Consider the following 108,202-nt stretch of genomic DNA (forward strand, 5'->3'; position numbering starts at 1 on the left):
TACATGCTTGTCGTTGTGGTCGCAGGCTAGTAGTTCGTGCGCGGGCTGACGGCCGGCGCAGTCAAGGGGTAATCATGGCTACGCTCGAACTTCGCAATGTAAACAAGACTTATGGCCCCGGCCTGCCGGACACCCTCAAGAACATCGAACTGTCGATCAAGGACGGTGAGTTCCTGATCCTGGTCGGACCTTCGGGTTGCGGCAAGTCCACCCTCATGAACTGCATCGCCGGCCTGGAAACCATCACCGGCGGCGCGATCATGATCGGTGACCAGGACGTCAGCGGCATGAGCCCGAAAGACCGTGACATCGCCATGGTGTTCCAGTCCTACGCGCTGTACCCGACCATGAGTGTGCGCGAGAACATCGCCTTCGGCTTGAAGATCCGCAAAATGCCTGCCGCCGATATCGAAGCGGAAGTGGCGCGGGTGGCCAAGCTGCTGCAGATCGAACATTTGCTCAATCGCAAACCCGGCCAGCTCTCCGGTGGTCAGCAACAGCGTGTGGCCATGGGCCGTGCCCTGGCGCGGCGGCCGAAGATTTACCTGTTCGACGAACCGCTGTCCAACCTCGACGCCAAACTGCGCGTCGAGATGCGCACCGAAATGAAACTGATGCACCAGCGCCTGAAAACCACCACGGTCTACGTGACCCACGACCAGATCGAAGCGATGACTCTGGGCGACAAAGTGGCGGTGATGAAGGACGGGATCATCCAGCAATTCGGCACGCCGAAAGACATCTACAACAACCCGGCCAACCTGTTCGTGGCGAGCTTCATCGGTTCGCCGCCGATGAACTTCATCCCCCTGCGCTTGCAGCGCAAGGACGGTCGTCTGGTGGCGCTGCTCGACAGCGGCCAGGCCCGTTGCGAATTGCCGATGGGCATGCAGGACGCCGGTCTGGAAGATCGCGAAGTGATCCTCGGCCTGCGCCCGGAACAGATCGTACTGGCGGGCAGCGAGCCGAATGGCTTGCCGACCATTCGTGCCGAAGTCCAGGTCACCGAACCGACCGGTCCCGACACCCTGGTGTTCGTCAACCTGAATGACACCAAGGTCTGCTGCCGCCTGGCGCCGGACGTTGCGCCGGGCGTGGGCGAAACCCTGACCCTGCAATTCGATCCGTCGAAAGTGCTGCTGTTCGATGCCAAGACCGGGGAACGCCTGGGGGTTGCGGGTGTGCCGAAGACCGAAGCATCGGTCGGCAACATCGCGCAATTCAAGGGCCGGTAAAGATCAAATGTGGGAGCGGGCTTGCTCGCGAAAGAGGTCTGACATTCAACACTGATGTCGACTGATACACCGCCTTCGCGAGCAAGCCCGCTCCCACAGGGGGAAATCCGCGACAGATGGGGACATCCGTCGCACGTGATGTAAACCGCGTTAGATAAAAACAGTTAATAACAATAAAACGAGGATGTAGGGATGAAGAAGAAGAACAACGCTCAGCTTATCTGCCAACTGTCAGCTGTTGCGGTGATGACGATGGCCGGTAGCGTTCACGCGGCTGACGCGTTCAGCGCCGATTCCCAGTGGATGACCGGTGATTGGGGCGGTGAGCGGACCAAGCTGATCGAGCAGGGTATCGACATCAAGATGGACTATGTCGGTGAAGTAGGCGGCAACCTCCACGGTGGCTACAACAACGACAAGACTGCACGTTACGCCGACCAGTTCGGTCTGGGCGTGGCGTTGGACCTGCAAAAACTGCTGGGCTGGGATAACACCCAGGCCAAGGTCCAGTTCACCAACCGTAACGGCGAAAACATCTCCAATGACCGCGTCGGCGATCCGCGTGCCGGCACCTTGAGTTCTTCGCAAGAAGTCTACGGTCGTGGCCACATGGTTCGTCTGACCCAGTTGTGGATCAAACACCAGTTCCTCGACGGCAAACTGGACGTCAAGGCCGGTTACTTCGGCGAAGGCGAAGACTTCAACACCTTCCCGTGCGAGTTCCAGAACCTGGCGTTCTGCGGTTCCCAAGTGGGTAACTGGGCTACCAACATCTGGTACAACTGGCCAGTCAGCCAGGCTGCACTGCGTGTGAAATACAACATCTCGCCTGAGTTCTACGCGCAGATCGGTGCGTACAACCAGAACCCGTCGCAACTGGAACACGGCAACGGCTTCAAACTCAGCGGCAGTGGTACAGCGGGCACCGTCATTCCGGTCGAACTGGTCTGGTTGCCTAACCCTAACAACCTGCCGGGCGAATACCGTGTCGGTTACTACAAAAGCACGGCCAAGGCTGATGACGTTCGTGAAGACATCAACGGTGATGACGCGGCCACCAGCGGCAACGCCTATCGCAGCCACAGCAGCAAGCACGGCTACTGGTTCGTTGCACAACAGCAACTCACCAGCCACAACGGTGATTCTTCCCGTGGTCTGAACGTTGCCGCCAACGCCACGTTCCACGACAAGGACACCAACGTCGTCGACAACTACCAGTCGCTGATGTTCGTGTACAAAGGCCCGTTCGATGCGCGTCCAAAAGATGACGTCGGTATCGGTGCCGCCCGTATCCATGTCAACGACGACGTGAAGAAAAACGCCGAGCTGATCAACGCTTCCAACGGTGTCAGCGACTACGCAGATCCACTGTTCGCGCCACTGCGCAGCACCGAATACAACTACGAAATCAACTACGGCTTCCACGTTACCAACTGGCTGACCGTGCGTCCTAACCTGCAATACATCACTCACCCGGGCGGTGTGGATGAAGTCGACAACGCTCTGGTCGCCGGTCTGAAAATTCAGTCGGTGTTCTAACGTTGTTGCGATAAGCTCCTCTCTATGTGCGCATATTTGCGGATGGCCAAGGCTATCCGCTTTTTTTTGGGGGCGGCGCACCCCGGGTAACACATGATTTTCAGGACCGTGGCACATGCATGAGCATCCGCTACAACGCTTCTTCAAATCCTTGCGCGAACGTCCGGTGTTTGCGTGGGAACGCTATCAGATGCGCGACGTGCTGGTGATCGATCATCCGCTGTGCCAGGCGGTGTTCAGTCGCCAGGGCGCGCAGTTGTTGCACTTTCAGCCTACGGGGCAGAAACCCTGGTTGTGGTGCGCGGCGAAGTGGCCGCACGTGGGGGCCATTCGTGGCGGCGTGCCGGTGTGCTGGCCGTGGTTTGGCCGTCACCCGAGCGAAAACGCCTGGCCGTCCCATGGCTGGGCGCGGCTGCTGGACTGGAAGTTGCTCGACAGCAGCACGGAAGACGATGGCGTGCGCTTGCACTGGCAACTTCAGCTATGTGACTGGACCGTCGACCTGCACGCCCACCTGGGCGAACGCATGGATTTGCGCCTGAGCACTGAGCACCAAGACAGCCTGCCATGCCAATTGAGCCAAGCGTTGCATGCCTATTGGCGTATTGGTGATGTGAGTGAGATAGCGCTGTCTGGGCTCGATGGAGCGCAGGGTTACGATCAGTTGAGTCGTCAGGTGTGTCAGCAGGAAGGCGAACTGCGGGTCGATGGCGGTTGTCAGCGGGTGTTCCAGCACGACGGCGAATTGCAGCTCAAGGACCACGCTTGGCAGCGGGAATTGTGTATCGATACTGGCGATGATGCGGACACGGTGGTCTGGCATCCGGGATCACGGCCGTTGCTGGGGGTGAGCTGGAATGAGGTGTTGGAATTTGTCTGCGTGGAAGCGGCGAGCGGCGGCACCGACAGCCGGAGCCTGGCACCGGGGGAGCGGGCGCATTTGAGTTTGCAGGCGCGGGTTGGGGTCTAGCTCAAGTCCTGTGGTGTTGCGGCTGGCGCTTTCGCGAGCAAGCCCGCTCCCACAGGGGAATGCATTCCAACTGTGGGAGCGGGCTTGCTCGCGAAGAGGCCGGAACAGCCAATGAAAATTTCGGGTTAATTAAACTCGTCACCCACCGGATACCGACTCGCATTCAAGCTCTCTTTGATCTTGCGCAAATGCGGCTGGAAATCCACCCCGCGACGCAAGGTCATGCCGGTTGCCAAAACGTCCAGCACCGTCAGCTGAATAATCCGCGAGGTCATCGGCATATAGATGTCGGTGTCTTCCGGCAGCGGAATGTTCAGGCTCAAGGTACTGGCCTTGGCCAATGGCGACCCTTCAGCGGTCAAACCGAGCACCGAAGCGCCGTTCTCCCGGGCGATGCGCGCCACTTCCACCAGTTCGCGAGTGCGGCCGGTGTAGGAAATGATCACGAACAACTCACCAGTGTGCGCCACCGAGGCAATCATCCGTTGCATCAGCACATCGGCATGGGCGGTAACGGCGAGGTTGAATCGGAAGAACTTGTGCTGCGCATCCAGCGCCACCGGGGCCGAGGCGCCGAGGCCGAAGAAGTGGATCTGCCGGGCCTGGATCAACAGATCGACGGCGCGGCTGATCAGGTTCGGGTCGAGGGCCTGGCACGCACTGTCCAGGGACGCGATGGCACTGCCGAAGATCTTCTGGGTGTAGGCTTCTGGATTGTCATCGGCCTCCACCGCACGGCTGACATACGCCGCGCCGCTGGCCAGGCTTTGGGCCAGTTGCAATTTCAGTTCCGGGTAACCGCTGACGCCGAATGAACGGCAGAAACGGTTGACCGTCGGCTCGCTGACCTTGGAGGCCTGGGCGAGGGCGGCGATGCTGAACCGGGTGGCCTGCTGTGGGTTGAGCAGGATCACTTCGGCGACTTTGCGTTCGGCCTTGTTCAGGTCTTCAAGGCGATTCTGGATTTGTTCCAGTAAATTTCGCACGCGGTCCATAGATGTTCCTTGAGTCAGCAGCGCAAAGATGCGCCCTGCTATGCAAAAAGGGCCTTTGATGCGGCCCGTAACGGTGGCCTATCCTACTGATGGCTCCGACCGACCACCACTCGGAATCTGTATTTTGCGAAAATGTTGTGGTTATTACTACATTTTCCCTTGAGTGATGCCTTGAAAAAAGGTATTTGTAGCTTAACTTGATAAAAGAACAAACATCATGCCTTCGATTACGGTTGAACCGTGCACCTTTGCCTTGTTCGGCGCCCTCGGCGACCTGGCCTTGCGCAAGCTGTTTCCTGCCCTCTATCAACTGGACGGCGCCGGCCTGCTGCACGAAGACTCGCGCATCATCGCCCTGGCCCGTGAACCCGGCAGCGAGCAGCAACACCTGGCGTTCATCGCCTCGGAATTGCGCCGCTATGTCGATGCCAAAGAGCTGGACGAAGCTGTGGTCGAACGCTTCCTCGCTCGGTTGAGCTACCTGCACGTCGACTTCCTCAAGTCTGAAGACTACGTCGCCCTGGCCGAACAGGCCGGCAGCGCCCAGCGCGTGATTGCCTACTTCGCCACGCCGGCCGCCGTTTACGGCGCGATCTGCGAGAACCTGTCGAAGGTTGGCCTGGCGGAAAACACCCGGGTGGTGCTGGAAAAACCCATCGGTTCAGACCTGGAATCCTCGCGCAAGGTCAACGACGCCGTGGCGCAGTTCTTCCCGGAGAACCGCACCTACCGCATCGACCACTATCTGGGCAAAGAAACCGTCCAGAACCTGATCGCCCTGCGTTTCGCCAACAGCTTGTTCGAAACCCAGTGGAACCAGAATTACATTTCCCACGTGGAAATCACCGTGGCCGAGAAGGTCGGGATCGAAGGCCGCTGGGGCTACTTCGACAAGGCCGGCCAGCTGCGGGACATGATCCAGAATCACCTGCTGCAACTGCTCTGCCTGATCGCCATGGACCCGCCGGCCGACCTGTCCGCCGACAGCATCCGTGACGAGAAAGTCAAAGTGCTCAAGGCCCTGGCGCCGATCAGCCCGGAAGGCCTGACTACCCAAGTGGTGCGCGGCCAGTACATCGCCGGCTACAGCGAAGGCAAACCGGTGCCGGGTTACCTGGAAGAACCGAATTCCAACACCCAGAGCGACACCGAAACCTTCGTTGCCCTGCGTGCCGATATCCGCAACTGGCGTTGGGCCGGCGTGCCGTTTTACCTGCGCACCGGCAAGCGCATGCCGCAGAAGTTGTCGCAGATCGTCATCCACTTCAAGGAGCCGTCGCACTACATCTTCGCGCCGGAGCAGCGCCTGCAAATCAGCAACAAGCTGATTATCCGCCTGCAACCGGACGAAGGCATCTCCCTGCGCGTGATGACCAAAGAACAAGGCCTGGACAAGGGCATGCAGCTGCGCAGCGGTCCGTTGCAGTTGAATTTTTCCGACACCTGGCGCAGCGCACGGATTCCCGATGCCTACGAGCGGTTGTTGCTGGAAGTAATGCGGGGCAATCAGAACCTGTTTGTCCGTAAAGATGAAATCGAAGCCGCGTGGAAGTGGTGTGACCAGTTGATCGCCGGGTGGAAAAAATCCGGTGATGCGCCCAAGCCGTACGCGGCCGGGTCCTGGGGACCAATGAGCTCCATTGCACTGATCACGCGGGACGGGAGGTCGTGGTATGGCGATATCTGAATTGAAACTGCCTCAGGGCGTCAGCGCCCATGAGTTCAAGAGCCCGGTGCTGTTGGCCGAAGGCCTGGCGCTGAATGTGGCCAAGCAACTTAGCGAGGCCATCGACGCACGCGGCACGGCGACGCTGGTGGTTTCCGGCGGCCGCAGTCCGGTGGCGTTCTTCCAGCACCTGGCCAAGCAGACGCTGGACTGGTCCAAGGTCGTCGTGACCCTGGCTGACGAGCGCTGGGTGCCGGTGGAACACGCCGACAGCAATGCCGGTTTGCTCAAGCGTTATTTGTTGCAAGGCCCGGCGGCCAAGGCGCAGTTCCTGAGCCTGTACAGCGCCACCGCCAACCTTGAGCTGGCGGCTGAGCAGGCTGATCGCCTGTTGGCAGAGTTGCCGCCAATCGACGTGCTGATTTTGGGCATGGGCGATGACGGTCACACCGCCTCGCTGTTCCCGAACAGCCCGAACCTGGCCGATGCCTTGAAAGCCGACGGCACACGCCGTTGCTACCCGATGCTGGCGCCGACCGTGCCGCATCAGCGCCTGACTATGAGCCGTGCGCTGTTGGCGTCGGCGAAGAACACCGTTCTATCGATTTCCGGTCAGTCCAAGCTGACTACTTTGAGTGCCGCATTGGCCGGTGACGATGTCGCCGCCATGCCGATTCGCGCGTTTCTGCAACCTACGTTAGAGATTTACTGGTGCCCATGAGCCAAGGATCAGCCGCTATGACAAACACATCCCCGACCGTTTCCATGGCGGACAAAGTTGCCCTGATCGACAGCCTCTGCGCCAAGGCGCGGATTTTGCCGGTGATCACCATCGCTCGCGAACAGGACGTGCTGCCACTGGCCGACGCCCTGGCCGCCGGTGGCCTGACAGCCCTGGAAGTGACCCTGCGTTCGCAGTTCGGCCTCAAAGCCATCCAGATCCTGCGCGAGCAGCGTCCGGAACTGGTGACCGGTGCCGGCACTGTGCTTGATCGCAGCATGCTCGCCGCCGCCGAAAGGGCCGGTTCGCAGTTCATCGTCACCCCGGGCATTACCCGTGACCTGCTTGAAGCCAGTGTCGACAGCCCGATCCCGCTGTTGCCCGGCATCAGCAATGCCTCCGGCATCATGGAAGGCTATGGCCTGGGCTATCGCCGCTTCAAGCTGTTCCCGGCGGAAGTCAGCGGCGGCGTTGCGGCGATCAAGGCGTTGGGCGGTCCGTTCGGCGAAGTGAAATTCTGTCCGACTGGCGGCGTGAGCCCGGCCAATATCAAAAGCTACATGGCGTTGAAAAACGTGATGTGCGTGGGCGGTAGCTGGATGCTTGATCCGGAGTGGATCAAGAACGGCGACTGGGCCCGCATTCAGGAATGCACTGCCGAGGCCCTGGCGCTGCTGGACTGATTGTTACCTGACACTTCGTTGTGTGTTCTACGGCTTTACGGTGCGCTTGGTCGGTGCACCGTTTTTTTTTGCCTGAAATAAACCCCTTGTGGGAGCGGCGGTGCGACGATTCCACATAAAAACACTCCCCGATACATAGTTACCGCATCCCGCCCGGCTTCTCTCTCTATCCTTGAATCATCTTATGGAAGAGAGAACCTCATGGATTACACCTCTGCTGTTCCCCGCGAAACCGTCTGCCTGCTCTCCCCGGAGCAAATCGCCGGCCCTTATTTCCGCAACCCGAAACTCATCCGCAGAAACATCAGCGAAGGCCAGGACGGCATTCCCCTGGTGTTGCGCCTGGCGATTGTCGATGCCATGACCGGCGAACCGGTCAGCGGTGCGCTGGTGGATATCTGGCATTGCAACGCCCGGGGCGCGTATTCGGGCTGGAGCCGGATCAATCCGGATCTTGAAGTCGCTACCGGTGACATTGGCGCGATTGCCCGTACCGATGACGACACCTACCTGCGCGGCGGGCAATTCAGCGACAGCAAGGGCATGGTGCGGTTTACCACGATCTATCCGGGCTTCTACGCCGGGCGTGCACTGCACATCCATGTGGCGGTGCGCATCACCGGCGGCAACAATTATCTGGAAGAGCGGCATGTCGCCTGGGTCGGGCAGCTGAATTTCCCTGAAGTCGCCTCCAGGTCAGTGCTTAGCGCCAGGGAATACACCGGGCGCACCGTGGCAACGCTGAGCAACAGTCAGGACCATTACTACGAGAGCATGGGCGGCGAAGCGTCGACCCTGACCGTTCACAGCATCGGTCGCGACACCACGGAGGACGGCTTCTTCGGACACATGACCATCGGCATCGACACCTTTGCGGTGTCGACCCAGATCAAGCCCGAGGACTTCGACAAGTACACCGTGTGAGTCAGCGCAGCTCGGTCAGTGCCCGGACCAGCAAGTCCATGTCTGCGGCGGTGGTGGTCAGCCCTGGCGTAATGCGGATGCACGGCCCGAACGACGCACCGCTGCGGGCCACGGTGAACAGGTTGTAGTCGCTGAGCAGCCGCTCGACCATCACGTGCTGATCTGCGTGGCGGGTAAAGCGCAACGAGGTGATGCCGCAATAGAGGCGGGGATCGTCCGGGGTCATGACTTCGATGCCCGGCAGGTCGCGCACGGCGTTGACCCAGCGGTTACGCAGGTAATTGAGCCGTGCGCCCTTGGCGGCGGAACCGCCCATGGACAGATGTTCCTCGAACACCAGTGGCAAGGTCATCAGCGCTGGAATGTTCGGCGTGCTGTAGGGCGTGCGGGAACGAATGTCGTTGATCGGGAAATGCATCTCGCCCATGTCCGGGTCGATATCGGCCAGGCGTTGCGGCGCGATGTAAATGAAACCCAGGGTCAGCGGAGCGCCGATCCATTTGTGCAGGTTGTAGCCGGCGAAGGCAATGCCCAACGTTTCCAGGTTGAAATCGATCTGGCCCAGGGCATGGGCGCCGTCGAGGATCACATCGACGCCGTGTTCCTTGGCGAGCGCGGCAATCGCCTGCACCGGCATCACCAGCCCGGAGCGGTGGGTGACGTGGGTCAGGGCCATCAGCTTGAGGCGTGGATAACGCACGAAGGCTTCGCGGTAGCTGGCGAGCAAACTGTCGTAAGTGGCCGGGTGCTGGTGGTCGATTTCGATCACTTCCACGCCACGATGACGGGCCAGCCAGCGCATGGCGCCCTTGACCGTGTCGTACTCCAGATCGCACAGCAGCACCTGATCGCCGGGCAGCAAGCGGTTGTAGTTGCGGATCAGCGCTTGCAGGCCATCCGAGGCGTTGCGGGTGAGGGCGACGGATTGCGCGCGCACGCCCATCATCTCGGCGAGTTGGGCACGAATATCCAGGCTTTCGACCTGTTCGAAGCGTTGGCGCACATGCACCGAGTTGCTGCGGTTGATCAGCTCGATATTGCGCTGGTATTCCTCGACCACCGTGCGCGACATGCGCCCGAAATAACCGTTCTCCAGATTGATGGGGCCAGGTTCGACAGAGTAACGATCGGCAAAGGTCTGCCAGAAAGTTTCATCACGGGCGCGGCGGGTGTTTTCGGGCATGGGCTACTCAGTCAATTCAGTGGCGGGGCGCAGGTTTGCCATGTTTGGCGCGCAGCGGTTCGAGCAGTTCCGATAAACCGTTGTGGTCGATTTCCTGCATCAGCGCGAGCAAACCGCCCAGTTCGCCGTGGGGGAAACCTTCCCGGGCGAACCAGTTCAGGTACTGGCCGGGCAAGTCGGCAATGATGCGGCCCTTGTATTTGCCGAAGGGCATTTCGCGGGTAATCAGCAGTTCGAGCTTTTCAGGATTCATCAGCCAGTCGTCTTGATTCAAACAGCCTCGAAAATACAGGCATTCTGCATGCAGGCCAAATGACAGATCATGCAAATAAAGCGGATACAGATATTGGCTATAAAACTAACTTGTTGAAAAATAAGGAGTAAATTCTCAATTCAAAGCTGGCATGCAGGCTGCAATAGTTATTGCATCTCTCATCAACCCGCGAGGAATTGAAAATGACCGACGTGAATAAAGAAGCCATCTCTGTACTCAACGACCTGATCGAAACCAGCAAAGACGGTCAGGAAGGGTTCAAGACCTGCGCTGAAGACATCAAGCATCCAGAACTGAAAACGCTGTTTGTGACCCGTTCTGCCGATTGCGCCACCGCCGCTGCCGAGCTTCAGTCTGCAGTCCGTTCCCTGGGCGGCGATCCGGAAACTTCCACCAGCGTCAGCGGTGATCTGCACCGTCGCTGGGTCGACGTGAAAGCGATGTTCACCGGCAAAGATGAAGAAGCCGTGCTGAACGAAGCTGAACGCGGTGAAGACCACGCGCTGAAAGCCTACAAGGAAGCGCTGGAAAAAATCACCAAGCACAACCTGGTAGGCATTCGTGACCTGGTTGAACGTCAGTACCACGGCGTGCAACGCAACCACGACCAGGTGAAAGCCCTGCGTAACCAGGCGCGTGCTCGCTCTTAAGCGCTCGTCGCGGTAACAAAAAACGCCAGTCTGACTGGCGTTTTTTTGTGCCCGGGATTCACTGCCAGGCAGAAGTTCGAGGTGAGGCCATTCGCGAGCAAGCCCGCTCCCACATCAGATCGTCAGCGGACACAGAGTTTGTGTTCACGAGATTCGATGTGGGAGCGGGCTTGCTCGCGAATGGCTCCGAAGGAGCATCAGCCGATGCTAATCGCTGGCAACACAGGCAACGTCACCGTCTGCTGCTTACGCGGCGCCAGAATCTCCGCCTCGCCATCCACGACCAACTCATCACGCTGGTTGAACACGCGAGTGGCAATCCGCACACGAAACTTCGGCAGCTTCTCGAGAATTTCCAGACGCACGGTCAGGGTGTCGCCGATTTTCACCGGTTTCTGGAAGCTCATCTGCTGACCGATATAAATGGTGCCCGGCCCAGGCAACTCGCACGCCACGGCGGCACTGATCAGCGCGCCGCTGAACATACCGTGGGCGATACGCTCCTTGAACATGGTGCCGGCAGCGAATTCAGCGTCCAGGTGCACCGGGTTGTGGTCGCCGGACATCGCGGCGAACAGCTGAATATCGCGCTCTTCCACAGTCTTGCTGTAACTGGCGGTCTGGCCGACTTCAAGGGCTTCGTAAGGGGTGTTGGTAACCTGGGTCATCTGTCTCAATTCCTGTGACGAATAAAAAAATCCACAAAAAAAACTATTCGGTTCTGGCCGGGCGGCGGTGGCTCAGCGCCTGGGCGATCCAGTTCAGTACGTCGGCGGTCACTTCATCGCGGTTGCTCTCATTGAACAGTTCGTGACGAGCCTGCGGGTAAATATTCAATTGCAGGTTCTGGCTGCCGGCCGTGCGTAGCGCATGGGCCAGATCTTTCAGACGCTTGCCTTCACTCACCGGATCACATTCGCCGCCCATGACCAGCAAGGGCAGGCCCGGATCGACTTGGGCGAGATTGGACGCTTTGCTGATTTGCTGCAAGCCGCCGAGCAAGTCGATCCACAGTTGATTGGTGCAGCGGAAGCCGCAAAGCGGGTCGTTGGCGTACAGATCGACCTCCGCCGGGTCGCGGCTCAGCCAGTCGAACTTTGTGCGCGCAGGCTTGAATGCCTTGTTGAACGAGCCGAATGACAGGAACTCGATCAGCGCGCTGCGTCCCTTCGGTCCCTGACGCAGCCGTTCAAGCCGGGCAATCTGCCGCGCCGCGCGATAAAGCGCCACGGGCTGGAAGTTCGAACCACTGAGAATCGCCCCGTGCAGGCTGGCGCTGTGGTGCAGCAGATAGGCCTGGGCGATGTAGCTGCCCATGCTGTGGCCCAACAATATGATCGGCATGCCGGGGTGTTGCTGGCCGATGTACTGGTTGAGGCTGGCGAGATCGCCGACAACCTTGCACCAGCCATCGTCATCGGCGAAATGCCCGAGTGTGCCGTTATCGGCAGTTTTGCCATGTCCACGCAAGTCCGGCGCATACACGCCGTAGCCTTGTTCGCAGAGTTTTTCCGCAAGCCGGGCGTAGCGACCGCTGTGCTCGGCCATGCCATGCGCCAGCAAAATCAAGGCTTTCAAAGGCGGGGCGGGCAGCCATTGGTTGACGAAGAGGCGGCTGTGATCACTCGCGGTCAGCCAGAAAGTGTCGTGGATCATGGCGATTCCTTTGCACGATGTGGTTGCATTGTATAGCGCATCCCACGCTTGCCGTCTGATCAGCCCACGCCACCCTAGGAAGATTCACACGATCTATGACGCTGTTGGCCGTATTTGCCTGATTCGCCATAACTGCTAGTGTCCGTGAAGCTCCGCTTTTCGCGTTTCGTTCTACAGAAATGACAGAAGTGGCCAAGGTGATTCAGGTAAAGAGGACAAGAACAATGCAACCTGATTTCTGGAATGACAAACGCCCGGCCGGCGTGCCCCTGGACATCGATCTTGGGGCCTACAAGTCGGTGATCGAGGTGTTCGAGCGTTCCTGCAAGAAATTCGCGGATCGCCCGGCCTTCAGCAACATGGGCGTGACCCTGACCTACGCCGAGCTTGAACGCTACAGCGCCGCGTTCGCCGGTTACCTGCAAGCCCACACCGACCTCGCGCCGGGGGATCGCATCGCGGTGCAGATGCCCAACGTCCTGCATTACCCGATTGCCGTGTTCGGCGCATTGCGCGCCGGGCTGATCGTGGTCAACACCAACCCGCTGTATACCCCGCGGGAAATGCGTCATCAGTTCAAGGATTCCGGTGCCCGGGCGCTGGTGTACCTGAACATGTTCGGGGCCAAGGTCCAGGAAGTGCTGGCCGACACCGACATCCAGTATCTGATCGAAGCGAAGATGGGCGACCTGATGCCCACCGCCAAGGGCTGGCTGGTCAATACGATGGTGAGCAAGGTCAAGAAAATGGTCCCGGACTATGCCTTGCCCCAGGCGATTTCCTTCAAGAGCGCACTGCGCCTGGGCCGGGGCCTGGGTATCAAGCCGCTGAAGGTCGGCCTCGACGACATCGCAGTGCTGCAATACACCGGCGGCACCACCGGCCTGGCCAAGGGCGCGATGCTGACTCACGGCAACCTGGTGGCGAACATGCAACAAGCGCGGGCGTGTCTGGGCCAGTTCGGCAGCGACGGCCAGCCATTGCTGCGCGAAGGCCAGGAAGTGATGGTCGCGCCGCTGCCGCTCTACCATATCTATGCGTTCACGGCGAACTGCATGTGCATGATGGTGACCGGCAACCACAACGTGCTGATCACCAATCCGCGGGACATCAAGGGCTTTATCAAGGAGCTGAAGAACTGGCGGTTCTCGGCGTTGCTGGGGCTCAACACGCTGTTCGTCGCGCTGATGGATCACCCGGACTTCAAGACCCTGGACTTCTCCAGCCTCAAGCTGACCAACTCCGGCGGCACAGCGCTGGTCAAGGCCACCGCCGAACGCTGGGAGCAGCTCACCGGTTGCCGCATCACCGAAGGCTACGGCCTGACCGAAACCTCGCCGGTGGCTTGCACCAACCCTTATGGCGACAAGTCGCGGATCGGCACGGTCGGCCTGCCGGTGCCGGGCACCACGCTGAAAGTCATCAATGACGAAGGCGTCGAGCAAGCGTTGGGCGAGCGGGGCGAGTTGTGCATCAAGGGCCCGCAGATCATGAAGGGCTACTGGAACAAACCCGAAGCCACCGCCGAAGTGCTGGATGCCGAGGGCTGGTTCAAATCGGGCGATATCGGAGTCATCGACCCGGACGGTTTCGTGCGTATCGTCGATCGTAAGAAAGACATGATCATCGTCTCGGGTTTCAACGTGTACCCCAACGAAATCGAAGACGTGGTCATGGCTCACCCGAAAGTCGCCAATTGCGCGGTGATCGGCGTGCCGGACGAGCGTTCGGGCGAGGCGGTGAAGTTGTTTGTGGTTGCCCGGGAATCCGGGGTCAGCCTTGAAGAGTTGAAGGCCTACTGCAAGGAAAACTTCACCGCGTACAAAGTGCCCAAGCACATTGTGTTGCGTGAGTCGTTGCCGATGACGCCGGTGGGCAAGATTCTGCGGCGGGAGTTGCGGGATATCGCGTAACGGTTGAATGGCCGCGCTTCGCGCGATCGCGAGCAAGCTCGCTCCCACAGGGTTGTCGGTGATTCTGTGGGAGCGAGCGTGCTCGCGATTTTTTTGGATAAGCCCCCGAATTCAGGGGCTTTCAGGGGTGTATAGAATCTTTGCTCTAAAATGACTGCTTGCTATTCTTGAGTCATCGAAGTGACTGTAGAGGCCGCTTTTGGCTCTAGTCGGCCCTTGGCAAAGCTGCTACTCTCGGCGCGCTTTTGTGACTTCTCGGCCTATATAAAAGCCAGACTCACCAATAAAAAACACACACCAATAATAATCGCATCAAATGCGGTGATGAATTCGCGTTGCTGAGGAGTGGGCTTCCATGATCGAAGACTTTTGGAAGGATAAGTACCCTGCCGGGATTGCTGCCGAGATCAATCCAGACGAGTATCCGAATATTCAGGCAGTGTTGAAGCAGTCCTGCCAACGCTTCGCCAACAAACCGGCATTCAGCAACCTGGGCAAGACAATCACCTACGGTGAACTGTACGAATTGTCCGGTGCCTTTGCCGCTTACCTGCAGCAGCATACCGACTTGCAGCCCGGTGATCGAATCGCCGTGCAGTTGCCAAACGTGTTGCAGTACCCGGTGGCCGTCTTCGGTGCGATCCGCGCCGGGCTGATCGTGGTCAACACCAACCCGCTGTACACCGCGCGGGAAATGGAACACCAATTCAACGACTCCGGTGCCAAAGCCCTGGTCTGCCTGGCCAACATGGCTCACCTGGCCCAGACCGTCGTGCCGAAAACCGGCGTCAAGCACGTGATCGTCACTGAAGTGGCCGACCTGCTGCCACCGCTCAAGCGCCTGCTGATCAACAGCGTCATCAAGTATGTGAAGAAGATGGTCCCGGCGTATCACTTGCCCAAGGCCGTCAAGTTCAACGACGTGCTGAGCAAGGGCCATGGCCAACCCGTGGCAGAAGCAAACCCGGACAGCGGCGATGTCGCGGTGCTGCAATACACCGGCGGCACCACCGGCGTGGCCAAGGGTGCGATGCTGACCCACCGCAACCTGGTCGCCAACATGCTGCAGTGCAAGGCGCTGATGGGTTCCAACCTCAATGAAGGTTGCGAGATCCTGATCACGCCGCTGCCGCTGTACCACATCTATGCCTTCACCTTTCATTGCATGGCGATGATGCTGATCGGCAACCACAACATCCTGATCAGCAACCCGCGCGACCTGACCGCGATGGTCAAGGAACTGTCGAAGTGGAAGTTCAGCGGTTTTGTGGGCCTGAACACGCTGTTCGTGGCGCTGTGCAACAACGAAGCGTTCCGCAAGCTGGATTTCTCGGCGCTGAAAGTCACCCTGTCCGGCGGCATGGCCCTGCAACTGGCCGCGGCCGAGCGCTGGAAAGCGGTCACCGGTTGCGGCATCTGCGAAGGTTACGGCATGACCGAAACCAGCCCGGTGGCCACGGTCAACCCGATCCAGCACATCCAGATCGGCACCATCGGGATTCCGGTGCCTTCAACTCTGTGCAAAGTCATCGACGATGCCGGCGTTGAACAGCCGCTGGGCGAAATCGGTGAGTTGTGCGTGAAAGGTCCGCAAGTCATGAAGGGTTACTGGCAGCGCCAGGATGCCACCGATGAAATGCTCGACAGCGAAGGCTGGTTGAAGACCGGTGACATCGCGCTGATCCAGCCGGATGGCTACATGCGCATTGTCGATCGCAAGAAAGACATGATCCTGGTCTCCGGTTTCAACGTGTACCCGAACGAACTCGAAGACGTGCTCGCGACCCTGCCGGGCGTGCTGCAATGCGCGGCCATTGGCGTACCGGACGAGAAGTCGGGCGAGGCGATCAAGATCTTCATCGTCGCCAAGCCGGGCGTGACCCTGACCAAGGAACAGGTGATGGAGCACATGCGCGCCAACGTCACCGGCTACAAAGTCCCGCGTTCCGTGGAATTCCGCGATGCGCTGCCGACCACCAACGTCGGCAAGATCCTGCGCCGCGAATTGCGCGACGAAGAGCTGAAGAAGCTGGGCGTGAAGAAATAAGCCCCGCTTGAAACACAAAAGCCCCGCAGCGATGCGGGGCTTTTTGTTGTTTTGTGATCGTTCCCACGCTCTGCGTGGGAATGCAGCCCGGGACGCTCCGCGTCCCAGAAGCGGACGCAGAGCGTCCATTGAGGCATTCCCACGCAGAGCGTGGGAACGATCGACTTAGAGGCGGAACGGCGCGAAGTTGACGTTGGTGCCCGCCGGGCGCATGTCCTGCAGGTACGAGTCCTTGTCGGCGCTCAATTCCAGGCTCAGGGCCGCTTTGCGCTTGCCTTCGTTGCGCACCACCAGGCCTTCGAGTTTTTCCCGCAGGAACACCGTTGGCACTTTCAGGTGCAGCAGTTCGTCGGTGTCCGGCGTGTGCATCAGCAGGTGAACCCACTCGTACTGACCAACGGCCAGGCGCGCCACCGGGATGTCGAACCACCAGATGTTGCGGTTGCGGTTCAATTCGGTGAAATGGCAGTTGTTGACGCCAAGCACAGCACCGCCGAGTTCCTGGTTTCTGCGGGCAATGGCCTGCTTTTTATCGAGTTTCATAACATTCCTACGGGATTGGATCTTCAGCGCCATGGCCTGAATACGTTGCGCATTCTCGGGGGTTGGACGGCAAACATAAAGCCCAACCTTTAATCGGCGATGAAATGTCGCAGTGAAAATAAATGAAACTCCCCGCAAACGCCTCCGGTCAATCTTTGTGTAACGACTTTCCCCGTTGAATTGTTCACAGGAGAAACACCATGAGCAGCACTGGCGATAAAGTTAAAGGCATGGCAAACGAAGCGGTCGGCAACGTCAAGCAAGGCGTCGGCAAGGCCACTGACAACACCAAACTGGAAGTAGAAGGCAAAGTGCAGGAAAAGAAAGGCGAAGCCCAGCAAGCCGTGGGTAAAGCCAAGGACGCGGTCAAGAAAGCGGTCGATAAGTCCTGACGTGTCCGCCCCTTCAGGCACACTGAAACGGCCATCCGCGGATGGCCGTTTTTCTGTCAGCCATACCGGTTAAATAACGAAATTGTTTCAAAGTCGCCAAGTAGGCTACTTTGATGTAGAAAACGGCCCCTGAGTCGCCCGACTTCAACCCTTTTGCGGCGAAAGGAGACGCTAATGATTTTCCCGAACATGAAAGGTCTGCCCATCCATCGCGTGATGGTGCGCACGGTCACCGAGTTCATCGATGACGAGATGTCGACCTATGCCTCGGCGTTGGCCTATCAAATGCTGTTCTCGCTGTTCCCCTTCATCCTGTTCCTGATTGCCCTGATCGGTTTCCTGCACCTGCCGGACTTCTTCTCCTGGCTGCGCCTGCAATCGGAACTGGTGTTGCCGCCCCAGGCCCTGGAACAAGTGAACCCGGTGATCGATCAGCTTCAGCAGTCCAAGGGTGGTTTGCTCTCGATCGGTATCGTCATCGCCCTGTACACCGCGTCGGCCGGCGTGCGGCTGATGATGAGCGCGATGAACGCCGCCTACGACGTAGTCGAAGGCCGGCCGGTGTGGAAGCGTTTTCCGCTGTCGATTTTCTACACCATCGGCATTGCCGGCATGCTGCTGGCCGCTGCCGCGCTGATGGTGCTCGGGCCCCAAGTGATGGGCTGGATTGCCGCGCAGGTCGGCCTCGAAGACTTCATCGTCACGGTCTGGACCATCGCGCGCTGGCCGGTGATCGTGATTCTGATGATGGTGGCGGTGGCGTTGATCTATTACGTCATGCCCGACGTGCGCCAGGAGTTTCGCTTCATCACCCCGGGCTCGGTGCTGGCGGTGGTGGTGTGGATCATTGCGTCGTTGGGTTTCGCGTTTTACGTCAAGACCTTCACCAACTACAACGCCATGTATGGCAGTATCGGCGCGATCATCGTGCTGTTGCTGTACTTCTACATTTCCGCCGCGGTGCTGTTGCTCGGCGCGGAGATGAATGCGGTGATCGAGCACATGTCGACCGAAGGCAAGGACCCTGGCGAAAAGGTCCCCGGCGAGCACGACCACGAAACCAAACACCACGTATCGGGACTGGGACGGGACCACTCGCTCAAGCCGAACACTGACGAAGCCTGAACATGATCCGTGAAATCCTGAAAATGGGCGATGAACGCCTGCTGCGCATCGCGCCGCCCGTGCCCGCCGAAATGTTCGACAGCCCCGAATTGTGGCAACTGATCGACGACATGTTCCAGACCATGGAAAGCGTCGGCGGCGTTGGCCTGGCCGCACCGCAAATCGGTGTGGACCTGCAACTGGTGATCTTCGGCTTCGAGCACAGCGAACGTTATCCCGACGCTGAGGCCGTGCCGCAGACGATTCTGATCAACCCGCTGATTACGCCATTGAGCCCGACCCTGGAAGAGGGCTTCGAAGGCTGCCTGTCGGTGCCGGGTTTGCGCGGCGCGGTGGATCGGTATCAGCACATTCGTTATGAAGGTTTTGATCCGAAGGGTCAGCCGATTACACGGATTGCCTCAGGGTTTCATGCGCGGGTGGTGCAGCATGAATGCGATCACCTGATCGGCCGGTTGTACCCGTCGCGGATTACGGACTTCACCAAGTTCGGGTTTACCGAAGTGATGTTTCCGGATCTCGATCCCAACGCCGACGACTAACCCAATTCCACCCCAAAACCCAATGTGGGAGCGGGCTTGCTCGCGAAGGCGTCGTATCAGACACATTGATGTCGAATGACACACCGCCTTCGCGAGCAAGCCCGCTCCCACAGTTGATTTTTGGTGGCTGTCAGATCTTCACTTCGCAGGTTTTACGAACCGCAACGTCATCCGGTCCGACTCACCAATCGCCACATACTTGGCCTTGTCCTTCTCCCCCAACGTCAACGCCGGCGGCAAGGTCCACACGCCTTCGGGGTAGTCCTTGGTGTCCTTCGGATTGGCGTTGATCTCGCTTTTCTCCTCAAGCTTGAACCCCGCATCTGTCGCCAGTTTCACCACGTACGCGGTGGGCAGGTAGCCGCTGTGCTTGATCTCGTCCAGCGATGCGTCGTCCTTGGCCCGGTGATCCACCACGCCGAGCACACCGCCCGGTTTCAACACCTTGAAGAACGACTCGAACATCAGCGGCGCTGTGTCCGCCAGCACCCAGTTGTGCACGTTGCGGAAGGTCAGCACGGTGTCGGCGGAACCGGGTTTGCCAAGTACCGGGGCCTTGGGGTCGAACTCGACCACTTGGGCCTTGGCGTATTGCGCCGGGGCGGTGGCGAATTTGGCCTTGAGGGTTTCTTCGTTCTTGCGCGCGTAGTCACTGACCGTCGGCGCCTGCACGGCGGCAATGTAAGTGCCGTGCTCCTTGAGCAGCGGCGCCAGCAATTCGCTGTACCAACCGCTGCCGGGGGTGATTTCGATCACGGTCTGGTTCGGTCGCAAACCGAAGAATTGCAGAGTCTGTTGCGGATGCCGGTAGACGTCGCGCACCACGTTCTGCGGCGCCCGCCAGGTGCCCTTGAGCACCTCGGCGTATTGCGCGGCGGAGACGGGTTTGGTGTCGGCGGCCTGGGCCAGAACAGGGGTGAGCAGAGCGGTGAGGGTCAACGCGATGAGAGCAGGTTTCATGGAGCGTCCTGGTGAAGTCGAAGTCGACCCCGAGGCTAGCACGCAGCGATTGGCGGTCGATCACACATTATCGTTGGACGACCTCACCAACGGTTCTAAGCCCATGGCGATCATCGGTTTGCTGCGGGCGTAACGGCTCAAGCGCTCGGCCATGGCGTAGGGCATCTGCGGGTCGAAGCTAAAGCCGCGACGTTCGTAAAAACCGCGCAGATCCGGGTGACAGTACAACCAGACCGGGCTGTCGAGGCCCTTGACGGCTTCGGCGATCAATGCGGCGGCGATGCCTTGTTCACGGCACGCCGGGTCCACAAACAACCCCGTCAACCAATACCCGCCCGCAACCGGCCGCAAACACAACGCCGCGACAATTTCCCCGCGCCGGGCCACCCACAACTGTGCATCGCGCACCGCTTTCATCGGCGATTGGTGAGCGCGGTAAAACTTGTTCATCAACGGCCACAGCGGCTCGTCGAGTAAAGCGTATTGGGTGTCTGGCATGGGCTTGAGCTGTCGATGGGTCAGGCGGGCGATTATAAAAGAACGCGAGCGGCGCGATAGGTGTATACCTGACTTCACATCCCGTATGAGTGGAGTACGTATCATGGCCAAAGGCATGGATTCAAAAAAAGCGGCAAAGAAAAAACCGGCAAAAACCGCCGATGAAAAGCGCGCGGACAAGAAGGCCAAGAAGGTGGATGTGTTCGGTCATTGATCCCGCCCTGATCGTTCCCACGCTCCGCGTGGGAATGCCTCTGGGGACGCTCCGCGTCCAGTGACGCGGAGCGTCACGGGCTGCATTCCCACGCAGAGCGTGGGAACGATCATTAAACAAAAAATAATCTGCAAGATTTCCCCGCGTCGTTGCACAGAGAGGGACAAGTCCCGTTCTGAGCAAAGCCATGTCCCATTACTTCGACGCCGCCCATCGAGCAGAAATCGAAACCCTGCGCCAACGCCTGACCGCTCGTACCGAGTGGCCGACCTGGTTGCTGCTGATCGGTGTGTACGTCGGCTGGTTCAGCCTTATCCTGGCCAGTGGGCGGTTGGGTATTTGGTGGAGCACGATGTTGCTGATTCCGTTGGTGGTGCTCTGGTTATCGGTGCAGCACGAATTGCTTCACGGGCATCCCACCCGCTGGCTGGCGCTGAACAAATTCCTCGGTTACGCACCGTTTGCAGTGTGGTTTCCCTACACCCTCTATCGCAACAGCCATTTGCTGCATCACCACGACGAAGACCTGACCGTCCCCGGCCGCGACCCGGAAAGCCGTTACCTCACCGCCAGGCACTGGCAACGCAGCTCCGTGTTCAAACAGGCCCTGCACCGGCTGAACAAAACCGTGCTCGGGCGCGTCACGGTAGGCGCGCCCATGGCGTTGCAAGCCCTGGCCCGCAAAGAGCTGCGACGCCTGCGCGCGGGTGAGCGCCAGGCCTGGCTGATGTGGCTGACCCACGGCGCGCTCACCGTGTTGATGCTGACCTTCATCGCCCGCTACAGCGCGTTGCCGGTGTGGCATTACGTGCTGTTGATCAGCGTGCCGGCGCTGTCGATTGCGATGATTCGCTCCTACTATGAACACCGCCCCAACGCCCAACCCGAACAACGTACCGTGCTCAATGAAGCATCGTGGCCGTGGAGCTGGCTGTTCCTGAACAACAACCTGCACCTGGTGCATCACGACTTGCCGAGCCTGCCCTGGTATGACTTGCCCAAGGCTTATCGGGCGCGGCGCGAGCAATGGCTGGCGCGCAGTGGCGGGTTTTTGGTGCAGGGGTATGGTGAGCTGTGGCGCCGGCATGGGGTCAGGGCAATCGACAGCCCACAACATCCATTTCATTGATTGATGGTGATTCCCCCTGTGGGAGCGGGCTTGCTCGCGAAAGCGGTGTGTCAGACGATATTGATGGTGCCTGACACACTGCTTTCGCGAGCAAGCCCGCTCCCACAGGGGAATTGCGTTGTTTGGGAATAATTTGATGACAGCAAAAATCGCCGAGCTACTGATGTACACCGCCCCCGATCCGATCCGCCAGGCCAACGAACGCTGGCTGACCCGGATTCTCAAGCGGCTGGACGCCACCCGACAAAGCGCCGAAGGCCTGTCGCTGCCAGACCTCTGGCTCTCCCCAGACCTGTTGCTGACCCAAACCTGCGGCTATCCGCTGATGACCTTGTTGCGCGATCAGGTTCGGGTCGTCGGTCGTCCGCGGTACGAATTGCCGGACAGCAACGGCGGCAACCATTGCAGCCTGTTGCTCAGCCGCGCCGACGATCCACGCCGCAGCTTGCCGGCGTTTTACAACAGTCGCGGGGTGATCAATGACGAAGGCTCCAACAGCGGCATGAACCTGCTGCGCCATCGACTGGCGCCGTTGCACCGCGACGGTCAGTTCTTCGCCAGTGTCGGCATCAGCGGCGCCCACCGCGAAAGCCTGCGCTGGCTGCGCGAAGACCTGGCCGACCTGGCCGCCATCGACAGCGTGACCTTCGCTTATCTGGCGCGTCATGCCGAACAGGAAGTGGCCGGTTTGCGCGTGGTTGCCCGCAGTGCGTTCAGCCCGACCTTGCCTTACATCACTGTCGCGAGGGCCAGCGATGAGCAGATCGAACAGCTTCGCCAGGTGATGAACGAGACGTTGCGCGAGTTGCCGGACGTGGCTGAAATCCTCGGTCTGCAAGAAGTCTTGCCCGCGACGGAAAGCGACTATCAGGTGGTGCTCGATTACCAACAGGAAGCCGAGGCGTTGGGCTACGGACGCCTACGCTGACGGACACCATCCCGTAGGAGCGAGGCTTGCCCGCAAAGGCGATCTAACGAACGCCGCATAAATTCCATAATCGAATATAAAAATACCTTTTAAGTATTATTAAAGAATAAGGATACCCGGCTAGAATCGCGCCACCGGATCACCGGACATTCAGCGACCCCTAACCCCAGGAGCCCCTATGTCCGGCGCCGACCTTTCCCATCGCAACCACGTGGGCGGACTGTTCCGCGCGCACTACCCGTGGTTATGCGCACGGTTGCGCCAGCAGCTGGGCGCCAGTGCCAGCGTCGAAGACATCGCTTCTGAAACCTTCGTGCAATTGCTCGAATCCCCAGGGCTGACACCAATCCGCGAGCCTCGCGCACTGCTGACCACCATCGCCCAGCGTCTGATCTATCAACTCTGGCGCCGTCGCGATCTGGAGCGTCAGCACCTGGAGCAACTGCAAAACGCCGATGCCGAGCAAGCACAGTCGCCCGAAGACTTGCTGCAACTGACCCAGGCCCTGCATCGCCTCGACCGCAGCCTTGAGCGGTTGCCGGGCAAAGTCCGGGCGACGTTCCTGTTGTCGCGGATCGACGGCCTGACTTACCCGCAAATCGCCGCCGAACTGGGCATTTCCCAGCGTTCGGTCAGCGACTACATGACTCGCACCCAAGCCTTGTGCACCCGGCACAGCGCCAATGAACCCCTAAACCGAACGACCCAGAGGTCCGCATGAGATCGATCAAAACCCTGCTCGGCAGTTCGCTGCTGGCCCTGAGCCTAGTGGCGACCCAAGCGCCCGCCGCCGAAAAAACCGCACCGATCCACTTCGGCGACATCGCCTGGGAAAGCGGCAGCTTCATCACCGAAGTCCTGCGCCTGATCGTCGAGAAAGGCTACGGCTACCCGACCGACACCTTGCCGGGCAGCACCGTGAGTCTCGAAGCGGCGCTGGCCAAAAATGACATTCAGGTGATCGGCGAAGAGTGGGCCGGGCGCAGTCCGGCGTGGGTCAAGGCGTCGAACGAGGGCAAAGTGTTCGGCCTCGGCGACACGGTCAAAGGCGCCACCGAAGGTTGGTGGGTGCCGGAATACGTGATCAAGGGCGATCCGGAACGCGGGATCAAACCGTTGGCCCCGGAACTGAAATCCGTCGCGGACCTGGCCCGCTACAAAGACGTGTTCCGCGACCCGGAAGACCCAAGCCGTGGCCGTTTCCTCAACAGCCCGACCGGCTGGACTTCGGAGATCGTCAACAGCCAGAAACTCAAGGCCTATGACCTGACCGCCGACTACGTCAACTTCCGCACCGGCTCCGGCGCGGCGCTGGATGCCGAAGTGGCCTCGTCGATCCGTCGTGGTAAACCGGTGTTGTTCTACTACTGGTCGCCGACGCCGTTGCTGGGTCGTTTCAAACTGGTGAAACTCGACGAGCCGGCCTTCGATGCCGAAGCCTGGAAAACCCTGGCCGACGCCAACAACCCGCATCCGAAAGGCACCCGCTCCATGCCGGCGAAACTGGCGATTGGCGTGTCCGCGCCGTTCAAGACCCAGTACCCGGACCTGGTCGCGTTCTTTGAAAAGGTCGATTTGCCGATTGATCTGCTGAACCAGACGTTGGCGCAGATGAGCGAAAAACGTCAGCCACCGCGTCAGGTCGCCGAAGCGTTTTTGCGGGATCAGCCGCAGGTGTGGAAGGGTTGGGTGCCGGGGGAAGTGGCGAGCAAGGTGAGTGGGAGTTTGTAGGTTTTCTCTGATGTTTTTGTAGTGCCTGATCCATAGCATTCGCGAGCAAGCCCGCTCCCACATGTGGACTTCCGGTGTTCACACATATTGTGTTCACCGAAAATCCCCTGTGGGAGCGGGCTTGCTCGCGAATGGTCTCCCGCCCTACGCCAACTCTGCGGCCAACGCCACCTTCACCGCCGGCCGCGCATCAACCCGCGCCTGAAACTTCGCCAACGCCGGCCACTGATTCAAATCAATCCCGAACACCGACGTCCAGCGCAGCACGGTAAACAGATACGCATCCACCACACTGAACCCGCTCGCCATCAAATAATCCTGGCGCTCCAGGGTCTGGCTCAACACCGCAAAGCGCTTGAACAGTTTCGCCTTGATCTGGGTTTTCACGTCATCCGGGAACTGCGCGTTGAACAGCCAGCCGAGCCCGCCATGAATTTCGGTCGAGACGAAGTTCAGCCATTCCTGCAACCGCACCCGTTCGAAAGTGCCGTTTTCCGGCGCCAGGTTCGACTCGGGCCGCAAGTCCGCCAGGTATTGCAGGATCGCCGGGCCTTCGGTGAGCACCTGCCCATTGTCCAGTTGCAATGCCGCGACGTAACCCTTCGGGTTGATGGCGAGGAAGTCATCACCGGCGGCGGTCTGCTTGGTGCTGTTGTCGACACGGACCAGTTCGAAGGGCAGGTCGAGTTCGCGCAACACAATGTGCGGCGCCATCGAGCAGGCTTGCGGGGCGTAAAACAACTTCATGGGCAGGGCTCTGGTTGGGGATTTGCGCCAGTGTCATAGTGCGCGCCGGGCTTCGTAAAATTAATCTTTCAGAAAACCGCCATAAGGACAGCTACTGCCATGATGAATCTGATGCATTGGCGAATGGTGGTGGCCGTGGCTGATACCGGCAACATCACCCGGGCGGCCGAGCGGGTCGGCATGACCCAGTCTGGTGCCAGCCAGGCGCTGGCGCTGATTGAAGAAACCCTGGGCGTGCAACTGTTCAGCCGGGAAAACCGCCAGACCCTGCCGACCGCCATCGGCCTGCCGGTGATCGAGCAGGCACGCACCATGCTCGGCGCTCTGGAGACCATTCGCAGCACCGTCGACGCCGCCAAAAACGTTCAGCGCGGGAGCATTCGCCTGGCCAGTTTTCCGATGGTGCTGGCGACGTTCCTGCCGCCGCTGTTGCGTCAGTTCAATCGGCTCTATCCCGGCATTCAGGTGGTGGCCCTGGAGGTCAGCGACGACGAAGTGGAAACCCTGCTCGACGCCGGGCTGGTGGATGTCGGTGTGGTGTTGAACCCGGCGCCCGGGCGCAAAGCCGCGATTTTGGGGCGCGATGCCTGGGTCGCGGTGCTGCCCGGCGGCCATCCCCTGGCGCGGGGCACAAATGAAGAGGCCATCAGCCTCGGGCAATTGGTGACACAACCCTTCGTATTGGCCACGGGCGGCTGTTCGACCAATGCCCGCAGCCTGGCGGCCGACGCCGGGTTGCAGCTGTGCGATGTCCGGGCCGAAGTCCGCGAGTGGAGCAGCGCCTTTACCCTGGTGCGGGAAAACATCGGCGTGACCCTGGTGCCAGAAATGACACTGCCGGCCAATCGCCAGGGGCTGCGGGTTATGCCGCTGACCCCACGCATCGAGCGTGAATTTGCCTTGGTGGTCACCGCCCAAAAGGCATCTTCACCCGCAGTGCAAGCTTTGCTGGGCATGCTCGCCGGTCAATGAATCCCACGATCGGCTGAACCGATTTTGTGCTGAATACTGGCCGACTAATGGCATTGCAACCGACATTTCACTGGCTATGCTCACTCGTAACTCACTATTTCATTCACAAAAATGAATGGTTCGTGACTGGACAGTGAGCGCCGTGAAACACGCTGCAGAGTGCGCAACCCAAGGCACCGACACTCAACAACAAGGAGCTGTGCCGTAGATGGAGTTACTTACCAAAACGTTAGGGTTGGCCCGTCCGGGCTATCAAGAGAAGGATGTCTTGATAAGAGCGTTGCTGCATGGACACTCCGATTAAACATCATTTATCACCTGACAAATCCTTCCCTTGGAGGGATGCGTGTGCCTGTTCCGTTGAACGTAGTGGTGGATCTTGAAAGACCAAAAACTTTCATCAATCAAAAGAACGCGCTGAAGGTGATAGAGCCATGTTTAACCTACATCACAAGTCTGACCTGTTGCAGATCGAGCGATCCAACTGCGCATTGACCGAGGCCAATGCCAAGTTGGCGGCGGTCAGTCGCTCGATGGCAATCATTGAGTTCAGCCCTGAAGGCATCGTGCTCGACGCCAATGAAAACTTCTGCGCCACCATGGGTTACAGCGCCGATGAAGTTCGCGGTAAACACCATCGGATCTTTTGCGAAGAAGCGTTCTATCGCAGCGAGGAATACGCCAAGTTGTGGCGTGACCTGGCCCGTGGCGAACCGGTCAGTGGCACTTTTTTGCGGTTGAACAAGGCCGGTCGGGAGATTTGGCTTGAAGCCAGTTACATGCCGGTATTCGGGCCTGATCGCTTGGTTAAAAGTGTGATGAAAGTGGCCGCGGACATCACGGCCCGCATCAATAAAGAACATGAAGAGGAAAGCATGCTCGCGGCCATCGGGCGTTCCATGGCGGTGATTGAATTCACCCCCGAAGGGCGCGTGATTACCGCGAATGCAAACTTCCTGAAAACCATGCATTACTCGCTCAACGAAGTGGTCGGCCAGCACCACAGCCTGTTTTGCCATCGCGCCGATGCCGAGTCTGCGCAGTACAAGGCGTTTTGGGCGTCACTGAATCGCGGCGAATATCACTCGCACCGATTCGAGCGCAGAAACAAGCACGGTCATACGGTTTTTCTGGAGGCGTCCTACAACCCGCTGTTCGACAGCAAGGGCCGCTTGTACAAAGTGGTCAAGTTCGCCAGCGACATCACCCAGCAGGTCACCACGTTGCAAACCGCCGCGGAATCGGCCCACAGCACCTCGGTACAAAACGACGCCTGTGCGCAGAAAGGTTCCCAGGTGGTTCAGCAAACGGTGCAGATCATCCAGGACATTTCCCGCGACCTCAACGAAGCAGCGGAGAGCATCGATGCGGTGAGCAAACAGTCCGACATCATCGGCACCATCGTCCAGACCATTCGTGGCATTGCCGATCAAACCAACCTGCTGGCCCTCAATGCCGCCATCGAAGCGGCCCGGGCCGGGGAGCATGGACGCGGGTTTGCGGTGGTCGCCGATGAGGTTCGCAGCCTGGCGGCCCGCACCAGTCAGGCGACGCTGGAGATCGTCGAGGTGGTGCGCAAAAACCATGATTTGTCGCTGAGCGCGGTGTCGAGCATGCAATCGAGCCTGAGCCGCACCGGATTAGGCGTGGAACTGGCGAACGAGGCGGGGGAGGTGATCCTGGAGATTCAACAAGGGTCGCGGCATGTGGTGGATGCGATCAGCCAGTTCAACTCGACGTTGCAGTTGAACTGATCCCAAGAACACCACAAACCCAATGTGGGAGTGGGCTTGCTCGCGAAGGCGTCGTGTCAGACACCATTGATGTTGACTGACACGACGCCTTCGCGAGCAAGCCCGCTCCCACAGGGTTTTGTGTGTTGGCTTAGAGCGAAGCCAGGAACTTGTCGACCACCTGAGGGCTGTCAGGCTTTTCCTCGCTGCCGTTTTCCTTGTCAGCCTGTGCCAGCTTCATCTTGTCCTGGATGCGCTCGGCAATCTCTTTGCCAATCGCCAGTTGTTGCGCCGGCGGCATGGCCTGCAACTGATCTTCGGTAATGCCCATCTCTTTCAGGATACTGTCGCGCAGCCGCTGTTCCGGCGTTTTGCTCATGTAGTCCTTGAAGTCGGCCATGGCCGAGCTGTCGGTGGACTTGGTCTTGTTATCGTCCGGGACGGACGCTTGCAGGCCCACGCGGGTTTTCGCGAAGGCTTCGTCAACGTTGTCGCTGATGGTGTTCGCCGCGCTGACTTGCTGGGTGGCGTTGTTCAGGCTGGACGACTGCACGTTGGTGCTGTCCTGCTTGATTTGCGCCACGGTGTTTTGCGCGTTCTGGATCAAACCACTGTACAGCGCGCTCGCGGCGGCCGTGGTCGGGTCCATGTCCGTGCGCTGGGTCTTTTGAACGATGGAAGCTTGATGGGCACTGACCAACATGATGAGAAACCTGTAGGTAATTGCTGTTGAGTCTGTAGGAGCAATTAGCGTGCCGCTGCCGAAATGCCCGGTTTACGGGGCGATTCAGCAGCAGCGGCGGTCAGAACTTGCCGCTGGGCGGCAGACGGCAACCGCTTCAGCGGTGGGCAATGTTCTCCAGCGCCAGGTTGCGGGTTCTTGGCCCGAAGTAACCGATGGTGATCATCACGATCAACATGCTGCTGACGATGAACGCCAACACCCCCGGCGTGCCGAAGTGTTCGAGAAAAATCCCGATCAGCAGACTGCTGAACACCGTCGACAACCGACTGAACGAATAACAGAACCCCACCGCCCGGGCGCGGATGTTGGTGGGGAACAGTTCGCTTTGGTAGGAGTGGTAGGCAAAGCTCAGCCAGGCGTTGCAAAAGGTGATCATCACCCCGCAGACGATCAGCCCGACCGCGCTGGTCTGTAGTGCGAACAGCGTGCCGAAAGTCATGGCGCCGAGGGCCGAGCCGACGATTTGCCACTTGTTCTCGAAACGATTGGCGAACTTCACGAACAGCAGCGGCCCGAGCGGGTAGGCCAGGGTGATGATGAAGGCGTACATCAAACTGTGCGTGACGCTTACGCCCTGGCCGGACAGCAGCGCCGGCAGCCAGTTGCCGAAACCAAAGAAACCGATGGCCTGGAACACGTGAAACACGATCAACATCAATGCGCGACGACGATAGGGCGGCTGCCAGATATCGGCGAAACGGCCCGAGCCCTGAATATCCACGGCTGCCAATTCCGGTTCATCCAGCGGTTTGCCCTGATCTTTCACGCAACGGGCTTCGATGGTGTCGAGAATGCGGCTGGCCTCATCAAAGCGGCCATGTTGCGCCAACCAGCGCGGCGACTCCGGCAGCCGCGAACGCAACCACCAGATAAACAGCGCAAACACCGCGCTGGCCAGCACCACCCAACGCCAACCCGATACCCCGAACGGCGCTTGGGGCACCAGCCACCAGGACATCAACGCCACCGCCGGCACTGACAAAAACTGCACGAAAAACGCAAAGGCAAACGCCGAACTGCGCATGCGTTTGGGCACCAGTTCCGAGAGGTAGGCGTCGATGGTTACCAGTTCGATACCGAGGCCGATGCCCACCAGGAAACGCATGCAGATAATGCCCAACGCTGAACTTTGCACGCCCATGGCCACGGTCGCGACGGTGTACCAGATCAACGCGAAGGTGAAGATCGCACGGCGGCCGAAGCGGTCCGCCAAGGGACTGAGCAGACTCGCGCCGAGGAACAACCCAAGAAACGTCGCCGACGCAAACGCTGCCTGGTCGGAGAAGCCGAACACACCCTGACTGCCCGTGGCAAAGATGCCATCACGGATCAGGCCTGGGCTGATGTAGGCCGTTTGAAATAGATCGTAGAGCTCGAAAAAACCGCCGATGGACAGCAACGCCACCAGTTTCCAGATCGTGGAAACCGCAGGCAGTCGGTCGATGCGAGCGGAAATCTGTGCGGCACGAACAGGGTCGATGCCGTCTGATTGAACAGCGGCGAGGGCGTGAGCAGGCATGGGCTGATCCGATTCTTGTTGAAGGGGAAGCTTAGCCTGCTATCGGAAATGAATGGTTGCGAATCTTTGCTACGTTGTGACGAGATTCGCCGGCTTATTGCAAAAACGCCTCAGGTTTTAAGGGTTTATGGCGCGATCGGGATATCAAACTCGCGAAATGCATCGTCCACCGGCAGATAGCCCAACACCCGCGTGGTTTCGCTAAGGTCGAGGCGCTTGAAGCGGTTATTGGAAATGCCATGGGCGATGAGGTGTTGCACGCCTTCGACTTCCACCGAACGTTGCAGCAATTGCACGGCGTCCCGAGGGCTGAGCCAGGCACTCAGGTCGCGGGCGTTGGTCAGCTCATGGCGGTCCGGGAATTCGAAAGCGCCGATACGGATGGCGATGGTCGAGAGCCCGCGTTTGGCGGCGTAAAAACCGCACAACGCCTCGCCATAACATTTGCTTACGCCATACAGATTGGCCGGCATCACCTGCATGCCCGGGGTGATTTGCCGGTCCACCGGATAGCCTTCGATGGTTTGTGCGCTGCTGGCGAACACCAGGCGCTTGCAGTCAGCCGCCACAGCGGCTTCGAACAGGTAAGTGGTGGCCAGGATGTTGTTGGGCAGCAGCTCATCGAAAGTTGCCGTGGCGTGGGGGATGCCGGCGAGGTGGACGACGACGTCGATGCCGTTCAGCACTTCTGCGATGGCCTTGGGATCAGCCATGTCCAGACGCACGAAACGGTGGGGCGCCTCGACCGGGAAGTCGGGTTCGACGCGATCGGTCAACAGGAAGGTGTAACGGTCCTTCGAGGCTTCGAAAAAGGTTTTGCCGATTCTGCCGCAGGCGCCGGTGAGCAGCACATTGAGTCCGTTCATGAATCTCTCTTTCTATGGGAATAGGGGCTAATGCCAGTCCGTTAAGCCGTAAAGCGACCTGTAGCAGCTGGCGAAGCCTGCGTTCGGCTGCGCAGCAGTCGTAAAAACTGAGCGCGCGGTCTTCATGAGAAAACCGCGTCGGCTGATTCACGTCTGCTTCGCAGCCGAACGCAGGCTTCGCCAGCTGCTACAAAGAGTGTGTTTCGCTGACGGATCGGCATTAAGGGCGTGTGTCGGGGGCTAAGGCAAACCGTTGCAACCATGCTTCAGGAAACCCGGACGCTGTGCCAGCCGTTGGAAATATTCATCGACGGCGGGGAAGTCCGGCCGCTCCATCGGCGTCATCAGCCAGCGATTGACTGACAGACCGATCACGATATCCGCGAGGCTGAACCGTGGCCCGGCGACATAGGCTTTGGTCGCCGCAAGCTGATGCTCAAGGATGCTCATCTTGTGGTTCCAGTCATTGATACCCACGCCAATCTGATGCGGGTCCTGAAACTCGGGGTCTTTACGCACCAGTGCGGTGAAGGCGTAGCCCCACGACCGATTGAGCTCGGTGGCCTGCCAGTCCATCCACTGCTCCACCCGTGCGCGGGCGGCCGGTTCAGTGGGCAGCAATTCGTGGTTGTGATGCTTGCCGGCCAGGTAACGGCAAATCGTGTTGGATTCCCACAACACCCCGGCGTCATCGATGATCACCGGCACCTGGGCGTTGGGGTTGAGGCGGGTGAACTCGGGGCTGTGGGTCGAGGCAAAACCGCTGCCCCAGTCCTCACGTTCGTAGGAAACGCCCAGCTCTTCGCAGGTCCACAGGACTTTTCTGACGTTGATGGACGACGCCTTACCGAGAATCTTCAGTGCATGTTCCATGGAGCTACTCCTTTAGCGAATCGACGCCTCGGGAATCTACCATTAAGCAGGATCCGGCAGGGCCGACGCCGGCAAACCAAACGTGCGATCAAACAACCAGTTGAAGGCGAAGGTGTAGCACGGGATGAACAGGATCAGCGCCAGATCCAGCAGGAAGGCCTGCACCAGGCTGATGTTCATCCACCAGGCGATCAACGGGATGAGAAACACTATCAAGGTTAGTTGAAAACCCACGGCATGGGCGATACGCCGCTTCACCGTGCGGGTGCGCGAGGGCTGGCGACTTTCCCAGCGTTCGAACAGCGAGGTGTAGATGAAATTCCAGGTCACGGCGATGGTGGTAATGATCACCGCCAACGGCCCGGTGCTGCCCGGTGAAGTACCGGACAGCAGCGCCAGGCCCAGGGCCGAGAAGGTCATGCCGATGACTTCGTATAGCGAAACGTAGACCAGTTTGCGTTTAACGCCTTGCATGGGTGTTTGCCTCTTTCTTGCGAACTTGAGCCAGCAGCACTGGCGAAGGCGGCGAAAGATAGCTTCAATAGTACTGACAGAAAAAGTTAGTAGCTTTCAGTTTTATTGATAGGACGGCGGATGAGTTTTAACAGCGACAGCATCGAATTGTTTCTTGCGGTGATCGAGCGCGGCTCGTTTTCCGCTGCGGCCCGGGCGCTGGGCAAAGTGCCGTCGGCGGTGAGCATGGGCATTGCCAACCTGGAAGCCGAACTCGGTTATCCGCTGTTCGACCGCAGCCACCGCGAACCGATGCCGACCGCCATGGCCAGTGCTTTGGTGCCCCACGCGCGGCTGATTTTTGAACAGCTTAAGCAGTTGCAGGTGCATGCGGTCGAGTTGTCGTTGGGGCTGGAGAGCAAGCTGTCGATCGGCGTGGTGGCGGACATGGACAAGCGTCGAGTGATGGCCGCGCTTAAGGTGATTGCCGAGCGCCATCCGTTGCTGGACATCGAAGTGCTCACGGCGCCGCAGGATGATGTGCTGGCGATGCTGCACAGCGGTCGCGTCAGCGTGTGCCTGGCGTTCGCCGGGTTGAGCATGAAGGTGCTGGAACGGTTTCAGTTCGTTGGCACCGAGCGGATGATCGCCACGCTGGCGGCGGACAATCCGCTGTTTCAGGGGCAGGATTTGTTTCTGGAGGATTTGGTGCATGTGCGGCAAATCATCGTCGCCAGCCGCGACTTGCCGATCAGCGAAACCCGGCCGCTGGTGGCTGAATCTTATTGGCGCACCGACACCTTGGCGGCGGCGCTGGAGATGGTCGAGGCGGGGTTGGGCTGGGGCAATTTTCCGTTGTCGGTGGTGCAGCCGTTGCTCGACGCGGGAAGGCTCAAGCGCTTGAGGTTCAGGAATATTGAAAACGGTTTGGTGCTGCCGGTGCATGCGGTATGGCTCAAGAGCCAGCCGTTGCAGAAGGGCGCGTTGGCTTTCGTAGGGCTTATGTCAGGCGCATGATCGTTCCCACGCTCTGCGTGGGAATGCCTCAACGGACGCTCCGCGTTCGGCTTTGGATGGTGGGACGCGGAGCGTCCCGGGCTGCATTCCCACGCAGAGCGTGGGAACGATCAGTGCGGTGTAGGAAAAGCCTGTAGGAAAGCAGTTTCAGCAGGTTTCAAAAGGCTACAGCTTCTTGCTCCATTGCCTACAACTACGCCAGAATCCGCCGGCTTGTGCGTTGGGTGCCCGGATTTTATTGTTCCCGTGTCGCTGCCAATTCAGCGATCGGGTTTCGCAGCCCGAGTATCTCTAGACGCATGGCGTCCACCGTTCGTGATCTGTTCACGTTATGGCGGCTGTGCGCGGAAGACCTTCGGGTCTACCGGGTTCTAGAGTCCCGGTCTGCGAGCCGCGCACGGCTGCCACCCATACTTCGTTCGCAGCGAGTTGTGGCAGCTCCATCACTCTAGGAGCATCACCATGTTCAAACCAACCCCCAACCCGCCACGCAAGATCAGTCCCATGTTCAACGTCTCGGCGGGCATCAACAACGAAACCCTGCTGGCCCACGCCTGCGAATCCCTGGCTTCAGCCACGGTCATGATCAATGACTTCGCGACCATCCTGGAAAGCCCTCATCGCAACACCGCGCTGGGCATTGCACAGATCATCCTGTCGGCGGAAATGGCGGTGAATCGAGCGCTGGATAACCTCGATCCACAAGACTAACCGGTCGCAGATCGTTCCCACGCTCTGCGTGGGAATGCCTCAACGGTCGCTCCGCGTTCGGCTTTGGATGAGACGCGGAGCGTCCCGGGATGCATTCCCACGCGGAGCGTGGGAACGATCAGGTTAGGTGCTCTCGCGAACCTTCAATTCAAACCCCATGTCCTGCACCGGTTTGGCCACCGAGTTACCCGCCATCAATGTCAGCATCTGTTCCGCCGCGCGCCGGCCGATAGCCTCACGCGGGGTGCTGATGCTGCTCAGGCGCGGCACCATGTGCGCCGAGGCCGGCAGGTCGTTGAAACCGAGGACCGCTATTTGCTCGGGGATCTTGATCCCGCAGCGCATGGCTTCCAGCAACGCACCCTGGGCCAAGTCGTCGTTACCGAAGAAGATCGCATCCACATCCGGATGACTGGCCAGCAGTTGCAGGAACAGCTCACCGCCCAACCCGACAGAAGAAGCACGCGGCGTCAGCACTTCCAGATCCGGGTCATACAAACCAGCCTTTTGCAGAGCCTTACGGAAGCCTTCGCCGCGCAACAACGTGCGTTGATCCAGTTGCGCGCCGATATAAGCCAGGCGCTTGCGACCCCGCGACAGCAAATGCTCAGCGGCGGTTTCGCCGGCGGCCAATTGCGAGAAACCGACGCAGTTAACCCCGGCGGCGCTGTCCAGCTCCATCATGTACACGCAGGGAATGTTGCTCGCCTCGATCATCCGCCGCGAACTTTCGGTGCGGTCGAAACCGGTCAGCAGCAAGCCGCGCGGCTGATAGGCCATGTAGTTGCGCAGCAGGTTTTCTTCTTCATCGCGGGAATAGTGGAAGTTGCCGATCAGCACTTCAAAGCCCTTGGGCCGCAACACCTGATGAATGGCTTCCAGGGTGTCGATAAACAGCAGGTTGGACAACGACGGCACCAACACCACCACCGAATGGCTCTGGGCCGAAGCCAAGGCGCGGGCGGCGGGATTGACCACGTAGTTGAGCTCGGCGGCGGCTTTCTGCACTTTTTCCACCAGTTCGGTGGCCACGGTGCTGACCCCGCGCAAGGCCCTGGACGCGGTGATCGGACTGACGCCGGCCAGGCGTGCAACTTCATTGAGGGTAGGGCGGCCAGTGGTGCGAGGATTTTTATCGTTTTTAGGGGTGGTCATCGGGGCGGCTTGCCAAACAAAATTCAAGGCACTAAGGTAGCGCTGTCTCGATGCAGCTGCAAATGCGTGAGCGGGGTTTGCCTGATCCTCGTTCTTTGGCGTCGCGAACGAACATGCTGCAACCCACAAAAATGACAAAAAGGCGTCGGCAACTTCTGCTTTTGATCTGGTGTCATAACTGGCAAAGGTAGCGCTGTCTGCGCGCTGAGGTGTTTCATGAATCATCCCATCACCGCCCTGGTCATCATGGGCGTTGCCGGTTGTGGCAAGACTTGCGTCAGCGAAGCCTTGTGCCAGCTCAGCGGCGCGACTGCCATTGAAGGCGACACTTTCCACCCTGCCGCCAATATCGAAAAGATGAGCGCGGGTATCCCCCTGAACGACGACGACCGTGCCGGCTGGCTCGACAGCCTGTGCGACGAATTGCGCCGCGTCGACGCCAAGGGCGAGCGCCCGGTGTTGACCTGTTCGGCCCTCAAACACAGTTACCGCGAAGTACTGCGCAGTGCCTTGCCGGGCCTGGGCTTCGTATTCCTTGAGCTGACCCCTGAAGTCGCCGCCGAGCGTGTATCGCACCGCCCGGGCCACTTCATGCCGTCGACCTTGATCGACAGTCAGTTCGCCACCCTTGAATCCCCCGTGGGCGAGCCGCTGACCCTGGCGCTCGATGCGTCGAACCACAGTGTCGAGCAACTGGCCAAGCAGGCGCATGTCTGGTGGCTGGAACACGGCTTGAAACTCGCGGTATGAGTTTTCCTCGAAGAGATAGCGCTGTCCTTATGGCTTGCGAATTACCCGCTTTAATAACAACAACAATCAGGAGACACCCCTAATGTTTGGCATGTCCCACGAGTCGTTCCTGCTGCTAGATGCAGTGGTTACCGTGATCGGGCTTATTGTCCTGATCACCAAGTTCAAACTGCACCCGTTCATTGCCCTGATCATCGCCGCCGGTTTCCTCGGGCTGACCTCCGGCATGCCGGTGGGCACCATTCTTAAAGCGTTCCAGGACGGCTTCGGTGGTGTGCTCGGGTTTGTCGGGATCATCCTCGCGCTGGGCACCATGCTCGGCAAAATGATGGCAGAGTCGGGCGGGGCGGATCAGATTGCCCAGACCCTGATTCGCGCGTTCGGTAAAGAGCGCGTGCAGTGGGCCATGATGTTCGCCGCGTTCCTGGTCGGCATTCCGCTGTTCTTCGAAATCGGCTTCGTGTTGCTGATCCCGCTGGTGTTTATCGTTGCCCGGCGTACCGGCGTGTCGATCATCAAGATCGGTATCCCGCTGTTGGCCGGTCTGTCGGCGGTGCACGGCCTGGTGCCACCGCACCCGGGTCCGTTGCTGGCCATCGGCGTGTTCGGTGCCGACATCGGTAAAACCATTCTGTACGGCCTGATCGTCGCATTGCCGACCGCCATCATTGCCGGTCCGATTTTCGGTACGTTCATTGCCAAGTACATCCCGGGCCATGCCAACCAGGAACTGGTGGATCAGCTGGCGCGCGAGCCACAGTCTGCGACCCTGCCGAGCTTCGCCATTACCCTGATCACCGTGCTGCTGCCGGTGTTCCTGATGTTGCTCAAGACTTTTGCCGATGTGGCGCTGCCGGACGGGCACTTCTTCCGCAGCTGGATGGACCTGATCGGTCACCCGATCTCGGCGCTGCTGCTGGCGTTGCTGCTGTCGCTGTACACCTTTGGTCATCGTCAGGGCATCGGTTCGAAACAGATCCTGAAACTGTTGGACTCGAGCCTTGCGCCCACCGCCGCAATCATTCTGATCATCGGTGCCGGCGGTGGCTTCAAGCAGATGCTGGTAACCAGCGGCGTGGGTGACGTGATCGGCCACATGGCGGTGAACGCACAGATCTCGCCGATTCTGTTGGCGTGGCTGGTGGCGGCGGTGATTCGCGTCGCGACCGGTTCTGCGACCGTGGCGACCATTACCGGCGCGGGCATTGTGGTGCCGGTGGTGGGGATGATTCCGGGTGTGAACCGTGAGCTGCTGGTGCTGGCCACCGGTGCGGGTTCGCTGGTGCTGTCCCACGTCAACGACGCCGGTTTCTGGCTGGTGAAGCAGTACTTCAACATGACCGTGGCCGAGACGTTCAAAACCTGGACCGCGATGGAAACCATCCTGTCCGTGGTGGCGCTGGGCTTTATCTTGCTGCTGTCGCTGTTCGTCTAAGTACACCGCAAAACCCAATGTGGGAGCGGGCTTGCTCGCGAAAGCGGTCTGATAGTCAACATCATCGTTGACTGTCAGGCCCTCTTCGCGAGCAAGCCCGCTCCCACATTGGTTATGGGTCAGGCGCTGGTTTTAGCGACCAGACCATCCGCCCGAAACATCCCGCGAATCCCGCGCACTGCCTGACGAATCCGGTCCTGGTTTTCGATCAGCGCGAAGCGCACATGATCATCCCCGTATTCCCCGAATCCTACGCCCGGTGAGACGCAGACCTTCGCTTCGGCGAGCATTTTCTTGGCGAATTCCAGCGAACCCAGATGCGCGTACGCCTCGGGAATCTTCGCCCAGACGTACATCGAGGCTTTCGGGTTTTCCACCATCCAGCCCAATTCGTGCAGGCCTTTGACCAGCACGTTGCGACGCTGGCGATATTGCTCGGCGATGTCCTTCACGCATTGCTGATCGCCTTCCAGCGCCGCAATCGCCGCCACCTGCAACGGCGTGAACGTGCCGTAGTCGTGGTAGCTCTTGATCCGCGCCAGGGCGTTGACCAGTTCGGCGTTGCCGACCATGAAACCAATGCGCCAGCCGGCCATGTTGTAGCTCTTGGACAGGGTGAAAAACTCCACCGCGATGTCCTTTGCGCCAGGCACTTGCATGATCGACGGGGCTTTCCAGCCGTCGTAGACGATGTCGGCGTAGGCGAGGTCGTGCACCACCAAGACGTCGTACTGCTTGGCGAGGGCGATCACGCGTTCGAAGAAATCCAGCTCAACGCATTGAGCTGTAGGGTTCGACGGGAAGCCGAGGATCATCATTTTCGGTTTCGGGATCGAGCCGCGAATCGCGCTTTCCAGTTCGGCGAAGAAGTCCACGCCCGGAATCAGCGGCACCGAGCGCACCTGGGCGCCGGCAATCACGGCACCGTAGATGTGAATCGGGTAGCTCGGGTTCGGCACCAGCACGGTGTCGCCCTGGTCGAGGGTGGCCAGCATCAGGTGCGCCAGGCCTTCCTTGGAACCGATGGTGACAATGGCTTCGGTTTCCGGGTCGATATCGACCGCGTAGCGATCCTTGTACCAGTTGGAAATTGCCCGGCGCAGACGCGGAATGCCCTTGGACGTCGAATAACCGTGGGTGTCTTCGCGCTGGGCGACGGTCACCAGTTTTTCGACGATGTGCGGCGGGGTCGGGCCATCAGGGTTGCCCATGCTGAAGTCGATGATGTCTTCGCCACGACGACGGGCGGCCATCTTCAGCTCGGCAGTGATGTTGAATACGTAAGGGGGGAGTCGATCTATGCGCGCAAAGCGGCGCGGCGAACCTGGGTTAGCCATTGTTGCCTCGGATAACGTGAGCGCCCGGAACCGTCCGAGCGACGCTGGCCACTGCGGTGGCCTGTGGCGGAATGTAAGGGCTGTTGTGGCAAACTGTCCAGCGTCTGTGTAAACAAAAATTTCCGAAGGAAACGGGTTGATGGAATTTAGCAGTGGCTTCTTGCTGAGCCTTTCGCTGTGCCTGGATATCGGCGTGGCCAACATCGCGATGATCACCCTGGCCATGCAACGCGGTTATTTTCAAGGCTTTGCGCTGGGGTTGGGGACCTGCGTTGGCGACCTGATCTACGCGGTTCTGGCGCTGGCCGGGATGACTGTTTTGCTGCAATACGAAACCGTGCGCTGGGTACTGTGGATCGGTGGTTCGGCGTTGTTGCTGTACTTCGCGGCGAAGATGATCTACTCGGCGATCCACCACGAAGCGGTGCTGGCCGAGGGCGCAGAGGTGGGAAACAACTCCCATCGGCGTGAGTTTTTTCGCGGCATCTTCCTCGCCATGTCCTCGCCCAGCGCCATTCTCTGGTTCGCCGCCGTGGGTGGCACCCTGATTGCGCGTTCCGGTGGTGGCGGCGCACTCAGCTCGGCGTTGTTTCTCGGCGGATTTCTTTGCGCCGGGGTGCTGTGGTGCGTCGCTTTGTGCTTCGCGGCGAGTCACGGCGGCAAGTTGCTGGGCGACAAGCTGCTGCGCTACTCCTACATGGCATCAGCGGCGATCTTCTGCTATTTCGCGGTCTACGTGATTCTATCGGGTTATAACGAGTTTATCGGCAAGGCTGCCGTCGGGCAGGTTCCCGGGCTCTGACTGGGAGAATCGGGCAAGGCTTCTATACTCCCAGCCGAACCCACCTTTTTTGCACCAGGAGTTGAGTCATGGATGAGCAAACACGCGTCAAACCGGCCGAGCCACGCTTCGAGAGCGGGCACTTTCTGCTCATTGCCGGGCTTGGCGGTCGATTTACCCAGGAAACCTCCAAGAAAATCCCCGAACTCTGGGAAAAATTCATCCCCGAGATTGGCAAGATTCCCGGTCAAAAAAGCGAAGTGACCTACGGCATCTGCTGCAATCCCGACGGCATGGGGGGGTTCGAATACATCGCCGGGGTCGAAATCAGCAAACTCGACGACCTGCCGGAAAAGTACCGTTGGGTCGAGGTCCAGCCGCAGCATTACGCGGTGTTCGAGCACAAGGGTTCGCTGGACACCTTGCCCCAAACCTTTCAATACATCTGGAAAACCTGGCTGCCGCAGTCCGGTCGTCAGGCGGCGGATGCCCCGGAGTTCGAGCGCTACAGCGAGGACTTCAACCCGAAGCTCAACACCGGCGTACTGGAAATCTGGTTGCCGCTCAAGGACTGAACACCGCGAGAGGCGGACCGCGCGTCCGCCTCTCATTGGCTTATTTACCCTGCTTCATCCGTCGCGCCCGCAACAGGTCGATGGACAAGGTAACGAAGCCAAACGCGCTGATGCCCAACAGCATAAGAAGGCCGATCTGAACGCTGCTCATGGTGTATTCCCCTATGGATGATCAGAGACAGGGAACACCAATAATCCGATTTTCCGGGCAATGACAGCGCCTATACGCAGGCTTTACGGCGCCGGCGGTGATCGATATGAACACCTTATTCCTCTATGATCGGCCACCTCTCCAACGCTGAAACCGAGCTGCCATGAACACCGTCATCCGTCACGTCACCCCCGCCGACCTGGACCGCTGCTTCGCCATCGAAACCGTGGCCTACGAAGGCGACGAAGCCGCCACCCGGGAAAAAATCGCCACCCGCATCGCCACTTGGCCCGATGGATTCATCGTGGCCGAAGTCGATGGCGTTGTAGCCGGTTTCATCAACTCCGGTGCGGCGTTTGAAGTGGAAATGTCGGACGAAGCGTTCAAGGAACTGATCGGCCACGACCCGGCCGGACCGCATGTGGTGATCATGTCAGTGGTGGTGCACCCGGATTATCAGGGGCTGGGGCTGGCGAAGCGTTTGATGGGCGAGTTCATTGAGCGGATGCGGGCAATGGGCAAGAGCAGCATTCATTTGATGTGCAAGGAACGGCATGTTCCGCTGTATGCCGGGTTCGGGTTTGCCTACATCAAGCCCTCGGCGTCGGATCATGGCGGGATGGCTTGGCATGAGATGGTGCTCGAACTGTAAATCCTGAAACACCCCAGAACCCTTGTGGGAGCGGGCTTGCTCGCGAAGACGGAGTGTCAGTCGGCATCTTTGTTGAATGTGAAACCGCATTCGCGAGCAAGCCCGCTCCCACACTGAATCAAAAAACCAGTCCCATCCGCCGTTCGTAACCAATCCGCCCCTTATACGCCTCGCCACTATCAACAAACCCAAACCGGGCATACAGCGCAATCGCCGCTTCGTTGTCCGCGTCCACCGACAACTCAATGGCCTTTATTTCCGGAAACGCCAGGCGCGCCGCCTCGGGCAGCGCTTGCAGACACGCCTTGCCATAGCCTTTGCCCTGGGCGCGTTGATCGACTTGCAAGGCGTGCAGCGTGGCGCTGTGTTCATCGGCCCAGGCCGGCAACACGGGCGGGCGTTTGAGCAGCAGGAAGGCGACGGGTATCTCTTCGACCAGCAAGGCAAAGCCTTTGACGCCGGGGCCGGGTTTGGACAGCAAGGTGTGCAACGCACCGTGGATGTCGCCGGAGAATTTGATTTGTTCTTGGTGAACTTCGATGGCCTCGACCTGCTGGCGCTGGAGCGCGTTCAGGTTTTCGTAAGGCACGAGTCGAGCGGTCATGGGTGGTGTCCTTTTCCGAAATTTCCCACATGAAAGTGCGACGCGGATTCTAGACAGTTTGCTTCAATGGTAATTTTTTATTTCGGTTGTCGATTCAACGTTACGCCGAACGACTAGAGGTGTCTTCACCACAAAAACCATGGAGAACCCCCATGAATTCGCAAACCCAAATCCATAACCTGATCGAAAACTACCGCCAGGCGGTCATCGCCAAGGACGTGGAAAAAGTCATGGCCCTGTACGCCGATGACATCGTCTCCTTCGACGCGGTCAAGGCTCTGCAATTCAAAGGCAAGGCGGCCTACCGCGCGCATTGGCAGGCATGCATGGAAATGTGCCCCGGCCCGCACATTTTCGAGTTCCACGAGATCGATATCGCACCGTCGCAAGAGATCGCCTTCGCCCATTGGCTGGCCCAGTGCGGCGGCACCAATGACAAGGGCGAAACCCAGTCCTGCTGGATGCGCGTAACCCAGTGCTATCGGCAAGAAGCAGGGCTTTGGCAGATTGTGCATGAACACTGGTCGGCGCCATTCGACATGGCAACGGGCGCGGCCCTGTTCGAGTTAAAACCCTGATCGTCGGAAAAAGCGCCAAAGCACCCAACAGCAGCCATAGTTGATCAGCCGATCACGGAGAGCCCCATGAAATACCTATGCCTGGTTTACAGCAACGAGCAGGCGCTGCACTCACTGCCCGACAGCCCCGAGGACGCCGAGTGCATGGCCTACGCCGAGTCGATCCAGGGCAGTGGCCGGATGATCGCCGCCGAGGCGCTGGAGTCGGTGCAGACCGCTACCACCGTGCGGATGCGCAACGGCAAGTTGTCGATCACCGACGGCCCTTTCGCTGAAACCAAGGAGCAGTTGGCCGGCTTCTACCTGATCGATGCCAAGGACCTCAATGAGGCCATCCAGGTCGCCGGTGACATTCCGGCGGCCCGGGTCGGCTGTGTCGAGGTGCGCCCCGTTCGCCAGTTGAATCCCTGAACAATCAAAATAAACAGGAGATCTGCATGAGCCCGCAACCCTTTAAAAAACAGCCTGCCGAATTCGAGTTGTCGATCAGCCGCTTGATCGACGCGCCACGGCGCAAGATCTTCCGCGCCTGGACCGAGCCAGCCTTGCTCGTCCAGTGGTGGGGGCCCCACGGCATGACCACGCCGGAGTGCGAAATGGACCTGTGGGTCGGCGGCCAGTTTCGCACCCTGATGCGCGCGCCCGACGGCACGGAATACCCGACCATGGGCGTGTTCCTGGAGATCGTCGCGCCGGAGCGGCTGGTGTTCACCGATGCGTTTATCCCTGGCTGGATTCCGTCGGGCAAACCGTTCATGAGCGCCGAAGTGACCCTCGAAGATCAGGACGGCAAAACCCTCTACACCGCCCGGGCCATGCACTGGAGCGAAAAGGATCGGCAAGCCCACGAGGCCATGGGGTTTCACGACGGTTGGGGGCAGAGCCTGGATCGATTAGTAACGCTGGTGACCGAAGGCATGCCGGACTGATGTCCGCCGAGTCGGTCAAGGCGCGGGTCGAGCAGGTCTATCGCGAAGATTCGCGACGAATCCTCGCGACCCTGATCCGTTTGCTCGGCGATTTCGACCTCGCCGAAGAGGCCTTGCACGAGGCGTTCTTCGTCGCGGTCGAGCGCTGGCAGCGTGACGGTGTGCCGGACAATCCGCGCACCTGGCTGGTGTCCACCGGGCGTTTCAAGGCGATTGATGTGTTGCGGCGGCGTGCGCGTTTCAAGGCGTCGCGGCCGTTGCTGATCGCGCAACTTGAAGAGCTGGAACAGGCCGACTGGAGTGACGAAGACGTGGAAGACGATCGCCTGCGGCTGATCTTCACCTGCTGTCACCCGGCCCTCGCGGCGGATGCCCAAGTGCCGCTGACCCTGCGGGAAGTCTGCGACCTGACCACGGAAGAAATCGCCCGGGCCTTCCTCTCGGCGCCAGCCACCATCGCCCAGCGCATCGTGCGCGCCAAAGCGAAGATTCGTGACGCGAAAATCCCTTATCAAGTGCCGTCCCTGGCGGAGTTACCCGAACGCCTCGACAGCGTGCTGCGGGTGATTTACCTGGTGTTCAACGAAGGTTATTCGGCGTCTGTCGGCGCGGAACTGACCCGGGAGGACCTGACCCGCGAAGCGATTCGTCTCGGGCGGTTGCTGGTGGAGTTGTTGCCCGAGCCTGAGGTGATGGGGTTGTTGGCGTTGATGTTGTTGCACGAATCGCGGCGCCCGGCCCGGACCTCGCAAAGCGGCGAGTTGATCCTGCTGGATGAGCAGGACCGTTCGCGGTGGGATGCCGGGATGATTGCCGAAGGCTGTGCACTGGTGGAGCGTGCGCTGACCTTGCGGCGCTTCGGGCCTTATTGCCTGCAAGCGGCGATTGCGGCGGTGCATGCCGAGGCGCCGACGGCGGGGGAGACCGATTGGCCGCAGATTGTGGGTCTGTACGACTTGCTGCTGCGGGCGGTGCCGTCGCCGGTGATCGAACTCAACCGCGCGGTGGCGCTGGCCATGCGCGATGGGCCGCTGGCGGGGTTGACGGTGGTGGAAGCTATTTTGGTGCGGGGGGAGTTACTGGATTACCACTTGGCGCATTCGGCGCGAGGGCAGTTTTGTCGGCAGTTGGGGCGGGTGGCGGAGGCGCGGGCGGCGTATGAACGGGCGCTTGAGTTGACGCAGCAGGCGCCGGAGCGGCGGTTTATCGAGGGGCGACTCAGGGCGCTGGAATGATGTGGTGGGGCTGCCGGCTTCTTCGCGGGCAAGCAGCATCAACAAAAAATAATCAGGCCTGCTGCCGAGTCGCCGTCAACACAATCTCCCGAACACACACACACGTTCTGCGGCTGCTGATACGCGTGGTTCTACCGGTGTTGTGCGGGTTGCATGAGGTAGGGATAGAGGCGGCATAAATCCCCCCGTAGCAGCTGTCGAGCACCGCGAGGCAGCGTCCGGCGGCGAAGCCGTCGTGAAATCAGACGACGCTGTGTGTCAGGTCGACCGCATATTTAGGGTTTACGACGGCTTCGCCGCCGGACGCTGCCTCGCGGTGCTCGACAGCTGCTACGGGTTTGCACAGCTATTCCAACATCTTGCTCAACAACCAACTCCCCGCCGGCCCCGGCGGATGCAACCGCGACCACAGCGCATCCACATACACCGGTTTCGGCCAGCCGCGCACGTCCAGTTCCACCAGCACCCCCGCGCCAAATCGCCCTACCAGCCAGCGCGGCAGCGGCGCCCAGCCGAATCCGCCCTGGGCCATCTCCAGCAGCATCAGGTAACTCGGCGCCGACCACACTCGACCCTTCGCTCGACTTTCGTACGGATTGACGATGGTCGCCAAACGCAACTCCCGATGCTGTTGCAGCACGTCCTGATCGATCCCGCTCTGCGTCGCCAACGGATGGGTTTGCGAGACGAACAGGGCGATTTCCGTGTGCTCGTCGACGGTCGAGCTGACCAGGTCCTGCGGGTAGCTGTCCTGCATTTCGGCGAAGGCGACATTCGCTCGACCTCGTTGTACCAGGGCTACCAGGTCATCGCATTCGGCGATCAGGCATTCAAGCTCCAGGTCGGGATAGCGCTGCTCGAACGCACTGAGGGCGGCTTCGAAACGGTCGGACTGATAGGTGTCGGAAATCGCCACCGTCAGCTTCGCCTCGACCCCTTGGGATAACTGGCTGGCGGTCATTTCCAGGCGACTGGTGGCGGCGAGTATGTCTTCGGCCCGTTGCAGCATGACGTGCCCGGCCGGGGTCAGGGTGGGCTTGCGGCTGCTGCGGTCGAACAGCGTCAGGTTGAGGTCGATTTCCAGACTGGCCACCGCCGCACTGATGGTTGACTGACTGCGCCCGAGTTTGCGTGCCGCTGCTGAAAACGAGCCTTGGGTCGCGGCCTGGACAAACGCCAGCAACACTTCTTGAGAGGCCATGAACTATCGCCTTGATCGATGGTTATTGATTATGAAGTATCGGTCCGCTGACAGATCATGGCAACCACACTCACTCAGGGAGTCTGGCCATGAACGCCAACAAATCCATTACTGAACGTATTTTCCAGGCCATAGGTTTCGAGCTTCTGGCCGTACTGATCTGTACCCCGCTGCTGGCCTGGGTCATGGACAAGCCGATGCTGGAAATGGGCGTCGCCACCATCGCCATCGCCGCCCTGGCGTTGGCCTGGAACGTGGTGTTCAACGGGTTCTTCGACCGCTTGCTCAAGCGCTTCGAGATAGTGCGTAACGCCTGGGTGCGGGTGGTGCATGCGCTGTTGTTCGAGGGCGGCTTGATCGTGATGGGCGTGCCGCTGATTGCCTGGTGGCTGAGCATCAGCCTGTGGCAGGCATTCCTGCTGGACATTGGTGTGCTGCTGTTCTTCCTGCCGTACACCTACGTTTACCACTGGGGGTATGACGTGGTGCGGGAGCGGATGTTGATGAACCGAGCGATCCGCTAAGTCCACACCTCAATCCCTGTGGGAGCGGGCTTGCTCGCGAAGGCGGTGTGTCAGTCAATGTGGATGGCGACTGACACGACGCCTTCGCGAGCAAGCCCGCTCCCACAGGGGACCTCAGTTACTCGCCACACAACTCACTCACAAACTCCAGAAACGCCCGCACCTTCGCCGCCGGCAAATGCCGCGACGGGTACAGCGCATACAACGGAAAGCGCTCGTCCGGCCAATCGGGAAATAACTCCACCAGCCGTCCGTCCGCCAGCGCCGGGGCGATCCCCAAATCCAACACCTGGGCGATGGCTTCGCCGCTTTCACACACGCTGTGCAACGTGCCGACATCATTGACCAACAACCGGCAATTAGGCTGCACATGCAGCACCGCGCGCCCCGGTCGATGAAACTCCCAGCCAAACGGCCGCGCCGTCTGCGGATCGCGAAACTGCACGCACACATGCCGCGCGTCTTCCATGTCCAGCGGCGCCAACGGTCGGCCATGACGCTTCAGATACGCCGGCGCGGCGAGGGTCAGCACCCGCACGTCCAACAACTTGCGCGCCACCAGCGACGAAGACTGCGGATGACCGAAGCGCACCGCCAAATCGAAGCCGTCCGCCACCATGTCACCCAGTTGATCGCGGGTTTGCAGTTCCAGGTACAACTCCGGATAGCGGGCCATGAACTGCCCGAGTTTCGGTCCCAGAATCAGTCGCGAGAAATACGGGTCCATGTTGACCCGCAATCGTCCGCGTACTTGCGTGGCGCTGGTCGAAGCCGAATTCGCCGCCTCTTCTAGACTGGCCAGCAGCGGCGCGATTTCGCCATGAAAGCGCCGACCTTCATCGGTCAGCGTGACCGTGCGGGTGGTGCGGTCGAACAGGCGGATGCCCAGGCGTTTTTCCAGTCGCGCGATGGCGCGGCTGACACCGGACGGCGTCAGGTCCAGCACCTCGGCGGCGCGGACAAAACTGCCGCCATCCACCACCGCGCTGAACACGCCCATGCCACTGGCGAGGCTGGCATCAAAGCTCATTGGTGACTCCCGATCATTTATGCAATGACATTCATGCTATCGGAGAATGCCAGCACACGGCTCACTATTCTGCCCATCGCGACAACCGTCGCCATCCAGCAGGAGAACAGCTGATGTACGCAGTCATGGGCATTACCGGGAAAGTGGGCGGCGCGGTCGCCCGGACGTTGCTGGCGGCCGGGCACAAGGTCCGCGCGGTGGTGCGCAGTGCCGAGAAGGGGGAGGTGTGGGCGCAGCAGGGGTGTGAACTGGCGGTGGCCGATGTCGATGATCGCGACGCGATGGCCAAGGCGTTCACCGGTGTGGCTGGGGTGTTTGTGATGATGCCGTCGAATTTCGATCCGTCCCCAGGCTTCCCGGAAACCCGGCAAGTGGTGGAGAACATTCGCGCGGCGCTGGAAGCCGCTCAGCCCGGCAAAGTAGTCGGGCTGTCGACCATTGGCGCCCAGGCCTCGCAACCGAACTTGCTCAATCAACTGCGTTTGCTGGAGTTGGCGTTGGCTTCGCTGGCGCTGCCGGTCACGTTGCTGCGGCCAGCGTGGTTCATGGAAAACGCCTTGTGGGATGTCGAGCACGCGGTCGGTTCGGGAGGGGTTCCAAGCTTCCTGCAACCGCTGGATAAACCGGTGCCGATGATCGCCACGGCGGATGTCGGTCGCGTCGCCGCCGAGCTGTTACTGGAAGCGTGGAGCGGTCAGCGCATCGTCGAACTGGAAGGCCCGCAACGGATTACACCGCTGCAACTGGGCGCCGGGTTCAGCGAACTGCTGGGCAAACCGGTGCGCATGCACGTCGTGCCTCGCGAGACCTGGAAGGCGTTGTTCGAAAGTCAGGGGATGAACCACCCGTTGCCACGGATGCAGATGATCGACGGCTTCAACGAGGGCTGGATAGAATTTGAAGGCGAACCGCGCAAGGGCCGGGTCGAGTTGTTGACCGTCCTCAAGCAGCTTTTGGCACGAAACTGAGTCAACGCGCGGGCTGATCTGATCATCAGCCCACTCGTTGCGGGGGTTGCTTACAAAAACATCCCGCCCGACGCTTCGATGCGCTGGCCGTTGATCCACTGGCCGCCCGGCGACAGCAGCAGTGCAATCGCGGCGCCAATGTCGTCCGGTTGACCGGCACGACCCAACGCCGTGTTGCTTGCGACCATCTGATTCACCGACGCGTTATCCCGCACCGTGCCACCGCCGAAATCAGTCTCGATGGCGCCCGGCGCGAGGACGTTCACTGCGATCCCGCGCTCGCCAAGCTCCCTGGCCTGGTAGCGCGTCAGCACTTCCATCGCGCCTTTCATCGCCGCATAGGCGCCGTAACCCGGCAGGCTGAAGCGCGCCAGACCGCTGGACACATTGACGATGCGCCCGCCGTCATTCATCAGCGGCAGCAATTGCTGAGTCAGGAAAAATGGGCCCTTCAAATGGACGTTCATCAGCAAGTCGAACTGCGCCACGGTGGTGTCGACGAAGTTTGCGTGCACACCGACCCCGGCGTTGTTGATCAGGAAGTCGAAGCGCTGTTGATCGAAGTGGTTTTTCAGCACGTTCGCGACTTCGCTGCTGAACGCCGCAAAACCTTCACTCTGTCCAACGTCAAGCTGCAGCATGGCGGCGCGGCCACCCAGGCTTTCGATTTCGGCGACCAGCGCCTGGGCCTCATCGGCACGGCTGTTGTAGGTGCCGATGATGTCGATGCCTTGGGCGACCAAATGCAGCGCAGCGCTTTTGCCCAAGCCGCGGCTGGCACCAGTGATCAATGCGATTTTACGAGACATGGGATTTCCTCAAGCAGTGGGTAAGCGATGTGAGGAAGTTTATTTATCCGGCTCATGGTGATAAACAGGGGTAAATCGGAATCACTGGTCGGTTCAGCCGAACAATGGAAGGTGCCCATGAATAAGCTGGAACTGCTGCGCACTTTTGTCCGCGTCAGCGAAATGTCGAGTTTTACGCTTGCTGGCGAGAGCTTGGGTTTGCCCAGGTCTACGGTGTCCGAGCATGTCCAGGCCCTGGAAACATTGCTCGGCACGCGTCTGCTGCAACGCACTACGCGCAAGGTTCAGGCGACTCAGGACGGCCTGGTGTTGTACGAGCGCAGCAAGGATTTGCTGTCGCACATGGATGAGATCGAAGGGCTGTTCCGGCAAGACGAAGCGTCATTGGCCGGGCGGATTCGCATCGACATGCCGAGCATCATGGCCCGGCGTTTCGTCATGCCGCGCCTGCCGGAATTCATGGCCAAACACCCGCACCTGGAACTGGAGATCAGCAGCACCGACCGCCGGGTCGATTTAGTCAGCGAAGGGTTTGATTGCGTGGTGCGGGTGGGGGCGCAGCCGGATCAATCGGTGGTGGCGCGCCGCGTGTGCGACTTTGCCATGGTCAACTGCGCGAGCCCGGCGTATCTGCAACGTTATGGAGTGCCGCAAAGCCTCGAAGATTTGGCCGAGCATCGGTTGGTGCATTACGTCGCCGTGTTGGGTTCGCGTTCGGAAGGTTTTGAGTACGAGGAGGAGGGCAAGCTGCACCGCGTGGCGATGGCCGGCAGCATCACGGTGAACAACTCCGATGGCTACGAATCGGCGTGCCTGGGCGGCTTCGGCCTGATCCAGGCGCCGGTGATGGGCATGCAGCCGTACCTGCTCAGCGGTGAACTGATCGAAGTGCTGCCGCAATTGCGCGCGCCGGCGATGGAAGTCTCCATGCTGTATGCACGGCAACGGCAACTGCCCTTGCGGGTGCGGGCGTTCATGGACTGGGTGGAACACGTCATCCGCAGCACCCACTGATGCATTGAAGTCGACTGACACGGCCTCTTCGCGAGCAAGCCCGCTCCCACAGGGGATCACTGTTGAGCACAGATTTTGCGTTCACCGAAAACCAGTGTGGGAGCGGGCTTGCTCGCGAAAGCGGTGTGTCAGTCAGCATTGAAGTTGACTGACAGGGCCTCTTCGCGAGCAAGCCCGCTCCCACAGGGAATCACTGTCGAGCACAGATTTTGCATTCACCGAAAACCAATGTGGGAGCGAGCCTGCTCGCGAAGGCGGTAGGTCAGTCAGCATTGAAGTCGACTGACAGGGCCTCTTCGCGAGCAAGCCCGCTCCCACAGGGGATCACTGTTGAGCACAGATTTTGCGTTCACCGAAAACCAATGTGGGAGCGGGCTTGCTCGCGAAAGCGGTGTGTCAGTCAGCATTGAAGTTGACTGACAGGGCCTCTTTGCGAGCAAGTCCGCTCCCACAGGGGTTAGGCGTTAGACGTGGAAGTAGCCTACGCACGAATCGAACGGCAGGCGCTTGAGTTCGATTTTGTTCAGGTCCAGCACTTCGCGCAGGGCTTTGGTTTCGCCCGGGAAGTTGCGGTAGGCGACTTCGTCCAGCACCACGACCGCGCCTTTTGGCATGTACGGCAGGAAGGTTTCCAGCGCGACTTTGGTCGATTCGTACAGGTCGGTGTCGAGGATCAGCATCGCCACGACCAGGTCAGGACGGGTCTTGACCCACTCCGGTACGGTTTTGACGATGTCGCCTTTCACCAGCTCGCAACGGGGGATGCGGTTGACCGGGCGCAGCAGGTCGTTGGCGTCGATCATGTCCTGGATCAGCGACTGGTCGGTGTCGGAGAACATGGTCTCGTTGACGTCCGCCGGGTCTTCTTTCTTGTCGATGCTCTGGAAGCCTTCGAAGGTGTCGAAGCCGATGATCGAGCGGTTGATCGCATACGGTTCCAGGATCATCGACAAGTGCATGTACAGCATCAGCGAGTTGCCCTTGTACACGCCGCACTCGATGATCGCGCCCGGTACTTCAGCGACTTTCTTGAACAGCTCCATGCGCGACAGTGCAGCGGTCACGCCAATGCGGTTGGCAAAGACGAACGGCGCGTCGGCCACATACTCGGCGTCAACCCGTTTCAGGACGTTGGCACGGGTTTCGTTGTACTGGGCCTCGGCGGGCGTGATGCGACGCTTGGTCATTGCTGGATTCCTTGGAAATTCGAAAAGTCGTGGGCGTGGAAATAGTCTTTGAAACCGGCACCGACGTCAGGGCAGGCGCTGTCGACGTTGATCGCGCCGCGCTGGTGCTTGAGGTCGTCGAGGTGCATCAGGCGGAAGTCCACGCTGAAGCGGGTCTGTTGCGTGTGGTTCGGCACAGTACCGTGCAGGTGCGAACCGGAGAAGATCAGCATGTCACCGGTGTTGCCGGCCACGCGCACTTCGGAGGCAGTGTTGATCGCTTCCAGCGGCACCGGGTGCACACGGGCTTCCTCTTTGAGGTTTTCCTTGGCTTTGTGCCGCTGGTTGCTGATCCAGTCGTTCAGGCTCCATTCGCTGGAGGTGTTCTTCACCGGCACGTCGAAGTAGCCGCCGTTGATCATCATGGTCTGGTCGGGGCTGATGGTGTGCACCGGCATCCAGGTGTTGATCTGGCAATCGACGCTGCCGTACCAGGTATCGCGATGGGGTTTGTAGGCGTAGCTGACGCCCGCGTGCAGGTACTCGTAGTTGGGCACTACGCGAATCCGCGGCACGTCGAAAATGTATTCGCGCGGGTCAACACCGATTTCGTCGATGAAGCTCAGGATCAATTCCTTGGCGCGCAGGCTGTTGGTGAACTGGCCCTTGAGGCGCGTCACCCGCACCACGAATTCTTCCACCGGCATCAAGGTGTGCAGGGCCTGGTGGTTGGTCTCGCCGTTGAAGGCGGCAGTGATGCTTTCCTGGGCAAACGCGCACAGTTCTTTGGCGGCACGCAGCTCAGTGTTCAAGAAGATGTCACCGGCGTAGATGGCTTCTTTGAAGTCAGCTTTTTTCTGAAGCTGATTGATGTACAGGTTCACGGTTCTCACTCCTGAATGCATCGAGTCTCTAAGGAATCGGCACCACGTTAGCAAACTGAAGTGCGATCCATCGCCTCGCAGGTCAATAAAGATGAAATTGGCAGAAATGGCGACGAAATGCGTTGTCCGGGCAAAAAAAATCCCGGCTTCGGGATGAACCGGGCCGGGATATATTCGGCCTCTGTAGGAGCTGCCGAAGGCTGCTCCTACACAGGTCCGGGGTTAGGTCAGAACAATTTGGTGAACAACCAATACAAACTGCCCGACAACAGGATCGCCGCCGGCAAGGTCAGCACCCAGGCCATCAGCAGGTTACGAATGGTCTTCATCTGCAAGCCGCCGCCATTGGCGACCATGGAACCGGCCACCCCCGAGGACAACACGTGGGTGGTGGACACCGGCAAACCGAACATGTCGGCGGCGCCGATGGTCAGCATGGCCACGGTCTCGGCGGATGCGCCTTGGGCATACGTCAGGTGGGTCTTGCCGATTTTTTCACCGACCGTCACCACGATGCGCTTCCAGCCAACCATGGTGCCCAGCCCCAGCGCGATGGCCACGGCGATCTTCACCCACAGCGGAATGAAGCGCGTGGAGTTGTCGATCTGCTGCTTGAACAGTTGCAGTTTGCCGCTGGTGTCGGCGTCGAAGTTGCCGACCTTGTTCTTGTCCATCAGGCGAATGGTTTCGCTGGTCAGGTACATGTCGTTACGCACGTTGCCCACGGCTTCGGCCGGGACTTTCGACAACGAACCGTAACCCTTGACCTCGGCGCCGATGCTGCCGGTCAGGGCGGCGAGGGCCGGGACCAGTTGTGGCGTGGCTTCCTTGCTGCGCACGTAGTCGGACAGCACCGCGCGCGGATCACCCAGAGCCGGCAGCGGCGACGCTTTCACCAGGGCTTGCTGGGTGACTTCAGCCACGGCGGCGAACTGCAACGCCTGATCGGCCGGCATGGTGCGGTTCAGCGCATACGCCATTGGCAAGGTGCCGACCAGGATCAACATGATCAGGCCCATGCCTTTCTGGCCATCGTTGGAACCGTGGGCGAAGGACACGCCGGTGCAGGTCAGGATCAACAGGCCGCGAATCCACCACGGTGGCGGGGCATCGCCTTCTGGTGCCTTGTACAACGCGCGATTCTTGACGAAGGCGCGCAACGCCAGCAGCAACAACGCGGCACAACCGAAGCCGACCAGCGGCGACAGCAGCAGCGCGTAACCAATCTTGGTCGCCTGCGCCCAATCCACGCCGCTGGTGCCATCGCGACCGTGCATCAGGGCATTGGCCACACCGACGCCGATGATCGAACCGATCAACGTGTGCGACGACGAGGCCGGCAGGCCCAGCCACCAGGTGCCGAGGTTCCACAGGATCGCGGCGATCAACAGGGCGAAGATCATGGCGAAACCGGCGGAGGAGCCGACTTGCAGAATCAGTTCTACTGGCAACAACGCGATGATGCCGAACGCCACCGCGCCGCTGGACAGCAACACGCCGAGGAAGTTGAAGAACCCGGACCACGCCACCGCAAAGTTCGGCGGCAGCGAGTTGGTGTAAATCACCGTGGCCACGGCGTTGGCGGTGTCGTGGAAGCCGTTGACGAATTCAAACCCGAGGGCGATCAACAGCGCCACGCCGAGCAGCAGGAACGGGGTCCAAGTGGTGACCACCGTGCCGAGTTCGTGCATGTCGTGCATCAGGCTGTACGCGGTGAACAACAAGCCGCTGGCCAATACCCCGAAGAAAACCACCAGGGTGAACAGGCCGGGTTTTTTATTGAGCTGCGGTCTGGCGCTGCTGGTGGGCGCCTGGGCAGTCGTATAGGAAGGAGTAGCCATGCCGGACAATCCTGAGGAGGGAAGGAGTGTCGCCCATGATCGTTTCAAAATATGACAGAGAGACTGCGGTGGGTCAGTGTTTAAGGTTTTTGTGTAACCACCCGTCCTGATGATGATCGTTCCCACGCTCTGCGTGGGAATGCAGCAAGGGACGCTCTGCGTCCCAAAAGCGGACGCGGAGCGTCCGGGGAGGCATTCCCACGCGGAGCGTGGGAACGATCACAATGGGGGGCGGCTCAATAATCCTGCCGCTTACGAAACGCCCAGCGCCCCGCCAGTACGGTAAACGTCGCCACCAACGCCACCAGAATCCAGAACCCTTCCGGATCGCCCGCCAGCGGAATCCCGCCCACGTTCATCCCGAAAAAACCGGCAATGATGTTGATCGGCAACGCCAGCACCGTCACCACGGTCAAGGTAAACAGCGTGCGGTTGCTCTGTTCGTTGAGGTTGGCGGCGATTTCTTCCTGCAACAGCTTGATCCGTTCACCGAGGGCCGTGAGGTCGTTGATGATCAGCGCAAATTCCTCGGTGGATTTGCGCAGTTCCTTGACGTCCTCCTTCTGCAACCATTGCGGCGGGCGGTTGAGCAGGCGCAGCAACGAACCCGGCTCCAGCGCCAACAACCGTTGCAACCGCACCAGCACCCGGCGATTGGCGCCCAGTTCGGCGCGGTTGGTCGACAGCCGCGACGAGAGCAACTCATCTTCGATCTGATCGACGCTCTGGCTGGTCTTGCGCACGATCTGCGTCAGCACTTCGCCCTGATCCCGCAGCAGGTGCACCAGCAACTCCAGCGGTGAACGAAAGCATTCGCCGGCCTTCACCGACGAGCGCAACTTGTCCACCGAGTGCAGCGGTTGCAGGCGCGCGCTGATGATCAACTTACTGCGAGCACAGACCCACAGCGTCGACACGTCCGACGAGACCATGCTGCTGAGGTTGAACACCACATCGTTGACCACCGCCAGCAGCGCCGAATCAACGTGCTCGATGCGGGTCGAACGCGAACCTTCGTGCAACGCCTCGAAAAACTCCTCGGGCAACTCCAGATGACTTTTCATCCAGCGCTCGCACGCGGCGTGGGCCAGGTTCAGGTGCAGCCAGAGAAATTCGTCGCTGTCTTCGGACTGCTGCAAACAGCGCAGCGCCTCGGCCGAATCGATCTCCCGACCACGTTCACCGGGACGAAAACGGAAGCCGTAAAGCAGGCCGAACAAGTCAGTGTCGCGATGGGTGTGATCGATGGCGTGGTTCATGAGGTCTCGCTGAGAGGGGCGTCCGGCCGTCGCGCCTGTAGCAGCTGTCGAGCGGAGCGAGGCTGCGTTCGGCAGCGAAGCCGTCGTCAGATTTGAGCACGCGGTTTACCTGAAACACCGCGATGCCTGATTTCACGACGGCTTCCCCGCCGAACGCAGCCTCGCGCTGCTCGACAGCTGCTACGGCAGATACGGCGATTGCTACCGGGCATCATCGCAAGGTGTCTTGACAGTTTTGTGACGGTTGCATGGCGACGCAAACGTGTGCGTTACCGGTGGTCGGGAATCATTCAAGAACCGCTCTGGCACGCCGATGACGCAGGTGTTAGGTTGCGCGGCCCCGGCCACGAACCGGGACCGCAGACAGGGAAGTTTGGACGTCTTTCACGCCCAATCCGGCGTGCCTATTTCCTGTCGTGAGTATCATCCGATGCTGCAAAAATCCTTGAGAGCCCAAATCCTCGCGTTGTTGAGCGGCAGCCTGCTGGCGATATTGCTGATTGCTTTGGCCTGCTTTCATTTCCTGTCCAGTGGCGTGCAAAACTACGCCAACCTGATCGACGGCCCGCTGCACACTTCACAATTGATCGACGAAGCCAACCTGCAATTCAAGGTGCAGGTTCAGGAATGGAAAAACGTCTTGCTGCGCGGCAAGCAGCCGGCAGACCTGGATAAATACTGGAAGCAATTTCAGGATCGTCAAAGCGACGTACAGGGCATCCTCGGCGAACTGGCCAGCCAGAAAGGCCTGGACGGCCAACTCAAGACCCGCATCGAACGCCTGCGTGACGAACACCGTCAGTTGGGCAGCGCTTACCAGAAAGGTCGCGATGCCTACGTCGCCGCCGGTGCCGACCCCACTGCGGGCGACACTGCGGTAAAAGGCGTGGACCGCGCAACCAGCGATCAGATGAGCGAACTGGTCGGCGAACTGCGCAAGCAGGGTTCCGAACAGTCCGCGCTGATCAGCGCCAGTGCCGAGCGCACGGTGATGCTGGGGATTATCGTGATGCTCGCTTCGGGCCTGTTGATCGGCCTGTTGAGCCTGTGGCTGATCAACCGCAACCTGGTGGACCCGATCCGCAAACTGATCGACTACGTGGCACAACTGAGCCAGGGTAAATTTGCCGAGCGCGTCGCCAGCACCCGTCAAGACGAGTTGGGCAAACTGGCCATGGCCGCCAACACCTTGCGCGATTTCCTCGCTGAAACCTTCAATCGTTTGCAGCGCAGCGCCAAGGACCTGGACAGCGCCAGCGGCGAGTTGAACGCCATCGCCGGCCTCATGGCCAGCGGCACCAACGAGCAGTTCAACCGCACCGATCAGGTGGCCACGGCGATGAACGAAATGTCCGCCACCGCCCAGGAAGTGGCGCGTCACGCCGTCGACGCAGCACGCGCTGCCGATGATGCCGACCAGTCCGCCCAGCAAGGCGGAAAAGTCATGCAGGGCACCATTCACACCATCACCCAGATGCGCGGCGAAATCGCCAACACCGCCACCGTCATCCGTCGTCTGGAAACCGACAGTGGCCGCATTGGCAAGGTGCTGGAAGTGATTCGCGGCATCGCCGAGCAGACCAATTTGCTGGCGCTCAACGCCGCGATCGAAGCGGCTCGTGCCGGCGAAGCAGGACGCGGTTTTGCGGTCGTAGCTGATGAAGTGCGCAGCCTGGCCCAGCGCACGGCGGCGTCGATCATCGAGATCAACCAGATCATCCAGACCGTGCAAACCGGCGCGGTGGATGCGGCTCAAGCCATCGAAAGCGGCCAGTCGCGCAGCGAAGAAAGTGTCGCGCAAGTGACCGAGGCCGGCGCCATGCTGGAGCGCATCACCCATGCCGTGGAAGCCATCCGCGACATGAACCGCCAGATCGCCACCGCCGCTGAAGAGCAGACCTCGGTGGCCGAAGACATCTCGCGCAACCTCACCGAGATCACCACGATTGCCAGCACCAACCTGGACAACGTGCAGCGCACCGAAGCGGCGAGCCACAACCTGCACGGGTTGTCGGGGCAGTTGAATGAAGTGACGGCGCGCCTCAGCGCGTAACGGGAAACGCCTTTGTACCGGTTCGGTTACCGAGCCGGTACACAGTCGATCTCAAGTGCGGCCAATCGATGTCGATGATGGACTTAACCTGAACCCACATAGGATAAGTCCCATGGTCAGCATCACCTCTGTCTCGATCAATCAGACCCTCTCCACGCCGACGAGCAAAACCTCGATCAGCGACAGCACGACTGAAGACACCACTTCCGCAACGGCCACCACTACAGATTCCATCGATACCACCAAGGCATCGGGTGGTGCTGCGCCCGCTGGTGGCGGCAGCAGTTCGAGCAGCAGCTCTGAATCCGATGCGGTGAAGGAGTTGCGCAAGCAGATTGCCGAGCTGCAAAAGCAATTGCAGGAACAACAGCAGCAACTGCAAGCGGCCCAGGCCAAGCAGGAAAGCGCCGATGCGAAAGCTGCCGACGTCGCGGCGGCTCAGTCGCAAATCTCGGCGACCTCGGGCTCGTTGCAGACCGCCACGGCGGCGTTGTTGCAGGCGTTGCAGGATGAAGGCAGCAGCACGGCCGGGTCGGTGGTGAGTACGACGGCTTGATGGGCTGAAGGCACAAAAAAACGCACGACCCGAAGATCGTGCGTTTCTTTGAATTCAACATCAAACCTTGTGGGAGCGGGCTTGCTCGCGAAGACGATTTCACATTCAACACTGATGTTGACTGATAGACCGCTTTCGCGAGCAAGCCCGCTTCCCACAGGGGGATTGCGGTGATCAGGTGTCTTGTTTGTTGCTCAGGACTTTGCCGGTGGCGGCATCGAAGTCCACGTCCCATTCAACGCCTTGAGCATCGCGCAGTTCGACTTCGTATTCGTAGCCGTTGAAGTGGTTGTCCAGGTCGGTGTCGGTGATGGTCGCACCCGGATGCAGTTTCAGTGCAGCCTGGTTCAATTCTTCCAAAGGCTTGATCTTGCCGCTTTTGACCAGCTCAGGGATCTGATCGACGCGAACGTCGGCCTGAGCAATACCAGCAGTGAGGGTCAGGGCAGCGGCGGTGAACAGGGCAGTCAGGGTTTTCATAAGCTTCTTTCCTTGGGTGAACTGTTTAAGTGGGCTCAGGTTAACCAGCGCAACTTAATTCACCCTTAATTCATCAGCGGCCGCTAAAAGCATTCGCGAGCAAGCCCGCTCCCACAGGTCCAGCGCAATCCTGTGGGAGCGAGCCTGCTCGCGAAGAAGTCAGCGCGGTGTGCCGATCAGTAACCGTTGTTCTGCAGCAATTGCGCAACAGTGCCCGCCGCCGGGCGCTTGTAGAACTTCAGCAATTCGCTGGCGCGGTTGGTGAAGATGCCATCAACGCCGGCGTCCATCACTTTCTGGTAATCCACGGCATCGTCGATGGTGTAGACGTGCACCAGCATGCCCTGGTCGTGGGTGTACTGGTTCATCCATGGCTTGACCAGGTCCGAGTAGCTTTGATCGCCGCCCTTGGTCAGCGCCGCCGAAGGACCGGTGCCGATCGCGCCTTGGGACTTGGCGTACTCGACCCATTGCTGGAATTCGGCTTTGTCTTTCGGCTCTTGCTTGGCGTAGTAAGTGGCTTTGTCCTTGTCGCCGGACTCGGCGAAGGTCACTTTGGATTTCGGCTCGATGCTGCCTTCACCGACCCACAGCAACAGGATCTTCGGCACTTTCGGCATTTCTTTTTGCAGCAGTTCGAGGCTGCTCTTCTCGAAGGTTTGCAGCACGACCTTGCCTTTGCCCTGGCCGACCGCCAGTTCGCTCTTCGCCAGTTTCGAACCGGCCGGACTCAGCCAGCCGCGATCCTGGAGTTTCTCCTTCAGGTCATGTTCGATGCCGGGGAATTGCTTCGGCTCCTTGGTTTCGATGTAGAGGCCGGGCTTGTGCAGCGGATTGCTTTCGGCGATGTCGATGATTTCGTCGAGGGTCAGGATTTTCAGGCCAACGTAGGACGGACGCGCGCGATCCGGGTAAGCGGCGTTGAACCAGCTGCCGGCGTCGAGGGTTTTCAGTTCGCCAATCGTGAACTGGTTGGCCGGTGCGTCTTTGCGCTCAGGGAACTTGGTGGCGACGTCGGTGGTGCGTTGCAGATTGTTGTCGTGCAGGGCGAACAGCACGCCGTCCTTGCTGCGCTGCAAGTCCATTTCCAGGTAATCGGCACCCAGGTCGCGGGCCAGTTTGTAGGAAGCAGCCGTGGATTCCGGGGCATCGAACGACGCGCCACGGTGAGCAATCACCGCTGGATGCGGGATGCCTAAAGTGGTCGCCAGTGCGGTGGGGCTGGGCTGGCTGGCGGCCTGTGCCTGGCCGAGGCCGAGCAACAGACTCAGCAGCAGGGCGCTCTTGGTGAAGGTAACAGGCATGGTCGAGGTCCTTTCGCAGAGGTTTTCAAAGACGTCCCTTTTAACAACTGAGCGCCGCGAGCGCTATCGCAAGACCGACATAAACGTGTTTAAAGTGATTTTTTCCAGCGCTTTTGTGCGGTTCTTTGCAGTACTCTTGGCCCCGGCAGTTTCCCCGGCAGAGGGAAATCCCTTCGAAACCTTGCGTGTAAACCATCGATCACCGGTCCCTTTGCGACCTTTTGTGAGGTTTATCATGCGCATCACTTCCCAGCTCATCTGCCAGGCCGCCGACCAACTCAAGGGCTTCGTCGGCCTCAATCGCAAGACCGGCCACTACATTGTGCGTTTCAGCGAAGATTCGTTCGGCATGGACGTGGCCGACGACGGCATTATTCCCACCAGCGAATTCGTCTGGGCACCGGGGCCTGAGCAGGCCATGACCCTCAAGCGGGAGTTGATCCAGTTGTTGCTGGATCAGAATATTGATGACCGGATCAATGTGACCGAGCCGTTGCGGGTGTATATGAGCCGGGTGGATGTGCCGGAGATTTCGGCGGTGCGGAGTTTGGTTCAGGGTTGAGATTTGTGTTGGCTGTTCTGGCCTCTTCGCGAGCAAGCCCGCTCCCACAAGGGGATTTGCTTGCACCACAGATCCCATGTGGGAGCGGGCTTGCTCGCGAAGGCATCCTCAAAAACACCCCATCATCTACCGCTTGAATTCATAAGCCCGCTCAACCCGGCACACTCGCGTATGACACTGCGCATACCACGTTGCCCGCCCGCGCTCCCGAATCGCACTGTGCTCGGGATGATGCTTCCACGCCAGAATCGCCGCTTCACTGACCCAGTAAGACACGGTAATCCCCAGCCCATCCTCGCCCCGGGCCGATTCCACACCGAGAAATCCCGGCTGCTCGCGCGCCAGTTCCACCATGCTTTCGGCCGCCTCGGCGTAACCCTGATCACCGTCGGTGCGCAGGGAGGTAAAGATCACTGCGTAATAGTGGGGCGGAGGGGTGTCGGCGATCATTGCTTTCGGCTCGCGCAGGCTTCGACGAATGCACTAACCAGCGGCGGCAAGGTGCCCTTGAGCGCGGCGCGTTCCGGTTGGAACAGGGTGGCGACGAAGAATGGATGACCCTTGAGTTCCACCGCGCGTAAATCCCCGTTCGAATCGTGACCGACGGCTGTGAGTTGCTGGTTCAACAGCTCTTGTTCGAATTCAGGATTCACACCGTAGCGGCAGCGATAGCCTTCGTGAACCTCCGACTTTTCATATGCCCTGGCGATCAACGAATCTTCAACCAAATGAATGCTGTCGACCGCTTCCACCAGCGAACACGTCAGCGGCGTGAGCACTGCCCGTGCGGCATCGGGGGATGTCTCGCCATGTTCGGCATCGGCCCAACCGAGCACGTTGCGGGCATATTCCAGCACCGCGTGTTGAAAACCGCCGCAGGTGCCGAGGAAAGGTCGCTGTTGCTCGCGGGCAAAGCGGATCGCGCGTAATGCGCCGTCGGTATTGCGGTAGGGGCTGGCGGGCACGCACCAGAAACCGTCGAAGGTGTTGAGCGGGGTTTCGACGTGGATCTGGTCAGTGGCCAGCCATTGGAATTGCACGTCCAGGCCCGAGTGTTCGGCGGCCATGCCGAGGGCGATGGGGATGGCTTGGTGAGCGGTGACCTGAGGGTCGTAATCACCGATCAGGGCGATGCGGATAGCAGTGGTTTCCATGAGTGTTCCCTGCGCTTGTTGATTCCTGGCGCTCACTATAGATTGGCGTTCACGCACTCAACATTGGCGTTATCCCAATTGATCAATGCACCGACGCACTATCGGCTGGACTACCCGGACCTGGCGCTAATCCTTGCGTTGGTCCGCGGCGGCTCTCTGGCCCGGGCTTCTCAGCTGTTGAAAGTCGATGTGTCGACGGTGTTCCGCGCCGTGCGCCGACTGGAGGCCGCGCTGGGTCAGCAATTGTTCGAAAAGAGCCGTGCCGGTTACTTGCCGACGACCTTGGCGCAGACCCTGGCCGAACAGGCTGAGCGTGCCGAGCAGGCGCTGGACGCGGCGCGCATTGGCGTGGAGCAGGGCGGTGAAGTCATCAGCGGCACGGTGCGCCTGACCTGCACCGATTCGGTCCTGCAAGGGTTGCTACTGCCGGCACTGGCGCAGTTCATGCCGTCCTACCCGGCGCTGACCATCGAACTCAGCACCTCCAACGACTTCGCCAACCTCAGCCGACGGGATGCCGACATAGCCCTGCGCCTGACCCGCACACCGCCCGAGCATTTGGTCGGGCGTTGCCTGGCGCAGGTGTCTTATCGGGTCTGCGGGAGTGTGGCTTATCTGAAAACCGTTGATGCCGAAGATCTGGCGTCGCTGACCTGGATCGCCCCGGACGACTTCCTGCCCGATCACCCGACGATTGCCTGGCGCCGCCAACAATGGCCCGGCGTGGTGCCGGGGTATCGCTGCAGCAGCATGTTGTCGGTGACGGAGTTGGTGCGGGCGGGACTCGGTGTCGCGGCGTTGCCGGACTTTCTGATCGGCGACGGATTGCAGTCGTTGACCGGGCCGTTGCAGGGGTGCGACACGGCCCTGTGGTTGCTGACCCGTCCGGACTGCCGCGCCTTGCGCTCGGTGGTGACGCTATTTGATGAACTGGGTCGGGCGTTGCGCTTGCCTTAAGTCGGCGCCTTGGGTTCTTCCTTTCGCACAAAATGCTGATGCATTTCCGACGTCAGGTTTTCGATGCGTTCGGTCAGGGCCTTGGTCATTTCGGTGAGGCGGGTGTTCTGCTCCAGCAGCTCCAGCAGCTGCGCGGTGTTTTGCGCGGCTTGGGCCTGGCGTTCACTGTTGGCCACGGCCAAGGCTTCGCGGTGTTGCGCGTCGGCGTCGGACTGGGCTTTGTCCCGCGCGGCCTGGCGGGTCTGGGCCAGCAGGATCAGCGGCGCGGCGTAGGCCGATTGCAGGCTGAACGCCAGGTTGAGCAGGATGAACGGGTAAAGGTCAAAGTGCGCGACGCCGAACAAGTTAAGGCAGACCCACAACACCACGATCAGGGTTTGCGCCCCGAGAAACGTCGGCGTGCCAAAGAACCGTGCAAACGCCTCGGCGCGCAGGGCGAATTTGTCATTGCCGAAGGTCGGCGCGAGATGAGCGTGAGGGCGGTGGAAGCGCAGGTGATCGACGGGTGCGGCGGTGGGTTTGGAGTCGGACTTGGTTGAATTCATGGTGCGCTCGGCGAGGATTCGGGACTTGCGGTCACTATAGTCCTGCGCGGGCGTTCCTTAGCTGAATCGATGTTGAATGGGCGTCCGTCTTCGCGAGCAAGCCCGCTCCCACAGGGGAACACTGTAGGACACAGAATTTGTGTACACAGGAAATCCCTTGTGGGAGCGGGCTTGCTCGCGAATGGGGCGACACGGTCATTTGCCTGGCAAAAAAACGATCCCCCCTCACAACCTCAACCCGGCACCCGCTCATTAGCAAACATGCTCACCGCCTGCACCGCATTACTCGCCCCATCGCGAATCTGCAAAATCACCGTACCCGCCTGATTCGCCAACTCAACCCCTTCCGCCGCCCGATCCCGGGTGCCGTCCATGCTTTTGATCGCCTGCCGGGTCTCGCTGAGGATCAAGCCAATCATGCTGGAAATCTCCGCCGTGGAACCGCTGGTCCGCGCCGCCAATAACCTAACCTCATCCGCCACCACCGCAAACCCGCGCCCTTGTTCACCGGCGCGAGCCGCTTCGATAGCCGCGTTGAGTGCCAGCAGATTAGTCTGATCGGCAATCGCCCGAATCGTATTGACGATGGCGGTGATCTGCTCGGAGCGCTCGCCGAGTTGGGCGATCAAGGTCGAGGACTCTGCGATGTTGGCGGCGATTTCGCGCATCTCGCTGGCCGCTTGCTGGATGACCTGGGTGCCTTGCTCCGCGACTTTTCGTGTCTCCACCGAGATGTGATAAGCCTCGGTAGCGCTGCGGGCATCCTGGGCATGTTGCTCGACCCGGGCGGTGACGTCCGAGGCGAATTTCACCACTTTGCACAACCGGCCACCGGCGTCGTACACCGGGTTGTAGTTGGCTTCCAGCCAGACCGTTTGCCCGCGTTTGTCGACGCGCTCGAACTGACCATGGAACAACTCGCCCTGATTGAGGCGGCGCCAGAAGTCCTGATACGCGCCGCTGTTGACCAGTTCCGGGGTGCAGAAAATCCGATGATGTTTGCCTTTGAGCTCGGCGAGGCTGTAACCCATGCGCGTCAGAAAATTCTGATTCGCCGTGATGATGCTGCCATCCAGGTTGAACTCGATCACCGCCATGGCGCGGTCGACAGCCTGCAACTTGGCGTTGGATTCGCTTTCATGTTGCACCCGGGCCGTTACGTCCATGGCGTACTTCACCACTTTCACCACCCGACCCGAGTCATCCTTGATCGGGTTGTAACTGGCCTCCAGCCAGATCGGCTGCCCCTTGCTGTTGATCCGCTCGAAAGTGCCTGACTCGAACTGGCCGTTTTTCAGGCGCGACCACAGTTGGGTGTACTGGCTGCTGCGGACGAGTTCCGGTGTACAGAACTGGCGATGCGGCTTGCCGAGCACTTGGTCGCGCTCATAGCCCAGGGTCTTGAGGAAGTTGTCGTTGGCGCGCAGCACGACGCCGTCCAGATCGAACTCGATCACCGCCATCGAGCGATCGATCGCGTCCAGAAGGCCGGTTTGATTGGCGACAGTTTGCTGAATTGCTTCGAGGTCGGGCTTGTGGCGATTGAAGAACATGGCGGCAGCACTCAAAAAGTGGGGAACAACAAGGAGTCGTCCCTATTCCTGCGCCTGCAGGCCGAAGACTATGGCTGTCTTCGGCGTTGTGTGCTCAATGTCAGCGTTCCCTGGCTGACAGCGAGATACTTATACAAAACTTCATAAACTTGTACAAGAAAGTGATTTTATGACTGCTTGTACAAGTTTTTAGGCGGAGATGCGCGAGGCTGAGCCGCCGCTTGGAGAGCCCGACGCCACACTGATCTTGTTGCGTCCGGTGTTTTTTGCGGTGTAGAGGGCTTTATCTGCATCGTTGAGCCAGGCAGTCGCATCGCTGAACGCGGTTTGGTAAGTGGCCAGGCCAATGCTCAGCCTGATTCGCAGTTCGGGCACGTGCGGGTGGCGATAGTCATTGAGCACCTCGCGCAGGCGTTCCATGACTTCCCAGGCTTGATGCAACGACATGTTGGGCAGGATCACGCAAAACTCGTCGCCGCCATAACGGCCGGCCAGATCAAGTTCACGCAGGTTGCGCCTGAGTTCAAAGCTCATTTGACGCAGCACCGTATCTCCGACGATATGCCCGTAGGTGTCGTTGATTGCCTTGAAGTGGTCGATGTCGATCAGCGCAATCACCGACGCCACGTGGTTGTGCCGACACTGCTGAAACTTGACGTGCAACAGGTCCTTCCAGGCGCCGTGGTTGAGCAGGCCGGTCAAACTGTCGGTGCGGCTCAAGGCGCTCAAGGCGCGTTTGTGTTCGGAGAGTTTGAACGCCAGTCGATAACACACCATCCCCACCGCCAACGGGTAAATGGTCAGCGACGGTATGCAGGCCAGCACCTGGATCGGCGTGGCCGTCGGGGTAAACGCCGGGCCGAACAGCAGCCAGGCAATCGCCACCCCGACCATTTGCGCCAGAGCGCCTTGGAGAAACAACCTCGGGCCACCCGCCGCGACGTTGTTCATTGTCATCATGGAAAGAATGGTAACGGTGACGATCGGGTTGAACTGAACGGCCGCGGCCCAGAAACCGCCGCACAGTGAATCGCCAATAATGTTGCGACGTTCGGCTTGATAGGGGTAGGGCGACCGGGAGGCCACCTGATAGGCGAAATGCGGCCAGACGAAGCCATTGACCAGCATCAGGATCCAGACCCAGCCCGGCATGTTCAGTGGATACAGCGCAGCGGTCACACAGATACAGCCAATGCCCAGGCCGACGGTTCTGGGCATGTAGATGCGTCGGGCGAACGAAAGCCCCTTGCCGCGTTGGTTTTCCATAATTCCCTGCGCCAGTTTCATTCTGAAACACTTTTCGGTGTTTGATTCAGAGCTACCGTTCATCGGTAAAGCGGCAGACATTGTCATTTATTCCAACAGGAATAATCAGTGTCCTTGGGAGCCATTTAACGAGGGGCGCAGGCGTGGCAGAGACTTGATTTAGAGCTGATAGCAGGCCAAAAACATGTCCATGGCCGACTCGACGACCGTGCTTTGTACATCCGGTGAAAGACCGGTCTGGCCCATGGAAATCTGCGGCCAGAACGCAAACGACTTGAGCAGCCCCTGAACCTGCTGCGCGGCAAACTCCGGGGCGACCGGTTTGAGCCGGCCATCGGCCTGGGCGGCGCGAATCCACAGGGTCAGGCCCTCTTCGCGTTCACCCATCCGGGTGACCATGTTCTGTGCGCGCTCGGGGGAATGGATGGTGGCGGCGATCGCCACCCGCGCCAGGTCGAGAAAGTTGTTGTCGCCCATCATCTGCACTTTCGCCAGCAGGATCTGACGCAGCTGATCGCGCAGGGGCAGGTCAGGGCGGTAGGACGCTTCCTGTTCGGACGTAACCCGCGTCCATAATTGATTGAGGATTTCGGCGAACAACTCTTCCTTGCTCGGAAAGTGGTTGTACACCGTGCGCTTCGACACGTCGGCGGTGGCGGCGATCTTGTCCATGCTGGTGATATCGAAACCGTTGGCACGGAATTCGGTAATCGCCGCCTGGATGATGGCTTCGCGTTTTCGGTCGGTGAGGCGCTGTGGAGCTGTCATAAGTACGCTTCGGCAGGAAAAAGTGGAGAGTTACACTCGGCAGTTTACTTGTGATCGAGTTTGATGCAACCTAGAAACTACACTGTGCAGTGTAATGTTTCGTTAATCCTCCACAGTGAAGAATAGAATCTCCGGCTGATGCGTGCGTGCCTTGGCCATTTATCGTCCCACCGCGGAAAACTGCGAATTGCGTGGTTTTTCTGGAGTCATTCCTTCATGGCCAATTCAAATTCCTCTGTGGAAATCGCCATCCGACCTGAAGCTTCCCGTCAGGTGGAAGGGCATTTCCGAAACCACCAGCCGGTCCAGCGCGAAGGCTTTCGCAAAATGCTGCGCATCATGTGGAACATGATTTTCCACAAACCGCGCAGCACGCGCCCGAGCGCAGCGATCCCGGTACACACCCTGACCCAGGCCGCGTTGATCGCCGCCCCCAACCACAGTGTCTACCGCCTCGGTCATTCCACCGTCCTGCTCAAACTGCGGGACAAGTTCTGGATCACCGACCCGGTCTTCGCCGAACGCGCCTCACCGGTGCAATGGGCCGGTCCCAAGCGTTTCCACCAGCCGCCGATCAGCCTGGAAGAATTGCCGCCGATTGAAGCGGTGATCCTGTCCCACGATCACTACGACCATCTCGACTACAACTCCGTGCTCAAACTGGCGGACAAGACCAAGTACTTCCTCACCCCGTTGGGCGTCGGCGACACCCTGATCAAGTGGGGCATCGATGCCAGCAAAGTCCGCCAACTGGACTGGTGGCAGGGCACTGAAGTCGATGGCATCCAGTTCATCGCCACGCCGTCGCAGCACTTTTCCGGCCGCGGCCTGTTCGATAGCAACAGCACGCTGTGGGCTTCGTGGGTGATGATCGAAGGCAACACCCGCATCTTCTTCAGCGGCGACACCGGCTACTTTGACGGCTTCAAACGCATCGGCGAACAGTACGGCCCGTTCGACCTGACCCTGATGGAAACCGGCGCCTACAACGTCGAGTGGCCACACGTGCACATGCAACCCGAACAAACCCTGCAAGCCCACATCGACCTCAAAGGACGTTGGCTGCTACCAATCCACAACGGCACCTTCGACCTGTCCATGCACGCCTGGTACGAACCCTTCGACCGCATCCTGGCCTTGGCCTGGGAGCGGAATGTGTCGATCAGTACGCCGCAGATGGGTGAGGCGTTTAACGTGATGTATCCGCAGCGTGGGAGTGCGTGGTGGTTGGGGGTGGAGAATGTGGGGGATCAGGTGACGGCGTAGGTTGCTTGATGGTTGGGTGCCGGGCCGCTTGTCATGGAAGCGGCCTGCGCAAGCACCTCACTCAACCATCGCATAATCCGCCCGCGCCACCGGGTTCGGCGTCGACCCTTTCACATTCATCCCTCTACCCGGCGCAAACCCGGGGAAGAACACCAGCCCTTCCGATTCAAACCGATACGCCAGCGCCAGCCGCGTAACATCCAGCACATCACGCTCAGCCTCGAAACGTTCGATGGCGTCCACGGAAACCCCGGACTCCCGAGACAGCTCTTCCACGCTCCAACCCAGCATCGCTCGGGCCTGGGCGCTATGGGCCGGGGTGAATTGGAAGAGGGCGATACGTTCCAGGGTGATTTTCATCGCAAGAGAGGCCATGGTGTTCTCCGGGCTCGAGAGTGCTGATTCAAAATATACTGTGTTTTTGTACAGTTGTTTTGATCCCGGATCAAACGCATTTTTTGATTTTTGCTATTTCGCCGCGTTCATCCAGACGGACGGTGCCTGTCCCAGTACCCGCCGAAACATAGTCGAGAACGCCGCCGGGCTGTCATACCCGAAATCCAGGGCAATCCGCGTCACCGGCGTAGCCACCGCCAGCCGCGCCAGGGCCAGCACCACGCAGGCTCGCTGCCGCCATTGGCTGAAACTCAGGCCGGTCTGTTGGCGGAACAGGCGATTAAAGGTGCGCAGGCTGATGTGCAACTGATCGGCCCATTGCTGCGGTGCTTGATGGATGTTGGGTTGCTGGAGAAATGTCTGACACAACCCGAGCAATCGTCCTTCGACCGGCAGCGGAATGTGCAACGGCAGGTGAGCGCTACGGGCCAGTTCGTGCAGGAACAATCTGATCAACGCACCATCGCGCCCGGCCTCGTCGTACGTCAGCGGAGCCTCCACCGCCTCCATCAACAAGTGCCGCATCAACGGCGACACACTGATCACCTGGCAGCGACCCCCCAGATCCACCGCCGTCGGTTCGATGTACAAACTCCGCGTACTCACCCCGAGCATCAACACCTCATGGGCCACCCCCGCCGGAATCCACACCGCCCGCTGCGGCGGCACCACCCAATTGCCATCGTGGGTGCTGACCTGCATTACCCCGGTGGCGCCATATAGGAGTTGTGCCCGCCGATGCGTATGACGAGGCAGCACATGGCCGTGGGAATAATCTGTGCCGATCGCTACTACCGCGCGCGGCGTGTCGTCCAGCAGATTGATCGAAACATTGCGCATCGAGCGGCATCCAGTCGTTGGCGTAAACGCGAACATTATTGGCTGACTTGCTGAAGCAGGCCAAGCCGCATCGCCCTATCGTCGACAACTCCTCAACGATGGACGATGCGCGATGTTCTATCTCTTACTGACACTCTTCGGCTGCATGACTGGCGTTACCGCCGTGCTGTTCGGCTTCGGCGGCGGCTTCGTTGTGGTGCCGTTGCTCTATCGGATGCTTATGGCCAGCCACGGCGCCGACGACCCCATTGGGCAATCGGCGATGCACATTGCCGTGGCCACCTCGACCTGCGTGATGATCGTAAACGCCGTGATCGCTACCCGAAAACATCATCGCGCCGGTAATCTCATTCGCCATTACCTGTGGCCGTTGGGTGGGTTCATCGCCGTGGGCGCGATCATCGGCGCCATCGCCGCGGTTTGGGCCAAGGGTGAGGTGATTCGGTATACGTTTATTGTCTACCTGGGCATTACGATTCTGGACTGCTTGCTCAGACGCGGTTTTCTCACGCAGCCCGATAACCAAATCCCACGGCGGTTGGGGAGGGCGGACGTCTTTGGTGTAGGAATCGGCGCTATCGCAACGTTTCTCGGTGTGGGTGGCAGTGTCATGACCGTGCCGTTATTGCGGCGTTGTGGGTTGAACATGTCGCAAGCCACGTCCATGGCCAATCCATTGAGTTTGCCCGTGGCCCTGGCCGGCACGCTGACTTACATGGCCATGGCCGGGTTTACCGAGTTTGATTTGGGGGCCTGGTTTATTGGGTATGTGGATGTGTCGGCGTTTGTTCTACTGACGGTCGGATCGCTCATCGGAATTCGATTGGCGACGCCGTGGATCGGGCGGATACCGGATCGTATTCATGCGCGGGTTTATATCGGTTTGCTGGTGTTGGTGATGGTCAGCATGATGCTGAGTTAAAGCGTGCAATGGCGCTCGATTACCCTAAGCAACCTCGCCATAATCTGCCTCGCTTAACTTGCGCCGCGAATCCTCTGTCCGGCGCTGCTCCAACTCATTCAGGGATTGATCGATGCTCAAAGGATTGTTACGCCTGGCGCCAGTAGCCACGCTGTTCCTCATGCTGTGTTCCACCGCGCACGCCGTGGACGGACGACGCATCTTCACTGGCACGCTGGGCAAGATGCCAATCGTTATGGAAGTGGAAACGTCTAACGCTGAAAAAATAAGCGGTCGCTACTTCTATCAAAAGTACCGTAAGGACATCGTCCTCAGTGGCATCAAGAACGCAGAAATGCTGGTACTCGACGAGGGTGAAAAGCCTTACGGAGAGAACAAGCCTCGGCCGCAAATTCATCTGAATATCGAGCCCAACAGGTTGCGGGGAGAATGGAGCAACGACGAAGGGAAAACGCTGAAGATAGAACTGGCAGAAGCCAAGTTACCCGCAATCCCCGCCGGTACTCTTCCTTACCTCGCCAAGCTCCATGACACTGAGCTTTACGAGTATCTGCGTCTGCAAGGTATGAAGCTCAAGCAAGGAAAGACAGAAACGTTCGATGGCTACTCGTTGCAATGGTGGAGCGAGCCGCAAACAAAGGTGACGTTCTTTGAAATTGTTTCGGGCTACACCCCCGAGGCGCGCGATCGCATCAATCAGTTGTTGATGGGACGTTTATGGCAGGAAGTGGTGGGGTATTACGAATGTCTCGCCGGCGGTGGCGTGAACTTCTATTACCAAAGCGTCAAACCGTTGTTGATTACACCAACGGTCATCAGCCTAAACGTTGGCACGGAAGCCAGCTGTGGCGGCGCGCATCCGGATTACAGCGAGGCTCCAATCAACCTGGATGCCACGACCGGTCAGTCTCTGACGCTTGAGGATGTGCTCTGGGTAGGACAGGGCAAACCGCTGCATTACGAAGAACGTAATAACGAGCAGTCGACCGACACATTCACTGCCTATTCCGACTACCGCAACAAAGAATTAGCACCTTGGTTGGTTGGGCAGTTACGTGAGCTTTATCCCGATCAGTTGCCTGGCAGCGACGAGAACTGTGCTTACGGCGAAGTAGATCGTTGGCCGTTCCCCACTTGGTATTTCACCGAAAAAGGAATCAAGTTAGGGCCTTACTTCTCCCACGCGGACGCCCCGTGTGCGTTTGTGGACTGGAGCGTTCTGCCCTATAGCGTGGTTAAACAGCACCCCGGCGGTGTTGCGGTGCAATTGCCTTAAACCGCGATTACTTCTCCGACAACCCCGGCGCTTCCCGAACAATAAAGTGATCCAGGTTCTCAATATTCGCACTGAACACCCCGAACGTTTGTTCGGGGGTTTTCTTGCTAGGCACCTGCTTCAACTCCGGCGTCACGCCGTAAAAGAAACAGAACAACTCTTTCCCGCTCTCGATCGCGTGCTTGATCTCTTCCAGGAACGCCTTGCGCTTGCGGTAGTTGTCGATCAGCTTCTTGCTCAAGTAAACATTCACTGAATAAGGCTTCTTCTTCGCCTCGTCCGCTTGCTTGAACCAGACCTTTTGTTCGAAATCGATGCGAAAGCTCTGGGTGTAATCCTTGATCTGCTTGATCTTGCCCCAGTAAATCAGCCCGTTGTTGTCCTGCAAGTACTCGATCTTCTTGAAGAACGACCCATAAGGCGCCGTGTGCTCGCCAATCTTCAGCGGCATGCGCTTGAGCAACTCCTTGTCCTCGAAGTTCGACACAAAACACTCCACCGGATGGGCGAAGACACTGGTCTTGTCCGGCGCCGATTCACGGCTCGGGTGTTCTGTGTTGCTAGCCGCAGTGGTTGGCTTCGGGTCGTCCCGCACCACATCCGCCGCCGCCGCCGGGCTCGACGGCTTGCGCACATACTCACGCCGAGTCAGTAACAATTCCGACGGGAAATGCTCCTCGCGACTGTCATCCGATTCCGCCCCGTCCGCCTCAAGCCCCGACGCCGGCGTCTTCAGGCTGACATAAGGACAATCCGCCACATGCCGTGTGCTGGGCGTGTTTTTGAAGTGTGGGGTGCGAACGTAATTCACATTCTTGGCGTTGAACGTCGTCAATACATTCAACCCATCGAAGGCCGCTCTGCAGGCGTCATTGGGACACTGGAAGTGTTCCTTGGCGGAATCGAACTCCATCGTCTCGTCGAAATTCAAATCTCGCACGTCATAGATCGACAGCTTGTCGTCGAGGCTGAGGCAGTAGGCGAGGTCGAATTTCATGGTGGGCTCGGGTCCTTGAGTGGGGGAGGGTATTAATAGCGGGAGGCGGGGCGGGTTGCACTGACTGTTTTCAAAACACCGCAAAAACCGCGGTAACCCACCAACCCTGTGGGAGCTGGCTTGCTCGCGAATCTCGGCATCAACTCGGTCAATCTACCCCGCGCCGACTCTGCGCCAACGCAACTCACCGTGGCGAGGGAGCTTGCTCTCGCTGGGCTGCGTAGCAGCCCAAAACCGGCAAACGCGTTGCATCAGACAGATCGAGTTGTTTGCATGGCGACTGCTTTGCAGCCGAGTATGAATAGCAGAACCATCAGCGAAGATGCCACACAACAAAATCCGCTGCCTGAACCTCAAGCAGCGGATTTTTTAAGTCGCAACAAATAATCAGAACCCGCGCAACACCCGAGACATCTTCCGCCACCAGGATTCACGCCGATTGATTGGACCACCCGCCAACAAACACGGCATATCCCGCAACCGAATCCACGGCTCATCCTGCCAGTGCAGCATGCTGAGCGACATCTGCGGCCAATCCAACACGCTCAACGTCGGACGCTCGACCGCCCGCAATGGCCGTGCATCACGCAGCGCAGGCACCACCTGGTGAGTCAACCACTCGCGTAGCAATCGATACTCCGGGCAGTAGTGATAAACCAACAACGCATATACGCCGGACTCGCTGAGCATCAAGCGTTCTTCCGCAGCGCCGTGGGCGTAGATAAACATCATCTGCCGCTGATCAGCATCGAGCTTGCGGGACATGCGTTCATCGAGGTACTTGCCCATCAAACGTCCCAAGTCATGAGCGCAGAACCAAGCTTGGTTCTCCACCAGAAGGGCATGAAGGTAGATGTTATGGCGGGTGAAAAGGGTTGATATAAGCGGTTCAGGCATGGCGAACCTCCTGCAACGGAAGCACGCGATTGGATATTTGGGTACGGCGATTCACCTTCGTCATGAAGGTCGGACGATCAGGCATTTCCTTTACCTCTGGCTGCTTTCTTAGGGCATTCGGTATGGGTGTCGGGAGCTAAGAAACCCACCAGAGACGGGCCGGACATATTCCCCTTTCGGGTCTTGTATTCGCCCACTCCCGACATAACGGGGATTTTCTCGAAGGCGTAGAGAAACCGCAGACGAAAAAAAGCCGCATGACTGTCGGGTGCGGAGGACCGCTCTGGTTGAGGCGTTTCTTAGGCGCCGAAACAGAAGAGTATTGGGTTGAGAAAAGGTGGTCAAGCCATGGCGATTCGCAGGTGTGCTGATCGGAATAATAAGAGGGGCCGAAATTCGATGGGGTCTCAATTCAGCTAAATTTCCTCGCTCTGGATGAGCTAAGGTGTAGTCCATTTCTCGACCTGAGTCTGATTGGAGCCCAGCAGCTAATCGGTAAGTCGATGGTGCTGCTACTGGCTCCTACCTTCTATATACTCCAGCGTTTTGAGTCAGGCCGTTCAAGATCGTTATGAGAGAGATCCATCGAGAAAAAATCGCACGTATACAAAATGGTGGCACGCCTAAGGTTTTAGACCTTTTTGCAGGTTGCGGCGGAATTTCCCTCGGTTTTGACCGAGCAGGTTTCAAGAATGCAGCCGCCATTGAGTTCGACGCGCACGCCGCTCGTTCACATGCAATGAATTTTCATAGAGAGCTCCCTCCCGAACTCTTCGAAAAGCATGCTCAAGCTCACGACATAACGCTTATTGAACCTGTACCCTTCATTAATGATATGGGGTTCAAAGGGGATGCCGACAGGGCGATTGATGTCATCGTCGGCGGCCCGCCTTGCCAAGCTTTCGCACGTGTGGGGCGTGCCAAATTGAGAGAAGTGGCAGAGCATCCACAAGCCTTTAAGCAAGATCCGCGGGGAAACTTATACCTACGCTATTTGCACTTTGTTCGCGAATTAAAGCCGGTTGCGATTTTGATGGAGAACGTTCCCGATGTGCTTAACTATGGCGGGCACAATATTGCAGAGGAGGTTTGTGAGACATTAGATGATCTTGGTTATGATTGTGGTTATACGCTTCTGAATGCAGTGTATTTCGGTGTGCCAGAAATGCGTGAGCGTATGTTTTTGATTGCGTACTCCAAAGAATTGAAGCGGGAGGTTAAGTTTCCGTCGCCAACAAATTGGATTAGTCTGCCCAAAGGGTATGATAATAGTAGGAAAGTAGCTTTAAAAACGATTAACTCCGATTTGTTAGGTGGAGACAAGTACTTCATTGCTCCTCCCGTAGCAATGAAAGCTGAATGTAAGCCCGCTGTAACCGCTGAAGAAGCGCTTTATGATCTGCCTAGGATTACTAAGCATTTGGAGCAGGAAGTAAAGAAAGGTGCTCGTAGCCCAAATGAAATTTCAGAATATCCGGCCGGAGTTAAGCAGTCTGATTATGCTAAGTTAATGCGTAACTGGCCTCGTTTTGAGAGTCATGGGGTCGTATATGGTCATGTAACTCGTTCACTACCTCGAGATTATCAGATTTTTGCAAGAATGAACCCAGGTGATCAATATCCTGAAGCGTATGCTCATGCAGTGAATTTGTTTAATGAGGCGCTTGCAAAAAAAAGAATAATGGGTGACGAGGTTCTTGAGGGTTCTGCAGAGTACGATGCTCTTTTCAAAAGTATTGTTCCTCCATATGATCCGGGGAAATTCCCAAATAAATGGCGAAAAATGGAAGCTGTGCAGCCTGCTAGAACACTGATGGCGCACTTAGGAAAAGATGGTTACTCACACATTCACTACGATAGCTCACAAGCACGGACGATTTCTGTAAGGGAAGCGGCTAGGCTTCAATCTTTTCCGGATGGATTTAAGTTTTCTGGAAGTATGAATCCGGCGTTTAAACAGGTTGGTAACGCAGTTCCTCCACTTCTTTCATATGCTTTGGCCAAAGAAATAATGGCTAATCTCAAGGATGAAATATGAGTAAGATTGCAATTAAGCGGCTTACTAAGTCGGATCTTACGTTGTTTACTTGGCATTTTAAGCACATGAATGCCGGTAATCAAAAGTCGATTAATTTGAATGCCGATATTTTTATTGAAAAGCTTTATCCTGATTTGCCGGATTTTTCGACGCAAAAAGGAAAGACTTCATTTTTGATTGATGTGAGTATATATGGGCCTGGGGCTGCCCCCAAACACTCATTAGCTAGAAAAATTGTAAAAGGCGCTGCTTATAAAAATTGGCGCCTGAATGGGGAGTTTGTCAATAATCCGATCGAATCGCCTGAGCGCTACAATGAATTACGCGAGGGTGATTTTGCAATAATGATATTTGGCGGTGAGTCCATACCTGACGAGCTAAAATTAATTTTGGTGGCGGCGAACGTTAGTGAGGATGAAAGCTTACACGCGAGAATTCTTTCATTGCTCAATGGCGCGTCCATGCGGGCTTTCAGTTCTGCCGAGCTTGAAACTGTAGTTGATCATCCTGACATTGATGACTCTCACGCTGCAAGAATCATGGACATAGAAGGAGCTCTAGAGGATGCGTCGCAAGGAGGGCTCGTCGGTGTTGAGCAGCTTAAAAGATGGAGCTCAAAAAGAAACGTTTCTAAAGACGATCTTCGAAAGGCTCGAGATGCAACAGATGCGATTGGTGCTTTAGGAGAAGAGTTTGTTAACTATTATTTAAGTGAGCTGCAGGGGAGTGGCGCGATCACTTCCTATAAATGGTCCTCAAGTGAGAACGCTATCGAGGCGTTTGATTTTGTGGTTGGAGCTAATAACTATATCGATGTTAAATCTACTTCCGGTGGATTTGGGCACAAGATCCATATTTCGATAAATGAGCTCTTGCATATGAAAGAGTTTTCTGACTATCGAATTTATCGAATTTATGATATTTATAAAAAAAGAGCTAAATTAAAAATTTCTAAACCGATGCAAGAATTTGCGGTGGCTGTGCTGGCCCGACTAGACCCGGTTGTGCCTGGAGTGCGAGTTGATAATATATCGGTTTCGCCAGAAGTTTTAGAGTTTGAGGATGAAATTGAAATCGAAATTTTCTCCCTTGGCTAGTAGGTAAAGTTTTATGGTGGATACGCTTACTCCTGAACAGCGTCGTATGTGTATGCAGCGTATTCGGAGTAAAAATACGAAACCTGAACTGATCGTCCGTTCCATTTGCCATCGTTTAGGCTACAGGTTTCGAGCGGTTAGAAAAGATTTGCCCGGCACTCCTGATATTGTATTTTCTCGTCTCCGATTATGTATTTTTGTGCACGGTTGTTTTTGGCACCGTCATGATAGATGTAAATATGCATACATTCCTAAAAGTAGATGTGATTTTTGGAACGAAAAGTTTTCTAAGAATATTGAGCGAGATGTAAGAGCTATGAGAGATCTGCAGGCTCTTGGGTGGAAAGTTGAGGTTGTGTGGGAGTGCGAGCTTAGAGATATACCTGTATTGGTTCTGCGCCTTAAAAATATCTTGCATCCGATTTAGCGATTAGGGCACGTTTCGTTGGAGTTAGCTGTTTGATTGGAAAGGTTTTTTTTGATTTTATCGCTTTATATCTCAACTTCTTAATTTTTTAGACAGATGTTTTTAGAGAGATTATTGGTAGACAGAGTGGTGGCAAATTAGTAGCGTACAGCCATGCCGATGACGGTTTAGTCATCACTATTTGCTACAGGGAGTTTGGTTCTACCATGCGAAATTACATCCGTACAGTCACTGCTTGAGGCTTTGGATCAAGATAACGCAGGTTATCCTGGTGCGGTGTGGTACCGAGGGCAGTCGAATATTGATTGGTCACTGTTGCCGGGCTATATCAGATTAAAAAATCCTCCCTCCGAAGCAACACTACTGAAGCGTTTTAAACAAAGCGCCGCTATGTTGATAGAGAGGCATCCAGGAGCATCGTTTGATTGGTTGTTCCTAATGCAACATTATGGGGTGCCTACAAGGTTGCTTGACTGGAGTGAGAGTCCACTGGTCGGATTGTATTTTGCCGTTGAAGGCTTTTCATCGGAGCCAGATAGAGACGCGGCTTTGTGGCTGCTTAGACCTTCCGAGCTGAATAAGAATGCTCATATAAATAATAAAGACGAGGATGGTTATATTCCGTCCTTTGATGATGATGAACTGCAAAATTACTCTGTAGACAGCTTGGCACAAAATAAGAGAATACAGCTGTTGCCTGTTGCTACAATTGCAACAAGAAATAATGCTCGGATACAAGCTCAGCTAGGCGTTTTTACTATTCATCATCATGAAAGTATTTCTATTGAGGACGTCGGAGATTCCTCTCACATCATTAAATATAGAATCCCGCATCAGGCTAAGCCTGTGATTCTTAAACAGTTACAATTGCTTGGGTTTGGGAGATTTCAAATGTTTCCTGAATTGGCTAGTGTGGGGTCAATTATCAAGGATGGTGTTCAATGAGCTATATAGAAACCTTCGCTCTAAAAAATAGTACTATTATGCTTCTCTATTCTGACAAAGAAGAGATTCAGCTGGATCCACATTACCAACGTATGGGGGGAGTCTGGACAAGAGAAAAGAAGCAATTGCTCATTGATTCAATTCTTAATGATTATGATGTTCCAAAGTTGTACTTTCATGAGTTTACTCGCGAACAAAAGACTGAGACCGGATTCTCGTATGCAGTAGTTGATGGGCGTCAGCGATTACAGACTATTTGGAGCTTTATTGATGGTGATTTTGCACTATCTGAAGATTTTGAGTATCAGCGAGATAATTTAATAAATTTAGCTAATTTGACGTACGAAGATATAGCTAAAGCTTTTCCGAAAATTCGGATCGCATTTGATTCTTTTGTACTTCCTGTTGTCGGTATTAGAACCGATGATGAGGATTTAATTGAGGATATGTTTTCTAGATTGAATGAGGCAGTGCCGTTGAATGCTGCTGAAAAAAGAAATGCAATCGGTGGTGAGATGGTCACTGCTATTCGTGAAGTGGCGGCAACTCCGTTGTTTGTGAGTCGGGTGAAGTTTAATAATAATCGATACCAGCATCGGGAAGTTGCTGTGCGTATGCTTCTTGTTGAGGAAAATTTACGTGGTAGTGGTCGTCTGATAGATACAAAAAAGGTTTATTTGGATGCTTTGGCGCGAAATTATCACAGCAATGGCAGTGACCGTGTTTCGGAGTTGAAGGGTGCAACTATTGAGGTCGTTAGTGCGATGGCTGATGTCTTCATGGAGAAAGATGAATTGCTCCAATCTCAGGGTAATATGATAGTTTATTATCTCGTGTTTCGTGCCGCCTTGAGAACTGGTGAGGTCGCTAAGATCACTCGTAGAAAGCTTTTCGATTTTCGTGAGCGACTAAAGGAAAACCGTTTGCGCGCAGCAGAGGAATATGCGGAGTCATCTTTCGAGCTTCTCGAATATGACCGGCTCACGCAGCAAGGTACGAACGATTCCTCTAATATAAAAGAGCGTTTTGGCATACTTGCAAGGGAGTTGGAGTTGAGCAATATAGAAATTTGATATGTTTCTATTGATGAAGTGGAGAGCTATTTCTGAAGGTTATTCCGATATTTTAGTAAGTGTTTTATTCAGTTTTGTTGAGATTTTAAATAAAAAAGCCCCGAGATAATTCGGGGCTTTTTTGAACTCAGTGAGGTTGCCTTGAGCTTGACTTAATAATCACGTTAAGAATATCAATCCCAGCTCAACGCACCACCAGTCTGATACTCAATAACTCTCGTCTCAAAGAAATTCTTCTCTTTCTTCAAGTCCATAATCTCGCTCATCCAAGGGAACGGGTTAGTCGTCCCTGGATACTCTTCCTTCAACCCAATCTGCGACAAACGACGGTTAGCGATGAACTTCAGGTAGTCCTCCATCATCGCCGCATTCATCCCCAACACCCCACGAGGCATGGTGTCGCGAGCGTATTCGATCTCAAGCTGAGTGCCTTGCAAGATCATCTGCGAGGCTTCTTCCTTCATCTCAGCATCCCACAAGTGCGGGTTTTCGATTTTGATCTGGTTGATCACGTCGATGCCGAAGTTCAGGTGCATGGATTCGTCGCGCAGGATGTATTGGAACTGCTCGGCGACGCCGGTCATTTTGTTGCGGCGGCCCATGGAGAGGATTTGGGTGAAGCCGCAGTAGAAGAAGATGCCTTCCAGGACGCAGTAGTAAGCGATCAGGTTGCGCAGCAGTTCTTTGTCGGTTTCGACGGTGCCGGTTTCGAACTTCGGATCGGAGATCGAACGGGTGTATTTCAGGCCCCAAGTGGCTTTTTTCGCGACCGATGGGATCTCGTGGTACATGTTGAAGATTTCGCCTTCATCCATGGCCAGCGATTCGATGCAGTACTGGTAGGCGTGGGTGTGGATCGCTTCTTCGAACGCCTGGCGCAGGATGTACTGGCGGCATTCCGGGTTGGTGATCAGGCGATATACGGCCAGGACGAGGTTGTTGGCAACCAGGGAGTCGGCGGTGGAGAAGAAGCCGAGGTTGCGCATGACGATGCGGCGCTCGTCGTCGGTCAGGCCTTCCGGGTCTTTCCAGAGGGCGATGTCGGCGGTCATGTTGACTTCTTGCGGCATCCAGTGGTTTGCGCAACCGTCCAGATACTTCTGCCAGGCCCAGTCGTACTTGAATGGTACGAGTTGGTTGAGGTCGGCGCGGCAGTTGATCATGCGCTTTTCGTCGACAGCGACACGGGCGGAGGCGCCTTCGAGTTCGGCCAGGCCTTCGGCGATGTCGAGGTTGTCCAAGGCAGCCTTGGCACGAGCGATCGCAGCGGAGTCGGTTGCGGTCACGGCACGCGCTTCTTGGGCGGCAACACCGCCGGCGGTGTCGAGGCGGTCCATGTTGGCTTCAGTCGCGTGGCCGGCGTTTGCGCCTTTTACTGCCACTTCGCCCGTGTCTTCTTTGTCGAATTCGTCCCAGCTCAGCATGACGTGTCGTCTCCTGCGTGAGGGCCAGATTGCCCATGTGATGGTTTGTCACACGGTCGTACTGGCCGCGTTGGATCTAAGGAAAATGTAATTGCAGCTACCGCAGGCAAAAACAGAAATTTTTTACGGAGCCGAGCCGCCGATGGGCGCAGAGAAAGTGAATCGCTTCTGCGTGGGGCTTCGGACTGGCTGCTTACCCCTGTAAGGGAATATTGCAGGCCCGTTTAAGGCCGCATTATAGGGAAAAAAACAGGGCTGTGGTGCGACGAAATGGCACTGAGAACGGACGGCGGGGGCGGTTTTTTGATCGGAGCGAGGGTTTACAGGGCTTTGGCTGGATATCGCGGGTGCAGATTTTTTTTCATAATTTTTGGCGGGCTGTATTTTTGTTCAAAAAATAGCCAAAAAATCGGCTTTTTCACTACATGTTGTGTTTCAAGGCGCTTTTCGCTGGCCCTAGACACAACTAAGCCCGACCGAAGCCGGGCCCTAATGTCGCGTTCAGCCATTAGCTGAGGTGCGCAGCGCCAACGTGATCGGCGCCGTCGGCGGCGACCTTGGCAGCGCCAACGTGATCTGCACCGTCAGAAGCGACAGGCGCACCGCTGGTAAACGCCGCCGAGCCGGTGCGGTCGTAACCATCAGCAGCGAAAGCGCTACCGGCCAATACGGAAAGGGTCAGGGCGAGGATCAGTTTGATTTTCATATTTATGACTCCAAGTGCGTGGCGGATCAGCCGTTAGTGCAGCCATTACCCATGACGCTATAACGCAGGATGTGGCGTTGACCTTTGGAGTCGTCGTATTCCATTTTCATCGGAACCACTTCGCACACATTCGGAACTTCGCTCATGGACACGACGTTGGCGATGTCCAGGTGGGTGGAGTAGGTGTATTCCTCAACTACGGGTTGTTGCTGCGCGACATCAGTCGGGGCCTCGTCTGCCATGGCGGTTGCGCACAGACTACTGAGGGCCAGAACTAATAAAGCTTTCATTTCAAATTTACCTTTCTAAAGTCGTGAGGGTTCACGCAATCCTTTTGAGATTGCGTGTGGAACTTCAGTACTTGGTTGTTTGATTAACTGCCTTCGTGGGGGCTGCAACTTGGTTAATCAGGGTTGCCTTGTTGGCGAGGCTGATTTTAGGCGTGGGGGGTACATTCATATACCCATGGTTTTGATAAACACCTTTCGCGATTTTCGTAACAATCCCCGGAAGATCAAAAGATCGCAGGCTTCGCCAGCGCCTACAGGGGGCGGGGAAGCCTGAAATACGTGGGTTTCAGCAACCAGCGGGGGGATCCAAGACGTTTTGTAGGGGCTTGTTACTACCATCGTCGAATGGTTCTATAGGCCCGGCCCGGCTACAACAGGCCCATACAAAAACAACTATTCCACCGAGGTAAGAAAGATGAGTGCGGCTTCTCTGTATCCCGTTCGTCCCGAGGTAGCAGCCAATACGCTGACTGACGAGGCCACCTATAAGGCCATGTACCAGCAGTCGGTCGTCAACCCGGATGGCTTCTGGCGCGAACAAGCCAAGCGCCTCGACTGGATCAAGCCTTTCACCACGGTGAAACAGACGTCCTTCGACGATCACCATGTCGACATCAAGTGGTTCGCCGACGGCACGCTGAACGTTTCCTACAACTGCCTCGACCGTCATCTGGCCGAGCGCGGCGATCAAATCGCGATTATCTGGGAAGGGGATGACCCTGCCGAGAGCCGCAACATCACCTACCGTGAGCTGCACGAAGAAGTCTGCAAGTTCGCCAACGCCTTGCGCGGCCAGGATGTGCACCGCGGCGACGTGGTGACTATCTATATGCCGATGATCCCCGAAGCCGTGGTCGCCATGCTGGCCTGCACCCGGATCGGCGCGATTCACTCGGTAGTATTCGGCGGGTTCTCGCCGGAAGCCCTGGCCGGTCGCATCATCGACTGCCGCTCCAAAGTGGTGATCACTGCCGACGAAGGCATTCGTGCCGGCAAGAAGATCCCGCTCAAGACCAACGTCGACGACGCGCTGACCAACCCGGAAACCAGCAGCATCCAGAAAGTCATCGTGTGCAAGCGCACCGGTGGCGACATCAAGTGGAACCAGCATCGCGACATCTGGTACGAAGACCTGATGAAAGTGGCGGGCAGTGTCTGCGCGCCGAAAGAGATGGGCGCTGAAGAAGCACTGTTCATCCTTTATACCTCCGGCTCGACGGGCAAACCGAAGGGCGTGCAGCACACCACTGGCGGTTATTTGCTCTACGCGGCGATGACCCACGAGCGCGTGTTCGACTACCGTCCGGGCGAAATCTACTGGTGCACCGCCGACGTCGGCTGGATCACCGGCCACACCTACATCGTCTACGGCCCGCTGGCGAATGGCGCGACCACGTTGCTGTTCGAAGGCGTGCCGAACTATCCGGACATTACCCGGGTGGCGAAGATCGTCGACAAGCACAAGGTCAACATCCTTTACACCGCACCAACCGCGATCCGCGCGATGATGGCTTCGGGTACCGCCGCTGTTGAAGGCGCCGATGGCAGCAGCCTGCGTCTGTTGGGCTCGGTCGGTGAGCCGATCAACCCGGAAGCGTGGGATTGGTACTACAAGAATGTCGGCCAGTCCCGCTGCCCGATCGTCGACACCTGGTGGCAGACCGAAACCGGCGCGACCCTGATGAGCCCATTGCCGGGCGCCCATGGCCTCAAGCCTGGCTCGGCTGCTCGTCCGTTCTTTGGCGTGGTGCCGGCCCTGGTGGATAACCTGGGCAACATCATCGAAGGCGTCGCCGAGGGTAACCTGGTGATTCTCGATTCGTGGCCAGGCCAGGCGCGCACGCTGTATCGCGACCATGACCGTTTCGTCGACACCTACTTCAAGACCTTCCGCGGCATGTACTTCACCGGTGACGGTGCGCGGCGTGATGCCGATGGTTACTACTGGATCACCGGCCGTGTGGATGACGTGCTCAACGTGTCCGGTCACCGCATGGGCACAGCAGAGATCGAAAGTGCGATGGTTGCCCACCCGAAAGTCGCCGAAGCGGCTGTGGTGGGTGTGCCGCACGACATCAAGGGGCAGGGCATTTATGTCTACGTGACCCTGATTGGTGGCGAAGAGCCGAGCGAGCAATTGCGCCTGGAACTGAAAAACTGGGTGCGCAAAGAGATCGGTCCGATTGCTTCGCCGGATGTCATCCAGTGGGCGCCGGGGCTGCCGAAAACCCGTTCGGGCAAGATCATGCGTCGGATTCTGCGCAAGATTGCCACCGCTGAGTACGATGGGTTGGGTGATATCTCCACCCTGGCTGATCCGGGTGTGGTGCAGCATTTGATTGATACGCATAAGACGATGAACGTCGCTTAAATCGCGTTCGGTGTCATTGAAACCCTGCCAGGTGTTGTGCCTGTTGGGGTTTTTTATTGCCTGATGGTTTTGTGTTGGCCGTGCGGGCCTCTTCGCGAGCAAGCCCGCTCCCACAGTAGATCTCTGGTGAACACAAAATGCGTGAACAACGCATAACCACTGTGGGAGCGGGCTTGCTCGCGAAAGCGATCTGTCAGACGCCGCCTAACCAACGGCCAATAATTATCGGCATCACACGTAGGCGATTCCCTACTGTTACCTGCCCTCGCGAAAGTAACTGAATGTGTAACCTCACGCCCGGCGGCGGGGCATTGGGAAACGCAAAGCCCCGTTTCAGGGCCTCTCAAGCACCCATGAAAAATAAGACACTACGCTGTGCTTGCCGGATTAGAAGGGTTTGCCAATAATAGGCCCGCAATTTGCAGCATAGATCGGTTCACAATCTTTTGCTCTTGCATGAAATTGCAAGGCTGTCAACGTGCCCAAGCGGCTTTCTCAGTGCATCTGTAATTTGTTGTCGCATTGAAGAAATATCGGCTTCGGGCCTGTCGTTAGAATGCCGATCACTCGCTCGTCGTTGCTCGCGTTGAAAATAACGCGGGTTTCCCAGGACGCAGCACCGATTTTCTGTTTAACCCATTCGCATATTGGGCTTGTGCTCACTCTGCCGTTTTTGCCCTTTACCGATGGAGTCCCAAGATGAAGAAACTTGTGCTGCTTGGCGCCCTGGCACTGTCCGTGCTGTCCCTGCCGACTTTCGCTGATGAAAAGCCCCTGAAGATCGGTATCGAAGCGGCTTACCCTCCGTTCGCCTCCAAGGCACCGGACGGCAGCATCGTCGGTTTCGACTACGACATCGGCAACGCCCTGTGCGAGCAGATGCAGGTCAAGTGCGTTTGGGTCGAGCAAGAGTTCGACGGTCTGATCCCGGCACTCAAAGTGCGCAAGATCGACGCTATCCTGTCGTCCATGTCGATCACTGAAGATCGCAAGAAGTCCGTGGACTTCACCAACAAGTACTACAACACCCCGGCTCGCCTGGTCATGAAGGCCGGCACCCAAGTCAGCGAAAACCTGACCGAGCTCAAGGGCAAGAACATCGGCGTGCAACGTGGTTCGATCCACGAGCGTTTCGCCCGCGAAGTCCTGGCCCCGCTGGGTGCGGAGATCAAGCCTTACGGTTCGCAGAACGAAATCTACCTCGACGTGGCCGCTGGCCGCCTCGACGGCACCGTGGCAGACGCTACGCTGCTGGATGACGGTTTCCTGAAAACCGACGCCGGCAAAGGTTTCGCCTTCGTTGGCCCGGCCTTCACCGACGTCAAATACTTCGGCGACGGCGTGGGTATCGCCGTTCGTAAAGGCGATGCACTGAAAGACAAGATCAACGGTGCGATCGCTGCCATTCGCGAGAACGGCAAATACAAGCAAATCCAGGACAAGTACTTCGCCTTCGATATCTACGGCAAGTAACACGTCCCAGCGACAAGTCCGAAATGGCGCAAGCAACAGGATCTCTGAGGTTTGCGCCATTTTTTCATCCCAACTTTCGAGGACCTGAATCATGTTGAAAGGCTACGGGGCTGTCATCCTCGATGGCGCATGGCTGACGCTTCAGCTCGCCTTGTCGTCCATGGTCTTGGCCATCGTTCTGGGTCTGATCGGCGTTTCGCTGCGTCTGTCCCCGATCCGTTGGCTGGCCTGGCTGGGCGACCTGTATTCCACGGTGATCCGCGGCATTCCCGACCTGGTACTGATCCTGCTGATTTTCTACGGCGGCCAGGACCTGCTCAACCGCGTGGCACCGATGCTCGGCTTTAACGACTACATCGACCTGAATCCGCTGGCCGCCGGTATCGGCACCCTCGGTTTCATCTTCGGTGCGTACCTGTCGGAAACTTTCCGTGGCGCCTTCATGGCGATCCCGAAAGGTCAGGCAGAAGCCGGCATGGCCTACGGCATGAGCAGTTTCCAGGTGTTCTTCCGGGTGTTGGTGCCGCAGATGATTCGTCTGGCGATTCCGGGTTTCACCAACAACTGGCTGGTGTTGACCAAGGCGACCGCGCTGATTTCGGTGGTGGGCCTGCAAGACATGATGTTCAAGGCCAAGCAGGCGGCAGATGCCACCCGCGAGCCTTTCACCTTCTTCCTCGCAGTGGCGGCGATGTACCTGGTGATCTCCAGTGTCTCGTTGCTGGCGCTGCGTCACCTTGAGAAGCGCTACTCGGTAGGCGTAAGGGCGGCTGATCTATGATCTTCGACTACAACGTCATTTGGGAGGCCCTGCCGCTGTACTTCGGCGGCCTGGTGACCACCCTCAAATTGCTCGCGCTGTCGCTGTTTTTCGGCCTGCTGGCGGCCCTGCCGCTGGGGTTGATGCGCGTCTCCAAGAACGCCGTCGTCAACATGAGCGCCTGGCTGTTCACCTACGTGATCCGCGGCACGCCGATGCTGGTGCAGCTGTTTTTGATCTACTACGGTTTGGCGCAATTCGAGGCAGTGCGTGAAAGCTTCCTGTGGCCATGGCTGTCCAGCGCAACGTTCTGTGCGTGCCTGGCCTTTGCGATCAACACCAGCGCCTACACCGCCGAAATCATCGCCGGCAGCCTGCGCGCTACGCCGAACGGCGAGATCGAAGCGGCCAAGGCCATGGGTATGTCGCGCTACAAGATGTACAAACGCATCCTGTTGCCATCGGCCCTGCGCCGGGCGCTGCCGCAGTACAGCAACGAAGTGATCATGATGCTGCAGACCACCAGTCTGGCGTCCATCGTGACCCTGATCGACATCACCGGCGCCGCGCGCACGGTCAACGCCCAGTTCTACTTGCCGTTCGAAGCCTACATCACCGCCGGCGTGTTCTACCTGTGCCTGACCTTCATCCTGGTCAAGCTGTTCAAACTGGCCGAGCGCCGCTGGCTGGGCTATATGGCCCCGCGGAAGCACTGATATGGAACGCATCGATCACGTATTGCCGTGGAGCCACCTGGGCAGCGAACGCCAGATTTCGGTGTTCCGCTTCGGCACTGGCGAGCGCAAGGCCTACATCCAGGCCAGCCTGCACGCCGATGAACTGCCGGGCATGCGCACCGCCTGGGAGCTGAAAAAGCGTTTAGGTGAGCTCGAAACCCAAGGCTTGCTCAACGGTGTGATCGAACTGGTGCCGGTGGCTAATCCATTGGGCCTCGGTCAACTGTTGCAAGGCAACCATCAAGGTCGTTTCGAAGCGGGCAGCGGCAAGAACTTCAACCGGGATTTCGTCGAGCTCAGCGCGCCAGTGGCCGCCGAACTGGAAGGACGCCTGGGGGATGATCCCCACGCCAATATCCGCTTGATCCGCCAGGCCATGAGCGATCATCTGGCGGCATTGCCCGCGGCGAGCAGCCAGTTGCAAGGCATGCAGCGCGTCTTGCTCAGCCATGCCTGCACCGCCGACGTGGTGCTGGATTTGCATTGCGACGCCGAAGCCGCGCTGCACATGTACGCCTTGCCGCAACACTGGCCGCAGTGGCGTTCGCTGGCCGCGCACCTGAATGTGAAAGTGGGCTTGCTGGCGGAAGATTCCGGCGGCAGTTCCTTCGACGAGGCCTGTTCGCTGCCGTGGCTGCGTTTGTCGCGCCACTTCCCGGACGCGCAGATTCCACTGGCGTGCCTCGCGACCACTATTGAACTGGGTGGCCAGGCCGACACCGATCGCCCGCAAGCTGAATTCCAGGCCGAAGGCATTTTGGCGTTTCTCGCCGAGCAAGGCCTGATCAGCGGCGAATGGCCGAAACCGGCACACGAAGCCTGTGAAGGCATGCCGTTCGAAGGCACCGAATTGTTGTTCGCACCGCACCCGGGTGTGGTGAGTTTCCTGCGTAAACCCGGCGAATGGATTGAAGCCGGCGATGAGATTTTCGAAGTGATCGATCCGTTGGCGGATCGGGTCAGCACGGTGTGTGCTGGTACGTCCGGGGTGCTGTTTGCCATTGAACGGCTGCGTTATGCCCAACCCGGTTTCTGGCTGGCCAAGGTGGCGGGGCGCGAAGCGCTGCGTCACGGGCGCTTGCTCAACGACTGACTGACTGTTTTTGTGAGAACCGACCGCATGTACAAACTTGAAGTCCAAGACCTGCATAAACGCTATGGCAGTCACGAAGTGCTCAAGGGCGTGTCCCTGAAAGCGGCGGCTGGCGATGTGATCAGCATCATCGGCTCCAGTGGCTCCGGCAAAAGTACTTTCCTGCGCTGCATCAACCTGCTCGAGCAGCCGCACGCGGGTAAGATCCTGCTCAACAACGAAGAGCTGAAACTGGTTTCGAACAAGGACGGCGCCCTGAAGGCGGCTGACCCGAAACAGTTGCAGCGCATGCGTTCGCGCCTGTCGATGGTGTTCCAGCATTTCAACCTGTGGTCGCACATGACTGCGCTGGAAAACATCATGGAAGCGCCGGTCCATGTGCTCGGCATGTCCAAGGCCGAGGCCCGTGAAAAGGCTGAGCACTACCTGAACAAGGTCGGCGTGGCCCATCGTAAAGATGCGTACCCGGGCCACATGTCCGGCGGCGAACAACAGCGCGTGGCGATTGCCCGTGCGCTGGCGATGGAGCCCGAGGTGATGCTGTTCGACGAACCGACCTCGGCCCTCGACCCGGAGCTGGTGGGCGACGTGCTGAAAGTCATGCAGGCCCTGGCGCTGGAAGGCCGGACCATGGTGGTGGTGACCCACGAAATGGGCTTCGCCCGTGAAGTGTCGAACCAACTGGTGTTCCTGCACAAAGGCATCGTCGAAGAAAGCGGCAACCCGCGTGAGGTGCTGGTCAATCCACAGTCCGAACGCCTGCAACAATTCCTCTCGGGTAGCCTGAAGTAAACCGAACTCCCGTTGCGCACCGGGATAGTGCATGCTTCGCAACCTAGAGGCTGGCCCAGATCCCTTGTGGGAGCGGGCTTGCTCGCGAAAGCGGTGGTTCAGACAGCAACGATGTTGACTGACACACCGCTTTCGCGAGCAAGCCCGCTCCCACAGTTGATCTCTGTTGGTTTGAGATTTGCGTTCATTTACGGGCTAGCATTGGCCCATGCCTTCATCACTGTTTGAGTTTCGGATTGCCCACCATGACTGCCCATCGAATTGGTTTCCTGATTTGGCCCAGCACTAAAGCTCTGACGCTTGCGCTGGCTGAGGAGGCCTTGCGTGTTGCCCAGCGTGTGCATCCGGACGTTGTCTACGAGCTGTCGTTTTTGCAGGCCGAACCGCCGACCGAAGGCGCCTGGCAATTGCCCGGTGAGCCATGGGCCGGCAAGCTCGAAAACTTCCAGAAGTTGTTTCTGCTCGCCGATGAACCGCCGACCGCGCTCGCGCCGGCCCTCAGCAGTTCGCTGAAACAATTGGTGCGCGCCGGATGCGTGATCGGTGGTTTGTCCGCCGGTGTTTACCCGTTGGCCCAGCTGGGGTTGCTCGACGGTTATCGCGCCGCCGTGCACTGGCGCTGGCAGGACGATTTTGCCGAACGCTTCCCGAAAGTCATCGCCACCAGTCATTTGTTCGACTGGGATCGCGATCGCCTTACCGCATGCGGCGGCCTGTCGGTACTCGACTTGCTGCTGGCGGTCCTGGCCCGCGATCACGGCGCCGAACTGGCCGGTGCGGTGTCGGAAGAACTGGTGGTCGAACGCATCCGTGAGGGCGGCGAACGCCAACGTATTCCGCTGCAAAATCGCCTCGGCTCCAGTCATCCAAAACTCACCCAGGCGGTGTTGCTGATGGAAGCCAACATCGAAGAGCCCCTGACCACCGACGAAATCGCCCAGCATGTGTGCGTGTCCCGTCGGCAGCTGGAGCGGATATTCAAGCAATACCTCAACCGCGTGCCGAGCCAGTACTACCTGGAACTGCGCCTGAACAAGGCCCGGCAGATGTTGATGCAAACCAGCAAGTCGATCATCCAGATCGGCCTGTCCTGTGGCTTCTCCTCGGGGCCGCATTTTTCCAGCGCCTACCGCAACTTCTTCGGCGCCACGCCGCGGGAAGATCGCAACCAGCGGCGTAGCAGCAGTCCGTTTGAGTTGTCGTCGGTGCCTTCAGAGCGCGGCTGACCTGACGTCCGGTTTGCGGACGTTTAACGCTTCATTGCTCAGCCTCTGAATCATCCGAGTTCGAAACCTCCATCTCGGCGGTTTCAATGATTTCCTCAACACCAAAATCGGTGCCGTTCTGCCTGAAGTAGGCATGCAGCAATTGCAGGCTGCGTTCGGAAAACGGGTTGCCGCGCAGGTTGATGCTCTCTCCGGTCTCCATGGGCAGTTCGAGGATGTCGCTGGGCAGTTCTCGAATCGCGTTATTGCTCAGGTTGGCGATATCCAGCTTTTTCAACTTCAACAACCCCGGTGGCAGGTCGGTGATGTGGGTGTCGTTGAGGGCCAGCGTGGACAGGTCGGCCATCTGACTGACATCGGGCGTCAGCAAGAGCGGGTTATGGCTCAAGTCCAGGAAGTCCAGGTGCTCCATACCGGCCAGCCCGGCCATCGTGTCCGCCGTCAGGCTGATGCGGCAATCGGGCAGTACCAACGCGGTCAGTTCGCCCATGTTGAATACCGATTGCGGAATATTGCCCAGGCGATAGTCGCGAATGGTCAACCCCTTCAGCTTGGGGAAACACTTCAGGAATCCATCGGTGACCGACGTTTGCCCGGCGTAACTGTGCAGGTACAGGTGGGAGACGTGACTGAAATCAGCGCTCAGTGTGGGCAACTCACCGCTGATCACCAGCGACAGGTTGAGTTCGTAGGAGGGGGCAGGCCCCGGGTTGAAGTCATCCACCGCGGTTTCCCGGCGCCAGGCTTGTTCCACGGTGCTTTTGAATTCGTCCCGGGCGTAGTGTTCCACCAACCGCTGCCGGGGGCTGAAAGGTTCACCGGTAAGCGGGTGCACGGCAGGCAGGTTGCCGCTCCACGCCGCAAGCGTATCGCACAAGGTGCTGTACTCGGCTTCCAGGAGGGTGAGTACGGTTCGCCCGGTCTCCAGCGTGCCAGGCAGGCTGTACACAAAATCGCTGGCCTGTTCGCGCTCCATCACTGGGTAAAGCGCGGTCACCCGGTCGATATCGGACTGGTTGGCTTGCACGCCCAGATTCTCACGGGTCTGTTTAAAGTAACTTTTCACCTGGTTCCGGGTGTCGACCGACAGTGGGTTGCTGGCGAAGTCGAAGCCTTCGCTCTTGCTGGCAGGCAGTTGGAACAGTTGCGCGGGCAGTTCGGTGAGTTGGTTCTCGGAGAAAATCGCGGTCTCCAGGCTGGGAAGGTCGAGCAGACCGGGAGGAAGGCTGGAAATACCGGTATCGCCCAGGTCGATGTAATCCAGTTGGGTCATCGCCTCGACACTAAACACCCCGCCCAAGGGGTTTTTGTACAGTTCCAGCGTACGCATCTGGCTCAAGGACGCCAGCGCCGCCTGGGCATCGGCGCTCAACGTGATCGCGCAATTACTGAGGATCAACTGTTCCAGATTCGGCAATGATGTCAGGAAATCGGGCAGGGTATTCAACGGAATATTGCGCACTTCCATGCGCCGCAGGCCGGTGAAGCGGCGCAGGAATGCGTGGGCGCCGCGTGTCGTCTCGCTGCCTTCAAGGGTCAGGTAGGCAATGTGGCTGAAGTCCGCGTCAATCGTCGGTAACTCGCCGATGATGGGGCGCGTGAACCGAAACATGTAGCCGCGATTGCCGGCATCCATGTCGCCATCATTCAGCGCGGTCTGGCGCCGCCAACAGCGTTGCAATTCTTCCGCGAGCAGTAGGCGATTGCGGCGCACGGCGGTCAGTTGATGGGGGCTGAGCAGGGCGCCGGTTTGAGGGTGATGGAGGGGCGTTGCTTCGAGCCAGGTGCGCAGGTCCTGGCTCATCTGTTCGAATTCGTTGTACAGGCGCGAGATTTCTACCCGCGCGCCCGAGGGTTGCCGCTGCAGTTCACGGATAAAGGCTTCGACCTCGACTGCGTTGAAGGACGGATACAGGGTTTGAACGTACGTCTGCATTGACGTTGCGCCGGGATGGATGCGCGGATAGCCGTCGGTGCCGCCGGGCAGTCGCATGACTTTCGGATCGTAGTAGGGCTTGCGCAGCGGTTGCTGCGCCAGGACTTCTTGCAGTTCGGCGTGGCCCAGAGCGTGTTCGGCAATGACTTCTCTGAGTTGCGCACCTTGCCCGGTTTGCAGGTTCAGCCCTTTGCGCTCGCTATCGGGCAGCGCCCGCAGCAGGCCATTGTAGAAATCCTCGGCGCCCGACAGTTGCTGGCCGATTTCATCAAACGCCTGGTAATCGCCGTCTTCGAGTTGCACCAGCACTTTGCGCTGGGGCGCGTCAGGCAGGCCGATGCTGTCGATGTTTTCGCCGTTGAACGAATAACGGTTGACCTCAATCCGCACGTCCCCCGACCAGCCAGGCATGCGGGGCAAAGAATGCAGCGCCAGTCGATCGGCATCCGGGTTATTCCGGGAGCCCAGTTCCAGGCTTTCGCGGGCGCGCACGGCGCGGACCTGTTGTTGCGCCCAGCGCGCCAACTCCTTGAGTCGAGGTGCGACCGTGCCTTCCTCCAATTGTTGCCATTCGATACCGGTGGCCGAGTTCAGCAGTTCTTCGGCGACGGGGCCGGGCAGGCCCGGGACGGCATCCATCAAGCGCTGCGCCAGCGGGTCCGCGTCGAGTGCCTGGGCGCGGTAACGGGCGTCGAGCAACGAGTGACGTTGCGACTGCGCAATCTCCGCAATTCTGCTCCTCAAGCTCTTGGCACGTACCGCTGGGGCCAGCGTTGGCGCACCGAAGCTTTCCTCGAACAGCGCCTTGATTTCATCCTCCGTGAGGCATTTCAGTGTGGCTTCGAGTACATCACCGCTACTGGCTCGAATGTCATACGTACGCTGCCGGCCTTGGGCGTATTGCCACAGCACTTCACCGTTGCCGTCAATCAATCGAAGGCCTTTGTTCGCCGGCCATGGGAAGTTTTCGGTCAGCAGTTGTAACTGGGTTGTCGGGTCGGCAGTCGTGTAAGTCTCGGGGTGTTCACTGCCGATCCGCTCGATAAAGGTTCGTATGCCCTTGTCGATCCTGAAGCGCGTGAGCGTGTCGGCCAGCAGGGGCGGCAAGGGTTCATGATCGGCATGCATCCGGCGTACGGCGTTTTCGTGGTGGCCACTGATCCTGAGCACCTGCTCGCATTCAGCCTCGGACAGCGAGTCGGCGGCATGCCCCAGGCGTTGCAGGAGTGTGCGGCGGTCCCACTTCAGCGGCTGTTCAAGTTCGGTGTGCCAGGCACCGTTGCGGTTGTGTTTCAGTCGTGGCTTGTAGGCATCGATGCGTGTCGGGTGTTCGATGTGGAACTGGTCCGGCGTTGAACCCCGCGTGACCGCGTAGTGCTTGCTGTCCAGTGGCAGGATTTTTTTCCCGGCGTGAGTGTGGAGACCCAATGCATCGGGGTTGCTGTCGGCGGACAGGGCGATGTTTTGCTCGTAGGGTTTGAGGTCGCCGTTCCAGTAGCGGGTTTTGCCGGCGGCTGATTTCACGGGGAGGAAGCGGTCAATGAAGTCCACGCACTCCTTGGGCACGATGTTGCGAAACTCTCCCGCCACAAGGCTGCCGCCGGCCGCGAAGGCGCCCAGTTGAACGATGGATTCGATGAACGCCAAGGTGTGCTCGAGGGCTTGTCGGGTCAGGTTCTGCGACCATTCGACGATGGATTCAAATGCCTCATCCAGCATTTGATACACCATGTAGGCCATCATCATTTCGCCCAGGACCGGCACAAACGGCAGGACCACGAAAGCGGCAACCTGCAACAGCGTCGAAGCGATGTTGGTAAAGGAGTCCCACAGTTGCCATCGTGCTTTGCGGTCGGCACTGGCAGTGGACACGGCCAGCGTGCGCGCATCGTTGAGAATCTTGTCGAGCTTGCGCTGATAAAGGTGTTGCCACAGATCGCCGGAGATTGGCGTGGCGGAAAATTGCAGGTTCACATGATTGGCCGGTGATTCACGCCAGGAGGGCAGCGGATCGCCGGAAGCGCGTGGATGCCAGGTGATTTGTGTCAGGCGGCTGTTCAGGTTGGCGAAGAAGTAGCCTCGATCAGCATGGTCGATGAAGCGGCTGAAGAATTGCTGGTAATCATTGGCGCGCAATTTCTCACTGAGCTCGGCCATGAAGTGGCCGCTGGACGGGTATTCCTTGATCGGGTGTCGCGGGTCGTCGGGTATATAGGCGATGACCCGCTCGGTGCCGCGATATTGCTCCAGATCCGGGGCGAACAGGACGATACCGGTCAGTCGCGCGGACATCATCGTCAGGTCATGGCAAAGCAGGGTTTTGCCATTGAGCATCATGCCTTGCACGCCGCTCACAATGCCGAGAATGGAGCGGTAGGCGTCTTCCTTGAGGGTGTCTTTCTGCAGCAGGGCCAGTTCCAGGGCCATGCGTAAGGCGGCTTTTTGGCTTTCCAGGATCGGCGGTCGCAAAACGGCGGCGGCCACCGGGTTGCTCACGCCGAGGTTGTCTTCGAGCCAGGCCTGATATTTAGCGCCGAGATCCAGTTCGCGACACAGTGCGGTGAAGGCGGCAATCGTCAGGGTGTCCTTGATGTGATTCAAGGTTTCGAATTGGCCAGAGGCTGACGGCTGGGTAATGAAGGTTGAATCGGGTTCGTAGGCGCCGGTCCTGGTCTCGGACAGTTCGAAGTTGTGCAGGGCGGCGTCGAGCAGCGACACGGTCCAGGTCCGGGCGGCGCCGGACTTGATCGGGAACCAGGGAATCGAGGCTGGAATATAGAGGCGCAAAAACGTGGTCTTCACGTCAAGGTCCAAGCCATAGCGTTGTTTGAGGGTGGCGCGCAGCAAGGGCTCGCCAAAGGCGCGGGCGTCTTGCAAGTGTTCGAGGCGCTCGTCCACGCGGTTCTGGGCAGTCCAATAGGCGGCGTTGAGCCGTTTCAGCACGAGGTGCTGGCCGGCGGAGGCGTTGCGAAACTCCTCGCGCAGGCGCGGCGCGGTTTTGCCCAGCGCGGTTCGCCTTTTGGCGGAAGCCTTGAGCAGCCACTGCGGCAGATTATTGGCCAGATGATCGAAATGACTGTCGGGGTGGTTTAACCATGCCGGAGTCGGCAACGGGTTGGAAAGATCCACGGGTTTCATCCTTGAAGGGGTCGGCGTGCAAGGAAACCCGTTTTGCCAAACGCATGTGCGGTAGATAGTTACCGCACATTCGCCAACGACTTGAAATCTAATGTCGCCCGCGCTGCCGCTAATCCCGTGCATCGGTTTAAACTGCGCCTTTGCGACGGTATATGTCGCATTGCCGTAAACCCGGCTGAAACCGGGGTTTGCGCTATAAGAAGTTGTCGCTTGGCGGCAAGGCCGGGCTGAAAACTGTCCTTACAATCCCCTCATCGCTCGCCAGTTTCAGGCGAGTGTTCCTCTTCAGGAGACTCCGATGTCCGTTGAGCACGCTGCGGTAGAACGCGCCGATTTCGACCAGGTAATGGTTCCCAACTACGCGCCAGCCGCTTTCATCCCTGTGCGTGGTGCCGGTTCCCGCGTTTGGGACCAGTCTGGCCGCGAGCTGATCGACTTCGCCGGCGGGATTGCCGTTAACGTATTGGGCCACGCGCACCCGGCGCTGGTCGGTGCCTTGACCGAACAGGCGAACAAGCTGTGGCACGTGTCCAACGTGTTCACCAATGAGCCGGCCCTGCGCCTGGCGCATAAGCTGATCGACGCCACGTTTGCCGAGCGCGTGTTCTTCTGCAACTCCGGCGCCGAAGCCAACGAGGCCGCTTTCAAGCTGGCCCGTCGCGTGGCCTTCGATCGTTTCGGTACCGAGAAGTACGAAATCATCGCCGCGCTGAACAGCTTCCACGGTCGCACCCTGTTCACTGTGAACGTCGGTGGCCAGTCGAAGTACTCCGACGGCTTCGGTCCTAAAATCACCGGCATCACCCACGTGCCTTACAACGACTTGGCGGCTTTGAAAGCGGCCATTTCCGGCAAGACCTGCGCCGTGGTGCTGGAACCAATCCAGGGTGAGGGCGGCGTGATGCCGGCCGAACTGGCCTACCTGCAAGGCGCCCGTGAGCTGTGCACCGAGCACAACGCGCTGCTGGTGTTCGACGAAGTGCAAACCGGCATGGGGCGCAGCGGCAAGCTGTTCGCCTACCAGCATTACGGCGTGACCCCGGACATCCTGACCAGCGCCAAGAGCCTGGGGGGCGGTTTCCCGATCGCGGCGATGCTGACCACTGAAGACCTGGCCAAACACCTGGTCGTCGGCACCCACGGCACTACTTACGGCGGTAACCCGTTGGCGTGTGCGGTAGCGGAAGCGGTCATCGACGTGATCAACACCCCGGAAGTGCTGAGCGGCGTCAACGCCAAGCACGACAAGTTCAAGGCGCGCCTGGAGCAGATCGGCGAGAAATACGGCCTGTTCACTCAGGTTCGTGGCCTGGGCCTGTTGATCGGTTGCGTGCTGAGCGAGGCTTGGAAAGGCAAAGCGAAAGACATTTTCAACGCCGCCGAGCGCGAAGGCCTGATGATCCTGCAAGCCGGCCCGGACGTGATTCGTTTCGCCCCGAGCCTGGTGGTTGAAGACGCGGACATTGATGCCGGCCTGGACCGTTTCGAACGCGCTGCGGCGAAACTGACGCAAGCCTGATAGACCCTTCGGCGCCTGAGCTTCAGGCGTCGATCCAAATTTTTATGCCGGACCAGATTCAATGTGGGAGCGGGCTTGCTCGCGAAAGCGGTGGGTCAGACAGCAGCAATGTCGACTGATACACCGCTTTCGCGAGCAAGCCCGCTCCCACATTAGTCCGGGTCGTATTTTTCCTATAAGAGTTTTTCGAGAAAGGAGTGACACCATGCTGGTGATGCGCCCCGCGCAAATGGCTGATCTGGGCGAGGTACAGCGTCTGGCTGCGGACAGCCCGATTGGTGTCACTTCCTTGCCGGATGACGTTGAACGCCTGAGCGACAAGATCGCCGCGAGCGAAGCCTCGTTTTCCGCTGAAGTCAGTTTCAACGGTGAAGAGAGCTATTTCTTCGTCCTCGAAGACAGTGCCACCGGCAAACTGGTGGGCTGCTCGGCGATCGTCGCGTCGGCTGGTTATTCCGAGCCGTTCTACAGTTTCCGTAATGAAACCTTCGTGCACGCCTCCCGCGAGCTGAAGATTCATAACAAGATCCACGTGCTCTCCCAGTGCCACGACTTGACCGGCAACAGCCTGCTGACCAGTTTCTACGTGAAGCCGGAGTTGGTCGGTTCGCCGTGGGCGGAACTCAATTCCCGTGGCCGCCTGTTGTTCGTGGCCAGCCATCCGGAGCGCTTTGCCGATTCCGTGGTGACCGAGATCGTCGGCTACAGCGATGAAAATGGCGACTCGCCGTTCTGGGATGCGATCGGTCGCAACTTCTTCGACCTCAACTACGCCGCTGCCGAGCGTCTGTGCGGCCTGAAGAGCCGGACCTTCCTCGCCGAACTGATGCCGCACTACCCGATCTACGTGCCATTGCTGCCGGACACCGCCCAAGAAGCGATGGGCCAGGTGCACCCACGTGCGCAGATCACCTTCGACATCCTGATGCGCGAAGGCTTCGAGACCGATCACTACATCGACATTTTCGACGGCGGCCCAACCTTGCACGCCCGCGTCTCAGGGATCCGTTCGATCGCCCAGAGCCGTGTGGTTCCGGTGAAGATCGGTGAGCCGGTCAAAGGCGCCGGTCGTCAGTACCTGGTGGCCAACGCCCAGTTGCAGGATTACCGCGCGGTATTGCTCGAGCTCGATTACGCGCCGGGCAAACCCGTGACCCTGGATCTGGAAGCGGCCGAAGCCCTGGGCGTCGGTGAAGGTGCCAGCGTGCGCTTGGTCGCGGTTTAAGCGTGCTTATAAAAGCTGAGAGTTTCGCGGGTGGCGCAAGCGGCCCGTTTGAGGAGATAGCATGATCGTTCGTCCCGTACGCAGCAGCGATTTACCCGCTCTGATCGACCTGGCCCGCAGCACCGGCACCGGCCTGACTACTTTGCCGGCCAACGAAGAACGTCTGGCCCATCGGGTCGGCTGGGCCGAGAAAACCTTTCGCGGCGAAGCCGGGCGGGGCGATGCGGACTACCTGTTCGTGCTCGAAGACGACAATGGCCGGGTGGTGGGGATTTCCGCCATTGCAGGCGCGGTCGGTATGCGTGAGCCCTGGTACAACTTTCGGGTCGGCCTGACGGTCAGCGCCTCGCAAGAACTGAACATCTATCGGGAAATTCCGACGCTGTTCCTGGCCAACGACCTTACTGGCAACTCCGAGCTATGCTCGCTGTTCCTCCACGCCGATTACCGCAATGGCCTGAATGGCCGTCTGCTGGCCAAGGCGCGGATGTTGTTCATCGCCGAGTTCCCGGAGCTGTTCGGCAACAAGATCATTGCCGAGATGCGCGGTGTGTCCGATGACTCCGGGCGTTCGCCGTTCTGGGAAAGCCTGGGCCGGCACTTCTTCAAGATGGAGTTCAGCCAGGCGGATTACCTGACGGGTGTCGGCAACAAGGCATTCATCGCTGAACTTATGCCGAAATTCCCGTTGTACACCTGCTTCCTGTCGCCAGATGCGCGCAATGTGATCGGCCAGGTTCACCCGGACACCGAACCGGCCCTGTCCATGCTCAAGAGCGAAGGGTTCAGCTACCAAGGCTACGTCGATATCTTCGACGCCGGCCCATCGGTGGAGTGTGAAACCGGCAAGATCCGTGCGGTGCGCGACAGCCAGGCGCTGGTGCTGGCCATCGGTACGCCGGGGGATGACGCCACGCCTTTCCTGATTCACAACCGCAAGCGCGAAGACTGCCGGGTCACTGCCGCGCCAGCACGCTTCGCCGCCGGCACATTGGTGGTCGATCAACTGACCGCCAAACGCCTTCAACTCAACGCCGGTGATCAAGTGCGCGCCGTTCCGTTGTCCGCTGCTCGGGAGTCGAAATAATGAATTCGCTATACATCGCAGGTGAATGGCTGGCCGGTCAGGGTGAAGCTTTTCAATCGCTGAACCCGGTGACCCAGCAGGTGCTGTGGACCGGCGAAGGCGCCACCACCGCTCAGGTTGAATCCGCCGTGCAAGCCGCGCGTCAGGCGTTCCCGGGCTGGGCCCGTCGCACCCTCGACGAGCGCATCAGCGTATTGGAAGCCTTTGCCGTCGCCCTGAAAAACCACGCTGACGAACTGGCTCGCTGCATCGGTGAAGAAACCGGTAAACCCCTGTGGGAATCGGCAACTGAAGTCACCAGCATGGTCAACAAAATCGCGATCTCGGTGCAGAGCTACCGTGAACGTACCGGCGAGAAGAGCGGCCCGTTGGGTGACGCCACCGCCGTGCTGCGCCACAAACCACACGGTGTGGTCGCGGTGTTCGGTCCTTACAACTTCCCGGGTCACTTGCCGAACGGTCACATCGTCCCGGCGCTGCTGGCCGGTAACAGCGTGCTGTTCAAACCAAGCGAACTGACACCGAAAGTCGCCGAGCTGACGGTCAAGTGCTGGATCGAAGCCGGGCTGCCAGCGGGTGTGTTGAACCTGCTGCAAGGCGCTCGCGAAACCGGTATCGCCCTGGCGGCGAACCCGGGGATCGACGGTCTGTTCTTCACCGGTTCAAGCCGTACCGGCAATCACCTGCATCAACAATTCGCCGGTCGTCCGGACAAGATCCTCGCGCTGGAAATGGGCGGTAACAACCCATTGGTCGTCGACGAAGTGGCTGATCTGGATGCCGCCGTCTACACCATCATCCAGTCGGCATTCATTTCTGCCGGGCAGCGTTGCACCTGTGCCCGCCGCTTGCTGGTGCCGCAAGGCGCCTGGGGCGACACGTTGCTCGAGCGTCTGGTGGCGGTCAGCTCGACAATTGACGTCGGTGCGTTCGACCAGACGCCGGCACCGTTCATGGGCTCGGTGATTTCCCTTGGCGCTGCGAAAGCGTTGATGGATGCTCAGGAACACCTGTTGGCCACGGGCGCAGTCGCGCTGCTGGAAATGACTCAGCCTCAGGCTCAAGCCGCATTGCTGACTCCGGGGATTCTGGATGTCACCGCAGTGGCTGATCGTCCTGACGAAGAGCTGTTCGGTCCGTTGCTGCAGGTGATCCGCTACGCTGATTTTGAAGCGGCGATTGCTGAAGCCAACGACACCGACTATGGCCTGGCGGCTGGTTTGCTTTCGGATTCCGAAGCGCGTTATCAACAGTTCTGGCTGGAAAGCCGTGCCGGTATCGTCAACTGGAACAAACAACTGACCGGCGCCGCGAGCAGCGCGCCATTCGGCGGCGTCGGCGCCTCGGGCAACCACCGCGCCAGCGCCTACTACGCGGCGGATTACTGCGCATACCCGGTGGCGTCGCTGGAAACCCCGAGCCTGGTGTTGCCTGCGACCCTGACGCCTGGCGTGCGGATGGCGTAAAGCCTATTCGCGGGCAAGCCCGCTCCCACATTGGAATGCATTTTCCTGTGGGAGCGGGCTTGCCCGCGAAGGCCGCGCCTCGGTCATATTGAATTGTTACCTGATGCCTATAACAACAGATTCTTGTGGAGCCTCGCTGATGAAATCCTATGAAGTCAATTTTGACGGTCTAGTGGGGCCGACCCATAACTACGGCGGCCTGTCCTACGGCAACGTCGCGTCCCAGAGCAACAGCCAGCAGTCTTCGAACCCGAAGGAAGCGGCGTTGCAGGGTCTGGCAAAAATGAAAGCCCTGATGGAAATGGGCTTCCAGCAAGGCGTACTGGCACCGCAAGAACGCCCGGATGTCGCCGCTTTGCGCCGTTTGGGTTTCAGCGGCACCGATGCACAAGTGATCGAGCAGGCCGCTAAAGAGGCGATGCCGCTGCTGGTCGCCAGTTGCTCGGCGTCGAGCATGTGGGTGGCCAACGCCGCCACCGTCAGTCCGAGTGCCGACACCGCCGATGGCCGCGTGCATTTCACCGCCGCCAACCTGAACTGCAAATACCACCGCAGCATCGAACACCCGACCACCAGTCGCGTGCTCGGCGCGATGTTCGCTGACCAGAAGCACTTCGCGCACCACGCCGCTCTGCCGGCGGTGGCGCAGTTCGGCGACGAAGGCGCGGCCAACCACACCCGTTTCTGCCGTGAATATGGCGAAGCCGGCGTCGAGTTCTTCGTGTTCGGTCGAAGCGCGTTCGATAACCGTTACCCTGCACCGCAGAAATACCCGGCGCGCCAAACCCTCGAAGCCTCCCAGGCCGTTGCGCGTTTGCACGGTTTGAGCGATGACGGCGTGGTCTACGCCCAGCAGAACCCTTCGGTGATCGATCAGGGCGTGTTCCACAACGACGTGATCGCTGTGGGTAACGGTGAAGTTTTGTTCTATCACGAGGACGCGTTCCTCGACACCGAACAGATGCTGGCCGAACTTTCCGGAAAACTCGCCAAAGTCGGTGGGAAATTTCAGTCTGTGTGCGTACCGCGTTCGGCGGTCAGCGTAGAAGACGCGGTTCGGTCCTACCTGTTCAATAGCCAGCTGCTGTCGCGTCCTGACGGCTCCATGCTCTTGATCGTGCCGGAAGAATGCCGTGGCAACGAGCGTGTCTGGCAATACCTGCAAGGTTTGACCAGCTCTGGCGGGCTGATCCGTGAAGTGAAAGTCTTCGATCTGAAGCAGAGCATGCAGAACGGCGGTGGCCCGGCTTGCCTGAGACTTCGCGTGGCGCTCAATGAAACCGAACTGGCGGCGGTCAATCCAGGGGTTATCATGACGGCACCGTTGTACGGCACGCTGACTGAATGGGTCGACAAGCACTACCGCGACCGCATGACCGAAAACGATCTCGCGGACCCGCAATTGCTGCTTGAATGCCGGACGGCACTGGATGAACTGACGCAAATCCTTAAACTGGGCGCGGTTTATCCATTCCAGATCAATTAAAGGCTGGCGCTCCGAGCGCCGCTTTTATCTCCAAACGAGAGCGTAAAACACATGAGCGATACCCTGCAGCTGATCCTTGAAGACACCGACGGCACGCAACTGGAAACCTCCTGCACCCGCGTCGCGGTCCTGTGGCAAGGCAAAGAGCTGTGGATCCAGCAAGACGGCCGCGGCCAATTGCTGATCGGCGTGGACGTCGAAGAAGGCGATGCCGAATACGCAAACCTGCTGCTGCGCCCATTGGCGACTAATCTGGTAAGTCTGCAACTGGAAATGGAACCGGCCGAAGTCGGTGACGAAGACCACGTGCACGGCCCGGATTGCGCACACGACCACTAAGGAAACCGCTCTATGCTCGCCCTCGGCAAACTGCTTGAACTGACCCTCGCCGGCCGCGAACCGGCGGAGAAGACTCAACTGACTGTCGAAGGCGTGCGGATGCGCTGGTTGAGCGAAGGTGCGCTGGAAGTCCGGCCACCTGAAGCTCGCGACAATGGCCTGGACTTGCTGCTGTCAGCGGGGATCCACGGCAACGAAACAGCGCCGATCGAGTTGCTCGATCGCCTGTTGCATGACATCGCCCGCGGCGACCTGAAGCCGCGCGCACGCATTCTGTTCCTGTTCGGTAACCCCGAGGCCATCCGCCGCGGCGAGCGTTTTATCGAGCAGGACGTCAATCGGCTGTTCAACGGCCGTCACGAACAAAGCAGCGGTTCCGAAGCCCTGCGCGCCTGTGAACTGGAGCGACTGGCGGCGAGTTTTTTCAGCCTGCCGGACCGCGAGCGTCTGCACTACGACCTGCACACCGCGATTCGAGGCTCGAAAATCGAGCAGTTCGCGCTGTACCCGTGGAAAGAAGACCGCCAGCATTCACGCGTGGAACTGGCTCGCCTGCGCGCCGCCGGCATGGAAGCGGTGCTGCTGCAGAACAAGCCGTCCATCGTGTTCAGCTCCTACACCTACGACAAGCTCGGTGCCGAGTCCTTTACCCTCGAGTTGGGCAAGGCCAGGCCCTTCGGGCAGAACGCCGGAGTCAATGTCGACCTGCTGGAAACCCGCCTCAAACAGATCATCGAAGGCAACGAACCGCCGTTGGGCGAAGCGTCGCTGGATGGTTTGCAGCTGTTCAGCGTGGCGCGGGAAATCATCAAGCACAGCGACAGCTTCCGCTTGAACCTGCCAGCGGACATCGAGAACTTTTCGGAATTGGAAGTGGGTTACGTGCTGGCTGAAGACATCGCCCAGACCCGCTGGATCATCGAAGAGAAGGGCGCCCGGATCATCTTCCCGAACCCCAAGGTGAAAAACGGCCTGCGTGCCGGCATCCTGATTGTGCCGGCCACCGACGAAAACCTCGCTTAAGCACAACACAAAACAATGTGGGAGCGGGCTTGCTCGCGAAAGCGGTAGATCAGTCAACAAAGTAGTCGACTGACACACCGCTTTCGCGAGCAAGCCCGCTCCCACATTTGATTTGGGTGAATTCAAAGATCCCACCCAAACCACAGGATTGTCGTTTTAGACCGCTACCGCGCGCGGCTCATTGCGACGCAAAGCACGCATCTTGTGCAGCGTATCCGCACAGGTCTTCGCCGCTTCCTGGCCCTTGTGCACAAAATGCTCGAAGAAGAACTTCTGATGTTCTTCACCCGCATGGAAGTGGTGCGGGGTCAGGACGACCGAGAACACCGGCACTTCGGTTTCCAGCTGAACCTGCATCAGGCCGCTGATCACCGATTGGGCGACGAATTCGTGACGGTAGATCCCGCCGTCCACCACCAAACCTGCGGCAACGATACCGGCATAACGGCCGGATTTGGCCAGCAGCTTCGCGTGCAGCGGAATTTCAAAGGCGCCGCCGACTTCGAAGAAATCGATATCCGATTCCTGATAGCCCTGGGCGATCATTTCGGCGACGAAGCCTTTACGGCTCTGGTCGACGATTTCCTTGTGCCAGCAGGCCTGGATGAACGCGACGCGCTCGCCCTGATGGTTTTTGCTTTTGCTATCGATTGCGGTGGGTTGCATGTTCTGGTTCCTGTTTGTGTGAAAAACAGGGCTTATGAATCGAATGGGATTTAAGGGTACGCGCGCTCGCAAAAATGCGTGCAAACGGCCCTTTGGCGCCAATCCCGTTCTCTCTTCATCCGGACTATGACCGTCGGCCCCGGGATCACACCGGGTCTGCTGACCTTGCCGCCAGCCACCGCCGAAGCCGTGCTGTCACCAAGCGCTCGCGGGCTATGCGCATTGCGCGCAATTACCGCCGGTGGGGAGTTGCACCCCGCCCTGAGAACGTTTTGCCGCCAGATTGTTTGGCGGCGCCGCTTTTTTACCACATATTTCCAGCCTGCGCATGGCTGCTTTCTGATGATTGATATCGGATTTTTCGAAGGTGAGAAGCGACTTTTCCTCGCCCAAGGGTTGATTATTCGTCGGCATGACCGCAGTAATTCCACTTGGAAAATGATTTCCCCTGATTACCGAGGCCAGATTTATGAGCGTTATCGATCTTCGCAGCGACACCGTCACCCAACCGACCGCCGGGATGCTTGACGCGATGGCCAAGGCGGCCACGGGTGACGACGTTTATGGTGAAGATCCGACGGTCAATCGTCTGGAAGTCGAACTGGCAAAACGGCTGGGTTTTGCCGCCGCGCTGTTCGTGCCGACGGGCACCATGAGTAACTTGCTGGGCCTGATGGCGCACTGCGAGCGCGGTGAGGAATACATCGTCGGCCAGCAAGCCCACACCTATAAGTACGAAGGTGGTGGCGCGGCGGTGCTCGGCTCGATCCAGCCGCAGCCGCTGGAAGTGCAGGCCGATGGCTCGCTGGACCTGGCTCACGTGGCCGCCGCGATCAAACCCGACGACTTTCATTTCGCCCGCACCCGTTTACTCGCCCTGGAAAACACCATGCAGGGCAAGGTTCTGCCATTGGAATATCTGGCCCGGGCGCGCACCTTCACTCGCGAACACGGCCTGGTCTTGCACCTGGACGGCGCGCGTCTCTACAACGCCGCGGTCAAACTGGGTGTCGATGCCCGGGAAATCACTCAACACTTTGATTCGGTGTCGGTCTGCCTGTCCAAAGGCCTGGGTGCGCCCGTTGGGTCGGTGTTGTGTGGTTCGGTCGAGTTCATCGCCAAGGCGCGCCGTCTGCGCAAAATGGTCGGCGGCGGTATGCGCCAGGCCGGCATCCTTGCCGCGGCAGGGTTGTATGCTCTGGATCACAACGTTCAGCGTCTGGCTGACGACCACGCCAATGCGCAATTTCTGGCTGAAGGTTTGCGTCAGGCCGGTTACGACGTCGAGCCGGTGCAGACCAATATGGTTTACGTCGCAATGGGCGACAGGGCCGAGGCGATCAAGGCATTCGCAGGCGAGCGCGGCATCAAGCTGAGCGCTGCCGGCCGTCTGCGGATGGTCACGCACATGGACGTCAGCCGCGCACAAATTGAGCAGGTCATCGCTACATTCGTCGAGTTTTCGCGCAACTGACAGCGTTAGCCGTCCAATTGACCGTTTCTATCGTATAAACACGCTGTACCCCGCGCGCAGGGCCGATATAATGCGGCCCTTTGCCGTCGCTTCGTCTGTTGACGTTTTGCACAGGCCTTTGGCCGCAGCCTCCGTGGAAGAACCTAAAGAAAATCGCAGAAAACCCAGAACCCTTCCTTCGCTTCATCGAAGAGCAAGGCCACACCCGTGTAGCCTCCAGCTCTTTGATTCCGGGCAACGACCCAACCCTGCTGTTCACTAACGCGGGGATGAACCAGTTCAAGGACTGCTTCCTGGGCCAGGAAAAACGTGCGTACACCCGTGCGACCAGCAGCCAGAAATGCGTGCGCGCCGGTGGCAAGAACAGTGACCTGGAAAACGTCGGTTATACCGCTCGTCACCACACGTTCTTCGAAATGCTGGGTAACTTCAGCTTCGGTGACTATTTCAAGCACGATGCGATCACCTACGCCTGGACCTTCCTGACCGGTGTCCTGAAACTGCCCAAGGAAAAACTCTGGGTAACCGTCTATGCCACGGATGACGAGGCCTATGACATCTGGACCCAGCAGATCGGTGTGCCGGCCGAGCGCATGATTCGCATCGGCGACAACAAAGGCGCTCCGTACGCGTCCGACAACTTCTGGACCATGGGCGATACCGGCCCGTGCGGTCCTTGCACCGAGATTTTCTACGATCACGGCGACCACATCTGGGGCGGCCCACCGGGTTCGCCGGAAGAAGATGGCGACCGTTACATCGAGATCTGGAACAACGTGTTCATGCAGTTCAACCGCACCGCCGACGGCGTGTTGCATCCTCTGCCAGCACCGTCGGTAGACACCGGCATGGGCCTGGAGCGGATCAGTGCGGTGATGCAGCACGTTCATTCCAACTATGAAATCGACCTGTTCAAGAACCTGCTGAGCGCTTCGGCCCAGGCGATTGGTTGCAGCAATGACGACCAGTCTTCGCTCAAGGTGGTTTCCGACCACATCCGTTCGTGCGGTTTCCTGATTGCCGACGGCGTGTTGCCGTCCAACGAAGGTCGCGGCTATGTACTGCGCCGGATCATTCGTCGCGCGTGCCGTCACGGTAACAAACTGGGCGCTACCGGTAGCTTCTTCTACAAGATCGTCGCGGCGCTGGTTGCCGAGATGGGCGAAGCGTTCCCGGAACTCAAGCAGCAGCAAGCCAACATCGAGCGCGTGCTCAAGGCTGAAGAAGAGCAGTTCTCCAAGACCCTGGAGCATGGCCTGAAGATTCTCGAGCAGGATCTGCTGGAACTCAAAGGCACCGTGGTGCCGGGCGACGTGGTGTTCAAGCTGTACGACACCTACGGTTTCCCGATGGACCTGACCGCTGACATCGCCCGCGAACGCAACCTGACCGTCGACGAAGTCGGCTTCGAACGCGAAATGGAAGCCCAGCGCGTGCGTGCCCGTTCGGCCAGTTCGTTCGGCCTGGACTACAACACCCTGGTCAAGGTTGACGTCGCGACCGAGTTCACCGGTTACAAGGCCACCAGCGGTTCGGCGAAGATTGTCGCTATCTATAAAGATGGCCTGTCGGTTGACGTATTAAGTGAAGGCGAAGAGGGCGTGATCGTCCTCAATCAGACGCCTTTCTACGCTGAGTCCGGCGGTCAGATCGGCGATTGCGGTTATCTGCAGGCCGGTAGCAGCCGTTTCGACGTGCGCGATACCACCAAGACTGGCGGTGCTTTCCTGCACCACGGCGTGGCGGTGTTGGGCAGCCTGACTATTGGCGCGCCGGTTGAGACTCATGTCGATGCCGAAGTGCGTCACGCCACGTCGCTGAACCACTCGGCGACGCATTTGCTGCACGCGGCATTGCGCCAGGTGCTGGGCGAACACGTTCAGCAGAAAGGTTCGTTGGTCGACAGTCAGCGCCTGCGCTTCGACTTCAGCCACTTTGAAGCGATCAAGCCTGAGCAGTTGAAGGCGCTGGAAGACATCGTCAACGCCGAGATTCGCAAGAACTCCGCGGTTGAAACCGAAGAAACCGATATTGAAACCGCCAAGCAAAAAGGCGCCATGGCGCTGTTTGGCGAGAAGTACGGCGACAACGTGCGCGTGCTGAGCATGGGCGGCGATTTCTCCGTCGAGCTGTGCGGTGGCATCCACGCCAACCGTACCGGCGACATCGGCCTGCTGAAAATCATCAGCGAAGGCGGTGTGGCTTCCGGCGTGCGTCGTATCGAAGCGGTCACCGGTGCTGCGGCGCTGGCATACTTGAACGCTGCGGAAGAACAACTCAAGGAAGCGGCCAACCTGGTCAAGGGCAGCCGCGACAACCTGATCGACAAGCTGTCGGCTGTGCTGGAGCGCAACCGTCTGCTGGAGAAGCAACTCGAGCAGTTGCAGGCCAAGGCAGCCAGCGCGGCGGGCGACGATCTGTCGGCTTCTGCCCTGGATGTCAAAGGCGTGAAAGTGCTGGCCGTGCGTCTGGACGGTCAGGACGGCAAGGCGCTGCTGGCGCTGGTCGATCAATTGAAGAACAAACTCGGCCGCGCAGTGATCCTGCTCGGCAGTGTCCATGAGGAAAAGGTCGTTCTGGTTGCAGGCGTAACCAAAGACCTGACTGGCCAACTCAAAGCCGGTGATTTGATGAAGCAAGCCGCTGCGGCAGTGGGCGGGAAGGGCGGTGGTCGTCCGGACATGGCGCAGGGCGGTGGTGTAGACGCCGGCGCGCTGGACGCAGCATTGGCCCTGACCGTTCCATTTGTAGAGCAGGGTTTATAAGGCGGTTTGCCGAACCCGTGGTCTAGTGACGGGTTCGGCAACTGTTTGAGATTATTGGGCGCCCTTCATGGGCAGAGGCGGCTTTGAAATGGCTTTGATCGTACAGAAATTTGGAGGCACCTCGGTCGGCACTGTCGAGAGAATCGAGCAGGTCGCCGACAAGGTTAAGAAATTCCGCGATGCCGGCGATGACCTGGTGGTTGTGCTGTCTGCAATGAGCGGCGAGACCAACCGTCTGATCGATCTGGCCAAGCAAATCAGTGGCGACGGTCAGCCGGTTCCTCGTGAGCTGGACGTGATTGTTTCCACCGGTGAGCAGGTGACGATTGCCCTGCTGGCCATGGCGCTGATCAAGCGCGGCGTGCCAGCGGTGTCCTACACCGGCAATCAGGTACGGATTCTGACGGACAGCGCGCACAATAAAGCGCGTATCTTGCAGATTGATGACCAGAAGATTCGCGGTGATCTGAAGGCGGGTCGTGTGGTGGTTGTCGCCGGTTTCCAGGGCGTCGACGAGCACGGCAACATCACGACCCTCGGTCGTGGCGGCTCCGACACCACCGGCGTGGCGCTGGCAGCGGCCTTGAAGGCTGACGAATGCCAGATCTACACCGATGTGGACGGCGTCTATACCACCGACCCACGCGTGGTGTCCGTGGCCCAGCGCCTGGACAAGATTACCTTTGAAGAGATGCTGGAAATGGCCAGCCTCGGTTCCAAGGTGTTGCAGATCCGTGCGGTGGAATTCGCCGGCAAGTACAACGTTCCGCTGCGCGTACTGCACAGCTTCAAGGAGGGTCCG

General features: G+C 58.7%; 101 protein-coding genes, 5 pseudogenes and 1 riboswitch. Of the genes and pseudogenes, 64 read left to right on the forward strand and 42 right to left on the reverse strand.

Going from position 1 to position 108,202, the window contains the following annotated elements; translation table 11 throughout:
• Nucleotides 1-74: 74 nt before the first annotated feature.
• The 3 genes from ACIQY3_RS22425 to ACIQY3_RS22435 all read left to right on the forward strand — a co-directional run bounded on the left by ACIQY3_RS22425 (nucleotide 75) and on the right by ACIQY3_RS22435 (nucleotide 3,744).
• The gene (locus ACIQY3_RS22425) at nucleotides 75-1,235 is read left to right on the forward strand and encodes an ABC transporter ATP-binding protein (RefSeq protein ID WP_403023716.1); all 1,161 of its coding nucleotides are present in this window, start codon (nucleotides 75-77) and stop codon (nucleotides 1,233-1,235) included.
• 192 nt (nucleotides 1,236-1,427) lie between these two features.
• A complete protein-coding gene (locus tag ACIQY3_RS22430; RefSeq protein WP_403023719.1) occupies nucleotides 1,428-2,774 on the forward strand; it encodes a carbohydrate porin in 1,347 nt (448 codons plus the stop codon).
• Nucleotides 2,775-2,889: 115 nt separating this feature from the next.
• Nucleotides 2,890-3,744 carry a D-hexose-6-phosphate mutarotase gene (locus tag ACIQY3_RS22435; RefSeq protein WP_403023722.1) on the forward strand — a complete coding sequence of 285 codons (855 nt, stop codon included), beginning with the start codon at nucleotides 2,890-2,892 and terminating at the stop codon, nucleotides 3,742-3,744.
• A gap of 125 nt (nucleotides 3,745-3,869) precedes the next feature.
• On the opposite strand, the gene ACIQY3_RS22440 is transcribed toward ACIQY3_RS22435, so the two are convergent.
• On the reverse strand, nucleotides 3,870-4,730 hold the full coding sequence (locus ACIQY3_RS22440) for a MurR/RpiR family transcriptional regulator (protein WP_177331417.1): 861 nt from the start codon (nucleotides 4,728-4,730) through the stop codon (nucleotides 3,870-3,872).
• A gap of 226 nt (nucleotides 4,731-4,956) precedes the next feature.
• Between ACIQY3_RS22440 and zwf the strand changes: the two genes are divergently transcribed.
• The 4 genes from zwf (at nucleotide 4,957) to ACIQY3_RS22460 (ending at nucleotide 8,733) form a co-directional block, all read left to right on the forward strand.
• Nucleotides 4,957-6,426, forward strand: coding sequence for a glucose-6-phosphate dehydrogenase (zwf, locus tag ACIQY3_RS22445; RefSeq protein ID WP_403023725.1), 1,470 nt, complete (start codon nucleotides 4,957-4,959; stop codon nucleotides 6,424-6,426).
• On the forward strand, nucleotides 6,413-7,126 hold the full coding sequence (gene pgl / locus ACIQY3_RS22450) for a 6-phosphogluconolactonase (protein ID WP_403023728.1): 714 nt from the start codon (nucleotides 6,413-6,415) through the stop codon (nucleotides 7,124-7,126). The genes zwf and pgl overlap by 14 nt, the downstream gene beginning before the upstream one ends.
• Before the next feature lie 17 nt (nucleotides 7,127-7,143).
• The gene (locus tag ACIQY3_RS22455) at nucleotides 7,144-7,809 is read left to right on the forward strand and encodes a bifunctional 4-hydroxy-2-oxoglutarate aldolase/2-dehydro-3-deoxy-phosphogluconate aldolase (protein WP_054044913.1); all 666 of its coding nucleotides are present in this window, start codon (nucleotides 7,144-7,146) and stop codon (nucleotides 7,807-7,809) included.
• Between the two features lie 201 nt (nucleotides 7,810-8,010).
• Nucleotides 8,011-8,733 (forward strand): intradiol ring-cleavage dioxygenase, encoded by a 723-nt coding sequence (locus ACIQY3_RS22460; protein WP_403023732.1) that lies wholly within the window; start codon nucleotides 8,011-8,013, stop codon nucleotides 8,731-8,733.
• Between the two features lies 1 nt (nucleotide 8,734).
• Here ACIQY3_RS22460 and ACIQY3_RS22465 read toward each other — a convergent pair whose 3' ends face one another.
• Nucleotides 8,735-9,916 (reverse strand): aminotransferase class V-fold PLP-dependent enzyme, encoded by a 1,182-nt coding sequence (locus ACIQY3_RS22465; protein WP_403023734.1) that lies wholly within the window; start codon nucleotides 9,914-9,916, stop codon nucleotides 8,735-8,737.
• Between the two features lie 16 nt (nucleotides 9,917-9,932).
• Nucleotides 9,933-10,169, reverse strand: coding sequence for a DUF3820 family protein (locus ACIQY3_RS22470; RefSeq protein WP_007949456.1), 237 nt, complete (start codon nucleotides 10,167-10,169; stop codon nucleotides 9,933-9,935).
• Between the two features lie 203 nt (nucleotides 10,170-10,372).
• Between ACIQY3_RS22470 and ACIQY3_RS22475 the strand changes: the two genes are divergently transcribed.
• A complete protein-coding gene (locus ACIQY3_RS22475) occupies nucleotides 10,373-10,840 on the forward strand; it encodes a PA2169 family four-helix-bundle protein (RefSeq protein WP_054044908.1) in 468 nt (155 codons plus the stop codon).
• Between the two features lie 197 nt (nucleotides 10,841-11,037).
• On the opposite strand, the gene ACIQY3_RS22480 is transcribed toward ACIQY3_RS22475, so the two are convergent.
• The gene (locus ACIQY3_RS22480; RefSeq protein WP_054044906.1) at nucleotides 11,038-11,508 is read right to left on the reverse strand and encodes a MaoC family dehydratase; all 471 of its coding nucleotides are present in this window, start codon (nucleotides 11,506-11,508) and stop codon (nucleotides 11,038-11,040) included.
• 43 nt (nucleotides 11,509-11,551) lie between these two features.
• Nucleotides 11,552-12,496, reverse strand: coding sequence for a lysophospholipase (locus ACIQY3_RS22485; protein WP_403023741.1), 945 nt, complete (start codon nucleotides 12,494-12,496; stop codon nucleotides 11,552-11,554).
• A gap of 224 nt (nucleotides 12,497-12,720) precedes the next feature.
• Here ACIQY3_RS22485 and fadD2 point away from each other — a divergent pair, with 224 nt between their 5' ends.
• Nucleotides 12,721-14,409, forward strand: a complete 1,689-nt coding sequence (gene fadD2 / locus ACIQY3_RS22490) for a long-chain-fatty-acid--CoA ligase FadD2 (RefSeq protein WP_403023745.1) — start codon at nucleotides 12,721-12,723, stop codon at nucleotides 14,407-14,409.
• A gap of 355 nt (nucleotides 14,410-14,764) precedes the next feature.
• A complete protein-coding gene (fadD1, locus tag ACIQY3_RS22495; protein ID WP_403023748.1) occupies nucleotides 14,765-16,456 on the forward strand; it encodes a long-chain-fatty-acid--CoA ligase FadD1 in 1,692 nt (563 codons plus the stop codon).
• A gap of 165 nt (nucleotides 16,457-16,621) precedes the next feature.
• Here fadD1 and ACIQY3_RS22500 read toward each other — a convergent pair whose 3' ends face one another.
• On the reverse strand, nucleotides 16,622-16,999 hold the full coding sequence (locus tag ACIQY3_RS22500) for a hypothetical protein (protein WP_046032015.1): 378 nt from the start codon (nucleotides 16,997-16,999) through the stop codon (nucleotides 16,622-16,624).
• Between the two features lie 200 nt (nucleotides 17,000-17,199).
• Here ACIQY3_RS22500 and ACIQY3_RS22505 point away from each other — a divergent pair, with 200 nt between their 5' ends.
• The 3 genes from ACIQY3_RS22505 to def all read left to right on the forward strand — a co-directional run bounded on the left by ACIQY3_RS22505 (nucleotide 17,200) and on the right by def (nucleotide 19,058).
• Nucleotides 17,200-17,391, forward strand: coding sequence for a CsbD family protein (locus ACIQY3_RS22505; RefSeq protein WP_054044898.1), 192 nt, complete (start codon nucleotides 17,200-17,202; stop codon nucleotides 17,389-17,391).
• A 174-nt stretch (nucleotides 17,392-17,565) separates the two neighbouring features.
• Nucleotides 17,566-18,516 carry a YihY/virulence factor BrkB family protein gene (locus ACIQY3_RS22510; protein ID WP_403023751.1) on the forward strand — a complete coding sequence of 317 codons (951 nt, stop codon included), beginning with the start codon at nucleotides 17,566-17,568 and terminating at the stop codon, nucleotides 18,514-18,516.
• 2 nt (nucleotides 18,517-18,518) lie between these two features.
• Entirely contained in the window at nucleotides 18,519-19,058 is a 540-nt protein-coding gene (gene def / locus ACIQY3_RS22515; RefSeq protein WP_054044896.1) for a peptide deformylase, read from the forward strand.
• A 138-nt stretch (nucleotides 19,059-19,196) separates the two neighbouring features.
• Here the strand turns inward: def and ACIQY3_RS22520 are convergent, their stop codons facing one another.
• Both ACIQY3_RS22520 and ACIQY3_RS22525 read right to left on the reverse strand, forming a co-directional pair.
• Nucleotides 19,197-20,018 (reverse strand): class I SAM-dependent methyltransferase, encoded by an 822-nt coding sequence (locus ACIQY3_RS22520; protein WP_403023754.1) that lies wholly within the window; start codon nucleotides 20,016-20,018, stop codon nucleotides 19,197-19,199.
• Nucleotides 20,019-20,078: 60 nt separating this feature from the next.
• Complete coding sequence (locus ACIQY3_RS22525; RefSeq protein ID WP_403023756.1) at nucleotides 20,079-20,516, reverse strand: GNAT family N-acetyltransferase; 438 nt, start codon at nucleotides 20,514-20,516, stop codon at nucleotides 20,079-20,081.
• Between the two features lie 401 nt (nucleotides 20,517-20,917).
• Between ACIQY3_RS22525 and ACIQY3_RS22530 the strand changes: the two genes are divergently transcribed.
• From ACIQY3_RS22530 to ACIQY3_RS22545, 4 genes are all read left to right on the forward strand, one after another.
• Nucleotides 20,918-21,859: a fatty acid desaturase gene (locus ACIQY3_RS22530; RefSeq protein ID WP_403023758.1), complete on the forward strand. Its 942-nt coding sequence runs from the start codon at nucleotides 20,918-20,920 to the stop codon at nucleotides 21,857-21,859.
• A 136-nt stretch (nucleotides 21,860-21,995) separates the two neighbouring features.
• Complete coding sequence (locus tag ACIQY3_RS22535; protein ID WP_403023760.1) at nucleotides 21,996-22,787, forward strand: phosphate/phosphite/phosphonate ABC transporter substrate-binding protein; 792 nt, start codon at nucleotides 21,996-21,998, stop codon at nucleotides 22,785-22,787.
• 178 nt (nucleotides 22,788-22,965) lie between these two features.
• Entirely contained in the window at nucleotides 22,966-23,508 is a 543-nt protein-coding gene (locus tag ACIQY3_RS22540) for a sigma-70 family RNA polymerase sigma factor (RefSeq protein ID WP_403023763.1), read from the forward strand.
• Entirely contained in the window at nucleotides 23,505-24,518 is a 1,014-nt protein-coding gene (locus tag ACIQY3_RS22545; protein ID WP_403023766.1) for an ABC transporter substrate-binding protein, read from the forward strand. Before ACIQY3_RS22540 ends, ACIQY3_RS22545 begins: the two co-directional genes overlap by 4 nt.
• A 144-nt stretch (nucleotides 24,519-24,662) precedes the next feature.
• On the opposite strand, the gene gstA is transcribed toward ACIQY3_RS22545, so the two are convergent.
• Nucleotides 24,663-25,265, reverse strand: a complete 603-nt coding sequence (gene gstA, locus ACIQY3_RS22550) for a glutathione transferase GstA (protein ID WP_403023769.1) — start codon at nucleotides 25,263-25,265, stop codon at nucleotides 24,663-24,665.
• Nucleotides 25,266-25,364: 99 nt separating this feature from the next.
• On the opposite strand from gstA, the gene ACIQY3_RS22555 reads away from it, so the two are divergent.
• The 3 genes and pseudogenes from ACIQY3_RS22555 to ACIQY3_RS22565 form a co-directional block, all read left to right on the forward strand.
• Nucleotides 25,365-26,237, forward strand: a complete 873-nt coding sequence (locus tag ACIQY3_RS22555) for a LysR family transcriptional regulator (protein WP_403023772.1) — start codon at nucleotides 25,365-25,367, stop codon at nucleotides 26,235-26,237.
• A 533-nt stretch (nucleotides 26,238-26,770) separates the two neighbouring features.
• Nucleotides 26,771-27,448, forward strand: a pseudogene (locus ACIQY3_RS22560) (PAS domain-containing protein); the annotation flags it as partial.
• Nucleotides 27,449-27,568: 120 nt separating this feature from the next.
• Nucleotides 27,569-27,991 (forward strand): annotated as a pseudogene (locus tag ACIQY3_RS22565) (methyl-accepting chemotaxis protein); the annotation flags it as partial.
• Nucleotides 27,992-28,121: 130 nt separating this feature from the next.
• Here ACIQY3_RS22565 and ACIQY3_RS22570 read toward each other — a convergent pair.
• From ACIQY3_RS22570 to ACIQY3_RS22590, 5 genes are all read right to left on the reverse strand, one after another.
• Entirely contained in the window at nucleotides 28,122-28,673 is a 552-nt protein-coding gene (locus ACIQY3_RS22570) for a hypothetical protein (protein WP_403023775.1), read from the reverse strand.
• A gap of 136 nt (nucleotides 28,674-28,809) precedes the next feature.
• Nucleotides 28,810-30,234 carry an MFS transporter gene (locus tag ACIQY3_RS22575; protein WP_403023778.1) on the reverse strand — a complete coding sequence of 475 codons (1,425 nt, stop codon included), beginning with the start codon at nucleotides 30,232-30,234 and terminating at the stop codon, nucleotides 28,810-28,812.
• A gap of 125 nt (nucleotides 30,235-30,359) precedes the next feature.
• Nucleotides 30,360-31,100 carry an NAD-dependent epimerase/dehydratase family protein gene (locus tag ACIQY3_RS22580; RefSeq protein WP_403023781.1) on the reverse strand — a complete coding sequence of 247 codons (741 nt, stop codon included), beginning with the start codon at nucleotides 31,098-31,100 and terminating at the stop codon, nucleotides 30,360-30,362.
• Nucleotides 31,101-31,340: 240 nt separating this feature from the next.
• A complete protein-coding gene (locus ACIQY3_RS22585; RefSeq protein ID WP_401326938.1) occupies nucleotides 31,341-31,973 on the reverse strand; it encodes a glutathione S-transferase family protein in 633 nt (210 codons plus the stop codon).
• A 42-nt stretch (nucleotides 31,974-32,015) separates the two neighbouring features.
• A complete protein-coding gene (locus ACIQY3_RS22590; protein WP_403023785.1) occupies nucleotides 32,016-32,447 on the reverse strand; it encodes a PACE efflux transporter in 432 nt (143 codons plus the stop codon).
• A 120-nt stretch (nucleotides 32,448-32,567) separates the two neighbouring features.
• Here ACIQY3_RS22590 and ACIQY3_RS22595 point away from each other — a divergent pair, with 120 nt between their 5' ends.
• A complete protein-coding gene (locus tag ACIQY3_RS22595; protein ID WP_403023788.1) occupies nucleotides 32,568-33,443 on the forward strand; it encodes a LysR family transcriptional regulator in 876 nt (291 codons plus the stop codon).
• Nucleotides 33,444-33,905: 462 nt separating this feature from the next.
• On the forward strand, nucleotides 33,906-34,154 hold the full coding sequence (locus ACIQY3_RS22600) for a DUF6124 family protein (RefSeq protein WP_403023791.1): 249 nt from the start codon (nucleotides 33,906-33,908) through the stop codon (nucleotides 34,152-34,154).
• A 123-nt stretch (nucleotides 34,155-34,277) separates the two neighbouring features.
• Here ACIQY3_RS22600 and ACIQY3_RS22605 read toward each other — a convergent pair whose 3' ends face one another.
• Complete coding sequence (locus ACIQY3_RS22605) at nucleotides 34,278-35,309, reverse strand: LacI family DNA-binding transcriptional regulator (RefSeq protein WP_403023794.1); 1,032 nt, start codon at nucleotides 35,307-35,309, stop codon at nucleotides 34,278-34,280.
• Nucleotides 35,310-35,525: 216 nt separating this feature from the next.
• On the opposite strand from ACIQY3_RS22605, the gene ACIQY3_RS22610 reads away from it, so the two are divergent.
• The gene (locus tag ACIQY3_RS22610) at nucleotides 35,526-36,059 is read left to right on the forward strand and encodes a gluconokinase (protein WP_054044864.1); all 534 of its coding nucleotides are present in this window, start codon (nucleotides 35,526-35,528) and stop codon (nucleotides 36,057-36,059) included.
• An 82-nt stretch (nucleotides 36,060-36,141) separates the two neighbouring features.
• Nucleotides 36,142-37,494 (forward strand): GntP family permease, encoded by a 1,353-nt coding sequence (locus ACIQY3_RS22615; protein ID WP_123407216.1) that lies wholly within the window; start codon nucleotides 36,142-36,144, stop codon nucleotides 37,492-37,494.
• 119 nt (nucleotides 37,495-37,613) lie between these two features.
• Here the strand turns inward: ACIQY3_RS22615 and alaC are convergent, their stop codons facing one another.
• Nucleotides 37,614-38,831: an alanine transaminase gene (gene alaC, locus ACIQY3_RS22620; RefSeq protein WP_403023799.1), complete on the reverse strand. Its 1,218-nt coding sequence runs from the start codon at nucleotides 38,829-38,831 to the stop codon at nucleotides 37,614-37,616.
• A 139-nt stretch (nucleotides 38,832-38,970) separates the two neighbouring features.
• On the opposite strand from alaC, the gene ACIQY3_RS22625 reads away from it, so the two are divergent.
• From ACIQY3_RS22625 to ACIQY3_RS22635, 3 genes are all read left to right on the forward strand, one after another.
• Nucleotides 38,971-39,633 carry a LysE family translocator gene (locus ACIQY3_RS22625; RefSeq protein ID WP_290029967.1) on the forward strand — a complete coding sequence of 221 codons (663 nt, stop codon included), beginning with the start codon at nucleotides 38,971-38,973 and terminating at the stop codon, nucleotides 39,631-39,633.
• A gap of 68 nt (nucleotides 39,634-39,701) precedes the next feature.
• Nucleotides 39,702-40,187: a GyrI-like domain-containing protein gene (locus ACIQY3_RS22630; RefSeq protein ID WP_403023803.1), complete on the forward strand. Its 486-nt coding sequence runs from the start codon at nucleotides 39,702-39,704 to the stop codon at nucleotides 40,185-40,187.
• A 314-nt stretch (nucleotides 40,188-40,501) separates the two neighbouring features.
• Complete coding sequence (locus ACIQY3_RS22635) at nucleotides 40,502-40,990, forward strand: GNAT family N-acetyltransferase (protein ID WP_403023806.1); 489 nt, start codon at nucleotides 40,502-40,504, stop codon at nucleotides 40,988-40,990.
• Nucleotides 40,991-41,108: 118 nt separating this feature from the next.
• Here ACIQY3_RS22635 and ACIQY3_RS22640 read toward each other — a convergent pair whose 3' ends face one another.
• A complete protein-coding gene (locus ACIQY3_RS22640) occupies nucleotides 41,109-41,594 on the reverse strand; it encodes a GNAT family N-acetyltransferase (protein ID WP_403023809.1) in 486 nt (161 codons plus the stop codon).
• A 152-nt stretch (nucleotides 41,595-41,746) separates the two neighbouring features.
• Here ACIQY3_RS22640 and ACIQY3_RS22645 point away from each other — a divergent pair, with 152 nt between their 5' ends.
• The 4 genes from ACIQY3_RS22645 to ACIQY3_RS22660 all read left to right on the forward strand — a co-directional run bounded on the left by ACIQY3_RS22645 (nucleotide 41,747) and on the right by ACIQY3_RS22660 (nucleotide 44,336).
• Nucleotides 41,747-42,172, forward strand: coding sequence for a YybH family protein (locus ACIQY3_RS22645; RefSeq protein WP_403023814.1), 426 nt, complete (start codon nucleotides 41,747-41,749; stop codon nucleotides 42,170-42,172).
• 66 nt (nucleotides 42,173-42,238) lie between these two features.
• Nucleotides 42,239-42,583 carry a YciI family protein gene (locus tag ACIQY3_RS22650; RefSeq protein ID WP_054044847.1) on the forward strand — a complete coding sequence of 115 codons (345 nt, stop codon included), beginning with the start codon at nucleotides 42,239-42,241 and terminating at the stop codon, nucleotides 42,581-42,583.
• 26 nt (nucleotides 42,584-42,609) lie between these two features.
• Complete coding sequence (locus ACIQY3_RS22655) at nucleotides 42,610-43,101, forward strand: SRPBCC family protein (protein WP_403023819.1); 492 nt, start codon at nucleotides 42,610-42,612, stop codon at nucleotides 43,099-43,101.
• Nucleotides 43,101-44,336: an RNA polymerase sigma factor gene (locus tag ACIQY3_RS22660; RefSeq protein WP_403023822.1), complete on the forward strand. Its 1,236-nt coding sequence runs from the start codon at nucleotides 43,101-43,103 to the stop codon at nucleotides 44,334-44,336. The genes ACIQY3_RS22655 and ACIQY3_RS22660 overlap by 1 nt, the downstream gene beginning before the upstream one ends.
• 346 nt (nucleotides 44,337-44,682) lie before the next feature.
• On the opposite strand, the gene ACIQY3_RS22665 is transcribed toward ACIQY3_RS22660, so the two are convergent.
• A complete protein-coding gene (locus tag ACIQY3_RS22665; RefSeq protein ID WP_403023825.1) occupies nucleotides 44,683-45,537 on the reverse strand; it encodes a LysR family transcriptional regulator in 855 nt (284 codons plus the stop codon).
• Nucleotides 45,538-45,626: 89 nt separating this feature from the next.
• On the opposite strand from ACIQY3_RS22665, the gene ACIQY3_RS22670 reads away from it, so the two are divergent.
• Complete coding sequence (locus tag ACIQY3_RS22670) at nucleotides 45,627-46,061, forward strand: multidrug/biocide efflux PACE transporter (RefSeq protein ID WP_403023828.1); 435 nt, start codon at nucleotides 45,627-45,629, stop codon at nucleotides 46,059-46,061.
• A gap of 118 nt (nucleotides 46,062-46,179) precedes the next feature.
• On the opposite strand, the gene ACIQY3_RS22675 is transcribed toward ACIQY3_RS22670, so the two are convergent.
• Entirely contained in the window at nucleotides 46,180-47,091 is a 912-nt protein-coding gene (locus ACIQY3_RS22675) for a LysR substrate-binding domain-containing protein (protein WP_403023831.1), read from the reverse strand.
• Between the two features lie 113 nt (nucleotides 47,092-47,204).
• Between ACIQY3_RS22675 and ACIQY3_RS22680 the strand changes: the two genes are divergently transcribed.
• Nucleotides 47,205-48,059: an NmrA family NAD(P)-binding protein gene (locus ACIQY3_RS22680; protein ID WP_403023834.1), complete on the forward strand. Its 855-nt coding sequence runs from the start codon at nucleotides 47,205-47,207 to the stop codon at nucleotides 48,057-48,059.
• Nucleotides 48,060-48,109: 50 nt separating this feature from the next.
• Here ACIQY3_RS22680 and ACIQY3_RS22685 read toward each other — a convergent pair whose 3' ends face one another.
• Nucleotides 48,110-48,868: an SDR family NAD(P)-dependent oxidoreductase gene (locus ACIQY3_RS22685; RefSeq protein WP_403023837.1), complete on the reverse strand. Its 759-nt coding sequence runs from the start codon at nucleotides 48,866-48,868 to the stop codon at nucleotides 48,110-48,112.
• Nucleotides 48,869-48,985: 117 nt separating this feature from the next.
• Between ACIQY3_RS22685 and ACIQY3_RS22690 the strand changes: the two genes are divergently transcribed.
• Nucleotides 48,986-49,882, forward strand: coding sequence for a LysR family transcriptional regulator (locus ACIQY3_RS22690; RefSeq protein WP_403023840.1), 897 nt, complete (start codon nucleotides 48,986-48,988; stop codon nucleotides 49,880-49,882).
• A gap of 464 nt (nucleotides 49,883-50,346) precedes the next feature.
• On the opposite strand, the gene ACIQY3_RS22695 is transcribed toward ACIQY3_RS22690, so the two are convergent.
• The 4 genes from ACIQY3_RS22695 to ACIQY3_RS22710 form a co-directional block, all read right to left on the reverse strand.
• Nucleotides 50,347-51,069, reverse strand: a complete 723-nt coding sequence (locus tag ACIQY3_RS22695; RefSeq protein ID WP_123514271.1) for a TylF/MycF/NovP-related O-methyltransferase — start codon at nucleotides 51,067-51,069, stop codon at nucleotides 50,347-50,349.
• Nucleotides 51,066-51,932, reverse strand: coding sequence for a hypothetical protein (locus tag ACIQY3_RS22700; protein ID WP_403023844.1), 867 nt, complete (start codon nucleotides 51,930-51,932; stop codon nucleotides 51,066-51,068). Before ACIQY3_RS22700 ends, ACIQY3_RS22695 begins: the two co-directional genes overlap by 4 nt.
• Nucleotides 51,933-52,159: 227 nt before the next feature.
• Entirely contained in the window at nucleotides 52,160-53,773 is a 1,614-nt protein-coding gene (locus ACIQY3_RS22705) for an inorganic phosphate transporter (protein ID WP_403023847.1), read from the reverse strand.
• A 236-nt stretch (nucleotides 53,774-54,009) separates the two neighbouring features.
• Nucleotides 54,010-55,032, reverse strand: a complete 1,023-nt coding sequence (locus ACIQY3_RS22710) for a transporter (protein WP_054044822.1) — start codon at nucleotides 55,030-55,032, stop codon at nucleotides 54,010-54,012.
• 1,009 nt (nucleotides 55,033-56,041) lie between these two features.
• Between ACIQY3_RS22710 and ACIQY3_RS22715 the strand changes: the two are divergent.
• The 3 genes and pseudogenes from ACIQY3_RS22715 to ACIQY3_RS22725 all read left to right on the forward strand — a co-directional run.
• Nucleotides 56,042-56,152: pseudogene (locus tag ACIQY3_RS22715) on the forward strand (hypothetical protein); the annotation flags it as partial.
• Between the two features lie 228 nt (nucleotides 56,153-56,380).
• Nucleotides 56,381-57,085 (forward strand): methyl-accepting chemotaxis protein, encoded by a 705-nt coding sequence (locus tag ACIQY3_RS22720; protein WP_403023990.1) that lies wholly within the window; start codon nucleotides 56,381-56,383, stop codon nucleotides 57,083-57,085.
• 112 nt (nucleotides 57,086-57,197) lie between these two features.
• Nucleotides 57,198-57,641 carry a hypothetical protein gene (locus tag ACIQY3_RS22725; RefSeq protein WP_403023851.1) on the forward strand — a complete coding sequence of 148 codons (444 nt, stop codon included), beginning with the start codon at nucleotides 57,198-57,200 and terminating at the stop codon, nucleotides 57,639-57,641.
• A 174-nt stretch (nucleotides 57,642-57,815) separates the two neighbouring features.
• Here ACIQY3_RS22725 and ACIQY3_RS22730 read toward each other — a convergent pair whose 3' ends face one another.
• Nucleotides 57,816-58,121 (reverse strand): PepSY domain-containing protein, encoded by a 306-nt coding sequence (locus tag ACIQY3_RS22730; protein WP_403023854.1) that lies wholly within the window; start codon nucleotides 58,119-58,121, stop codon nucleotides 57,816-57,818.
• 176 nt (nucleotides 58,122-58,297) lie between these two features.
• Entirely contained in the window at nucleotides 58,298-59,425 is a 1,128-nt protein-coding gene (locus ACIQY3_RS22735; RefSeq protein WP_403023857.1) for a glycerophosphodiester phosphodiesterase, read from the reverse strand.
• Between the two features lie 235 nt (nucleotides 59,426-59,660).
• Here ACIQY3_RS22735 and ACIQY3_RS22740 point away from each other — a divergent pair, with 235 nt between their 5' ends.
• The gene (locus ACIQY3_RS22740) at nucleotides 59,661-59,987 is read left to right on the forward strand and encodes a DUF2025 family protein (protein WP_403023860.1); all 327 of its coding nucleotides are present in this window, start codon (nucleotides 59,661-59,663) and stop codon (nucleotides 59,985-59,987) included.
• Between the two features lie 126 nt (nucleotides 59,988-60,113).
• Here the strand turns inward: ACIQY3_RS22740 and ACIQY3_RS22745 are convergent, their stop codons facing one another.
• Both ACIQY3_RS22745 and ACIQY3_RS22750 read right to left on the reverse strand, forming a co-directional pair.
• Nucleotides 60,114-60,437: an antibiotic biosynthesis monooxygenase family protein gene (locus ACIQY3_RS22745; protein ID WP_403023863.1), complete on the reverse strand. Its 324-nt coding sequence runs from the start codon at nucleotides 60,435-60,437 to the stop codon at nucleotides 60,114-60,116.
• The gene (locus tag ACIQY3_RS22750; RefSeq protein WP_403023866.1) at nucleotides 60,434-61,141 is read right to left on the reverse strand and encodes a CTP synthase; all 708 of its coding nucleotides are present in this window, start codon (nucleotides 61,139-61,141) and stop codon (nucleotides 60,434-60,436) included. Before ACIQY3_RS22750 ends, ACIQY3_RS22745 begins: the two co-directional genes overlap by 4 nt.
• 15 nt (nucleotides 61,142-61,156) lie before the next feature.
• Between ACIQY3_RS22750 and ACIQY3_RS22755 the strand changes: the two genes are divergently transcribed.
• Nucleotides 61,157-62,098, forward strand: coding sequence for a LysR family transcriptional regulator (locus ACIQY3_RS22755; protein ID WP_403023869.1), 942 nt, complete (start codon nucleotides 61,157-61,159; stop codon nucleotides 62,096-62,098).
• Here the strand turns inward: ACIQY3_RS22755 and ACIQY3_RS22760 are convergent.
• The 5 genes and pseudogenes from ACIQY3_RS22760 to ACIQY3_RS22780 all read right to left on the reverse strand — a co-directional run bounded on the left by ACIQY3_RS22760 (nucleotide 62,095) and on the right by ACIQY3_RS22780 (nucleotide 66,230).
• A complete protein-coding gene (locus tag ACIQY3_RS22760; protein ID WP_403023872.1) occupies nucleotides 62,095-62,643 on the reverse strand; it encodes a DUF1003 domain-containing protein in 549 nt (182 codons plus the stop codon). The genes ACIQY3_RS22755 and ACIQY3_RS22760 overlap by 4 nt on opposite strands.
• A 233-nt stretch (nucleotides 62,644-62,876) precedes the next feature.
• Nucleotides 62,877-63,455: a methyl-accepting chemotaxis protein gene (locus ACIQY3_RS22765; protein ID WP_403023993.1), complete on the reverse strand. Its 579-nt coding sequence runs from the start codon at nucleotides 63,453-63,455 to the stop codon at nucleotides 62,877-62,879.
• A pseudogene (locus ACIQY3_RS22770) lies at nucleotides 63,429-64,196 on the reverse strand (PAS domain-containing protein); the annotation flags it as partial. The pseudogene ACIQY3_RS22770 and the gene ACIQY3_RS22765, both read right to left, overlap by 27 nt.
• Nucleotides 64,197-64,385: 189 nt before the next feature.
• Nucleotides 64,386-65,462: a diguanylate cyclase gene (locus ACIQY3_RS22775; protein WP_403023996.1), complete on the reverse strand. Its 1,077-nt coding sequence runs from the start codon at nucleotides 65,460-65,462 to the stop codon at nucleotides 64,386-64,388.
• Nucleotides 65,463-65,621: 159 nt separating this feature from the next.
• On the reverse strand, nucleotides 65,622-66,230 hold the full coding sequence (locus tag ACIQY3_RS22780) for a TetR/AcrR family transcriptional regulator (RefSeq protein ID WP_403023875.1): 609 nt from the start codon (nucleotides 66,228-66,230) through the stop codon (nucleotides 65,622-65,624).
• Between the two features lie 216 nt (nucleotides 66,231-66,446).
• Here ACIQY3_RS22780 and ACIQY3_RS22785 point away from each other — a divergent pair, with 216 nt between their 5' ends.
• Nucleotides 66,447-67,496 (forward strand): MBL fold metallo-hydrolase, encoded by a 1,050-nt coding sequence (locus ACIQY3_RS22785; protein WP_403023878.1) that lies wholly within the window; start codon nucleotides 66,447-66,449, stop codon nucleotides 67,494-67,496.
• A gap of 57 nt (nucleotides 67,497-67,553) precedes the next feature.
• On the opposite strand, the gene ACIQY3_RS22790 is transcribed toward ACIQY3_RS22785, so the two are convergent.
• On the reverse strand, nucleotides 67,554-67,871 hold the full coding sequence (locus ACIQY3_RS22790; protein ID WP_054613790.1) for a helix-turn-helix transcriptional regulator: 318 nt from the start codon (nucleotides 67,869-67,871) through the stop codon (nucleotides 67,554-67,556).
• A gap of 93 nt (nucleotides 67,872-67,964) precedes the next feature.
• Entirely contained in the window at nucleotides 67,965-68,732 is a 768-nt protein-coding gene (locus ACIQY3_RS22795; protein ID WP_403023882.1) for an AraC family transcriptional regulator, read from the reverse strand.
• 112 nt (nucleotides 68,733-68,844) lie between these two features.
• Here ACIQY3_RS22795 and ACIQY3_RS22800 point away from each other — a divergent pair, with 112 nt between their 5' ends.
• Nucleotides 68,845-69,654: a sulfite exporter TauE/SafE family protein gene (locus ACIQY3_RS22800; protein WP_403023884.1), complete on the forward strand. Its 810-nt coding sequence runs from the start codon at nucleotides 68,845-68,847 to the stop codon at nucleotides 69,652-69,654.
• Nucleotides 69,655-69,766: 112 nt separating this feature from the next.
• The gene (locus tag ACIQY3_RS22805) at nucleotides 69,767-70,930 is read left to right on the forward strand and encodes a hypothetical protein (protein WP_403023887.1); all 1,164 of its coding nucleotides are present in this window, start codon (nucleotides 69,767-69,769) and stop codon (nucleotides 70,928-70,930) included.
• A 7-nt stretch (nucleotides 70,931-70,937) separates the two neighbouring features.
• Here the strand turns inward: ACIQY3_RS22805 and ACIQY3_RS22810 are convergent, their stop codons facing one another.
• The gene (locus tag ACIQY3_RS22810) at nucleotides 70,938-71,927 is read right to left on the reverse strand and encodes a hypothetical protein (RefSeq protein ID WP_403023890.1); all 990 of its coding nucleotides are present in this window, start codon (nucleotides 71,925-71,927) and stop codon (nucleotides 70,938-70,940) included.
• A 387-nt stretch (nucleotides 71,928-72,314) separates the two neighbouring features.
• Nucleotides 72,315-72,824, reverse strand: coding sequence for a Bro-N domain-containing protein (locus ACIQY3_RS22815; protein ID WP_403023893.1), 510 nt, complete (start codon nucleotides 72,822-72,824; stop codon nucleotides 72,315-72,317).
• A 571-nt stretch (nucleotides 72,825-73,395) separates the two neighbouring features.
• Between ACIQY3_RS22815 and ACIQY3_RS22820 the strand changes: the two genes are divergently transcribed.
• The 5 genes from ACIQY3_RS22820 (at nucleotide 73,396) to ACIQY3_RS22840 (ending at nucleotide 78,404) form a co-directional block, all read left to right on the forward strand.
• Nucleotides 73,396-74,862: a DNA cytosine methyltransferase gene (locus ACIQY3_RS22820; protein ID WP_403023896.1), complete on the forward strand. Its 1,467-nt coding sequence runs from the start codon at nucleotides 73,396-73,398 to the stop codon at nucleotides 74,860-74,862.
• Nucleotides 74,859-75,959, forward strand: coding sequence for a hypothetical protein (locus ACIQY3_RS22825; protein ID WP_403023899.1), 1,101 nt, complete (start codon nucleotides 74,859-74,861; stop codon nucleotides 75,957-75,959). Before ACIQY3_RS22820 ends, ACIQY3_RS22825 begins: the two co-directional genes overlap by 4 nt.
• A 13-nt stretch (nucleotides 75,960-75,972) precedes the next feature.
• Nucleotides 75,973-76,386, forward strand: a complete 414-nt coding sequence (locus tag ACIQY3_RS22830; protein ID WP_403023902.1) for a very short patch repair endonuclease — start codon at nucleotides 75,973-75,975, stop codon at nucleotides 76,384-76,386.
• A gap of 243 nt (nucleotides 76,387-76,629) precedes the next feature.
• A complete protein-coding gene (locus ACIQY3_RS22835) occupies nucleotides 76,630-77,331 on the forward strand; it encodes an FRG domain-containing protein (protein WP_403023905.1) in 702 nt (233 codons plus the stop codon).
• Entirely contained in the window at nucleotides 77,328-78,404 is a 1,077-nt protein-coding gene (locus ACIQY3_RS22840; protein WP_403023908.1) for a DUF262 domain-containing protein, read from the forward strand. Before ACIQY3_RS22835 ends, ACIQY3_RS22840 begins: the two co-directional genes overlap by 4 nt.
• A gap of 173 nt (nucleotides 78,405-78,577) precedes the next feature.
• Here ACIQY3_RS22840 and ACIQY3_RS22845 read toward each other — a convergent pair whose 3' ends face one another.
• From ACIQY3_RS22845 to ACIQY3_RS22855, 3 genes and pseudogenes are all read right to left on the reverse strand, one after another.
• Complete coding sequence (locus ACIQY3_RS22845) at nucleotides 78,578-79,828, reverse strand: ribonucleotide-diphosphate reductase subunit beta (protein ID WP_213941055.1); 1,251 nt, start codon at nucleotides 79,826-79,828, stop codon at nucleotides 78,578-78,580.
• A gap of 511 nt (nucleotides 79,829-80,339) precedes the next feature.
• Nucleotides 80,340-80,534: pseudogene (locus tag ACIQY3_RS22850) on the reverse strand (hypothetical protein); the annotation flags it as partial.
• Between the two features lie 26 nt (nucleotides 80,535-80,560).
• Entirely contained in the window at nucleotides 80,561-80,824 is a 264-nt protein-coding gene (locus tag ACIQY3_RS22855) for a DUF2790 domain-containing protein (RefSeq protein WP_403023917.1), read from the reverse strand.
• Nucleotides 80,825-81,239: 415 nt separating this feature from the next.
• Between ACIQY3_RS22855 and acs the strand changes: the two genes are divergently transcribed.
• From acs to argR, 7 genes are all read left to right on the forward strand, one after another.
• On the forward strand, nucleotides 81,240-83,195 hold the full coding sequence (acs, locus tag ACIQY3_RS22860; protein WP_403023920.1) for an acetate--CoA ligase: 1,956 nt from the start codon (nucleotides 81,240-81,242) through the stop codon (nucleotides 83,193-83,195).
• A gap of 699 nt (nucleotides 83,196-83,894) precedes the next feature.
• The gene (locus ACIQY3_RS22865) at nucleotides 83,895-84,668 is read left to right on the forward strand and encodes an ABC transporter substrate-binding protein (protein WP_403023923.1); all 774 of its coding nucleotides are present in this window, start codon (nucleotides 83,895-83,897) and stop codon (nucleotides 84,666-84,668) included.
• A gap of 91 nt (nucleotides 84,669-84,759) precedes the next feature.
• The gene (locus ACIQY3_RS22870; RefSeq protein WP_403023926.1) at nucleotides 84,760-85,449 is read left to right on the forward strand and encodes an ABC transporter permease; all 690 of its coding nucleotides are present in this window, start codon (nucleotides 84,760-84,762) and stop codon (nucleotides 85,447-85,449) included.
• Entirely contained in the window at nucleotides 85,446-86,144 is a 699-nt protein-coding gene (locus ACIQY3_RS22875) for an ABC transporter permease (protein ID WP_403023929.1), read from the forward strand. Before ACIQY3_RS22870 ends, ACIQY3_RS22875 begins: the two co-directional genes overlap by 4 nt.
• 1 nt (nucleotide 86,145) lies before the next feature.
• Nucleotides 86,146-87,258 carry a M14 family metallopeptidase gene (locus ACIQY3_RS22880; protein WP_403023932.1) on the forward strand — a complete coding sequence of 371 codons (1,113 nt, stop codon included), beginning with the start codon at nucleotides 86,146-86,148 and terminating at the stop codon, nucleotides 87,256-87,258.
• A gap of 27 nt (nucleotides 87,259-87,285) precedes the next feature.
• Nucleotides 87,286-88,050, forward strand: coding sequence for an ABC transporter ATP-binding protein (locus ACIQY3_RS22885; RefSeq protein WP_054044765.1), 765 nt, complete (start codon nucleotides 87,286-87,288; stop codon nucleotides 88,048-88,050).
• A 245-nt stretch (nucleotides 88,051-88,295) separates the two neighbouring features.
• A complete protein-coding gene (argR, locus tag ACIQY3_RS22890; RefSeq protein WP_054044763.1) occupies nucleotides 88,296-89,276 on the forward strand; it encodes a transcriptional regulator ArgR in 981 nt (326 codons plus the stop codon).
• Between the two features lie 31 nt (nucleotides 89,277-89,307).
• Here the strand turns inward: argR and ACIQY3_RS22895 are convergent, their stop codons facing one another.
• Nucleotides 89,308-94,341, reverse strand: coding sequence for a dermonecrotic toxin domain-containing protein (locus ACIQY3_RS22895; RefSeq protein WP_403023937.1), 5,034 nt, complete (start codon nucleotides 94,339-94,341; stop codon nucleotides 89,308-89,310).
• A gap of 307 nt (nucleotides 94,342-94,648) precedes the next feature.
• On the opposite strand from ACIQY3_RS22895, the gene ACIQY3_RS22900 reads away from it, so the two are divergent.
• The 7 genes from ACIQY3_RS22900 (at nucleotide 94,649) to astE (ending at nucleotide 102,495) form a co-directional block, all read left to right on the forward strand.
• A complete protein-coding gene (locus ACIQY3_RS22900) occupies nucleotides 94,649-95,869 on the forward strand; it encodes an aspartate aminotransferase family protein (protein ID WP_403023940.1) in 1,221 nt (406 codons plus the stop codon).
• Between the two features lie 205 nt (nucleotides 95,870-96,074).
• Nucleotides 96,075-97,094: an arginine/ornithine succinyltransferase subunit alpha gene (gene aruF, locus ACIQY3_RS22905; protein ID WP_054044757.1), complete on the forward strand. Its 1,020-nt coding sequence runs from the start codon at nucleotides 96,075-96,077 to the stop codon at nucleotides 97,092-97,094.
• A gap of 61 nt (nucleotides 97,095-97,155) precedes the next feature.
• Nucleotides 97,156-98,181 (forward strand): arginine N-succinyltransferase, encoded by a 1,026-nt coding sequence (astA, locus tag ACIQY3_RS22910; RefSeq protein ID WP_403023944.1) that lies wholly within the window; start codon nucleotides 97,156-97,158, stop codon nucleotides 98,179-98,181.
• Nucleotides 98,178-99,647: a succinylglutamate-semialdehyde dehydrogenase gene (astD, locus tag ACIQY3_RS22915; protein ID WP_403023999.1), complete on the forward strand. Its 1,470-nt coding sequence runs from the start codon at nucleotides 98,178-98,180 to the stop codon at nucleotides 99,645-99,647. The genes astA and astD overlap by 4 nt, the downstream gene beginning before the upstream one ends.
• 139 nt (nucleotides 99,648-99,786) lie before the next feature.
• Nucleotides 99,787-101,133 (forward strand): N-succinylarginine dihydrolase, encoded by a 1,347-nt coding sequence (gene astB / locus ACIQY3_RS22920; protein ID WP_403023947.1) that lies wholly within the window; start codon nucleotides 99,787-99,789, stop codon nucleotides 101,131-101,133.
• 51 nt (nucleotides 101,134-101,184) lie between these two features.
• The gene (locus ACIQY3_RS22925) at nucleotides 101,185-101,472 is read left to right on the forward strand and encodes a hypothetical protein (protein WP_010457234.1); all 288 of its coding nucleotides are present in this window, start codon (nucleotides 101,185-101,187) and stop codon (nucleotides 101,470-101,472) included.
• A 12-nt stretch (nucleotides 101,473-101,484) separates the two neighbouring features.
• Nucleotides 101,485-102,495 (forward strand): succinylglutamate desuccinylase, encoded by a 1,011-nt coding sequence (gene astE, locus ACIQY3_RS22930; protein ID WP_403023950.1) that lies wholly within the window; start codon nucleotides 101,485-101,487, stop codon nucleotides 102,493-102,495.
• Nucleotides 102,496-102,651: 156 nt separating this feature from the next.
• On the opposite strand, the gene ACIQY3_RS22935 is transcribed toward astE, so the two are convergent.
• A complete protein-coding gene (locus tag ACIQY3_RS22935; protein WP_403023953.1) occupies nucleotides 102,652-103,161 on the reverse strand; it encodes a 6,7-dimethyl-8-ribityllumazine synthase in 510 nt (169 codons plus the stop codon).
• 102 nt (nucleotides 103,162-103,263) lie between these two features.
• Nucleotides 103,264-103,434: riboswitch (FMN riboswitch) on the reverse strand.
• 196 nt (nucleotides 103,435-103,630) lie between these two features.
• Here ACIQY3_RS22935 and ltaE point away from each other — a divergent pair.
• From ltaE to ACIQY3_RS22950, 3 genes are all read left to right on the forward strand, one after another.
• On the forward strand, nucleotides 103,631-104,635 hold the full coding sequence (gene ltaE, locus ACIQY3_RS22940; protein WP_403023956.1) for a low-specificity L-threonine aldolase: 1,005 nt from the start codon (nucleotides 103,631-103,633) through the stop codon (nucleotides 104,633-104,635).
• A gap of 98 nt (nucleotides 104,636-104,733) precedes the next feature.
• Entirely contained in the window at nucleotides 104,734-107,400 is a 2,667-nt protein-coding gene (gene alaS / locus ACIQY3_RS22945; RefSeq protein ID WP_403024002.1) for an alanine--tRNA ligase, read from the forward strand.
• Nucleotides 107,401-107,488: 88 nt separating this feature from the next.
• The coding region (locus tag ACIQY3_RS22950; protein WP_403023959.1) for an aspartate kinase at nucleotides 107,489-108,202 on the forward strand (714 nt) is incomplete at its 3' end.

It is taken from the genome of Pseudomonas sp. NPDC096950, assembly GCF_044762525.1.
Classification (GTDB): Bacteria; Pseudomonadota; Gammaproteobacteria; order Pseudomonadales; family Pseudomonadaceae; genus Aquipseudomonas.

Bases quoted from the DNA above. Each gene is read 5' to 3' on its own strand.
- ACIQY3_RS22425 (WP_403023716.1), top strand. From the start codon at position 75: ATGGCTACGCTCGAACTTCGCAATGTAAACAAGACTTATGGCCCCGGC.
- ACIQY3_RS22430 (WP_403023719.1), top strand. From the start codon at position 1,428: ATGAAGAAGAAGAACAACGCTCAGCTTATCTGCCAACTGTCAGCTGTT.
- ACIQY3_RS22435 (WP_403023722.1), top strand. From the start codon at position 2,890: ATGCATGAGCATCCGCTACAACGCTTCTTCAAATCCTTGCGCGAACGT.
- zwf (WP_403023725.1), top strand. From the start codon at position 4,957: ATGCCTTCGATTACGGTTGAACCGTGCACCTTTGCCTTGTTCGGCGCC.
- pgl (WP_403023728.1), top strand. From the start codon at position 6,413: ATGGCGATATCTGAATTGAAACTGCCTCAGGGCGTCAGCGCCCATGAG.
- ACIQY3_RS22455 (WP_054044913.1), top strand. From the start codon at position 7,144: ATGACAAACACATCCCCGACCGTTTCCATGGCGGACAAAGTTGCCCTG.
- ACIQY3_RS22460 (WP_403023732.1), top strand. From the start codon at position 8,011: ATGGATTACACCTCTGCTGTTCCCCGCGAAACCGTCTGCCTGCTCTCC.
- ACIQY3_RS22465 (WP_403023734.1), bottom strand. From the start codon at position 9,916: ATGCCCGAAAACACCCGCCGCGCCCGTGATGAAACTTTCTGGCAGACC.
- ACIQY3_RS22470 (WP_007949456.1), bottom strand. From the start codon at position 10,169: ATGAATCCTGAAAAGCTCGAACTGCTGATTACCCGCGAAATGCCCTTC.
- ACIQY3_RS22475 (WP_054044908.1), top strand. From the start codon at position 10,373: ATGACCGACGTGAATAAAGAAGCCATCTCTGTACTCAACGACCTGATC.
- ACIQY3_RS22480 (WP_054044906.1), bottom strand. From the start codon at position 11,508: ATGACCCAGGTTACCAACACCCCTTACGAAGCCCTTGAAGTCGGCCAG.
- ACIQY3_RS22485 (WP_403023741.1), bottom strand. From the start codon at position 12,496: ATGATCCACGACACTTTCTGGCTGACCGCGAGTGATCACAGCCGCCTC.
- fadD2 (WP_403023745.1), top strand. From the start codon at position 12,721: ATGCAACCTGATTTCTGGAATGACAAACGCCCGGCCGGCGTGCCCCTG.
- fadD1 (WP_403023748.1), top strand. From the start codon at position 14,765: ATGATCGAAGACTTTTGGAAGGATAAGTACCCTGCCGGGATTGCTGCC.
- ACIQY3_RS22500 (WP_046032015.1), bottom strand. From the start codon at position 16,999: ATGAAACTCGATAAAAAGCAGGCCATTGCCCGCAGAAACCAGGAACTC.
- ACIQY3_RS22505 (WP_054044898.1), top strand. From the start codon at position 17,200: ATGAGCAGCACTGGCGATAAAGTTAAAGGCATGGCAAACGAAGCGGTC.
- ACIQY3_RS22510 (WP_403023751.1), top strand. From the start codon at position 17,566: ATGATTTTCCCGAACATGAAAGGTCTGCCCATCCATCGCGTGATGGTG.
- def (WP_054044896.1), top strand. From the start codon at position 18,519: ATGATCCGTGAAATCCTGAAAATGGGCGATGAACGCCTGCTGCGCATC.
- ACIQY3_RS22520 (WP_403023754.1), bottom strand. From the start codon at position 20,018: ATGAAACCTGCTCTCATCGCGTTGACCCTCACCGCTCTGCTCACCCCT.
- ACIQY3_RS22525 (WP_403023756.1), bottom strand. From the start codon at position 20,516: ATGCCAGACACCCAATACGCTTTACTCGACGAGCCGCTGTGGCCGTTG.
- ACIQY3_RS22530 (WP_403023758.1), top strand. From the start codon at position 20,918: ATGTCCCATTACTTCGACGCCGCCCATCGAGCAGAAATCGAAACCCTG.
- ACIQY3_RS22535 (WP_403023760.1), top strand. From the start codon at position 21,996: ATGACAGCAAAAATCGCCGAGCTACTGATGTACACCGCCCCCGATCCG.
- ACIQY3_RS22540 (WP_403023763.1), top strand. From the start codon at position 22,966: ATGTCCGGCGCCGACCTTTCCCATCGCAACCACGTGGGCGGACTGTTC.
- ACIQY3_RS22545 (WP_403023766.1), top strand. From the start codon at position 23,505: ATGAGATCGATCAAAACCCTGCTCGGCAGTTCGCTGCTGGCCCTGAGC.
- gstA (WP_403023769.1), bottom strand. From the start codon at position 25,265: ATGAAGTTGTTTTACGCCCCGCAAGCCTGCTCGATGGCGCCGCACATT.
- ACIQY3_RS22555 (WP_403023772.1), top strand. From the start codon at position 25,365: ATGATGAATCTGATGCATTGGCGAATGGTGGTGGCCGTGGCTGATACC.
- ACIQY3_RS22570 (WP_403023775.1), bottom strand. From the start codon at position 28,673: ATGTTGGTCAGTGCCCATCAAGCTTCCATCGTTCAAAAGACCCAGCGC.
- ACIQY3_RS22575 (WP_403023778.1), bottom strand. From the start codon at position 30,234: ATGCCTGCTCACGCCCTCGCCGCTGTTCAATCAGACGGCATCGACCCT.
- ACIQY3_RS22580 (WP_403023781.1), bottom strand. From the start codon at position 31,100: ATGAACGGACTCAATGTGCTGCTCACCGGCGCCTGCGGCAGAATCGGC.
- ACIQY3_RS22585 (WP_401326938.1), bottom strand. From the start codon at position 31,973: ATGGAACATGCACTGAAGATTCTCGGTAAGGCGTCGTCCATCAACGTC.
- ACIQY3_RS22590 (WP_403023785.1), bottom strand. From the start codon at position 32,447: ATGCAAGGCGTTAAACGCAAACTGGTCTACGTTTCGCTATACGAAGTC.
- ACIQY3_RS22595 (WP_403023788.1), top strand. From the start codon at position 32,568: ATGAGTTTTAACAGCGACAGCATCGAATTGTTTCTTGCGGTGATCGAG.
- ACIQY3_RS22600 (WP_403023791.1), top strand. From the start codon at position 33,906: ATGTTCAAACCAACCCCCAACCCGCCACGCAAGATCAGTCCCATGTTC.
- ACIQY3_RS22605 (WP_403023794.1), bottom strand. From the start codon at position 35,309: ATGACCACCCCTAAAAACGATAAAAATCCTCGCACCACTGGCCGCCCT.
- ACIQY3_RS22610 (WP_054044864.1), top strand. From the start codon at position 35,526: ATGAATCATCCCATCACCGCCCTGGTCATCATGGGCGTTGCCGGTTGT.
- ACIQY3_RS22615 (WP_123407216.1), top strand. From the start codon at position 36,142: ATGTTTGGCATGTCCCACGAGTCGTTCCTGCTGCTAGATGCAGTGGTT.
- alaC (WP_403023799.1), bottom strand. From the start codon at position 38,831: ATGGCTAACCCAGGTTCGCCGCGCCGCTTTGCGCGCATAGATCGACTC.
- ACIQY3_RS22625 (WP_290029967.1), top strand. From the start codon at position 38,971: ATGGAATTTAGCAGTGGCTTCTTGCTGAGCCTTTCGCTGTGCCTGGAT.
- ACIQY3_RS22630 (WP_403023803.1), top strand. From the start codon at position 39,702: ATGGATGAGCAAACACGCGTCAAACCGGCCGAGCCACGCTTCGAGAGC.
- ACIQY3_RS22635 (WP_403023806.1), top strand. From the start codon at position 40,502: ATGAACACCGTCATCCGTCACGTCACCCCCGCCGACCTGGACCGCTGC.
- ACIQY3_RS22640 (WP_403023809.1), bottom strand. From the start codon at position 41,594: ATGACCGCTCGACTCGTGCCTTACGAAAACCTGAACGCGCTCCAGCGC.
- ACIQY3_RS22645 (WP_403023814.1), top strand. From the start codon at position 41,747: ATGAATTCGCAAACCCAAATCCATAACCTGATCGAAAACTACCGCCAG.
- ACIQY3_RS22650 (WP_054044847.1), top strand. From the start codon at position 42,239: ATGAAATACCTATGCCTGGTTTACAGCAACGAGCAGGCGCTGCACTCA.
- ACIQY3_RS22655 (WP_403023819.1), top strand. From the start codon at position 42,610: ATGAGCCCGCAACCCTTTAAAAAACAGCCTGCCGAATTCGAGTTGTCG.
- ACIQY3_RS22660 (WP_403023822.1), top strand. From the start codon at position 43,101: ATGTCCGCCGAGTCGGTCAAGGCGCGGGTCGAGCAGGTCTATCGCGAA.
- ACIQY3_RS22665 (WP_403023825.1), bottom strand. From the start codon at position 45,537: ATGGCCTCTCAAGAAGTGTTGCTGGCGTTTGTCCAGGCCGCGACCCAA.
- ACIQY3_RS22670 (WP_403023828.1), top strand. From the start codon at position 45,627: ATGAACGCCAACAAATCCATTACTGAACGTATTTTCCAGGCCATAGGT.
- ACIQY3_RS22675 (WP_403023831.1), bottom strand. From the start codon at position 47,091: ATGAGCTTTGATGCCAGCCTCGCCAGTGGCATGGGCGTGTTCAGCGCG.
- ACIQY3_RS22680 (WP_403023834.1), top strand. From the start codon at position 47,205: ATGTACGCAGTCATGGGCATTACCGGGAAAGTGGGCGGCGCGGTCGCC.
- ACIQY3_RS22685 (WP_403023837.1), bottom strand. From the start codon at position 48,868: ATGTCTCGTAAAATCGCATTGATCACTGGTGCCAGCCGCGGCTTGGGC.
- ACIQY3_RS22690 (WP_403023840.1), top strand. From the start codon at position 48,986: ATGAATAAGCTGGAACTGCTGCGCACTTTTGTCCGCGTCAGCGAAATG.
- ACIQY3_RS22695 (WP_123514271.1), bottom strand. From the start codon at position 51,069: ATGACCAAGCGTCGCATCACGCCCGCCGAGGCCCAGTACAACGAAACC.
- ACIQY3_RS22705 (WP_403023847.1), bottom strand. From the start codon at position 53,773: ATGGCTACTCCTTCCTATACGACTGCCCAGGCGCCCACCAGCAGCGCC.
- ACIQY3_RS22710 (WP_054044822.1), bottom strand. From the start codon at position 55,032: ATGAACCACGCCATCGATCACACCCATCGCGACACTGACTTGTTCGGC.
- ACIQY3_RS22720 (WP_403023990.1), top strand. From the start codon at position 56,381: ATGTCCGCCACCGCCCAGGAAGTGGCGCGTCACGCCGTCGACGCAGCA.
- ACIQY3_RS22725 (WP_403023851.1), top strand. From the start codon at position 57,198: ATGGTCAGCATCACCTCTGTCTCGATCAATCAGACCCTCTCCACGCCG.
- ACIQY3_RS22730 (WP_403023854.1), bottom strand. From the start codon at position 58,121: ATGAAAACCCTGACTGCCCTGTTCACCGCCGCTGCCCTGACCCTCACT.
- ACIQY3_RS22735 (WP_403023857.1), bottom strand. From the start codon at position 59,425: ATGCCTGTTACCTTCACCAAGAGCGCCCTGCTGCTGAGTCTGTTGCTC.
- ACIQY3_RS22740 (WP_403023860.1), top strand. From the start codon at position 59,661: ATGCGCATCACTTCCCAGCTCATCTGCCAGGCCGCCGACCAACTCAAG.
- ACIQY3_RS22745 (WP_403023863.1), bottom strand. From the start codon at position 60,437: ATGATCGCCGACACCCCTCCGCCCCACTATTACGCAGTGATCTTTACC.
- ACIQY3_RS22750 (WP_403023866.1), bottom strand. From the start codon at position 61,141: ATGGAAACCACTGCTATCCGCATCGCCCTGATCGGTGATTACGACCCT.
- ACIQY3_RS22760 (WP_403023872.1), bottom strand. From the start codon at position 62,643: ATGAATTCAACCAAGTCCGACTCCAAACCCACCGCCGCACCCGTCGAT.
- ACIQY3_RS22775 (WP_403023996.1), bottom strand. From the start codon at position 65,462: ATGGAAAACCAACGCGGCAAGGGGCTTTCGTTCGCCCGACGCATCTAC.
- ACIQY3_RS22780 (WP_403023875.1), bottom strand. From the start codon at position 66,230: ATGACAGCTCCACAGCGCCTCACCGACCGAAAACGCGAAGCCATCATC.
- ACIQY3_RS22785 (WP_403023878.1), top strand. From the start codon at position 66,447: ATGGCCAATTCAAATTCCTCTGTGGAAATCGCCATCCGACCTGAAGCT.
- ACIQY3_RS22790 (WP_054613790.1), bottom strand. From the start codon at position 67,871: ATGGCCTCTCTTGCGATGAAAATCACCCTGGAACGTATCGCCCTCTTC.
- ACIQY3_RS22795 (WP_403023882.1), bottom strand. From the start codon at position 68,732: ATGCGCAATGTTTCGATCAATCTGCTGGACGACACGCCGCGCGCGGTA.
- ACIQY3_RS22800 (WP_403023884.1), top strand. From the start codon at position 68,845: ATGTTCTATCTCTTACTGACACTCTTCGGCTGCATGACTGGCGTTACC.
- ACIQY3_RS22805 (WP_403023887.1), top strand. From the start codon at position 69,767: ATGCTCAAAGGATTGTTACGCCTGGCGCCAGTAGCCACGCTGTTCCTC.
- ACIQY3_RS22810 (WP_403023890.1), bottom strand. From the start codon at position 71,927: ATGAAATTCGACCTCGCCTACTGCCTCAGCCTCGACGACAAGCTGTCG.
- ACIQY3_RS22815 (WP_403023893.1), bottom strand. From the start codon at position 72,824: ATGCCTGAACCGCTTATATCAACCCTTTTCACCCGCCATAACATCTAC.
- ACIQY3_RS22820 (WP_403023896.1), top strand. From the start codon at position 73,396: ATGAGAGAGATCCATCGAGAAAAAATCGCACGTATACAAAATGGTGGC.
- ACIQY3_RS22825 (WP_403023899.1), top strand. From the start codon at position 74,859: ATGAGTAAGATTGCAATTAAGCGGCTTACTAAGTCGGATCTTACGTTG.
- ACIQY3_RS22830 (WP_403023902.1), top strand. From the start codon at position 75,973: ATGGTGGATACGCTTACTCCTGAACAGCGTCGTATGTGTATGCAGCGT.
- ACIQY3_RS22840 (WP_403023908.1), top strand. From the start codon at position 77,328: ATGAGCTATATAGAAACCTTCGCTCTAAAAAATAGTACTATTATGCTT.
- ACIQY3_RS22845 (WP_213941055.1), bottom strand. From the start codon at position 79,828: ATGCTGAGCTGGGACGAATTCGACAAAGAAGACACGGGCGAAGTGGCA.
- ACIQY3_RS22855 (WP_403023917.1), bottom strand. From the start codon at position 80,824: ATGAAAGCTTTATTAGTTCTGGCCCTCAGTAGTCTGTGCGCAACCGCC.
- acs (WP_403023920.1), top strand. From the start codon at position 81,240: ATGAGTGCGGCTTCTCTGTATCCCGTTCGTCCCGAGGTAGCAGCCAAT.
- ACIQY3_RS22865 (WP_403023923.1), top strand. From the start codon at position 83,895: ATGAAGAAACTTGTGCTGCTTGGCGCCCTGGCACTGTCCGTGCTGTCC.
- ACIQY3_RS22870 (WP_403023926.1), top strand. From the start codon at position 84,760: ATGTTGAAAGGCTACGGGGCTGTCATCCTCGATGGCGCATGGCTGACG.
- ACIQY3_RS22875 (WP_403023929.1), top strand. From the start codon at position 85,446: ATGATCTTCGACTACAACGTCATTTGGGAGGCCCTGCCGCTGTACTTC.
- ACIQY3_RS22880 (WP_403023932.1), top strand. From the start codon at position 86,146: ATGGAACGCATCGATCACGTATTGCCGTGGAGCCACCTGGGCAGCGAA.
- ACIQY3_RS22885 (WP_054044765.1), top strand. From the start codon at position 87,286: ATGTACAAACTTGAAGTCCAAGACCTGCATAAACGCTATGGCAGTCAC.
- argR (WP_054044763.1), top strand. From the start codon at position 88,296: ATGACTGCCCATCGAATTGGTTTCCTGATTTGGCCCAGCACTAAAGCT.
- ACIQY3_RS22900 (WP_403023940.1), top strand. From the start codon at position 94,649: ATGTCCGTTGAGCACGCTGCGGTAGAACGCGCCGATTTCGACCAGGTA.
- aruF (WP_054044757.1), top strand. From the start codon at position 96,075: ATGCTGGTGATGCGCCCCGCGCAAATGGCTGATCTGGGCGAGGTACAG.
- astA (WP_403023944.1), top strand. From the start codon at position 97,156: ATGATCGTTCGTCCCGTACGCAGCAGCGATTTACCCGCTCTGATCGAC.
- astB (WP_403023947.1), top strand. From the start codon at position 99,787: ATGAAATCCTATGAAGTCAATTTTGACGGTCTAGTGGGGCCGACCCAT.
- ACIQY3_RS22925 (WP_010457234.1), top strand. From the start codon at position 101,185: ATGAGCGATACCCTGCAGCTGATCCTTGAAGACACCGACGGCACGCAA.
- astE (WP_403023950.1), top strand. From the start codon at position 101,485: ATGCTCGCCCTCGGCAAACTGCTTGAACTGACCCTCGCCGGCCGCGAA.
- ACIQY3_RS22935 (WP_403023953.1), bottom strand. From the start codon at position 103,161: ATGCAACCCACCGCAATCGATAGCAAAAGCAAAAACCATCAGGGCGAG.
- ltaE (WP_403023956.1), top strand. From the start codon at position 103,631: ATGAGCGTTATCGATCTTCGCAGCGACACCGTCACCCAACCGACCGCC.